This window comes from Bradyrhizobium sp. BEA-2-5 (assembly GCF_032918025.1).
Classification (GTDB): domain Bacteria; phylum Pseudomonadota; class Alphaproteobacteria; order Rhizobiales; family Xanthobacteraceae; genus Bradyrhizobium; species Bradyrhizobium pachyrhizi.
The window spans coordinates 8,040,080-8,154,716 of sequence record NZ_CP136629.1 but is presented as its reverse complement, the minus strand read 5'-3'; the positions used below and the strand labels follow the sequence as shown (position 1 = coordinate 8,154,716).

The 114,637-nt window shown below is 65.2% G+C and carries 99 protein-coding genes, 1 tRNA gene and 4 pseudogenes (2 of these 104 cut by a window edge); 55 read left to right on the top strand and 49 right to left on the bottom strand.

Annotated features, from left to right (window positions below):
• Positions 1 to 279, top strand: partial view of a hypothetical protein gene (locus RX327_RS38055; protein WP_152977942.1) — the 3' portion only. Its footprint begins 288 nt before the window's first position; only the last 279 of its 567 coding nucleotides appear in the window; its start codon lies off the left edge, out of view; it ends in the stop codon at positions 277 to 279.
• Between the two features lie 320 nt (positions 280 to 599).
• Here RX327_RS38055 and RX327_RS38050 read toward each other — a convergent pair whose 3' ends face one another.
• Genes RX327_RS38050 through cyoA form a run of 7 tightly spaced genes read right to left on the bottom strand, consistent with a single transcriptional unit; the run spans position 600 to position 7,511 of the window.
• Positions 600 to 1,136 (bottom strand): response regulator transcription factor, encoded by a 537-nt coding sequence (locus RX327_RS38050; protein WP_317248950.1) that lies wholly within the window; start codon positions 1,134 to 1,136, stop codon positions 600 to 602.
• Positions 1,126 to 2,511 carry an ATP-binding protein gene (locus tag RX327_RS38045; protein ID WP_410712129.1) on the bottom strand — a complete coding sequence of 462 codons (1,386 nt, stop codon included), beginning with the start codon at positions 2,509 to 2,511 and terminating at the stop codon, positions 1,126 to 1,128. Before RX327_RS38045 ends, RX327_RS38050 begins: the two co-directional genes overlap by 11 nt.
• Positions 2,483 to 3,313: an SURF1 family protein gene (locus RX327_RS38040; RefSeq protein WP_410712225.1), complete on the bottom strand. Its 831-nt coding sequence runs from the start codon at positions 3,311 to 3,313 to the stop codon at positions 2,483 to 2,485. The genes RX327_RS38045 and RX327_RS38040 overlap by 29 nt, the downstream gene beginning before the upstream one ends.
• A gap of 2 nt (positions 3,314 to 3,315) precedes the next feature.
• Positions 3,316 to 3,708 (bottom strand): cytochrome o ubiquinol oxidase subunit IV, encoded by a 393-nt coding sequence (gene cyoD / locus RX327_RS38035; RefSeq protein ID WP_317248949.1) that lies wholly within the window; start codon positions 3,706 to 3,708, stop codon positions 3,316 to 3,318.
• Positions 3,705 to 4,334: a cytochrome o ubiquinol oxidase subunit III gene (gene cyoC, locus RX327_RS38030; RefSeq protein ID WP_317248948.1), complete on the bottom strand. Its 630-nt coding sequence runs from the start codon at positions 4,332 to 4,334 to the stop codon at positions 3,705 to 3,707. Before cyoC ends, cyoD begins: the two co-directional genes overlap by 4 nt.
• Positions 4,331 to 6,334 carry a cytochrome o ubiquinol oxidase subunit I gene (gene cyoB / locus RX327_RS38025; protein WP_317248947.1) on the bottom strand — a complete coding sequence of 668 codons (2,004 nt, stop codon included), beginning with the start codon at positions 6,332 to 6,334 and terminating at the stop codon, positions 4,331 to 4,333. The genes cyoC and cyoB overlap by 4 nt, the downstream gene beginning before the upstream one ends.
• 10 nt (positions 6,335 to 6,344) lie before the next feature.
• Positions 6,345 to 7,511: a ubiquinol oxidase subunit II gene (gene cyoA, locus RX327_RS38020; RefSeq protein ID WP_317248946.1), complete on the bottom strand. Its 1,167-nt coding sequence runs from the start codon at positions 7,509 to 7,511 to the stop codon at positions 6,345 to 6,347.
• Positions 7,512 to 7,743: 232 nt separating this feature from the next.
• On the opposite strand from cyoA, the gene RX327_RS38015 reads away from it, so the two are divergent.
• Positions 7,744 to 9,033 carry an MFS transporter gene (locus RX327_RS38015; protein WP_317248945.1) on the top strand — a complete coding sequence of 430 codons (1,290 nt, stop codon included), beginning with the start codon at positions 7,744 to 7,746 and terminating at the stop codon, positions 9,031 to 9,033.
• 173 nt (positions 9,034 to 9,206) lie between these two features.
• On the opposite strand, the gene RX327_RS38010 is transcribed toward RX327_RS38015, so the two are convergent.
• Complete coding sequence (locus RX327_RS38010; protein WP_050387733.1) at positions 9,207 to 10,016, bottom strand: transporter; 810 nt, start codon at positions 10,014 to 10,016, stop codon at positions 9,207 to 9,209.
• Positions 10,017 to 10,208: 192 nt separating this feature from the next.
• On the opposite strand from RX327_RS38010, the gene RX327_RS38005 reads away from it, so the two are divergent.
• Entirely contained in the window at positions 10,209 to 10,610 is a 402-nt protein-coding gene (locus RX327_RS38005; protein ID WP_050387732.1) for a c-type cytochrome, read from the top strand.
• Positions 10,611 to 10,769: 159 nt separating this feature from the next.
• Here RX327_RS38005 and RX327_RS38000 read toward each other — a convergent pair whose 3' ends face one another.
• Together RX327_RS38000 and RX327_RS37995 are read right to left on the bottom strand one after the other, a co-directional pair.
• Entirely contained in the window at positions 10,770 to 12,263 is a 1,494-nt protein-coding gene (locus RX327_RS38000) for a M48 family metalloprotease (protein ID WP_317248944.1), read from the bottom strand.
• A 72-nt stretch (positions 12,264 to 12,335) separates the two neighbouring features.
• Positions 12,336 to 13,082 carry a thermonuclease family protein gene (locus RX327_RS37995; protein ID WP_317248943.1) on the bottom strand — a complete coding sequence of 249 codons (747 nt, stop codon included), beginning with the start codon at positions 13,080 to 13,082 and terminating at the stop codon, positions 12,336 to 12,338.
• A gap of 477 nt (positions 13,083 to 13,559) precedes the next feature.
• Between RX327_RS37995 and RX327_RS37990 the strand changes: the two genes are divergently transcribed.
• From RX327_RS37990 to RX327_RS37970, 5 genes and pseudogenes are all read left to right on the top strand, one after another.
• Positions 13,560 to 21,068 carry an Ig-like domain-containing protein gene (locus RX327_RS37990; RefSeq protein ID WP_317248942.1) on the top strand — a complete coding sequence of 2,503 codons (7,509 nt, stop codon included), beginning with the start codon at positions 13,560 to 13,562 and terminating at the stop codon, positions 21,066 to 21,068.
• A gap of 148 nt (positions 21,069 to 21,216) precedes the next feature.
• Positions 21,217 to 22,422, top strand: a complete 1,206-nt coding sequence (locus RX327_RS37985; protein ID WP_317248941.1) for an ABC transporter substrate-binding protein — start codon at positions 21,217 to 21,219, stop codon at positions 22,420 to 22,422.
• A gap of 124 nt (positions 22,423 to 22,546) precedes the next feature.
• Positions 22,547 to 23,335 (top strand): annotated as a pseudogene (locus RX327_RS37980) (enoyl-CoA hydratase); the annotation flags it as partial.
• A gap of 8 nt (positions 23,336 to 23,343) precedes the next feature.
• A complete protein-coding gene (locus RX327_RS37975) occupies positions 23,344 to 24,093 on the top strand; it encodes a hypothetical protein (protein ID WP_317248940.1) in 750 nt (249 codons plus the stop codon).
• A 117-nt stretch (positions 24,094 to 24,210) separates the two neighbouring features.
• Positions 24,211 to 26,322, top strand: coding sequence for an acetate--CoA ligase family protein (locus RX327_RS37970; RefSeq protein WP_050387729.1), 2,112 nt, complete (start codon positions 24,211 to 24,213; stop codon positions 26,320 to 26,322).
• 148 nt (positions 26,323 to 26,470) lie between these two features.
• Here the strand turns inward: RX327_RS37970 and RX327_RS37965 are convergent, their stop codons facing one another.
• The 7 genes from RX327_RS37965 to RX327_RS37935 all read right to left on the bottom strand — a co-directional run bounded on the left by RX327_RS37965 (position 26,471) and on the right by RX327_RS37935 (position 34,660).
• Complete coding sequence (locus RX327_RS37965; protein WP_317248939.1) at positions 26,471 to 27,271, bottom strand: enoyl-CoA hydratase/isomerase family protein; 801 nt, start codon at positions 27,269 to 27,271, stop codon at positions 26,471 to 26,473.
• Positions 27,272 to 27,288: 17 nt separating this feature from the next.
• A complete protein-coding gene (locus RX327_RS37960) occupies positions 27,289 to 28,449 on the bottom strand; it encodes an acyl-CoA dehydrogenase family protein (protein WP_317248938.1) in 1,161 nt (386 codons plus the stop codon).
• Between the two features lie 18 nt (positions 28,450 to 28,467).
• A complete protein-coding gene (locus RX327_RS37955; protein WP_317248937.1) occupies positions 28,468 to 29,535 on the bottom strand; it encodes an acyl-CoA dehydrogenase family protein in 1,068 nt (355 codons plus the stop codon).
• A gap of 229 nt (positions 29,536 to 29,764) precedes the next feature.
• Positions 29,765 to 30,616 (bottom strand): IclR family transcriptional regulator, encoded by an 852-nt coding sequence (locus RX327_RS37950; RefSeq protein ID WP_050387727.1) that lies wholly within the window; start codon positions 30,614 to 30,616, stop codon positions 29,765 to 29,767.
• A 2-nt stretch (positions 30,617 to 30,618) separates the two neighbouring features.
• Positions 30,619 to 31,752 (bottom strand): NADH:flavin oxidoreductase/NADH oxidase, encoded by a 1,134-nt coding sequence (locus RX327_RS37945; RefSeq protein WP_050387726.1) that lies wholly within the window; start codon positions 31,750 to 31,752, stop codon positions 30,619 to 30,621.
• 58 nt (positions 31,753 to 31,810) lie between these two features.
• On the bottom strand, positions 31,811 to 33,025 hold the full coding sequence (locus RX327_RS37940) for an ABC transporter substrate-binding protein (RefSeq protein WP_317248936.1): 1,215 nt from the start codon (positions 33,023 to 33,025) through the stop codon (positions 31,811 to 31,813).
• A gap of 15 nt (positions 33,026 to 33,040) precedes the next feature.
• Complete coding sequence (locus RX327_RS37935) at positions 33,041 to 34,660, bottom strand: AMP-binding protein (RefSeq protein ID WP_317248935.1); 1,620 nt, start codon at positions 34,658 to 34,660, stop codon at positions 33,041 to 33,043.
• A gap of 208 nt (positions 34,661 to 34,868) precedes the next feature.
• Here RX327_RS37935 and RX327_RS37930 point away from each other — a divergent pair, with 208 nt between their 5' ends.
• Together RX327_RS37930 and RX327_RS37925 are read left to right on the top strand one after the other, a co-directional pair.
• Entirely contained in the window at positions 34,869 to 35,630 is a 762-nt protein-coding gene (locus tag RX327_RS37930) for an N-acyl homoserine lactonase family protein (protein ID WP_283088830.1), read from the top strand.
• A 91-nt stretch (positions 35,631 to 35,721) separates the two neighbouring features.
• On the top strand, positions 35,722 to 36,504 hold the full coding sequence (locus RX327_RS37925; RefSeq protein WP_317248934.1) for an SDR family oxidoreductase: 783 nt from the start codon (positions 35,722 to 35,724) through the stop codon (positions 36,502 to 36,504).
• Positions 36,505 to 36,603: 99 nt separating this feature from the next.
• Here RX327_RS37925 and RX327_RS37920 read toward each other — a convergent pair whose 3' ends face one another.
• Positions 36,604 to 36,882 (bottom strand): GlsB/YeaQ/YmgE family stress response membrane protein, encoded by a 279-nt coding sequence (locus RX327_RS37920; protein ID WP_317248933.1) that lies wholly within the window; start codon positions 36,880 to 36,882, stop codon positions 36,604 to 36,606.
• A 36-nt stretch (positions 36,883 to 36,918) separates the two neighbouring features.
• Complete coding sequence (locus RX327_RS37915; RefSeq protein ID WP_317248932.1) at positions 36,919 to 37,515, bottom strand: YidB family protein; 597 nt, start codon at positions 37,513 to 37,515, stop codon at positions 36,919 to 36,921.
• Positions 37,516 to 37,679: 164 nt separating this feature from the next.
• Here RX327_RS37915 and RX327_RS37910 point away from each other — a divergent pair, with 164 nt between their 5' ends.
• From RX327_RS37910 to RX327_RS37900, 3 genes are read left to right on the top strand one after another with little or no spacing between them, the layout of a single operon-like run.
• Complete coding sequence (locus RX327_RS37910) at positions 37,680 to 38,690, top strand: 2-dehydropantoate 2-reductase (RefSeq protein ID WP_317248931.1); 1,011 nt, start codon at positions 37,680 to 37,682, stop codon at positions 38,688 to 38,690.
• Between the two features lie 48 nt (positions 38,691 to 38,738).
• Positions 38,739 to 38,945 (top strand): hypothetical protein, encoded by a 207-nt coding sequence (locus RX327_RS37905; protein ID WP_050387722.1) that lies wholly within the window; start codon positions 38,739 to 38,741, stop codon positions 38,943 to 38,945.
• A gap of 22 nt (positions 38,946 to 38,967) precedes the next feature.
• Positions 38,968 to 39,390, top strand: a complete 423-nt coding sequence (locus tag RX327_RS37900; protein WP_050387721.1) for a CAP domain-containing protein — start codon at positions 38,968 to 38,970, stop codon at positions 39,388 to 39,390.
• A 114-nt stretch (positions 39,391 to 39,504) separates the two neighbouring features.
• Here the strand turns inward: RX327_RS37900 and RX327_RS37895 are convergent, their stop codons facing one another.
• From RX327_RS37895 to RX327_RS37885, 3 genes are all read right to left on the bottom strand, one after another.
• Positions 39,505 to 40,170, bottom strand: coding sequence for a hypothetical protein (locus RX327_RS37895; protein ID WP_317248930.1), 666 nt, complete (start codon positions 40,168 to 40,170; stop codon positions 39,505 to 39,507).
• Between the two features lie 192 nt (positions 40,171 to 40,362).
• Entirely contained in the window at positions 40,363 to 41,460 is a 1,098-nt protein-coding gene (locus RX327_RS37890; RefSeq protein WP_050387720.1) for a helix-turn-helix transcriptional regulator, read from the bottom strand.
• A 198-nt stretch (positions 41,461 to 41,658) separates the two neighbouring features.
• Complete coding sequence (locus RX327_RS37885; protein ID WP_063616587.1) at positions 41,659 to 42,309, bottom strand: TetR/AcrR family transcriptional regulator; 651 nt, start codon at positions 42,307 to 42,309, stop codon at positions 41,659 to 41,661.
• An 84-nt stretch (positions 42,310 to 42,393) separates the two neighbouring features.
• On the opposite strand from RX327_RS37885, the gene RX327_RS37880 reads away from it, so the two are divergent.
• From RX327_RS37880 to RX327_RS37855, 6 genes are all read left to right on the top strand, one after another.
• On the top strand, positions 42,394 to 43,896 hold the full coding sequence (locus tag RX327_RS37880) for an NAD(P)/FAD-dependent oxidoreductase (RefSeq protein ID WP_317248929.1): 1,503 nt from the start codon (positions 42,394 to 42,396) through the stop codon (positions 43,894 to 43,896).
• Positions 43,897 to 44,015: 119 nt separating this feature from the next.
• Positions 44,016 to 44,092 (top strand) — tRNA-Arg (locus RX327_RS37875).
• A 248-nt stretch (positions 44,093 to 44,340) separates the two neighbouring features.
• Positions 44,341 to 45,645 carry a UbiA family prenyltransferase gene (locus RX327_RS37870; protein ID WP_244482646.1) on the top strand — a complete coding sequence of 435 codons (1,305 nt, stop codon included), beginning with the start codon at positions 44,341 to 44,343 and terminating at the stop codon, positions 45,643 to 45,645.
• Between the two features lie 2 nt (positions 45,646 to 45,647).
• Positions 45,648 to 47,033 (top strand): FAD-dependent oxidoreductase, encoded by a 1,386-nt coding sequence (locus RX327_RS37865; RefSeq protein ID WP_063779999.1) that lies wholly within the window; start codon positions 45,648 to 45,650, stop codon positions 47,031 to 47,033.
• Positions 47,033 to 47,779 (top strand): SDR family oxidoreductase, encoded by a 747-nt coding sequence (locus RX327_RS37860; protein ID WP_050387716.1) that lies wholly within the window; start codon positions 47,033 to 47,035, stop codon positions 47,777 to 47,779. Before RX327_RS37865 ends, RX327_RS37860 begins: the two co-directional genes overlap by 1 nt.
• Positions 47,779 to 49,380 (top strand): hypothetical protein, encoded by a 1,602-nt coding sequence (locus tag RX327_RS37855; RefSeq protein ID WP_050387715.1) that lies wholly within the window; start codon positions 47,779 to 47,781, stop codon positions 49,378 to 49,380. The genes RX327_RS37860 and RX327_RS37855 overlap by 1 nt, the downstream gene beginning before the upstream one ends.
• Positions 49,381 to 49,415: 35 nt before the next feature.
• Here RX327_RS37855 and RX327_RS37850 read toward each other — a convergent pair whose 3' ends face one another.
• The gene (locus RX327_RS37850) at positions 49,416 to 50,669 is read right to left on the bottom strand and encodes a glycosyltransferase family 87 protein (RefSeq protein WP_050387714.1); all 1,254 of its coding nucleotides are present in this window, start codon (positions 50,667 to 50,669) and stop codon (positions 49,416 to 49,418) included.
• 308 nt (positions 50,670 to 50,977) lie between these two features.
• On the opposite strand from RX327_RS37850, the gene RX327_RS37845 reads away from it, so the two are divergent.
• The gene (locus RX327_RS37845) at positions 50,978 to 51,736 is read left to right on the top strand and encodes a tetratricopeptide repeat protein (protein WP_050387713.1); all 759 of its coding nucleotides are present in this window, start codon (positions 50,978 to 50,980) and stop codon (positions 51,734 to 51,736) included.
• A 440-nt stretch (positions 51,737 to 52,176) separates the two neighbouring features.
• Here RX327_RS37845 and RX327_RS37840 read toward each other — a convergent pair whose 3' ends face one another.
• Positions 52,177 to 52,890, bottom strand: coding sequence for a hypothetical protein (locus RX327_RS37840; protein WP_317248928.1), 714 nt, complete (start codon positions 52,888 to 52,890; stop codon positions 52,177 to 52,179).
• Between the two features lie 321 nt (positions 52,891 to 53,211).
• Here RX327_RS37840 and RX327_RS37835 point away from each other — a divergent pair, with 321 nt between their 5' ends.
• Positions 53,212 to 54,747, top strand: a complete 1,536-nt coding sequence (locus tag RX327_RS37835) for an aspartate ammonia-lyase (protein WP_317248927.1) — start codon at positions 53,212 to 53,214, stop codon at positions 54,745 to 54,747.
• Positions 54,748 to 55,183: 436 nt separating this feature from the next.
• Here RX327_RS37835 and RX327_RS37830 read toward each other — a convergent pair whose 3' ends face one another.
• Positions 55,184 to 57,019, bottom strand: a complete 1,836-nt coding sequence (locus RX327_RS37830) for a c-type cytochrome (RefSeq protein WP_050382378.1) — start codon at positions 57,017 to 57,019, stop codon at positions 55,184 to 55,186.
• 249 nt (positions 57,020 to 57,268) lie between these two features.
• Here RX327_RS37830 and RX327_RS37825 point away from each other — a divergent pair, with 249 nt between their 5' ends.
• Positions 57,269 to 57,949 carry an alpha/beta family hydrolase gene (locus RX327_RS37825; RefSeq protein ID WP_050382379.1) on the top strand — a complete coding sequence of 227 codons (681 nt, stop codon included), beginning with the start codon at positions 57,269 to 57,271 and terminating at the stop codon, positions 57,947 to 57,949.
• Positions 57,950 to 58,023: 74 nt separating this feature from the next.
• Positions 58,024 to 58,755 carry an aspartate/glutamate racemase family protein gene (locus RX327_RS37820; RefSeq protein ID WP_050382380.1) on the top strand — a complete coding sequence of 244 codons (732 nt, stop codon included), beginning with the start codon at positions 58,024 to 58,026 and terminating at the stop codon, positions 58,753 to 58,755.
• On the opposite strand, the gene RX327_RS37815 is transcribed toward RX327_RS37820, so the two are convergent.
• Both RX327_RS37815 and RX327_RS37810 read right to left on the bottom strand, forming a co-directional pair.
• A complete protein-coding gene (locus RX327_RS37815) occupies positions 58,747 to 59,529 on the bottom strand; it encodes an SDR family oxidoreductase (RefSeq protein WP_028336246.1) in 783 nt (260 codons plus the stop codon). The two genes, RX327_RS37820 and RX327_RS37815, sit on opposite strands and share 9 nt — an antisense overlap.
• A gap of 39 nt (positions 59,530 to 59,568) precedes the next feature.
• Positions 59,569 to 60,543, bottom strand: a complete 975-nt coding sequence (locus tag RX327_RS37810; protein WP_317248926.1) for a 2-dehydropantoate 2-reductase — start codon at positions 60,541 to 60,543, stop codon at positions 59,569 to 59,571.
• Positions 60,544 to 60,722: 179 nt separating this feature from the next.
• Here RX327_RS37810 and RX327_RS37805 point away from each other — a divergent pair, with 179 nt between their 5' ends.
• A complete protein-coding gene (locus tag RX327_RS37805) occupies positions 60,723 to 61,523 on the top strand; it encodes an enoyl-CoA hydratase-related protein (RefSeq protein ID WP_317248925.1) in 801 nt (266 codons plus the stop codon).
• A gap of 2 nt (positions 61,524 to 61,525) precedes the next feature.
• On the opposite strand, the gene RX327_RS37800 is transcribed toward RX327_RS37805, so the two are convergent.
• Both RX327_RS37800 and RX327_RS37795 read right to left on the bottom strand, forming a co-directional pair.
• Complete coding sequence (locus RX327_RS37800; protein WP_038377750.1) at positions 61,526 to 61,789, bottom strand: hypothetical protein; 264 nt, start codon at positions 61,787 to 61,789, stop codon at positions 61,526 to 61,528.
• 62 nt (positions 61,790 to 61,851) lie between these two features.
• Complete coding sequence (locus RX327_RS37795) at positions 61,852 to 62,736, bottom strand: LysR family transcriptional regulator (protein ID WP_317248924.1); 885 nt, start codon at positions 62,734 to 62,736, stop codon at positions 61,852 to 61,854.
• 116 nt (positions 62,737 to 62,852) lie between these two features.
• Between RX327_RS37795 and RX327_RS37790 the strand changes: the two genes are divergently transcribed.
• The 5 genes and pseudogenes from RX327_RS37790 to RX327_RS37770 all read left to right on the top strand — a co-directional run.
• The gene (locus tag RX327_RS37790) at positions 62,853 to 64,214 is read left to right on the top strand and encodes an FAD-dependent oxidoreductase (protein WP_317248923.1); all 1,362 of its coding nucleotides are present in this window, start codon (positions 62,853 to 62,855) and stop codon (positions 64,212 to 64,214) included.
• Positions 64,215 to 64,227: 13 nt separating this feature from the next.
• Positions 64,228 to 65,232 (top strand): ABC transporter substrate-binding protein, encoded by a 1,005-nt coding sequence (locus RX327_RS37785; protein ID WP_317248922.1) that lies wholly within the window; start codon positions 64,228 to 64,230, stop codon positions 65,230 to 65,232.
• A gap of 130 nt (positions 65,233 to 65,362) precedes the next feature.
• Positions 65,363 to 66,136: an ABC transporter ATP-binding protein gene (locus tag RX327_RS37780; RefSeq protein ID WP_317248921.1), complete on the top strand. Its 774-nt coding sequence runs from the start codon at positions 65,363 to 65,365 to the stop codon at positions 66,134 to 66,136.
• Positions 66,129 to 66,956, top strand: a complete 828-nt coding sequence (locus tag RX327_RS37775) for an ABC transporter permease (RefSeq protein WP_317248920.1) — start codon at positions 66,129 to 66,131, stop codon at positions 66,954 to 66,956. Before RX327_RS37780 ends, RX327_RS37775 begins: the two co-directional genes overlap by 8 nt.
• Positions 66,957 to 67,134: 178 nt before the next feature.
• Positions 67,135 to 67,995, top strand: a pseudogene (locus RX327_RS37770) (IS30 family transposase); the annotation flags it as partial.
• A 213-nt stretch (positions 67,996 to 68,208) separates the two neighbouring features.
• Here the strand turns inward: RX327_RS37770 and gtdA are convergent.
• Positions 68,209 to 69,249 carry a gentisate 1,2-dioxygenase gene (gene gtdA, locus RX327_RS37765; RefSeq protein ID WP_317248919.1) on the bottom strand — a complete coding sequence of 347 codons (1,041 nt, stop codon included), beginning with the start codon at positions 69,247 to 69,249 and terminating at the stop codon, positions 68,209 to 68,211.
• Between the two features lie 106 nt (positions 69,250 to 69,355).
• On the opposite strand from gtdA, the gene maiA reads away from it, so the two are divergent.
• From maiA to RX327_RS37750, 3 genes are read left to right on the top strand one after another with little or no spacing between them, the layout of a single operon-like run.
• A complete protein-coding gene (maiA, locus tag RX327_RS37760) occupies positions 69,356 to 69,988 on the top strand; it encodes a maleylacetoacetate isomerase (protein ID WP_317248918.1) in 633 nt (210 codons plus the stop codon).
• Entirely contained in the window at positions 69,978 to 70,490 is a 513-nt protein-coding gene (locus tag RX327_RS37755) for a MarR family transcriptional regulator (RefSeq protein WP_317248917.1), read from the top strand. Before maiA ends, RX327_RS37755 begins: the two co-directional genes overlap by 11 nt.
• Positions 70,490 to 71,674: a 3-hydroxybenzoate 6-monooxygenase gene (locus tag RX327_RS37750; RefSeq protein ID WP_050382395.1), complete on the top strand. Its 1,185-nt coding sequence runs from the start codon at positions 70,490 to 70,492 to the stop codon at positions 71,672 to 71,674. Before RX327_RS37755 ends, RX327_RS37750 begins: the two co-directional genes overlap by 1 nt.
• Before the next feature lie 402 nt (positions 71,675 to 72,076).
• Here RX327_RS37750 and RX327_RS37745 read toward each other — a convergent pair whose 3' ends face one another.
• The 5 genes from RX327_RS37745 to RX327_RS37725 form a co-directional block, all read right to left on the bottom strand.
• Entirely contained in the window at positions 72,077 to 73,687 is a 1,611-nt protein-coding gene (locus tag RX327_RS37745; RefSeq protein ID WP_410712128.1) for a benzoate-CoA ligase family protein, read from the bottom strand.
• On the bottom strand, positions 73,684 to 74,814 hold the full coding sequence (locus tag RX327_RS37740; RefSeq protein ID WP_317248916.1) for an FAD-dependent monooxygenase: 1,131 nt from the start codon (positions 74,812 to 74,814) through the stop codon (positions 73,684 to 73,686). Before RX327_RS37740 ends, RX327_RS37745 begins: the two co-directional genes overlap by 4 nt.
• 115 nt (positions 74,815 to 74,929) lie before the next feature.
• Positions 74,930 to 75,142: a hypothetical protein gene (locus tag RX327_RS37735; protein ID WP_050382405.1), complete on the bottom strand. Its 213-nt coding sequence runs from the start codon at positions 75,140 to 75,142 to the stop codon at positions 74,930 to 74,932.
• A 110-nt stretch (positions 75,143 to 75,252) separates the two neighbouring features.
• Positions 75,253 to 75,474 carry a cysteine rich repeat-containing protein gene (locus tag RX327_RS37730; RefSeq protein WP_050382407.1) on the bottom strand — a complete coding sequence of 74 codons (222 nt, stop codon included), beginning with the start codon at positions 75,472 to 75,474 and terminating at the stop codon, positions 75,253 to 75,255.
• A gap of 39 nt (positions 75,475 to 75,513) precedes the next feature.
• On the bottom strand, positions 75,514 to 76,254 hold the full coding sequence (locus RX327_RS37725) for a cysteine rich repeat-containing protein (RefSeq protein ID WP_317248915.1): 741 nt from the start codon (positions 76,252 to 76,254) through the stop codon (positions 75,514 to 75,516).
• 249 nt (positions 76,255 to 76,503) lie between these two features.
• Here RX327_RS37725 and RX327_RS37720 point away from each other — a divergent pair, with 249 nt between their 5' ends.
• Positions 76,504 to 77,661 (top strand): efflux RND transporter periplasmic adaptor subunit, encoded by a 1,158-nt coding sequence (locus RX327_RS37720; protein WP_317248914.1) that lies wholly within the window; start codon positions 76,504 to 76,506, stop codon positions 77,659 to 77,661.
• A 12-nt stretch (positions 77,662 to 77,673) separates the two neighbouring features.
• Entirely contained in the window at positions 77,674 to 80,844 is a 3,171-nt protein-coding gene (locus RX327_RS37715) for a multidrug efflux RND transporter permease subunit (protein ID WP_317248913.1), read from the top strand.
• Between the two features lie 166 nt (positions 80,845 to 81,010).
• Here RX327_RS37715 and RX327_RS37710 read toward each other — a convergent pair whose 3' ends face one another.
• Positions 81,011 to 82,012 carry an NADP-dependent oxidoreductase gene (locus RX327_RS37710; protein WP_317248912.1) on the bottom strand — a complete coding sequence of 334 codons (1,002 nt, stop codon included), beginning with the start codon at positions 82,010 to 82,012 and terminating at the stop codon, positions 81,011 to 81,013.
• Positions 82,013 to 82,228: 216 nt separating this feature from the next.
• Between RX327_RS37710 and RX327_RS37705 the strand changes: the two genes are divergently transcribed.
• Together RX327_RS37705 and RX327_RS37700 are read left to right on the top strand one after the other, a co-directional pair.
• Complete coding sequence (locus RX327_RS37705; protein ID WP_028336266.1) at positions 82,229 to 83,518, top strand: dicarboxylate/amino acid:cation symporter; 1,290 nt, start codon at positions 82,229 to 82,231, stop codon at positions 83,516 to 83,518.
• A gap of 12 nt (positions 83,519 to 83,530) precedes the next feature.
• Positions 83,531 to 84,487 carry an amino acid ABC transporter substrate-binding protein gene (locus tag RX327_RS37700; RefSeq protein WP_050382413.1) on the top strand — a complete coding sequence of 319 codons (957 nt, stop codon included), beginning with the start codon at positions 83,531 to 83,533 and terminating at the stop codon, positions 84,485 to 84,487.
• Between the two features lie 158 nt (positions 84,488 to 84,645).
• Here RX327_RS37700 and RX327_RS37695 read toward each other — a convergent pair whose 3' ends face one another.
• Together RX327_RS37695 and RX327_RS37690 are read right to left on the bottom strand one after the other, a co-directional pair.
• Entirely contained in the window at positions 84,646 to 84,873 is a 228-nt protein-coding gene (locus tag RX327_RS37695; RefSeq protein WP_028337614.1) for a hypothetical protein, read from the bottom strand.
• Positions 84,874 to 85,208: 335 nt separating this feature from the next.
• The gene (locus RX327_RS37690) at positions 85,209 to 85,466 is read right to left on the bottom strand and encodes a hypothetical protein (RefSeq protein ID WP_028337613.1); all 258 of its coding nucleotides are present in this window, start codon (positions 85,464 to 85,466) and stop codon (positions 85,209 to 85,211) included.
• A 214-nt stretch (positions 85,467 to 85,680) separates the two neighbouring features.
• Between RX327_RS37690 and RX327_RS37685 the strand changes: the two genes are divergently transcribed.
• Together RX327_RS37685 and RX327_RS37680 are read left to right on the top strand one after the other, a co-directional pair.
• Positions 85,681 to 86,037: a response regulator gene (locus RX327_RS37685; RefSeq protein WP_050382415.1), complete on the top strand. Its 357-nt coding sequence runs from the start codon at positions 85,681 to 85,683 to the stop codon at positions 86,035 to 86,037.
• A 20-nt stretch (positions 86,038 to 86,057) separates the two neighbouring features.
• Positions 86,058 to 86,258 (top strand): hypothetical protein, encoded by a 201-nt coding sequence (locus RX327_RS37680; RefSeq protein ID WP_028337611.1) that lies wholly within the window; start codon positions 86,058 to 86,060, stop codon positions 86,256 to 86,258.
• 62 nt (positions 86,259 to 86,320) lie between these two features.
• On the opposite strand, the gene RX327_RS37675 is transcribed toward RX327_RS37680, so the two are convergent.
• On the bottom strand, positions 86,321 to 87,256 hold the full coding sequence (locus RX327_RS37675) for a RimK-like protein (protein ID WP_317248911.1): 936 nt from the start codon (positions 87,254 to 87,256) through the stop codon (positions 86,321 to 86,323).
• A 297-nt stretch (positions 87,257 to 87,553) separates the two neighbouring features.
• On the opposite strand from RX327_RS37675, the gene RX327_RS37670 reads away from it, so the two are divergent.
• The 3 genes from RX327_RS37670 (at position 87,554) to RX327_RS37660 (ending at position 91,740) form a co-directional block, all read left to right on the top strand.
• Complete coding sequence (locus RX327_RS37670) at positions 87,554 to 88,327, top strand: ferredoxin--NADP reductase (RefSeq protein ID WP_317248910.1); 774 nt, start codon at positions 87,554 to 87,556, stop codon at positions 88,325 to 88,327.
• 252 nt (positions 88,328 to 88,579) lie between these two features.
• Positions 88,580 to 89,449: a patatin-like phospholipase family protein gene (locus tag RX327_RS37665; RefSeq protein ID WP_028337608.1), complete on the top strand. Its 870-nt coding sequence runs from the start codon at positions 88,580 to 88,582 to the stop codon at positions 89,447 to 89,449.
• Positions 89,450 to 90,114: 665 nt separating this feature from the next.
• Entirely contained in the window at positions 90,115 to 91,740 is a 1,626-nt protein-coding gene (locus RX327_RS37660) for an FMN-binding glutamate synthase family protein (RefSeq protein ID WP_317248909.1), read from the top strand.
• A gap of 103 nt (positions 91,741 to 91,843) precedes the next feature.
• Here the strand turns inward: RX327_RS37660 and RX327_RS37655 are convergent.
• From RX327_RS37655 to RX327_RS37635, 5 genes and pseudogenes are all read right to left on the bottom strand, one after another.
• A pseudogene (locus tag RX327_RS37655) lies at positions 91,844 to 93,318 on the bottom strand (FAD-dependent monooxygenase).
• 201 nt (positions 93,319 to 93,519) lie between these two features.
• Positions 93,520 to 95,508 carry a carbohydrate porin gene (locus RX327_RS37650; protein ID WP_317248908.1) on the bottom strand — a complete coding sequence of 663 codons (1,989 nt, stop codon included), beginning with the start codon at positions 95,506 to 95,508 and terminating at the stop codon, positions 93,520 to 93,522.
• A gap of 310 nt (positions 95,509 to 95,818) precedes the next feature.
• The gene (locus RX327_RS37645; protein ID WP_050382422.1) at positions 95,819 to 96,019 is read right to left on the bottom strand and encodes a hypothetical protein; all 201 of its coding nucleotides are present in this window, start codon (positions 96,017 to 96,019) and stop codon (positions 95,819 to 95,821) included.
• 35 nt (positions 96,020 to 96,054) lie between these two features.
• On the bottom strand, positions 96,055 to 97,698 hold the full coding sequence (locus RX327_RS37640; protein WP_317248907.1) for an NRAMP family divalent metal transporter: 1,644 nt from the start codon (positions 97,696 to 97,698) through the stop codon (positions 96,055 to 96,057).
• 429 nt (positions 97,699 to 98,127) lie between these two features.
• On the bottom strand, positions 98,128 to 98,433 hold the full coding sequence (locus RX327_RS37635) for a hypothetical protein (RefSeq protein WP_050382425.1): 306 nt from the start codon (positions 98,431 to 98,433) through the stop codon (positions 98,128 to 98,130).
• A gap of 341 nt (positions 98,434 to 98,774) precedes the next feature.
• Here RX327_RS37635 and RX327_RS37630 point away from each other — a divergent pair, with 341 nt between their 5' ends.
• Positions 98,775 to 99,044, top strand: a complete 270-nt coding sequence (locus RX327_RS37630; RefSeq protein WP_016840607.1) for a metal-sensing transcriptional repressor — start codon at positions 98,775 to 98,777, stop codon at positions 99,042 to 99,044.
• A gap of 116 nt (positions 99,045 to 99,160) precedes the next feature.
• On the opposite strand, the gene RX327_RS37625 is transcribed toward RX327_RS37630, so the two are convergent.
• Both RX327_RS37625 and RX327_RS37620 read right to left on the bottom strand, forming a co-directional pair.
• Positions 99,161 to 99,430 carry a hypothetical protein gene (locus RX327_RS37625; protein ID WP_050382698.1) on the bottom strand — a complete coding sequence of 90 codons (270 nt, stop codon included), beginning with the start codon at positions 99,428 to 99,430 and terminating at the stop codon, positions 99,161 to 99,163.
• Positions 99,431 to 99,632: 202 nt separating this feature from the next.
• Positions 99,633 to 100,439, bottom strand: a complete 807-nt coding sequence (locus RX327_RS37620; RefSeq protein ID WP_317248906.1) for a creatininase family protein — start codon at positions 100,437 to 100,439, stop codon at positions 99,633 to 99,635.
• A 144-nt stretch (positions 100,440 to 100,583) separates the two neighbouring features.
• Between RX327_RS37620 and RX327_RS37615 the strand changes: the two genes are divergently transcribed.
• The 11 genes and pseudogenes from RX327_RS37615 (at position 100,584) to RX327_RS37565 (ending at position 110,128) form a co-directional block, all read left to right on the top strand.
• Positions 100,584 to 101,627, top strand: a complete 1,044-nt coding sequence (locus RX327_RS37615) for an ABC transporter substrate-binding protein (RefSeq protein WP_317248905.1) — start codon at positions 100,584 to 100,586, stop codon at positions 101,625 to 101,627.
• 16 nt (positions 101,628 to 101,643) lie between these two features.
• Entirely contained in the window at positions 101,644 to 102,447 is an 804-nt protein-coding gene (locus RX327_RS37610) for an ABC transporter ATP-binding protein (RefSeq protein ID WP_410712127.1), read from the top strand.
• Complete coding sequence (locus RX327_RS37605) at positions 102,444 to 103,232, top strand: ABC transporter permease (protein WP_317248903.1); 789 nt, start codon at positions 102,444 to 102,446, stop codon at positions 103,230 to 103,232. Before RX327_RS37610 ends, RX327_RS37605 begins: the two co-directional genes overlap by 4 nt.
• Complete coding sequence (locus RX327_RS37600; RefSeq protein ID WP_317248902.1) at positions 103,232 to 104,215, top strand: 2-hydroxyacid dehydrogenase; 984 nt, start codon at positions 103,232 to 103,234, stop codon at positions 104,213 to 104,215. The genes RX327_RS37605 and RX327_RS37600 overlap by 1 nt, the downstream gene beginning before the upstream one ends.
• Positions 104,215 to 104,912 (top strand): annotated as a pseudogene (locus RX327_RS37595) (AprI/Inh family metalloprotease inhibitor). The gene RX327_RS37600 and the pseudogene RX327_RS37595 overlap by 1 nt, the downstream one beginning before the upstream one ends.
• 343 nt (positions 104,913 to 105,255) lie before the next feature.
• The gene (locus RX327_RS37590) at positions 105,256 to 105,627 is read left to right on the top strand and encodes a YciI family protein (RefSeq protein WP_028337595.1); all 372 of its coding nucleotides are present in this window, start codon (positions 105,256 to 105,258) and stop codon (positions 105,625 to 105,627) included.
• Positions 105,628 to 105,641: 14 nt separating this feature from the next.
• On the top strand, positions 105,642 to 105,992 hold the full coding sequence (locus tag RX327_RS37585; protein WP_050382448.1) for a YciI family protein: 351 nt from the start codon (positions 105,642 to 105,644) through the stop codon (positions 105,990 to 105,992).
• A 31-nt stretch (positions 105,993 to 106,023) separates the two neighbouring features.
• The gene (locus RX327_RS37580; RefSeq protein ID WP_050382700.1) at positions 106,024 to 107,307 is read left to right on the top strand and encodes an RNA polymerase sigma factor; all 1,284 of its coding nucleotides are present in this window, start codon (positions 106,024 to 106,026) and stop codon (positions 107,305 to 107,307) included.
• A 195-nt stretch (positions 107,308 to 107,502) separates the two neighbouring features.
• Complete coding sequence (locus tag RX327_RS37575; RefSeq protein ID WP_050382449.1) at positions 107,503 to 107,880, top strand: hypothetical protein; 378 nt, start codon at positions 107,503 to 107,505, stop codon at positions 107,878 to 107,880.
• A gap of 188 nt (positions 107,881 to 108,068) precedes the next feature.
• Positions 108,069 to 109,097: a putative zinc-binding metallopeptidase gene (locus tag RX327_RS37570; protein ID WP_028337591.1), complete on the top strand. Its 1,029-nt coding sequence runs from the start codon at positions 108,069 to 108,071 to the stop codon at positions 109,095 to 109,097.
• Positions 109,094 to 110,128: an ATP-grasp domain-containing protein gene (locus RX327_RS37565; RefSeq protein ID WP_050382451.1), complete on the top strand. Its 1,035-nt coding sequence runs from the start codon at positions 109,094 to 109,096 to the stop codon at positions 110,126 to 110,128. The genes RX327_RS37570 and RX327_RS37565 overlap by 4 nt, the downstream gene beginning before the upstream one ends.
• A gap of 10 nt (positions 110,129 to 110,138) precedes the next feature.
• On the opposite strand, the gene RX327_RS37560 is transcribed toward RX327_RS37565, so the two are convergent.
• The 3 genes from RX327_RS37560 to RX327_RS37550 all read right to left on the bottom strand — a co-directional run bounded on the left by RX327_RS37560 (position 110,139) and on the right by RX327_RS37550 (position 112,509).
• Positions 110,139 to 110,411 carry a hypothetical protein gene (locus RX327_RS37560; protein ID WP_050382453.1) on the bottom strand — a complete coding sequence of 91 codons (273 nt, stop codon included), beginning with the start codon at positions 110,409 to 110,411 and terminating at the stop codon, positions 110,139 to 110,141.
• A 360-nt stretch (positions 110,412 to 110,771) separates the two neighbouring features.
• Positions 110,772 to 111,398: a Crp/Fnr family transcriptional regulator gene (locus tag RX327_RS37555; RefSeq protein ID WP_157342401.1), complete on the bottom strand. Its 627-nt coding sequence runs from the start codon at positions 111,396 to 111,398 to the stop codon at positions 110,772 to 110,774.
• Positions 111,399 to 111,534: 136 nt separating this feature from the next.
• Positions 111,535 to 112,509: a lytic transglycosylase domain-containing protein gene (locus RX327_RS37550; RefSeq protein ID WP_317248901.1), complete on the bottom strand. Its 975-nt coding sequence runs from the start codon at positions 112,507 to 112,509 to the stop codon at positions 111,535 to 111,537.
• A gap of 183 nt (positions 112,510 to 112,692) precedes the next feature.
• Between RX327_RS37550 and RX327_RS37545 the strand changes: the two genes are divergently transcribed.
• Both RX327_RS37545 and RX327_RS37540 read left to right on the top strand, forming a co-directional pair.
• Positions 112,693 to 113,718: a L,D-transpeptidase family protein gene (locus RX327_RS37545; RefSeq protein ID WP_317248900.1), complete on the top strand. Its 1,026-nt coding sequence runs from the start codon at positions 112,693 to 112,695 to the stop codon at positions 113,716 to 113,718.
• A gap of 189 nt (positions 113,719 to 113,907) precedes the next feature.
• Positions 113,908 to 114,637 carry the 5' portion of a dienelactone hydrolase family protein gene (locus RX327_RS37540; RefSeq protein ID WP_244481664.1) on the top strand. It continues 74 nt past the right edge of the window, so only the first 730 of its 804 coding nucleotides appear in the window; the start codon lies at positions 113,908 to 113,910; its stop codon lies off the right edge, out of view.

Sequence of the window (114,637 nt, the reverse complement as noted above, 5' to 3'; positions counted from 1 at the left end):
CCCGTCGAGAAGCAGGCAGACGTGGTGGACACGAGAAGATCTGACATTGAAGAAAAGGAACGGCGCAAGCGCTACGCTGAACGCAAGGCGAAGCGCGCCGCGACCGAGCACGGGAAGCGTCAACAGCGGCGCATCGAGCAGGGAGACCAACGTCGCGAAGCTCCGGTGCTCCTGGAGCAGGCGCAACGCCGCGAAGTGCCGATCATGGCGTCCGAAGACGACGACTCTCCATCTCGTCCGTTCGCGAATTTCTTCGGGAATGACGGAGCGCATCGCTGAGTGAAGGAGTCGAGGAACAGTCCGCGATCGAGGGACGTTAGTGCTGATACAGAAGGCCCGTTCGTCCGATGGCTAACGAAAGCCCTGAACAACGCATAGAACAGGCGTCAGAGGCGATCCGTCAGATGGCTGGGCATGGTGCATTCGAACCATTGCCGCAACAGGATCGGTGGCTGCATCACTTGGCTGAATTGACCAGGGCGGCTCCGCTTCAATCGCTTGCCGTCGCATTCTTGCTGGGGGTCTTCCTGGCTCGGCGGTAACCCTCGGCGACGCCGTTGACGCTGCCGCGCCGTGGTTCGCCAGTACTGCCAGCGCAACTACTTCACCGGCCGCTTCTCGAGCTTCCTTGCCAGCGTCCGCCGGTGCATGCCCAGCCGTCGTGCCGCTTCCGAGATGTTGAACTCCGTCTCGATCAGGGTCTGGTGGATGCGCTCCCATTCCAGCGTCTTGATCGAGGTCGGCCGCGCATCGAGCGCGACCTCGGCGTTGCCTTCGGCCTTGTTGAAGGCGGCTTCGATGTCATCGGTGTTCGACGGCTTTGCCAGGTAATGGCATGCGCCCAGCTTGATCGCTTCGACGGCGGTGGAGATGCTGGCGAAGCCGGTCAGCACGACGATCAGCATCTCAGGGTCATGCGCGTGCAGCGCTTCGACGCAGGCAAGTCCCGACGCGCCGCCGGCGAGCTTCAGGTCGACCACCGCATAGCCGGGCGATTGCTGCTCGAGCAGCTGGCGGACCTCGTCCAGCGAGGCCGACACCGCCACATCGTAGCCGCGGCGCTCGAAGGAGCGCTTCAGCGTGCGGGCGAAGCCGGCGTCGTCCTCGACGATCAGGAGCTGGCGTTCATCCGTCAAGATGGTCTCCGATCGCAAGCGTCGAGAGCGGCAGCTCGAGCTTGACCGCGGCGCCGATGTCCGGCCGGTTGCGCGCCGTCACCACGCCGCCCAGCTTGCGCACCACGTTGACCACCAGGAACAGGCCGAGGCCGCTGCCGGGGCTACCCTTGGTCGATTGATACGGCTTGCCGATATGCGCCAGCATCTCGCGCGAGAAGCCCGGGCCGCGATCGGTCACCGACAGCACCAGCGTGTCGGCATTGCGCTCGGCGGTCAGCTCGATCCAGTCGCGCGAGACCTCGGCGGCGTTGTCGAGCACGTTGAAAATCGCCTGCTTGAGCGCGATGTCGGACACGATCGCGAGATCGGCGCCGAAGGCGTTGCGGAAATACAGCGTGGCCGACGGCCGCGTCGTCCGCCATTCCTCCACCAATGCCGTCAGGAACGCCGCGACCGTCGTCGGCGAGGAGCCTTCGCCGCGCGCTTCGCCCGCCGACACCAGGATCCCCGTGACGATCGATTTGCAGCGTTGCAGCGAGGTCTCCATTTCGCCGAGGTCTTGCGACAGCTCGGGATCGGATGCGAGCGCGGGCATGCGACGCCAGTCGCTGAGGATCACCGAGAGCGAGGCGAGCGGCGTGCCGAGTTCATGTGCCGCGCCGGAGGCGAGCAGGCCCATGCGCACGATGTGGTCCTGCTCGGCGGCATGCTGACGCAGCGCCGCGAGGCGCAGGTCGCGATCGCGCAGATTGCGGTTGATCCGGGTCATGAACACCACGAGCAGCACGGCGTCGAGCACGAGGCCGATGAAGGTGCCGGCGATATAGAGGTTGAAGGCATCGGCGAAACCTTGCTGCGGCAGCTCCAGCGGCCGGTAATAGCTGGTCAGCCAGGCGAAGTTCATGCAGACCAGCGCCACCAGCGACCAGGTCGAGCGGGCATCGAGCAGCACCGCGCCCAGCGTCACCTGGAGCAGGAACAGCGAGGTGAAGGGATTGGTGGCGCCGCCGGACAAATAGAGCTGCGCGGTCAGCGCGGCGACGTCCAGCATCAGGGCGACCAGGAGCTCGCGGTTGTTGATGTCGGCGCGGTAGCGCAGCCACAGCAGGCTGACGACATTGAGTGCCACCAGCCCGGAGATCACGGCCGCCAGGGGCAGCAGCGGCAGCGCGACGCCCATCCAGAACTGCACGGCGCCGATGGTCACGATCTGGCCGACCACCGCGGTCCAGCGCAGCTGGATCAACAGCGCCATGTTCTTGCGGTTGGTCTCGATGTCCGCGGGCGCGGCGAGATCGAACGGCATGCCGGCAGCCGCGCCCGCGGCGGACGGCATCACCGCCGCGCCGGTCGCGGCCTTGTCGTCATGCAGATCCGATGTGCGCTCGAGCATCTGGGCCTGTGTCGCGAGACAGATTGCGGGCTGCGCCGATCAGGCGGCGCACGGCGGCGCGCCGTGAGTCCCACCTTGGATCGGAGGCGCCGGCGCGGCCCCTGTCGCTGATGACGCGCAGGAGCGCGCCCGCCAGCATAAGGGCCAGTGCGAACCATGTCAGCGCGTAAATCAGGTGGTTGTTCGGAAACCGGACGATCGTGAGCCCGCCGATTGGGTAGCCGCCCGGATCTGGCGTCGCATCGGCGTCGATGAAGAAGGGGGCTGCCTTCGACAGTCCGTGCGCGGCGGCGATCGCGGCGACGTCGCGGGAATACCAGCGGCCGGCCGAAGCATCGTTGCTGCGCAGGAAGCCGCCCTTCGGCTCCGACATCCGCAGCAGTCCGGTGACGCTGACGGCGCCCTGCGGCTCGCCATCGCGCCGTGTCGCGGGATCGCGTTTATCGGCGGGAACAAAGCCGCGGTTGACCAGCACGGTGGTTCCGTCGGCGGCTTGCAGCGGGGTCAGCACCCAGAAGCCGGGGCCCTCGGCCGTGACGGCCTGCACCAGCGTTTCATCGGCGTTGAGGAACGTGCCGCGTACGGTGACGCGGCGGTATTCATCGCTCGCGGCCGTGACATCAGGCCATGATGATGGGGGCGGCGGCGCGACCGGCGCCGCATGCATGCGCTGCTCGACCCGCTCGATCAACGCCAGCTTCCAGGTCCGGCGCTCGACCTGCCAGATACCGAGCGCGCCCAGCAGCACCACGCCCAGCATGCCGAGCGTGAGCAGCATAAGCGAGGGCCTGGCAGACCGCATCGTCACGGCATCTGGCTCATCTGGTGCACCGGCATCATGTTGCTGTTGAGGTGGCTCATCACCCACAGCGAACCGGACAGCGCGATCACCACCATCACGATGGTGAAGATCAGCGCCATCATGCTCCAGCCGTTCTCGGAGGCCGTGTTCATGTGCAGGAAGTAGATCATGTGCACGACGATCTGCACCGCAGCCAGCACCAGCACAATCAATGCGGTGACCTGCTTGTCGGCGATCGCGCCGGTCATCACCAGCCAGAACGGCACCGCGGTGAGGACGACGGAGAGACCGAAGCCGATCAGATAACTCTGCAGCGAGCCATGGGATGCCCCGCCGTGAGCGGCGTGGCCGTGCCCGCCGGCGTTGGGTTCGATAGCGTGAGCTTCTTTTGTCATCGCAGAACTCCCAGGAGATAGACGAAGGTGAAGACGCCGATCCAGACCACGTCGAGGAAGTGCCAGAACATCGACAGGCACATCAGGCGGCGGCGGTTGGCCTCGATCAGGCCGAACTTCTGGACCTGCACCATCAGCGTCACGAGCCAGATCAGGCCGCACGAGACGTGCAGGCCGTGGGTGCCGACCAGGGTGAAGAAAGCCGACAGGAAGGCGCTGCGCTGCGGTGTGGCGCCCTCGTGGATCATGTGGGCGAACTCGGTGAGCTCGATGCCGATGAAGGCAAGGCCGAACAGGCCGGTGATCGCCAGCCAGGCTTGCGTCGCGCCGATCCTCGATTTCTCCATCGTCAGCATGGCGAAGCCATAGGTGATCGAGGAGAGCAGCAGCATCGAGGTGTTCACCGCGACCAGGTTCAGGTCGAACAGGTCCTTCGGGGCGGGGCCGGCGGCATAATTGCCGCCGAGCACGCCGTAGGTGGCGAACAGGATCGCGAAGAGGAGACAGTCGCTCATCAGGTAGATCCAGAAGCCGAGCATGGTGCTGGCGCCTTCCGGATGATCATGCTCGTCGATGACGTGGAAGACCGGCTCGGAGTCCTGTGTGGTTATGATTGCAACGCTCATGTCTGGGCTCCCGCGGCAAGCACGCGTGTCCGCGCGTCTTCAGTCCGCACCACCTCATCCGTCGGAATGTCGAAGTCGCGGTGATAGTTGAAGGTATGGCCGATCCCGACGGCGAGCATCGCGATGAAGCTCGCAGCCGCCAGCCACCACATGTACCAGATCAGGCCGAAACCCATCGCGGTGGCAAAGCCGGCGAGGATGATGCCGGTGCCGGTGCTGCTCGGCATGTGGATCGGCTTGAAACCGGTGAGCGGACGCTGATAGCCGCGCTTCTTCATGTCCCACCACGCGTCATTGTCGTGAACGACGGGGGTGAAGGCGAAGTTGTAGTCCGGCGGCGGCGAGGAGGTCGCCCATTCCAGCGTGCGCGCGTCCCAGGGATCGCCGGTGACGTCCTTGAGCTGCTCGCGCTTGAGCAGGCTGACCGCGAACTGCATCAGCATGGAGAGGATGCCGATCAGGATCAGGAACGCGCCGAAGCCCGCGATGACGAACCAGATCTGGAGCGAGGGATCTTCGAACACGCGCAGGCGGCGGGTCACGCCCATCAGGCCGAGCACGTAGAGCGGCATGAAGGCGAGGTAGAAGCCGGTGACCCAGAACCAGAACGACATCTTGCCCCAGAACGGATCGAGCTTGAAGCCGAACGCCTTCGGGAACCAGTAGTTGATACCGGCGAACGCGCCGAACACCACGCCGCCGATGATCACGTTGTGGAAATGCGCGATCAGGAACAGGCTGTTGTGCAGGACGAAGTCGGCCGGCGGCACCGCGAGCAGAACGCCGGTCATGCCGCCGATCACGAAGGTCAGCATGAAGGCGATCGTCCACATCATCGGCAGCTCGTAGCGGATGCGGCCGCGATACATCGTGAACAGCCAGTTGAACATCTTCGCGCCCGTCGGGATCGAGATGATCATCGTGGTGATGCCGAAGAACGAATTGACGCTGGCGCCCGAACCCATCGTGAAGAAATGGTGCAACCACACCAGGTACGACAGGATGGTGATGACGACCGTGGCGTAGACCATGGAGGTGTAGCCGAACAGCCGCTTGCCCGAGAAGGTCGAGGTGACCTCGGAGAAGATGCCGAAGGCGGGGAGAACCAGGATGTAGACCTCGGGGTGGCCCCAGATCCAGATCAGGTTCACGTACATCATCGGGCTGCCGCCGAAATCGTTCGTGAAGAAGTTGGTGCCGACGTAGCGGTCGAGCGAGAGCAGCGCGAGCACGACGGTCAGGACCGGGAAGGAGGCGACGATCAGGACGTTGGTGCAGAGCGAAGTCCAGGTGAACACCGGCATCTTCATCATCGTCATGCCGGGGCACCGCAGCTTGACGATGGTACAGATCAGATTGATGCCGGATAGCGTCGTTCCGACGCCGGCGATCTGCAGCGCCCAGATGTAATAGTCGACGCCGACATCGGGACTGTAGCCGATGTTCGAGAGCGGCGGATAAGCCAGCCAGCCGGTGCGGGCGAATTCGCCGATGAACAGCGAGGCCATCACCAGCACCGCGCCGCCGACCGTCATCCAGAAGCTGAAATTGTTCAGGAACGGGAACGACACGTCGCGTGCGCCGATCTGGAGCGGCACGACATAGTTCATCAGGCCCGTGACCAGCGGCATCGCCACGAAGAAGATCATGATCACGCCGTGGGCGGTGAAGACCTGGTCGTAGTGATGGGCGTTGAGATAGCCTTCGGAGCCGCCAAAGGCGAGCATCTGCTGGCCGCGCATCATCAGCGCGTCGGCGAAGCCGCGCAGCAGCATCACGATGCCGAGGATCATGTACATGATGCCGATGCGCTTGTGGTCCACCGTGGTGAACCACTCGCGCCAGAGATAACCCCAGAGACGGAAATAGGTGACGATCGCAAACAGCGCGAGGCCGCCGGTTGCCACCACCGCGAAGGTGCCGACCAGGATCGGCTCGTGGATCGGCAGCGCCTCCAGATTGAGGCGGCCGAAGATCATCTTGACGAGATCGGGATTCATGCGGTCCTCCTCAGGACTCTGATTTCGGACGCTGACCGAGCAGCAAGGATGTCGACGAGGGATGCGCGGGCGAGAACGGCGGGCGCTTCAGCCCGAAGCCGCGCAGCGGCGTCAGGTCGAGCGGCGCGGTGATCTCGCGCGACGGCGCGTCCTTGATCTCGTCCATCGAGCAGATGCCGGCGACGAAGGTCGGCTCAGAGCCGAGCGGCGCGCCGCGTCGGGCGTATTTGTCGTAGGCCAGCGGCAGCGTGTTGTTCAGGCCCTGATGGCCGGCGCCGCCCTTGGCGTCGATCGCCATCATCTCGCTCTGGCACATCTTGCCGGTCTCGACGCACATGTTGAGGATCGCCTTGTAGAGATCGCGGTCGACCGAGCGATAGAGCCGCACCGGATCGTTCTGGCTCGGACGCTCGAGCTGCAGATAGTCGGTGCGGCCGAGCATGTTGGCGCTGGTCTTGGCGGTGGCGATCCACTTGTCGAAATCGGCGCCAGACAGGCCCTTGAAGTTGAAGTGCATGCCGGAGAAGCCGGCGCCGCTGTAATTCGCCGAGAACCCCTTGTAGGTGCCGGGGTGGTTGACGACGGCGTGGAGCCTGGTCTCCATGCCCGGCATTGCGTAGATCTGGCCGGCGAGCGCGGGGATGTAGAACGAGTTCATCACCGAGGAGGCGGTGATGCGGAAGTTGATCGGACGATCGACGGGCGCGGCCAGCTCGTTGACGGTCGCAATGCCGTAGCCCGGATAGATGAAGAGCCACTTCCAGTCGAGCGCGACGACGTCGACCTCGAGCGGGGCGTCCTTGCTCTCGATCGGCTTGTCGGCAGCGATGCGGCCGAGCGTGCGGTACGGATCGAGCAGATGCGTGCCCATCCACGTCAGCGCGCCCAGGCAGACGATGATCAGCAGCGGCGCCGACCAGATCACCAGCTCGAGCTTGGTCGAGTGGTCCCATTCCGGCTCGTAGCGAGCGGCCGTGTTGGACTGGCGGTAGCGCCAGGCGAACAGCGCCGTCAGCGCCATCACGGGGAGGACGATCAGGAGCATCAGGACGGTGGAGATGATGACGAGGTCGCGCTGCTGGGCAGCGATGTCGCCGGCTGGCGCCAGCACGACGTAATCGCACCCGCCAAGGAGCGCCGCGAACGGCAATAAGGCCAATAATTTCAAGGCGCGCACGGCTCACCCCATTTGAATTTTATGAGTTCCGCCAAGGGGTAGCTGCGATGCAGCAAAGTTCACATTGGACAATTTGTCCAATGTTGCACTGCGGGATGGAGGATCAGAAGGTGAGGTGGACCGCGTGGCAATCTGCTCGTGGCCTCACTTCTTGTTCGAGCACGGTCTATTCGGAAAACCGGTTGGTCATGCTCCAAAGGACGGTTCTCCGGCGATGGCACAGGCCCCAGCAATGGCTCACGGCACCCCGACCGCATCAGGTCACGGGCAGGCGAAACCCGGCGAGATCGCTATCGGCGTCATCATCGGCCGCACCTCGGAATTCTTCGACTTCTTCGTCTTCGCGATCGCCTCGGTGATCGTGTTCCCGCGCCTGGTGTTTCCGTTCGCGAGCGAACTGACCGGCACGCTCTACTCATTCGGCATCTTCGCGCTGGCGTTCGCCGCGCGGCCGCTCGGCACCGTGATCTTCATGGCGGTCGACCGCCGCCACGGCAAGGGCGCCAAGCTCGTCATCGCGCTGTTCCTGCTCGGCACCGCCACGGTCGCGCTCGCCTTCCTGCCCGGCTACGACACGATCGGCGTCGCGGCAATCTGGCTGTTGGCCGCCGCGCGCGTGCTGCAGGGCATCGCCTGGGGCGGCGCCTGGGACGGCCTTGCCTCGCTGCTGGCGATGAATTCGCCGGCGCATCGCCGCGGCTGGTACGCGATGGTGCCGCAGCTCGGCGCCCCGCTCGGACTGATCGTGGCGAGCGCGCTGTTCGCCTATTTCGCCGGCAATCTTTCCGCGGATGATTTCTTCGGCTGGGGCTGGCGCTATCCGTTCTTCGTCGCCTTCGCCATCAACGTCGTGGCGCTGTTCGCGCGCCTGCGCATGGTGACGACGGAAGAATATTCCGAGCTGTTCGAAAGCCGCGATCTCGAGCCGGCGCGGGTCGGCGAGACCATCGCGCAGGAGGGTCGTAACATCATGCTCGGCGCATTCGCGCCGCTGGCGAGCTTCGCGCTGTTCCATATGGTCACGGTGTTTCCGCTGTCCTGGGTGTTCCTGTTCACCCGCGAGAGCCCGGTGCGCTTCCTGATCATCGAGATCGTCGCCGCCATATTCGGTGTCGCCGCGATCGTGATCTCCGGCATCATCGCCGACCGCGTCGGCCGCAAATCGCTGCTGATGGGATCGGCGATCGCGATCGCGATCTATAGCGGCTTTGCCCCGCAGCTGCTCGATGCCGGCGCGTTCGGAGAGACCATCTACATGGTGATCGGCTTCATCCTGCTCGGCCTGTCCTTCGGCCAGTCCTCCGGCGCGATCGCCTCGAACTTCGCGCGGAACTATCGCTACACGGCCTCGGCGCTGACCTCGGATTTCGCCTGGCTGTTCGGTGCCGGCTTTGCGCCGCTCGCGGCGCTGCTGCTGGCGACGCATTTCGGCCTGATCTCGGCCGGCGCCTACCTGTTGTCGGGCGCGGTATGGACGCTGCTGGCGCTGTGGCTGAGCGGATTGCGCGAAGCCGAGGGTTGAACTCTTCTCCTTCCCCCTGAAAGGGGGAAGGTCGGGATGGGGGTCTGCCGCACGCGCTGGCGTGTGTGGAGACAAGATCCCCACCCGCTTTGCTCTGGCGAGCAAAGCGACCTCCCCTTTTCAAGGGGAGCTGGATAGGCCTCGCGGATGGTGCCCGATACCCATCTCCATCCTCAGCGAAACAGCCCGTCGACGCGGAACGAATACCCCAGGCCGACGATGTAGTTCGGCGAGTTGCGGTTGAGTCCGAACGCGACATGGAAGTCGACCTGCTGGGTCGGGGTGATCTGGTACAGGCCGCCGGAGTTGATGAACTGGGTCGGCCGCTCGCCGTCGGGATAGTCGCCGACATATTCGGTGAACACGCTGATCCGCTCGGTCAGCTTCTTCTCGATCACGAAGGTCGCTTCCGACACGTGGCGGCCGGTCAGTTCGGCGGGGCGGAAGAATTCCGTGAACATGCCGCTGACGCCCCAGCCGTCATGCAGCTCCCATGACCATGGCAATTGGATGTAGGGCTGCGCGCCGCGACCGGCGATTTCGGCAGCGCCCGTCGGCAGCGCGACGCCGGCCGTGATCGAGAGGTCGAGCTTCCCCGGCACGGGACTGATCTGCCATTTGATCCCCGGCGCGACGTCGGAAAAGCCCGAGGTGCCGGGCGAATTCACAGTGCCGACATAGTTCGGCAGGTCGATCAGCACCTCGAGGCAGGGCGCGATTCCGAGCTGCCAGCGGCTATTGCTGCCGTCGATGCTGCGGCCACTGCTGCGGCCGGTCAGGTTGATGCCGTTTTCGTTCTGCAGGCTCCCGACCGGCACGACGATACTCGAATTGGTGACGTCGGGCCGGTCGGTCGCGATTTCGTCGCTCGGCTTGGGACAGCCGTCCGCGCGCGCGGCGGTGGCTGCTGCGAGTGTGAGCGCAGCAAGCACGCACCCGAGTTCGGCAAGTCGAGCGACGGCGCCGAACCGATTCTGAAACACTGGGGATGCTCCAATAGCCCGGCGCCGCTGCGGAGGTGGCAGCTTTCGATAGAGATCGGCGGCGCGCCGGGAAATTCCCGGTTGGCTCAAAATTCTTCGTCAGTCGTCGGCGGCGCGAGCGCGCGGCATTCCAAGGAATAGAATCGCGGCATGCCTGCTCCTGTTGTGGTGGCAAACAGGAGACCTCCGGGAATGACCATTCGTTCGATCGCAGGCGTGCTGGCGCCGCAGCAGGCCAAAATTGCCGCGATGGCGGCCATCGCGATTCTGCTCGCCCTGAACAGCGCCCGTGCCGCGGGAGATGCGGCGCGCGGCGCCACGCTGTACCAGGGCTGCGGCGATTGCCACTCGATCGACAAGAACGACGTCGGCCCGATGCACAAGGGTGTCGTCGGCCGCCTCGCCGGCTCCGTCGCAGGCTACGACTACTCGCCGGCGCTGAAGAATTCGAAGATCGTGTGGACCGAGGAAAATCTCGACAAATGGCTCACTGGTCCGGACACGATGGTTCCGGGCACCAAGATGTTCTACGAGGTTCAGGATCCGAAGGATCGCGCCGACATCATTGCCTTCCTCAAGGAGAAGGCGAAGTAGCGGGCTATCTCTCATGTCGTCCCTGCGGAAGCAGGGACCCATAACCACTGGAATATGTCGTTAGGGCGCGCTGTGGCCCCAGCCTTTTCCATCAATCGATAACAGTGGTTATGGGTCCCGGCGTTCGCCGGGACGACGGTCGTGAGAGGGCGTGCAGCCTCAATCCGCCACGATCTTCACGCGATCGCGCACCTTCACCTGCGCGGTGCGATCGAGGCCGTTGAGCACGCGGAAGCGCTCGGCGGGATGATCGACGCCGGCCATGCGGTGGGAGAGCGATTCCACGGTATCGCCAGGCTGCACGGTGATGACCTTGATGCGCAGCGGGCGCGCGGCCTGGATCTCTTCGAGAGTCAGGCGACGGAACGAATTGACGGTCTCGCGCGCGTTGCGATCGCTCTCGGTCGATCTCTGCCGTGTCGCGAAGATGAAGCGGTAGACGTCGCTGCCGAAGCGCAGCGCATAGACCTTGAACTGCCACTGATCGCCCTTGGCGGTGGCGGACGCTGCCGGAAAACCGTTGATCGTGAGATCCTCGGTCGACGCCTTCTCGACGCCTTCCATCCAGCCCGAATTCAGGTAGTCGCCGAGCGACTGCTCGGCCGGCACCCGCACCACGTCGAAGCGCATCGCCTGCGCGCCGCCCTCGCGCACGCCGATCACGGCCTGCGCGGTGTTGTCGAGCGTGAAATTCTCCGGCGCCTGGAAGGTGAAGCCGAGCTTCGGATGCAGGAAACGCCGGCCGCGGACGAAGCCTTCGCTGGGATCTTCGCCATAGACGAGGTTGTCGATAGCGGCGAGATAGCTTTCGCGGTCGCGCTCGTTGCTCTCGGGCGATGAGTATTGCCGTGCGGTGGTCTGCGCGTTGTTGATGCGCTCGGGCGTTGCCGGATGCGACGAGGTGAAATCCTGCGCGCGCGGATCGAGCGAGCTCTTGCCGGCCTTCAGCTCGGCATTGCGCTCCATCGCCGAGAGGAAGCGCGCCGCGCCATAGGGATCGAAATGTGCCTTGGCGGAAATGCCGACCCCGATGCCGTCGGCCTCGATCTCCTGCTTGCGCGAGAAACTCGCCATGGTGAGCTTGGTCTTGGCCAGCGCGAGCGCGGTGAGATCGGGATCGTTGCTCATGTCGGTGACGACGCGGGTGACGATCGCGGCCTGGCGGGCCTGGTCCTCGCGCATCGCGGCGTGCTTGGACAGCACATGCGCCATCTCGTGGCTGAGCACGGAGGACAATTCGGAGGTGTCGCTGGCGAGCGCGAGCAGGCCGCGCGTGACATAGAGCTGGCCGTTCGGCAGCGCGAACGCGTTCACCGCGCCGGAATTGAGGATGGTGACCTTGTAGCCCTGATCGGGGCGGTCGGAAGCCGCGACCAGCCGGTCGACGGTCTTGCTGACCAGCGCCTCAAGCCTGGGATCGTCATAGGTGCCGCCATAGCTCGCCAGGATGCGCTCGTGCTCGCGTTCGCTCGTGGGCGTCTGCTGCACCACGCGGTTCGGCTTTACCGGCGCCACCGCTGCCGTGGGCGTGGCCTGCTCGAACCGGCCGACATTGCCGCAGGCCGACAGCGTCAGGGCGGCGCAAACGAGCGCCGGCGCAGCCGAAAGGCGGCGGCCAGTCCCCTCTTCACGCCGTCCTGCGCGCTCAATCACGTCAAAAACTCACAAATTGTCCCGTAAAAAGACCGGGGCAGGGCCCCTGGGTTTCTTGAGTCCCTTGGGCCCCTAGTTCCCGCCGAGCACTTCAAGCTGCCCCACCCGGAGCAGTTCGATTCGCGGCCCACGTCGTGCTTCCACCCAGCCTCGTACACGAATCTTACGATTTTCCAGAGACTTGGGCGCAAGCCCCGCCGCCTCGAACGCAGGGACTATGCGCTTTGAAATAGTCACGGCAAAGCCACGTGTCCAGTTCCGTCCGAAGTTGAGGTAGGTCGTTGCCCCAGCTTGCCGGACCGACAGGACTTTGCCCTCGACCACCGTAAAACGCCCGATCTCCGCCAAAATATCGTCCGGACTTTCCGCGTTTTTTATGGCCGTGGAGCCGGCCCAGGTTCCCGATCGGGCGGCCCTTGCCTCGGCCTCGGCCGCCATCAGCGCGGTGGCGCAGTCCTGGTCCGGGGTCTCGGATGACACCAGCGCGAGGCCCTGGCGCAGCAGCTCGCTTTGCACGGGCTTCTCACTGCCTTCGAGGAATGCGTAGGCCGGCTGTCGGCCATAGCGGTCCGGCGTGTCGTCCTGTCCGCGCAGCGTCACCTCGCGGCCGACCAGCAGCGCCGTCAGTGCGGCGATAGCCTTCGCCTTGTCGGCCACCTCGATACCGGCGAGCTTGACCTCACGGCCGTCGTCGAGCCGCAGGCTGCGCGCATCGACGATGGCGGCGACGCGACCCTCGCCCTGAATCTCGAAATTGCAGCCAGTCGCTTCGGCGCGTCCGATGCTCGCGCCGATCGCGAGGACGCATACCGTCATCATCACCGCCCACGGACGGCGACGCCATGCTCTATCGCGTGGAGGCGTCATGCGGCACTCGCCACTTCGGTGCGCTCCGGTCGGAGCGTGGTCGCCAACAAGGACAGTCTGACGGAAAGATCGCTTCGGGGCCACCACAAGCGAAGCGAGATCGCATCGAGGGATGCCATCGTTGATTCGGTGGTCAATTTTCTGCGGCGCTTCTCATCGCGTGCACAGGCGAAATTGGTGTTTCACATCAATCCGTGCCTGTCGCGCGACGAACTCGTCTTCAGCGCCCCTTGTCGTGACGAAAATTGCCGTCCGATCGTGCATCGAGCGGCCTTCACACGCGTCAACCTTACCCATTCATCATCTCAACTCCGTGCGCGGAATGAGAATTTGTTATTGTTGCCAATGACTTGCGGCGCAAGATAACTATTCGGCAATTTTTTGAAAGGCGGCCGATTGCGGTCGCTCACGCATATTGCCGAGGTTCTTGTGTCGAACCCAGTCGTTCTCACGCTGTCGACCAGCGATCCGCTCAGCGATTATCTTCTGCTCTACAACGCGATTTCGGCGATCAGCGTCGGCGGCGGACTCGCTGCTGCCAACACCGATTACGTGATCCACTTCTCGCTCTCGTCCGGTGCGCGCACGCTGCAATTGCTGGACGATCTGCCGGCCATCAACCTGATGAGCGGCTCCACGCTCACCTTCGACGGCAACTCCGACTACAACAATCAGCTCGGCGGCCAGGACTACAGCGACGTCATCGACGCGCGCGGTTATCAAGGCTTCGTGGTCACCTCCGGCACGGTGACGTTCAAGAACCTCACCATCATCAATGCGGTTGCAAGCGGCGGCAATGGCGGGGTCGGCGGTGGTGGCGGCGGCGCGGGCCTCGGTGGCGGCCTGTTCGTCGGGCAGAACGCCAACGTCACGCTGAACAATGTCAATTTCGGCAACAACACCGCCAAGGGCGGCGATGGCGGCGTGGTCGATCCGGCCGGCGGTGGCGGCGGTGGCGGCGGCATCGGCGCCGATGGCGGCAGCGGCAATGGCGGCGGCGGTGGTGGCGGCGGCTTCGGTGGCCAGGACTATTACGGCTACCACGGCAATGGCGGCAGCGGTTACAGCGAGGCGGGCTCCGACAGCCAGCATCCCTCGACCGGGGCGCAGAACGCGGGCGGCACACCGGCGACGATCGAAGGTGCGGCGGGCGGTGGACAGGGCGCCGACAATTACGGCGGCAGCGGCTACGGCGCGCATGCCGGCGGCGGCGCGAGCGGTGGCGGCGGCGGCGGCGGTGTCGGTGGTGGCGGCGGCGGCATCGGCGGCGCTAACTCGGTAGCGGGCGCTCCCGGAGCTGGCTTCGGCGGCGCGGGCGGCGTTGGTGGCGGCGGCGGCGGCGGCATCTATAGCGGCGGCAATGGTGGTTTCGCCGGTGGTGGCGGCGGCTCCGGCAACGGCAGCGGATACGCGCACACCGGCGGCAATGGCGGTTTCGGCGGCGGAGGCGGCGGTTCGAACGGCACGCCCGGCACCGGCGGCTTCGGCGCGGGCAGCGGCTCGCTCGCCGGCGGCGGTGGCGGCGGCCTTGGCGCCGGCGGCGACATCTTCGTTCAGCAAGGCGGCACGCTGACCGTCATCGGCGGCACCTTGATGGATGCCACCGAGACCGGCGGCACCGGCGCCAATGGTGCGGGCAACGGCTCCGCCTATGGCGACATCTTCATCCAGGGCACGATGATCGTCACGCCGACGCACACCGTGCCGACGTTCTCCCAGGGCCTGCAGACCGTCACCACGCTCACGATCGGCGACAGCATCGCCGATGAGCGGGGCATCAGCGGCAGCGGTACGACCGGCAGGCTGGTCGTCTCCGGCGGCGGTACGCTGACGTTGACGGGTGCGAGCAGCTATGTCGGCGGCACGCAGATCGATTCCGGCAACACTCTCTCGATCACGGCCGACAACAACATCGGCGGTTCGGCCGGTGCACTGATCCTCAACGGCGGCACGCTGACCACGACCGGCGGCTACACTTTCACGCACGATATTCAGCTCACCGCCAATGGCGGCACCTTCGATATATCGTCCGGCACGATCGCGGACACCGGCTCGATCAGCGGCTCCGGCACCTTCACACTGTCGGGTGCTGGGACGTTGCAGCTCGGGATGGGTCAGCTCGCCGGGCTGACGGGCACGTTCGGTCTGAGCAGCGCGCATCTGTCGCTGACGTCGAGCGGCACTTTCGACGACACGCTCTCGGTCAGCGGCAATTCGATCCTGTCGATCGCGAACGGCAAGACCGTGTCCGACACCGCCCTCGTTACCGGCAGCGGCAATCTCGGCGTCGATGGCGGCGGTACGCTCATGCTTGGCCATGCCGCAAATACCTACGGCAGCACGACGATCTATTCGGGCACGGTGTGGCTCACCGCGGCCGGCGCCGCCGGAACCGGCAACATCTCGTTTACCTCAGGCATTGTCGGCACGCTGAAGATCGACAACGCCGCGCTGAGCGGCAATGCGTTCGCCAACACGATCGCGAATTTCAATCCCGGCCAGTTCATCGATCTGACCGGGCTGCAGTACAACACCCAGAATCCGTCGCTCAACACGGTCAGCCTGTCCGGCAACACGCTCTCGATCTCGAACGGCACCACGACCGATACGCTGACCCTTGCCGGCGTCGGCGCTGGGACCAGTTTTCAGCTCTCGCAGGATGCCAACGGCGGAACGATCGTGCAGGTCGTCTCGACCCGCGTCTTCAACGTCTCCAACGTCGCCGAGCTCAACGCCGCCATTCTGCAGATGGATTCCGGCGGACAGAACGCCGCGTCGAATGCCAACTACACGATCAACATCACCGCCAGCTTCAGTCTGACGTCGGAGCTGTACGCGCTCAATCTGCTCAGCGGGTCGAGCGTCACCATCAACGGCAGCGACGGTCACGGCGGCAGCTACACGATCGATGGCCTCAACGCCCAGCGCGGTTTCTTCGTCTATGCCGGTAACGTAAACCTCGAGAACCTGGCGATCCAGAACACGGTGGCTGCCGGCGGCGGCGTCGTTCGCGGTGGTGGCGGCGGCGGCGCCGGGCTCGGCGGTGCGCTGTTCGTCTCGTCGAACGGCAGCGCCACCATCGACAATGTCACCTTCCACAACAGCGCCGCGATCGGCGGCAACGGCGGTGCCGGCGGCACTGGCAATATCGCGTACGGCTACGGCTACGGCGCTGGCGGCGGGATGGGCGGACGCGGCGGAAGCAGCGGCGGCGGAGGGATCGGCCTCGGCGCTCAGGGCGCGGACAGCGATCTCTTTAGAAGCGGTTCACCCGGCATTGTCCCCAACACCGCTGGGGGCGGCAAAGGGAGCGACGGTTACCTGATCTCGATCGGGGGCGGGACCGAGCTTTACTGGTATGGCGGAGCAGGCGGCGCCAATGGCGGCGGCGGCGGCGCGGCTGGGTGGATCGGCAGCGCCGTCCGCGCACCGTACGGGCCAGGGGGCGGTGTCGGCGGCAGAAACGGGGCCGACGGCGGCAACGGCGGCTTCGGTGGCGGAGGCGGCGATGGCGGCGACGGTGGCTTCGGCGGCGGTGGCGGTTACAACGGCGATGGCGGCTTCGGCGGCGGGGGCGGCATAGGAGGTATCGGCGGCTTCGGTGCCGGCAATGGCGGCACCAATGGCAACGGCGCGCCGGGCGGCGGTGGCGGTCTCGGCGCCGGCGGCGCTGTCTTTGTTCAGCAAGGCGGCTCGCTGACCATCAAGGGCGGCTCGCTCTCCAACGATTCCGGGTTCAATGCCGTCGCCGGCGGCACCAATGGCATTGGCCAGGCCAGCGGCTCGGGCTTCGGCTCCGGCATCTTCATCCAGGGCAACAACAATCTCAGCTTCACGCCGGCCAGCGGCCGGACGCTGACGGTCGCCAACGACATCGCGGACCAGAGCGGCAATGGCGGCACCGGTGCCAATGCGGGCGTCGGCGGCCTCGCAATCAGCGGTGGCGGTACCGTCATCCTCGGCGGCAACAACACCTACACCGGCAATACCACGGTCAGCGGCGCCGGCACCCGGGTGTCGATCTCCGCCAACGTCAATCTCGGTGCGGTCACCAACGTGCTGAAGCTGGGCGATGGCACCGGCATCAGCTTCACCGACGGCTTCACGCAGACCCGCAACATCACGGTCGCCGGCGATCCGGTCTTCAACGTCGCCGCCGGCGAGACCGTCACCCAGAGCGGCGTGATCTCCGACGGCGCGACGCCTGGTGATGTCGAGGTGACCGGCGGCGGCCGGCTGGTGCTGTCGGCACACAACACCTATTCCGGCGGCACCGTCATCAAGGGCTCGATCCTGGAGCTGGCGGCGAACGGCGCGGCAGGGACCGGCGCGATCGCCTTCACCGACGGCAGCACCGAGAAGCTCGTGCTCGATGCCGCGGCGTTCTCGGGAACGTCGTTCAGCACATCGATCACCGGCTTTGCCGGCGGCGACACCATCGACTTCGGCAACATCGCCTATGACGCCACGGCGACGCTGTCCTATGCGAACGGCGTGTTGCTGGTGAAGAGCAGCGGCGGCACGACGCTCGCATCGCTGAACCTGAGTTTTAGCGCCGGTGCCTCGGCCGGCTCGCTGATGCTGGCGTCCGACGGCTCGGCCTCTCCGCATCTCGAGATCCGGTCACAGGCGAGTATCGCCTCGGTAACGGCTGACACCACCGATCATCTCACGACGCTGAACGCCGGCAAGGTCGTGACCATCACCGTCAACTTCAGCAACACGGTGAGCGTGACCGGCGCGCCCGAGCTGCTGCTCAACGACGGCAAGGCCGCGACCTATCTCAGCGGCAGCGGCTCGCAGGCGCTGGTGTTCAGCTACACGGTGCAGGACGGCGACAGCACGTCTGATTTGCAGGTGCAGAGCCTCTCGCTCAACGGCGGCACGATCAGGGATCCCGGCGGCCAGGACGCCGACGTGACCCATGCGGCGACCGATCTGCATCTCGTGATCGACGCGATCGCGCCGACCGTGTCGGTTGCGGCGAGCTCGACCGCACTGCTGGCCGGTCAGACCTCGACCGTCACCTTCACCTTCTCCGAGGTGGTCAGCGGCTTCGCGCTGACGGACACGACGGTGAGCGGCGGCGCGCTGAGCAACCTCGTGCATGTCGGCGTCAACGCCGCGCACCAGGACGTCTACACGGCAACCTTCACACCCGATGTGACCAATTCCGAGGCAGGCTCGGTGCAGGTCAACGCGTCAAGCTATACCGACAGTGCCGGAAACGCCGGCGCGGCAAGCAATGCGATCACCTTCAGCGGCGATACCAAGGCGCCGACGGTGGCGGTCTCCGTCGATCACACCACGCTGACTGCCGGCGATAGCGCGCTCGTCACCTTCACCTTCTCCGAGGCCGTCAGCGGCTTTGGATTGGGTGATGTCGCCGTCGAGGGCGGTACGCTGGGCAATCTCACCCATGTCGGCATCGATGGCGCCGGCCATGACGTCTACACCGCGACCTTCACGCCCGATGTAACCAACACCGAGGAAGGTTCGGTGCAGGTCAACGCGTCAAGCTATAGCGACGTCGCCGGCAATTCCGGCGCGTCGAGCAACACGATCAACTTCACCGGCGACACCAAGGCGCCGACCGTGTCGGTTTCAGCTGACCATGGCACGCTGCTCGCCGGTCAGACCGCGGTCGTGACCTTCACCTTCTCCGAGGCCGTCGCGGGCTTTGCGCTCGGCGATGTCAGCGTCAGCGGCGGCGCGCTGGGCAGCCTTGTCCATGTCGGCGTCAACGGCGCCGGGCAGGACATCTACACCGCGACCTTCACGCCCGACGTCACCAATGCCGAGGCTGGCTCGGTGCAGGTCAACGTATCGAGCTATAGCGATACGGCCGGCAACGCCGGCGCCGCCAGCAACGCCATCAACTTCACCGGTGACACGCTGGCGCCGACGGTCTCCGTCGCGCTCAATCCCGACACGGTGCTGGCCGGCGACCTCTCGGTCGCGACCTTCACCTTCTCGGAGGCCGTCTCGGGCTTCGCCCTTGGCGGCATCACCGTCCATGGCGGCGCGCTGAGCAATCTTGTGCATGTCGGGCTCAATGGTGCTGGGCAGGACGTCTACACCGCGACCTTCACGCCCGATGTTAGCGACACCGAGACCGGCTCGGTGAAGGTCAACGCGTTGAGCTACGCCGATGTGTCCGGCAATGCCGGTGCCGCGAGCAACACCGCGACGATCGGTGGTGATACGCTGGCGCCGACGGTGTCGATCGCGGCTGACCGCAACGCGCTGCTGGCGGGCCAAACCGCGCTGGTGACGTTCACGTTCTCCGAACAAATTGCGAGCTTCGCGCTCGGTGACGTCACGGTGCATGGCGGGGCGTTGGGCAATCTGGTCCATGTCGGCGTCAACGCATCGGGCCAGGACGTCTACACGGCAATTTTCACGCCGGATGAAAGCAACACTGAAGCGGGCTCGGTGCAGGTCGCGGCGTTTGGTTACACCGACGTCGCCGGCAATAGCGGTGCGGCAAGCAACGCCATCAATTTCACCGGCGATACCAGGGCCCCGACGGTGTCGGTTGCGGTGAGCCCGAGCACGGTGCTTTCCGGCCAGACTTCGGCCGTCACTTTCACCTTCTGCGAAGAGGTCGCGGGCTTTGCGCTCGGCGATACCGTCGTCGCCGGTGGTACGGTAACCAATCTGATCCATGTCGGGCTCAATGGTTCAGGCCAGGACGTCTACACCGCGATCTTCACGCCTGACATCAACGACGTCGTGGCGGGCTCGATCCGGGTCACCGCCGCAAGCTATGCCGACGTATCAGGAAATGCCGGCGCGGCGAGCAATACCGCGACGATCGGTGGCGACACGCATCCGCCGACGGTATCGGTGGCGGCCGATCACAGCCTGCTGCACGCCGGCGACGCCGCGCTGATGACGTTTACCTTCTCCGAGGCGGTCGCGGGTTTCGGACTCGGCGACGTCACCGTCCATGGCGGACTGCTGGGCAGCCTCGTCCATGTCGGCGTCAACGGCGCGGGTCACGATATCTACACCGCGACCTTCACGGCCGATGTCACCGACCATCTGTCGGCCGATCTTTCGGTTGCAGGGGCGAGCTACACCGACATCGCCGGCAACGCCGGCGGAGCGAGCAACGCGGTCAGCTTCACCGGCGACACCAAGGCGCCAGCGGCGCCGACGCTGGCCCTGCACCGCGACACCGGCGTCTCGGGCGCCGACCACATCACCAGCAATCCGCTGATCGATTACACCAAGTTCGATGCGGCCGACACGCTGCGCTACAAGGCCGACGGTGCCTCGGCCTTCTCCACGGCGGTGCCGATCTTCACGACCGACGGCATGCACTCCGTCACGGTGCAGGAGGTCGACGCCGCCGGCAATGTCAGCGCGTCGTCGAGCCTGACCTTCACCCTCGACACCACGGCGCCCCATCTCACCGGGATCACAGCGACGCCCTCCGGTGGCGTCGCAGCGCCGGGTTCGCTGGTGCAACTGACGGTCGGCTTCAACGAGGCGGTTCACGTCAATGGCGGCACGCCGAGCCTGACGCTCAACGATGGCGGCACCGCAATCTACGACGCCGCGGCAACGGTGCTGCTCGGCGATTCCTCGAAGCTGGTGTTCGATCACATCGTGTCATCGACGGATCGGGCCGGCTCGCTGGCCGTGACCGGCTTCGCCGCCAATGGCGCCGATGTCGTCGACCTGGCCGGCAATGCGGCCTCGCTTTCGGCGGTGTCCACCGTCTTCGACGCCCTGCACATCAACGAGACCATCGTGCCGGCCTACACGCTCGGTGCCATTACCCGGCCGGAATTGCATCTGGATCTGGGCGGTCGCATCATCATGGATGCAACGGCATCGGCATTCGCCGGACATTATGGCATGCAGTACCTGTTCCTCGGCCTGCCGGCGGGAACGCCCCATCAGACCGTTCCCGACTTTCATCTCTGATTGCAGCGCTCCGGCGCGGCGCCTCATTCCGCTTAGCGGAAAACAGATTGCTGCCGCTGCGGCTTGCTGCAGTGCAGGCCATGCGGCATGATCCGGCCCTCGAAACGGACCTGATGGAACGAGGTCCGCGCTGCAAGGGAGGATTGGAATGAGACGAGTTTTGGCCGGCGTGTTGGCCTGTGCGTTTGCGATCTCGGCGAATGCGTCGCTGGCGCAGGACAAGCCTCCGCTGAAGCTCGGCGGCATCCTCGACATGTCGAGCCTGTATGCCGACATCACCGGTCCCGGCAGCGAGACTGCGGCCAAAATGGCCGTCGAGGATTTCGGTGGCGAGGTGCTGGGGCGCAAGATCCAGGTGCTGGCGGCCGACCATCTCAACAAGGCAGATCTCTCCGCCAACATCGCCCGAGACATGCTCGACAACCAGGGCGTCGAGATGATCTACGACGTCGCGGCCTCCGCGACCGCGCTTGCCGCCGGCGAGATCGCGAAAGCGCGCAACAAGATCATCATGTTCAACGGCCCGGGCTCGATCCGTCTCACCAACGAGGCCTGCGGTCCCTACACCGTGCACTACGTGTTCGATACCTACGGCCAGGCCAACGTGACCGGCCTTGCGGCTGTGAAGTCGGGTCTCGACACCTGGTTCTTCCTCACCGCCGACTACGCCTTCGGCCAGGACCTGGAGAAGGACACCGGCAGCGTCGTGACCAAGACCGGCGGAAAGGTGCTCGGCAGCGTGCGCCATCCGCTCAACACGTCGGATTTCTCCTCCTTCCTGCTGCAGGCGCAGGCCTCGAAAGCCAAGGTGATCGGGCTTGCCAATGCCGGCGGCGACACCATCAACGCGATCAAGCAGGCGGCCGAGTTCGGCATCACCAAGGGCGGCCAGAAGGTCTCGCCGCTGCTCGCCTTCGTCTCCGATATCGATTCGATCGGGCTCGAGACCGCGCAGGGCCTGTTGCTGGCCGAGGCGTTCTACTGGGACCTCAACGACGACACGCGCGCCTTCTCGAAGCGCTTCATGGAGCGCACCAAGCGGGTGCCGACCTCGGCGCAGGCCGGTGTCTATTCTTCCGTCACCCATTACCTGAAAGCCGTGAAGGCGGCCGGCACGACCGACGCCGCGGCGGTGATCAAGGTGATGAAGGAGACGCCGATCAACGACTTCTTCGCCAAGAACGGCAAGATCCGCGAGGACGGCCGCATGATCCACGACATGTATCTGTTCGAGGTGAAGAAGCCGTCGGAGTCCAAGGGCCGCTGGGACGACTACAAGCTGCTCGCCACGGTGCCAGGCGCCGAGGCGTTCCAGCCGCTGGAGCAGTCGCGCTGCCCGCTGGTGAAGAAGTGACGGGAAGCGTCATTCCGGAGCGATGCGCAGCGTCGAATCCGGAATCTCGAGGTTCCGGGTCTGGTCCTTCGGACCATCCCGGAACGACGCCGTAACAACCAACAACAACGAAAGGCAAAACGCCATGAGCGATAATCAGATGGTCCTCCAATCCCTCGACAAGGGCCTGCTCACCATCACCATGAACCGTCCCGATCGGCGCAACGCGCTCAATCCCGACATGACGCGCGGCCTCGTCGAGGCGGCGCGCCGCGCGCAGGACGACACCGAGGTGCGTGCCGTGCTGATCCGGGGCGCGGGCGGCTCCTTCTGCGTCGGCGGCGACGTCAAGTCGATGGCAGCAGGCCGCGCGCCGCTGCCGTTCGAGCAGAAGCTTGCGAATCTGCGCCGCGGCATGGAAGTCTCGCGCATCCTGCATCAGATGCCCAAGCCCGTGGTGGCGCAGCTCGATGGCGCCGCGGCCGGCGCGGGCCTGTCGATGGCGCTGTCCTGCGACCTGCGCATCGCCTCCGAATCCTGCAAGATCACCACCGCCTTCGCCAAGGTCGGATTCTCCGGCGATTACGGCGGGACCTATTTCCTGACGCAACTGCTCGGCAGCGCGCGGGCGCGTGAGCTCTATCTGATGTCGCCGGTGCTGTCGGCGCAGGAAGCCTACAACCTCGGCATGGTCTCCAAGGTGGTGCCTGATGCCGACGTCGAGGCCGAGACGCTGGAACTGGCGCTGTCGCTGGCGCAGGGCCCGTCGATCGCGCTCGGCTTCATCAAGCGCAACATCAACAATGCCGAGCATCTGGCGCTGGAGGATTGCTTCGACGGCGAGGCGATCCATCACACCCGCTGCGGCGACACCGAGGATCACAAGGAGGCCGCCAAGGCCTTCGTCGAGAAGCGCAAGCCGACATTCAGGGGCAGTAGACCATGGCCGAGTATATGCGGCTGCGGCAGATCTGCCTGGTCGCGCCGCAGCTCGCGCCCGTGATCTCGGACATCGCGGAGATCATGGGCCTTTCCGTCTGCTATCGCGACGGCAATGTCGCGAAATACGGTCTGGAGAACGCGCTGCTCCCGGTCGACACGATCCTGCTCGAGGTGGTAGCCCCCTTCAAGGACGGCACCACGGCCGGCCGCTTCATCGAGAAGACCGGCGGCCGCGGCGGCTATATGGCGATCTTCGTCTGTGAGGATCCCGACGCGCGCGGCGCCAAGGCCAACACGATGGGCGTGCGCACCGCGAACGTGATCACGCATGCGCCCTATCACGGCGTGCAGCTCCACCCGCGCGACTGCCGCGCCGCCTTCATCGAATTCAACCACACCGAAGGCAGCGACGACATTCTGGGCCCCTATCCGCCGGCTGGCTCCGATTGGCAGAAGTCGATCCGCAAGGACACGACTTTGGCGCTGACCGAGGTCGAGATGCAGAGCCCCGAGCCTGAGGCGTTGGCGGCGCATTGGGGCAGGATCATCGGCATTCCCGCCGATGGTACCGTGGTGAAGCTGCCGAATAGCACCTTCAGCTTCGTCAAGGGCGACAGCGAGATCATGAGCGGCTTGACGTTTGAGGTCGTCGACAAGGCGAAGGTGCTGGACGCCGCAAAAGCCAGAGGCTGTGAGGTGAAGGGCGACGGGTTCCTGCTCTGCGGCGTGACGTTCAAGCTGACGGCGTGACGTCGTAGCCCGGATGCAGCGAAGCGAAATCCGGGGCCGCGCGCTTCGCGGATAGACCGGCCCCCGGATTGCGCTCCGCTCCATCCGGGCTACAAGAAGAATAAAAAGGAACGCCCCATGCCGCATCCGCTCGATACCTTCTTCGCCCCAAAGAGCATCGCGCTGATCGGCGCCTCGCGCGATCACGAGAAGATTCCCGGTCGGCTGCTCGCGATGTTGCGCAAGAACGGCTACCCGGGCGCGCTCTATCCGATCAACCCGAATTATGACGAGATCGACGGCTTGAGGTGCTTCAAGTCGATTGCCGAGATCGGCGCGCCGGTCGATCTTGCCGTTATCGTCATTCCGGCCCGTGCGGTGCTGCCGGCGCTGGAGCAATGCGCGGCCGCGGGCGTGAAGAATGCCGTCATCATCTCGTCCGGTTTTGCCGAGGAGGGCGGCGACAGCGCTGACATGCAGGACGCGATCGTCGCGCTGGCGAAGCGGACCGGGATGCGGATCAGTGGGCCGAACGCGGAAGGGTTTTACAGCCAGGCGCAGAAGGTCGCCGCGACCTTCAGCCCGACCGTCGACGTCAAGCCGGATGCGCCTGATCTCGTCGCCAGCAAGCGGCGGATCGGCATCGTCGCGCAGAGCGGCGGCATCGGCTTTGCGATCTATCATCGCGCCAAGGCGCTCGGCGTCGCGCTCAGCTATGTCGTCAGCGCCGGCAATGAGAGCGATCTCGGCGCCGGCGAGTTCCTCGACTACATGGTACAGGATGTCTCGACCGACGTGATCCTGCTGTTCATCGAGGGCATCAGGGACGTCGACAAGTTCTTGGCGGCGGCGAAGCGCGCGGCAGAACTCAAAAAGCCCGTGATCGTCACCAAGGTCGGGCGCTCCGGCGCCGGCGAACGTGCGGCGGCCTCGCACACCGCGAGCATGGCGGGCTGGTCGGCGGCCTATGATGCGGTGTTCGCGAAATACGGCTTCATCGTCTCCAACGACCTCGACGAGGCCGTGACCATTGCTGCCGTGTTGACCACCAATCCGCTGCCGAAGGGCGATCGCGTCGCGGTGCTGACGGTGTCCGGTGGCGCCGGCATCTGGGGCGCCGATACCGTCTCGATGCAGGGCCTGCGCGTGCCGGAGCTTTCGGCCGCGATCCAGAGCCAGATCAAGCAATGGATGCCGTCCTACGGCGCGGCAGGCAATCCGGTCGACGTGACCGCGCAGGGCGTGTCATCCGGCGGACTGCAGAAGAGCATCGAGCTGTTCGACACGTCTGATGAAGTGGACGCGACGCTGGTCGTGCTGTCGCTGTCGAGCGAGACACGGATGCCGTTCAAGGAAGCTGAGTTGAAGCCGGTGATCGCCGCGCAGAACAAGCCGGTGGTGTTCTATTCCTACACGCTGCCGTCGCAATTCGCGCGGCAGGAGCTGGCGAAGTCGGGCGTGGTGGTGCTCTCAGGACTGACCCATGTCGGCGTCGCAATGCGGCGGCTGGCGGACTATGCCGGCTTCAAGCCCGCGCCGGAGATCTCGGCATCAGCGTCGCCGGCGCACGATCTCTCCATGCATCTGAAGGCGAAGACGCTCTCCGAATATGACAGCAAATCGCTGCTGCGCGCGGCCGGCATTGCGCTGCCGGATGAGGTGCTGGTGATCGACCGCGACGGGCTCGATGCCGCGATCGAGCGCGCCGGATTTCCGCTGGTCATGAAGATTCAGTCGCCCGCGATCGCGCACAAGAGCGAGGTCGGCGGCGTCCGCGTCAACATCGCCGCCAAGGGTGCGGCTTTCACGGCCTATCGCGACATGCTGGAGACGGTGCAGAAGCAGCGGCCGGGCGCCGAAATCCAGGGCGTGCTGGTCGGGCCGATGGCCAGGAAAGGCGTCGAGATCATCGTCGGCACCATGGCGGACAAGACGTTCGGGCCGATGGTGATGGTGGGGCTCGGCGGCATCACCACCGAACTGTTCAAGGACGTGGTCTATCGCCCCGCGCCGGTGAGCCCGGCCGAAGCGAGCACGATGCTGGAGACGCTGAAGGCCGCGCCGCTGCTGCACGGCTTCCGCGGCGCGCCGAAGGCCGATGTCACGGCACTGGCGCGGTTGATCTCGCAGATTTCAGTGCTGGCGGCGCAGCACCGAAGCGAGATCGCCGAGATCGAGGTCAATCCGGTGCTGGTGCACCCGGAAGGGCAGGGCGTCACGATCGTCGATGCGCTGGTGGTGCCGAAATAACTCGGTGTCGTCCCGGCGAAGGCCGGGACCCATAACCACCGAAGTGAGTTGTAAGAGAAGCCGACGCCGCTTGTGCCCCTTCCGCAGGCCGCGGCGTATGGCTCCCGGCTTTCGCCGGGACGACGCGTTGTGAGAGCGGCGCGAGGACCTACCGCCCCTTGAAGTTGGCGACGCGGCGCTCGGCGGTGGCCTTCACGCCTTCCTTGAAGTCTTCCGTCGCGCGCAACCTGGTCTGCTCGGCGAGCTCGTGGTTGGTCGCGGCCATGACGCGGTCGGCGAGGCCGGCGCGCATGGTGGCGCGGGTCGAGAGCAGGCCGAGCGGCGAGCATTCGGCGATCTCCTGCGCGAGCTTCATCGCGGCCGATTTCACCTGCTCCTGCGGCACCAGCTCGTTGGCGAGGCCCCACTTGTAGGCCTCCTCGCCGGTGACGCGGCGGCTGGTGTAGAACATCAGCTCGGCGTTGTTCTTGCCGATCAGCTCCGGCAGCGTCACGGTCAGGCCGAAGCCGGGATGGAAACCGAGTTTGGTGAAGTTCGCGGAGAAGCGCGCCTCGGGGCAGGTGACGCGGAAATCGGCCGACACCGCGAGCCCGAGTCCGCCGCCGATGGCCGCGCCCTGGACGGCGGCGACGATCGGCTTCTTGTTGCGGAAGATGCGCACCGCCTGGATGTAGAGATGGTTGATCGGCAGGTTCGAGGCCGGATCGCTCTTGGCGCGCGCCTCCTGCGCCTGCCGCGCCGGATCGCCGAAATTGGCGCCGGCGCAGAACGCCTTGCCCTGCGCCGACAGAACCGAGGCGCGGATCTCGATGTCGCGATCGAACTCTTCCAGCGCATCCGCGATCTGGTTGATCAGCGATATGTCGAAGAAGTTCAGCGGGGGTTTTCGGATTTCGATCAGGCCGACATGGCCGTGGGTTTCGACGCCGATATCCGTATATTTGGTCATGATCTGTCCTCGTTGAATTAGCGAAGGCCCAAACCGCGGGCGATGATGCCGCGCAGCACTTCGGTGGTGCCGCCCTGGATCGTCAGCTTCGGCGCGGTCTTGATGGCGAAGTCGAGCTGCCGCTCCAGCGTCTCGCGATTGCTCGCGGTCTCCTCGACGAAGGCGGCGAGGTCGCGCACGCGGTGCGGAAGCTGCTGCTCCCAGACCGTGCCGATGTCCTTGACGATGGACGCTTCGACCACCGGCTCCTTGCCGGCTTCCAGCATGCCGGCAACCGAGACCGACATGCGCCGCATGGTGTGGAGTTGCGCCACCAGCCGGCCGATGCCCTCGGCGCTGCGCGTGTCCGGATTGGGACCGACTGCGCGCACCAGCTCGGTCAGCACGTAATAGGTTTCGAGGAAGCGCTCGGGGCCCGAGCGCTCGTAGGCGAGCTCCGAGGTCGCCTGCTTCCAGGCGCCGTCGACCTCGCCGAGCACGTGATCGTCGGGAATGAAGTGGTCGGTGAAGACGACCTCGTTGAATTCGTACTGTCCGGTGATCTGGCCGATCGGGTTCACCTTGATGCCCGGCTGCTTCATCTTGACCAGGAACTGCGTCAGGCCGTGGCGGCGGTTCTCCTTGGTCGGCGGCGAGGTCCGGAAGATCGCGATCATGTAGTCGGCGATGTGTGCCGACGAGGTCCAGATCTTGGTGCCGTTGATGAGATAGCCGCCGTCGGTCCTGGTCGCGCGCGTCTTCGCCGCAAACAGGTCGGAGCCGGAGTTCGGCTCGCTCATGCCGATGGCGAAGCAGATCTCGCCGCGGCAGATGCGCGGCAGGATCTCCATCTTGATGTGCTCGGGCGCGTATTTCAGCAGCACCGGCCCGCTCTGGCGGTCGGCGACGAAGAAGCGCCGAGTCGGCGCGTTGGCGACGCGCATCTCCTCGGTCACGACGTAGCGTTCGAGGAAGGAGCGTTCCTGGCCGCCATATTTCTTCGGCCAGGTCATCCCCAGCCAGCCCTTGGCGCCGACCCGGCGGGAAAATTCCGGCGCGTCGGTGTCCTCGCGGTTGGGCTTGTGCGGATCGAAGGTGCCGGCGGCGATTTCCTCGGCGAGGAAGGCGCGCACCTCCCTGCGCAACTGTTCGCACTTCTCCGGCAGGCGGATCGGATCGAAACGGAGGGCAGCGGTCATTGTTGTCTCGTCTCCTGATCAGCGCGACGCCACGAGCGGCCACAATTCGTCGGCGCCGCGGTTCGCGACCAGCCTGCCGAGCTCGACGGCCCAGTAGCTTTCCGAGCCGAAATCGTCGCGCCAGGCCAGCGCGCGCAGCGAATAGCGGTGCAGGATATGCTCCATGGTGAAGCCGATCGCGCCGTGGACCTGATGGGCGATGCTGCCGCCTTTCTCGGCGGCTTCCGCGCAGCGGATCTTGGCCGCTGCGGCTTCCAGGAACACCGCATCAGTGTCCAGCGACTTGGCGTTGACGATCGTGTCCGCCGCCGAGGTCGCGGCGGCGAGTGCGGCGGCGTTTTCGCCGGCAAGGCGCGCGAGATTGTGTTGCACCGCCTGGAATTTCGATATCTTCTTCTCGAAGGCGACGCGCTCGTTGGAATAGCGCACGGAGATATCGAGCATCGATTCCAATGCACCCGCGATCTGAAGGCTGCGAGCGACGCCGCCCATCAGCATCAGCGTGGTCTGGTCGCAGCCCTTCGGCGCGGGCCTGGTCGTGACCGGCTGCACCTTGTCGAGCGCGACGGTGTCGTTGTGATCGCCGCCGAGCCCGATGCCGGATTCGATCCGGCACTTCGCGACGTCAACCAGCGCGACCGACACCCCGCCATTGCCGCTTGCCAGCACGGCGAAATGCTTTGCGTCCTTCGCGAACGGCACGCCGCGGGCACGGCCGGAGAGCGCGCCATCGGCATCGAGGCTGATGCGGTCCTTCGGCGAAGCCGGCAGCACCGTCATCTCGCCTTCGGGCGAGGCGATCCTGGCCTGCGCCAGCAGCCACCCCGCCAGCATGGTCTCGGCCAGCGGAACAGCGATCGCATGCCGCCCGGCGACGTTAAGGACGCTGAATCCTTCCGCGAGGCTGGCGCCGGAACCGCCGAGATCGTCGGGCACCCAGGACAGCGGCAGGCCCGCCTCGCTCAGCGCCCGCCACAGCGGCGCCTGCCACGAATCCTTCTTGTCGTTGTTGATGGTTTGCGGATCGGCGAGATCGGCGAAGATTTTCTCCGCGGTCTCGACGACGATATTGTCACTCTCCGCCACAGCGTTCCCCGTGTTGATTGGCTCGGGCTGGCCGTTCGGCCATGCCCTGCTTGCGATGTTGTCTTGCGCTCAATGATGGGGAAAAGCCATAGCCGTGACAAGCGCTGCCCGCAGGGCCACTTGCGCGGATGGCATGAAGCCGGACATGGCGCATGAATTCCGCATAGTGAACTTTCGATTGTCCCTGTTTGTATGCCATGCACACGCGCAACCGGCCGCTGACATAAGTTCAGTCCGCCAGATGAAACTCGATCGCCTTCCGCATCAGGTCGGCGAACTCGGTCTCCTGGGTGACCAGCGCGTCGTTCAATCCGGCCACGCACAGCACCAGCGGCTCGTTCGATTCCGCAATCGGCGGCAGGTTCATGGCGACGGCGCCGGCGCCCGGCGTGACCAGGCCGAGCGAGAACGCGTGCCCCTTGGCACGCACCTTCTTCAGCTCCAGCAGCAGCGCCTTGATATCGACCTGCCGATCGGGCCGGGTCTCGTTGGCATTGATCAGGCGCACCAGGCGGCGCACCTCCTTGTCCGGATAGGCCGACAGCAGCGCGTACCCCGACGCGGATCGCGCCAGCGGCCGCAGCGTTCCGGCTTTGACATACAGCCGCATCGGCAGCTTGGCCTGAATGATATGGACATATTGCGCGCTGAGCCCGTTGCGCACCGCGAGCATGATGGTCTCTCCGGTCCGCGCGGAGAGCTCTTCCATCAAATTGACCAGGCGGCCTTTCGTGAACAATGCCGGACTCAGCCAGTGCCCCAGCATCGAGATCCGCGGCGTCGGGATATAAGTGCGGCGGCTGGTGTCATAGTGGAGATAGCCGAACGCCGTCATCGTCCGCATCAGCGCCGAGGTGCTGGATTGCGGGAACTTGAGCGCGGCCGCGACCTCGATGGCGGACGCGGCCCGCTGGTGCTCCTCGAAAAATTCGAGCACATCGAACACGCGCCGCGCCGACTTGACCGCATTGTCCATTTTCGGCAGGTCGCGCGAGGTATCGCCGGGGAAATCGGGGCCGTCGAAAGACCGCGCCCCGGCAGCCGCGCCGGCCTTTGCCAAATCTTTCTTCGCCACCGGCATCGCTATCGTCCCTGCTGTGCCACCCGTCGCTTCAGCCACCAGCCATATTGCTCGGGCCAACTCGTCCACTCCGGATCGCATCCGAGCGCAAGTGCCGTCTGCGCAGGCCAGTTCGGATTCCACAGCAGTTCGCGGCCGAGTGCAATAAGCGTCGCCTTGCCGTCCCGCAAGATGGCTTCGGCATAGTCCGGTTCGCGGATCAGCCCGACCGCCACCGTCGGCATGCCGGCTTCCTTCTGGATGCGCTCGGCGAACGGCACCTGGAAGCCCGGGGTGCGCGATACCAGCGAATTGCCGCGCGGCAGCTTCATGCCGCCCGACGAGCAGTCCACCATGTCAATCCTGATCGCCTTCAACTCGGCCGCAAATGCGATCGAGTCCTCGATCGACCAGCCGATGTCGACGCCGTCGACCGACGAGATGCGGACGAAGGCCGGCAGATGGCTGGGCCATTCCTCGCGCATGATCGCCGCGATCCGCAGCGGCAGGCGCATGCGGTTCTCGCGCGACCCGCCATATTCATCGTTGCGGTTGTTCGCCAGCGGCGACAGGAACGAGTGCATCAGATAGCCGTGCGCGCAGTGCAGCTCGATGACGTCATAGCCGGCCGCCCTGGCGCGGCGAAACGCCTGGCGATAGTCGTCCACCAGGGCATCGATCTGCTCTGAGGTCAGCATCTGCGGTGCCGGCCAGCCGTCGTCGAAGGGAATGCCGCTCGAGGCCGCGATCTGCCACGGGCCTTCGCCGCGCGCCTTGATGTCGGATTCGCCGAGCGGGTTGCCGCCTTCCCACGGCCGTTGCGACGAGCCCTTGCGGCCGCCATGGGCGATCTGGATCGCGGCCTTGGCGTTGAAGCTGTGGATCAGCGCGGCGAGGGCGGCGTGGTCCGCGATGTGCGCATCGTCCCAGATGCCGAGGCAGCCATGGGTGATGCGTCCCTGGGTGTTCACCGAGCTCTGCTCGACGAACACGAGGCCGGCGCCGCCGGCGGCGAGCTTGCCGATATGCGCGGTGTGCCAATCGGTGGCGCGCCCCTCCCGCGCCGAATAGGTCGCCATCGGCGAGACCATGATCCGGTTCTTCAGTTCGAGATCGCGCAATTGCAGCGGGGTAAACAGCAGCGGCAGCTCAGTCATGGGATGTCCAGCCTTGCCTATGGTTTCTTGCCTGTGGTGTGTAGGTTCGTGCGCGCAGTCATTTCTTCAGCAGCGGGCAGGCGCTCTCCTCGGGCGTCGCGAACGCCTCCTTGCCCGGAATCACCTGAACCAGCTTCTCGTAGTCCCAGGCGCCCTTCGATTCGGCCGGCGACTTCACCTGCACGAGATACATGTCGTGGATCAGCTGGCCGTCCTCGCGCAGGAATGCGTTGCGGGCGAAGAAGTCGTCGATCGGCATGTCCTTCATCTGCGCGATTACCTTGGGGCCGTCGTCGGTGCCGGATTTCTCCACCGCCTTGAGATAGTTCATCACCGCGGAGTAGAGACCGGCCTGCACCATGGTCGGCCGTTTCTTGGTCCTGGCCATGAAGCGCGCGGCAAAGTCGCGGGTCTTGTCGTCGAGATCCCAATAGAAGGCGGTCGCGAGCTGCAGCCCCTGGGCGGCCTGCAAGCCGATCGCGTGGATGTCGCTGGTCTGCATCAGGAAGGCGGCGAGCTTCTGCTGCTGCGCCATCCCGAATTCCTGCGCCTGCCGGATCGAGTTGGCGAGGTCGCCGCCGGTGTTGGCAAAGGCGATCACGTCAGCCTTCGAGCTCTGGGCCTGCAGCAGATAGGACGAGAAATCCATGCTGTTGAGCGGATGCCGCACTTCGCCGGCGATGCTGCCGCCGACCTTCTCCACGGTCCTGGCCGCGTTGTTGCGTAGCGCGTGGCCGAAAGCGTAGTCGACCGTGACGAAATACCAGCTCTTCGCGCCCGATTTGGCCAGCGCCCGCACCGTGCTGTTGGCGAGCGCATGGGTATTGTAGGTCCACTGCACCGAATTCGCCGAGCAGCCCTTGCCCGTCAGATCGGAGGAGCCGGCCGACGACACCAGCATCGCCTTGTTCTTCTGCTTGGTGAGCTCGAGCACGGCGAACGCGACAGCGGAATTGGCGAAATCCACGATGACATCGACATTCTCCTGCTCATACCAGCGCCGCGCGATGCCGGCGCCGATGTCCGCCTTGTTCTGATGGTCGGCATCGACCATCGCGATCGGCTTGCCCAGGACCTTGCCGCCGAAATCCGCGATCGCCATCCGGACCGCTTCGACCGCTCCGGGGCCGGCGGCGTCGGCATAGAGGCCGGCCTGGTCGGTCAGCACGCCGATCTTCACCGCGTCGTCGGAAATCTGCGCGTGGGATGGCGCGGCGAAGGCGACTGAGAGGATTGCAGCGCTCGCGGCGATCCATCCGTATCTTGATGTCATTGTCCCTGGTTTCCTCTAGTTCGATTGCCTTATGGCGTTGGTCTTGTCTTGCCTCAGGTCGATCATGCCCGGATGCGACCGCGGATCCCTGTCCGCGCCGAGCAGCACGTGCTTCTGGATCTTGTTGGTCGAGGTCAGCGGCAGCTCGGCGACGAAGGCGATCCACGCCGGCAGCTTGAACGCCGCCAGGCGCTCGCGGCAGAAGCGGAAGATGTCCTGCGCGAGCTCGCGTGAAGCATCGGTGCCGTCGTTGCTCACGATGAAGGCCGCAACTTCCTCGTCGCGGATCGGATCGCGCGCAGAGACGACGGCGGCCTGCTTGACCAGAGGCGACGTCGTCAGTACGGCCTCGACCTCCGCCGCCGAGATGTTCTCGCCGGCGCGCCGGACCAGGTGCTTCAGCCGGTCGACGAACACGAAGGCGCCGTCCTCGTGCTGCCAGACGCTGTCGCCGGTGTGAAACCAGCCGCCGCGCCACGCCTGCTCGGTGGCCTCTGGGTCCTTCAGATAGCCGGAGAAGAAGCCGCGCCGCGGCGTCGCTTCCGAATGGCGCACGCAGAGTTCGCCGACCGAGCCCGCCGGCAGCGCATTGCCGTCGGCATCAAGGATCGTCATTTCGAGCCCCGGTACGCTGCGGCCGATGGTGTTGGTCTCCAGATGCCGCGGCTCGACGGTGTTGAACGGACTGCGTCCGGTCTCCGTCATGCCCCAGCCCTCGACGAAGGGGATGCCGAAGCGCTCGCGGGCGCGCGCGCGCTGCTCGGGATTGGCGCCGACACCCATCGAGAAGCGCAGCGCATGGGCTTTCTCGTCCGGCGTCTCCGGCTGCGCCGGCAGGGCCGCGACGATCACGCCGAGATAATGCAGCACGCTTGCGCGGCACGCGACGATATCGCGCCAGGCAAATTTCGCGTTGAAGCGTTCCGGCAGGATCAGGCAGCCGCCGGTCAGCATCATCGCGATCGGGGTCAGGGTCAGGCCGGCCATGTGGAACAGCGGCAGCGGGCTGTACAGGCGCTCCGTTCCGGCGTGATACGTCGCCTCGCCGCCGTGGCTGATGTACCAGCGGCCGGTCGAGACCACATATTCATTGGTCAGGATGCATCCCTTCGGGCGCGCCGTCGTGCCAGACGTGTAGAGCAGCGCAGCCTCGGTCTCGCTTCCCGGCTCGCCGGCGCGTGGTGGCGGCCGCCTGGCCTGCGGGACTGTCTCGATGCCGGCGCCGAGATCGTCACCGGAGACGGTGAGCAGCGGAACGTCGCCGGTCAGCGCCTTCTGCAATTCCTTCTGGTCAGCCAGCGTGACGATCAGGTCGGGTTCGGCATGCGCGATCAGGTATTCGATTTCCGCCGCGCGATAGGCCGGGTTGATCGGAACGATCGAGACGCCGAGGCCGTTGAGCGCCAGCCAATGCACGATGAAGTCGGGCCGGTTCTCCAGCAGCAGACAGGCGCGGTGTCCATGGCCGAAACCGGACGCGCGGTACAGATCGCGCAACGCGCAGACCTGCTGCGCAATGTCGCCATAGGACAGTTCGACGCCGTCGGGAAAGTATGCGCGGTCGGGACGCGCGGGAATGCAGAGGAAAGGTTTGAACGCTGCTGCATCTGATGTCGCAGCGAACGTGCTGAACACGGTGTACATCGTGGCGAAACTTCCCTCTGACGGCCGCTGATCGATGTCAACGATGCCGATCCGAAGGAGCCGGGTGCTTCGTTGAGCGCATTTGTCATGCGATCGCGACATTGCGCGGAAGCTATAAGGGCGAATAATATGCTGTCAAATCTATTATGAGTTTCCATAAAACTCATATGTAGTTTGAAGCCAACGTGGAGGTAACGAGATGAAGATGCATATGTTGTCGGGCGGCCGTCTGCAGATGTCGAAGCGGACCTATCTGCCCGATGCCGCGCGCGGCGAGACGATCGACCTTCCGGTGTCCTGCGTGCTGCTGCGGCACACGCAAGGCAATGTGCTCTTCGATACCGGATGCCATCCCGATGTCGCGACCGATCCTGAAGGACGGCTGGGCACGCTCGCCAAATACATGCGCCCGATCATGCCGGCGGATGATCATGTGCTGACGAGCCTGAAGGCCGTCGGCCTCGGCGCCGACGATATCGACGTGGTGATCTGCTCCCACCTGCACACCGACCATTGCGGCTGCAACGCCTTCTTCAAGAAGGCGACGATCTTCGTCCATGCGCTCGAGATCGAGGCCGCGAATGCCGACAACGCGTTCGATCGCGGATACATCAAGGCGGACTGGGATCATCCGCTGAAGATGGAGGTCTTCGACAAGCAGATGGATGTGTTCGGCGACGGCAGACTGACGCTGGTCCCGCTGCCCGGACACTCGAAGGGAACGACCGGCGCGCTGGTCAAGCTCGACAACAGCGGCGAATTCCTGCTCGCCTCCGACGCGCTCAGTGTGCGCGCCAATCTCGACCAGCGGACCTCGCCGCGGAACAGCCTCGACGTCGACCAGTTCCTGAAGTCGCTCGACGAGATCGCAAGGCTCGAGGCGTCCGGCGTCAAGATCATCTGCGGCCATGACGAGGCGCAGTGGGCCAGCCTGCAAAAGGGGCTGAACGCGTATACGTGAGGATTTGGGCGCGGCTTGCAGATGTCGTTCCACGCGATATGGTGTGCCGCCGCCGGAGTTCATCTGGCTCACAACAACAAGGAAAATGTAGATGTCCAAGGATGGTTTGTGCGCAATCGTGACGGGATCGGCATCGGGACTCGGCGCCGCCACCGCGCAAATCCTCGCCACGCAGGGCGCGCGCCTCATCATCAACTATTCCAACAGCAAGGCGGAAGCCGAAGCGACCGCGGAAGCCTGTCGCAAGCAGGGCGCCGAGGTGCTGGTGGTGCAGGGCGACGTATCGCGCGATGAGGACTGCAAGAAGATCGCCGCCGCTGCGCAGGGTTGGGGCCGGCTCGATATCCTCGTCAACAATGCCGGCACCACCAAGCATGTCGCTCACGCCGATCTCGACGGATTGTCGGCGGAGGATTTCCAGCGGGTCTACGGCGTCAACACCATCGGCCCGTTCCAGATGGTGCGCGCGGCGCGCAGCCTGCTCGAGGCGGGCGCGAAGGCTTCGGGGCGTCCGTCCGCGGTGGTCAACGTGTCCTCGGTCGCCGGCATCAGCGGCGTCGGCTCGTCGATCGCGTACGCCGCGAGCAAGGGCGCACTCAACACCATGACGTTGTCGCTGTCGCGTGCGCTGGCGCCGCTGATCCGTGTCAACACGGTATGCCCCGGCTATATCGACACGCCCTGGTTCACCAAGGGCCGCGGCGAGGCAGGGGCCAAGCAGGTGCGCGATGCCGTGGTCGCGCGGGTGCCGCTGAAGGTTGCGTCAACGGCGGAAGACATCGCCAATCTGGTCTGCTTCCTGGCAAGCCCGGCCTCGAGCAACATGACCGGCGAATTCGTCCGCATGGATGCCGGCATGCATCTCATTCAGTGAAACTGGCTATCCGCGACTTCCGACCAGTTACGGAAACGAAAATGCCCGGGCCAAGCCCGGGCATTTTGATTTTGGATCAATATTCGGTTCGCTGTGCCGTCACCTGTTTCCCGGATCCGGGATCACACGTGCCGCGACCAGCCGGTGCCAGATGAACAGCACCACCACGGCGCCGATCGTGGCCATGATGAAGCCGGCGCCCTGGTCGGGGCTGTAATGGCCGATGGCCTGGCCGAGGAAGGTCGCCAGAAATGCGCCCGCGATGCCGAGGATGGTTGTGAGAATGAAGCCGCTCGGGTTGTTCGGCCCCGGCGCCAGCCAGCGCGCGATGATCCCCGCGATAAAGCCGACGATGATGACCCAGATGATGCCGCCCATGTCTGTCGTCCTCTTCAGATGGAATCAACAATGCCGCTAAAGCCTGCGGTGCAGCTCGTCGCCGCTCGGCAACCGCCCGTCCGGTGTCAGATGATTGATCGCGTCGGGCAGGTACTGGCTCAGGCCCCGCAGCAACTGGTCGCGCGATATGCCGCTCTGCGATGCCAGCGAGTCGATCTGGTCGGCGCCGAGTGCGCTGGCGAGATCGCCGGGCGCGATTTGCTTGTTGGGACCGTTGCTGACCCAGGAATTGGCCGCATCGCCCTGGCCCTTGTCCTGCAACTGCTTGAGGAGCTCGCCGAGCCCGCCGCTGAGCACGGTGCCGGCCGCGCCGCCCGCAAGCAGGCCGCCAAGGCCACCTTTGAGCAAATCGCCGAGACCGCCGCCACCGGGCAGGCCTGCGGTGACGTTGCCGGGAGGAAGCGGCGGCGCCTGCGCCGGCTTCGGCTCAGGGGCGCTCGCGTCCGCCTGGCCTCCGGAGAAATGCTTGACCGCCTTCCATGCCAGCAGCGCGAGGATCGCCATCGTCATCGGCGACATTCCGCCGCCGCTGGAGCTGTCGGATGATGTGCTTGGCGCGCTTGGACCGCGCGGGCCGTTCTGCATGCCATTGAGGACGTCGAGTAGACCCATGATCGTCTCCTGCCGCAACCGTGCCCCGAGCGGGAAACATAGCTTCCACCCATGACGGTTACAAGGCGGGCCACCCGGCCTGCGGTGCGTCGAAATAGGCAGGCAACCCCAGGTCTGCTATCGAAGCCTGCTATCGAGCCAATGATGAATGGACGTTTGGCAAGATGAACCAGGACCGGCCGATCGGCATTGCGGGCGCGGGAAGCATCGGCTGCTTCGTCGGCGGCATGCTCGCGGCTGCGGGGCGCCGTGTCGCACTGCTGGCGCGGCCGCGGCTGATCCAGGAGATCGCAGCCAACGGCTTGCGGGTCAGCAGCTTTGACGGCTCCGAGCGGACGGTATCCGCGGATCGGCTCATTGTGTCCGACGATCCGTCGATCTTGTCCGACGTCCAGACCGTGCTGGTGACGGTGAAGAGCGCCGATACCGCTGCGATGGCCGACGTGATCGCGCGCCACGCGCCTGGCGATGCCGCGGTGATCAGCCTGCAGAACGGCGTCGGCAATGTGCCGCTGCTGCGCGAGCGTCTGCCGGGCCGCAACGTGCTGGCCGGCATGGTGCCGTTCAACGTGATCGCGATGGGCGAGGGCCGCTTCCACCGCTCGACCTCCGGCGACATCGTGATCGCGCAGGACGACGCGGGCACCGCGACGCGGTTGTCGGTGCCGGGCCTTGCGGTCAAGCCGACCGGCAATATCGATGGCGTGCAGTGGGGCAAACTGGTCGTCAATCTCAACAATGCGCTCAATGCGCTGTCCAATATTCCGCTGCGGCAACAGCTCGCGCAGCGCGGCTGGCGACGACTGCTTGCCGATCAGATGGCCGAGGGCCTGGCCGCGGTGCGCGCCGAAGGCATTGCGCCGGTATCGCCGACGCCGCTGCCGTCGAGCTGGATGCCGCCTTTGCTGCGGCTGCCCGATGCGCTGTTCGACATGCTGCTCGGACGCACGATGAAGATCGATCCCGAGGCGCGCTCCTCGATGTGGCAGGATCTGAAGCAGGGCCGCAAGACCGAGATCGACTATCTCCAGGGTGTGATCACGGCGATCGCGGATCGCCGCGGGCTCGCGGCGCCATTGTCGCGCCGCGTCATCGCGCTGATCCGGAAGGCGGAGGCGGACGGCAAGGGCTCGCCGGGGCTGACGCCCGAACAGATCCGCGATGGCAGACCATGAAAGCCGATGATCGTCCGCCACGTCGATCGAACAGGAGGAGATGACATCATGAAACGGTCCAGCATCATGCTGCTCACGCTTGTTGCGCTCGCGGCCGGCCCGGTCCGTGCGGCGCCGCCGACCGTGACACCGTCGCCTGGCTATGATGCGCGCTTGCAGGAGCAACGCGCGGCGGCCGCAGCAGCGAGCCGAGCGGCCGCGCCTGCGCACAAATCGGTCGCACCCCGGCACCACAAGCGCACCCGCGCGCACTGATCCATCACAGAGACGACCTCAGATGAAGCTGCTGTTCCTCGCGCTCACCTTGGTGTTTGGCTTCACCACGGCCTCAGGTGCCGCCGACTATGCCGGGTCGATCAGTGCCTACCGGCGCGCCAACCGCATGCCCGCGGTGAGGCTCGACGCGAAGCTGAACGCGATGGCGCTGAAGCAGGCGGAGGCGATGTCGGCGACCGGATCGGTCAGCCACTCCGCGGGCGGCAGCTTCTTCACGCGCATCGCGCCGCTGAAGAAGCAGCGCGCCGCCGAGAATATCGGCGCCGGCTTCATCGCCTTCGCCGAGATGCTGAAGCAGTGGGAGAATTCGCCGGGCCATCGCGAGAACCTGTTGATGCCGGGCGCCAAGCGCGTCGGTGTCGCCTTCGTCGACAATCCAAAGTCGCCGTACCGCAGGTTCTGGGCGATGGTGATTACCGACTGAACCTGCGGTGTCATTCCGGGGCGGAGCGAAGCGACGAACCCGGAATCTCGACGGAAATGGCAGAGAGATTCCGGGTTCTCGCTTGCGCGAGCCCCGGAATGACTAAGCGAGTCGTCAGTTTCGCTTCGCAACCTTGGTCGGTGGCGGCGGTGTCGGCGTGAACAACTTCTTCAGGCCGTCCAATCCCTCGGAAAGCCGCGGCCATTCGCAGGAGAACGTACCCTTCATGCAGTTGCTTGCCCGCGGCCGCGGTTCGGGGATGGGGACGGCAGCGACCCGCGGCTTGACCGGCCTTGCGGCGGGGACGGGGACTTTCGCAGTCTCACTGCGCGACGGCTCATTGTGCAATGACGCCTGCTGGATTTGCGGCGGCCGCACCGGCTGTGTCTCCTGCCGCTCGAGTTGCTTCGCATTGAACGCCGCAACGATACGCGAGCGGCGCTGCTGCTCGAGGTAGCCGGTATATTCCTCGTCGATCTTCTTCTGTTCCTCCGGCGTCGGATTGGGGCCGGCGATGTCGAAGGTGCGATCCTGGAGGAAGTCGTAATAGGAATAGCCGCCGCCCGGCTTGCGGCGGCCGGCAAACTTGGCGTTGCAATCGGCAAGTTGCGCGGTCTTGTCTTCCCTGGTCTTCGCTTTCTCGGCGAGGTCGGCGCAGTCCTCGAAGTCCTTCGGGCCGCCGCGCCACCATTGCGCGTGCGCGCTCATGGGCGCCAGCACGCAAGCGACGGCGAAAGCGGCAACAGCCAACGTCGATGATCGTGACGGCATCACGGACATTGAGACCAAACCCGAACGACACAGAGTGAGCAGATTGTCGCCATTTTAGTGACACTTGTCACCCGGGAACCCGACGATTTTCCTGACCTGTGGAATGTTGCCGCAGCTGATGGAACACAGCCTTCGCGATTGGAATAATTGAAGAATCTCATCGGAACGGGCCGGAGATCAGAACAATTCGCCTTTAATCGTTCACTTCACCCTGTGCAGCAATGCCACCAGTTCCGCCTGCCGGTGCGTGCCGGTCTTCTGGAAGATCGTCTTGAGCTGATTGCGCGCGGTGGCAAGGGCAACGCCGGCGGCCTGCGCGGCCGCTTCGACCGAATCGCCGCGCGCAAGCCGCGCGGCAAGGCGTGCCTGCGCCGGCGTCAGTTCGAACGTCGCTGCAAGGAGCGCCTGATCGAACGCCGCGCTGCCTTCGAGATCGCGGATCAACAGGATCGCGCGCGCCCCGAGGAACGGCGAGCGCGCCGCCGGAGGCACCGGCTGGATCTGGATCACGATTGGCCGCTTGTCGATCCTGCGCACCACGATCGGCGACGACGGCAATGGATGTAGGTCCGAGCTGTGGGCCAGCTGATCGATCAGCCTGGTCAGATCGGCATTGGCCTGCCGGTCGAGCAGGGTGAGGCGATTGTTGCGGATCGCAAGGTCGTAGCCCAGGCAGCGTTCCGCCTGGCTGTTCATGCCGATGATGGTGCCGAAGCGGCCGACGGCAATCGCAGCGACCTGGATCAGATCGAGCGCGCTGGTGATGCCCGAGAGCGCGGAGCGGCCGACGACGGCGGAGAGCGTCGCGGCTTCCGTGAGCGGCGCCGACACCCTTTGCAGCGCCTTGATCTCGTCGGCGTCGAACAAGCCTTCCCTGGGCGAACGCTGGATCGTCAGTGCCCACAACGCCGGGCCGGAGTGGAAGCCGATCGCTGCGAACCATTTCAGTCCGAACTCGCCGAGCGTGGCGTAAAGCGGATCGCGCAGCATCTCGGTTTCGGATTCGAACAGATCCGCATCGGTGATGACATCGACGCCGGCGTGCATCAGCGGCACGCCGCGGGCTGCGCGGATGTCGGTGAGGTGAAGATTGTGTGGGAAGTAGGTCTTGGTGAAATACTCGGTGATCGAGTCCGTGCGCGGAATGTCTTCAGTGCGGATATCGCTCTGAAGCATCGCAGCGCCGGTCGCGCCGACGGCGGCGCAGACCTCGTCCATGAAGGACGGCCAGGTCGAGGGATCGAGAACCACATCGCCGAGGCGCGCGGTCACATCGTCAAGCCTGTGCAGATCGACCAAAATTCAGCTCCGCCGATGCAACCAGCGTTGTTTTGTCAGGCGAAACAGGCCGCGCCTCGTTGCGCCCGGTACCGGGCATAAGAAAACCCAGGAGCCCGATATGCAAGTTAAATCAGCGACAGGCTAGGGGCCGGGTCCGCGAGTGCTGGCGAAACATGATCGAAAATCGGCGGGTCCCGCTGGCCGGTGCGATCCGGCCTACGATAAGTGACCATCCTCACGGTGGTCGGCTTCGGTCAGCGCCACGCGGCAGAAGCTGGCGGCGATCGCGACGACCTCTTCCACGGCTTGCGGGTATTGCTTCGACACCCAGCGCAGCGCGATCGAGATGACGGCGCCGACCATGCCGACCGAGAGCAGCGAGGCGGCCGCGCCCTTGTCGCTGCGTTTCGGGTCTAGTGCCGGCGGCACCAGGATGTCGCTGAAGACGCGCAAGGCGTCGAGCTTGACTGCATCGACCGCCGGACTGATGCCTGAAATTTCCAGCAGAAAGACCCGCGCGGGCTTCGGGTGCTCCTTCAGCCGCGTGAAATAGAGCGTCAGCGCCGCGCGCAGCCTCATCTCGGCATCGTCGCCTGCGGCTGCGGCGGCCGCGGTCATTTCGTCGTGCAGGTGGCCGACGACATGGCCGTAGGCGGCGATCAGCAGAGCCTCGCTGTTGGCAAAGGACTCGTAGAAATAGCGCTCGGTCAGCTCGGCCGCCTCGCAGATCGCCTTCACGGTGGCGCCGCGATAGCCGACCTCGCCATAGACCTCGATCGCCGCATCGATCAGCTTGAGCCGCCGCTCGGTGCGGCGTTCCTCGGCGTCCATACCGCCATAGAGGCGGGCTTTCCGGCTCCTTGCCATGAAAGTGTATTGACACGAGGCATTGTCAGATGTCAAGTTATCTGACAATATAGATTGTCAATACTGCCACGGAAGGGTCAGGGCATGTCCGCTCATTTCGACGTGTTGATCGTGGGCGCGGGACTGTCGGGCATCGGCGCCGGCTATCATTTGCAGGCCAACTGCCCGGACCGCAGCTACGCCATTCTTGAGGGACGCGACTGCATCGGCGGCACCTGGGACCTGTTCCGCTATCCCGGCATCCGCTCCGACAGCGACATGTTCACGCTCGGCTACTCGTTCAAGCCGTGGACGGATCCGAAGGCGATCGCCGACGGGCCGCAGATCCTGAACTATGTGCGCGAGACCGCGAGCGAGAACGGCATCGACAAGCACATCCGTTTCAACCACCGCGTCGTGCGCGCCGACTGGTCATCCGCCGACTCGCAATGGACGGTCGAGGTCGAGCGTGGGCCGGAGAAGACGATCGAGCGCTTCACCTGCAACTTCCTGTTCATGTGCAGCGGCTACTACAAATACGAGCACGGCTACACGCCCGACTTCCCCGGCATCGCGGATTTCGCCGGCCGCATCGTGCATCCGCAGAAATGGACCGAGGACATCGACTACGCGGGCAAGCGTGTCGTCGTGATCGGCTCGGGCGCCACAGCGGTGACCCTCGTGCCGGAGCTCGCCAAGAAAGCGGCGCAGGTCACCATGCTCCAGCGTTCGCCGACCTATGTGGTGTCGCGGCCGGACGAGGACAAGGTCGCCAACTGGCTGCGCGCGCGGCTGCCCGCGAAACCCGCCTACGGCCTCACGCGCTGGAAGAACGTGCTGTTCGGCATGTATTTCTACCGGCTCTGCAAGCGCGATCCGGAGCGCGTGAAGAAGCTGATCCTCGGCGGCGTGCGCCACGCGCTCGGCCCTGACTACGACGTCGCGACCCATTTCACGCCGCGCTACAATCCCTGGGACCAGCGGCTATGCCTTGTTCCCGACGGCGATCTGTTCCAATCGCTGCGCAACGGCGGATCGTCCGTCGTCACCGACCAGATCGAGACCTTCACGCCCGGCGGCATCAAGCTCAAGAGCGGCAATGTGCTCGACGCCGACATCGTGGTGACCGCGACCGGCCTCGATCTGCAGGTGCTCGGCGGACTCGAGATCAATGTCGACGGCGCGCGAGTCGATCTGTCGAAGACCATGAACTACAAGGGGCTGATGTACTCGGGCGTGCCGAACCTCGCCGCCGCGTTCGGCTACACCAATGCATCCTGGACGCTGAAATGCGATCTCACCTGCGAGTATGTCTGCCGCATGCTCAACCACATGAAGGCGCATGGCTACGCGCAAGTCACGCCGCGGCGGAACGATCCGACCGTGACCGAGCTGCCCTGGGTGGATTTCTCCTCGGGCTATATCCAGCGCGCCGCCGCCAGGTTCCCCAAGCAGGGCTCGCGCCGGCCGTGGCGGCTCTACCAGAATTATGCACTCGATATCATGACGCTGCGCTTCGGCTCGCTGAAGGATGAGGCCATCGAATTTCTCCCGGCACGTCGGGCGAGCGCGGATGCCCCCTCGAATCCGGCCCGGCAGGTGGCGTAACGCGCGACGCGCCAAACGCGATGCAACTTCGCGCGCGCCCGATGTGGCGCGGGCTGGCGATCACCCGGCAGCTCTGCTATGGGATGGCGACGCCCGCATGCTTTCGCTGCGGGCGGTGCGGTCCCGTAGCTCAGCCGGATAGAGCGGCGGTTTCCTAAACCGTAGGTCGGATGTTCGAGTCATCCCGGGATCGCCATTTTTCGCTCGCCGCGCGCGGTCGGCGAGGCTTTTCACATGCATTTCGGCGCCATCTGCCCGGCGTTCGCTCCTCCCAAGTTCACCCCAAATTAGGGAAAGCCCGGGACAATGGGGAGGGGGCACCGGAAGACCGCGCGTATGCGAGCTAGCGTTCCAGAACGGGTTGAGCAGGGGGGCGGCGATGCCCTTCGCGATCCGCTGCGTTCAAAGGCCCGGCCGCTCGTCGTCGATGTCGACGAGGTCATGATGCGGGGAAGCTCCGCCCCGGCCGATATCGCATCCGATCTGATCCGCCGCCTTCGCGCTTTCGCCGCGGCGATCACCGCTTCCCTTGGACCGCAAGCGCGATCAGCGCATGGTGCGGATCCATCGGGGTTCGATCCATCCCGGGCGCAATTCGACCACGACGCGGTCAGGTTCCTGCTGCAGGTGCTGGGCGAAGGCCGCCCGGTGTACCTTTGCTCGGAAACCCATCCCGAGCCGTTCGTCAGCGCGGTTGCCCAGCATCTTGGGGTCTTTACCGCCTGGGCCGCCGCGCCGGAACGTCAATTGGCGGCGGCACAGCGCGAAGAGCTGCCGCCCCTGCTTCACCAGGGCTTTGACTACATCGGCAGCGCAGCGGTCGCGTTGCCCGATTCCGCATCGCGCCTCGCGCGCCCCGCTCGATCCGAGCCGTCCGCGCCGGTCGGCATGCACACCTGGCTGAAGCTGTTCAGGGTGCATCAATACGCGAAAAACGCCCTCGTGCTGGTGCCGCTGCTGACCGCACACAAATTCGCATTGGGATCGGCGGCGACGTCGCTATTTGCGGTGATTGCATTCTCGCTCTGCGCGTCGGGCGCCTACATCCTGAACGATCTTCTCGACGTCGAGGCCGACCGCGCGCATCCGACCAAGCGCAACCGCCCGATCGCAAGCGGCACCGTCCCGGCCTCGCGCGCCGTCGGCGCGATGGCCCTGGCGCTGGTCGCCGCCTTTGCGATGGCAATGTCGATATCGATCGAGTTCGGCGGCGTCCTGCTCGGCTATTTCGCGCTGACCACCTCCTATTCGTTCTGGCTCAAGCGCATCGCGACCGTTGACGTCGTCGTGCTCGCCACGCTTTACACCGTCCGCGTGATCGGCGGCGCCGTTGCGATCAGCGTGCCGATGTCGGAATGGCTGCTTGCGTTCTCGCTGTTCATCTTCATGTCGCTGGCGCTGGTGAAGCGCTATATCGAGCTCGCCGGCCAGCCGGACGGCGCCGTGCTGGCGGCGCGCGGTTACCAGGTCGAGGACAAAGCGATGATCGCGATCCTCGCCGCCGCGTCAGGCTTCAACGCCGTCGTGATCTTCACGCTCTACATCTCGTCCGATACGGTGCGCGCGCTTTACAGCCATCCGCAACTGCTCTGGGTCGGTTGTCCGATCTTGATGTACTGGATCGGCCGTGTGATGTTGTTCGCGCAGCGCGGATTGATCGACGACGATCCGGTCATCTTTGCGCTGAGGGATCGCGTCAGCTGGGTCGCGCTCGGCGCGATCGGCGCCATCATGCTCGCCGCCATCTAGCGATGCCGGCCGCTGCGTTACCAGCACCTGTGCCATCGGCCTCCAATCCGGGCGGGATCGGCCTGTCCGGCTGGGGCAACTATCCCAAGGCGTCGTCCGAACTGCTGGCGCCGCAGACGCCCACAGGCGCGCGGGACCATCTGCTTGCGCGGTCCGGCGTCATCGCGCGCGGGGCCGGACGGGCCTATGGCGATGCCGCGATCGGAACGCAATCCACCATTTCGTCGCGCGGCCTGAACCGGATGCGGAGCTTCGATGCCGCAACCGCCCGATTGACGGTCGAAGCCGGCGTGACCATCGCCGACATCCTTGCCGTTTTCGAGCCGCGCGGCTTCTTCCTCAAAGCCGTGCCCGGCACGAAATTCGTGACGGTCGGCGGCGCGATCGCGGCCGACGTTCACGGCAAGAATCATCATCGCGATGGCGGCTTCGGCACCATCGTCGATTCGTTCCGCCTCGCGCTGCCTGGCGGCGAGATCGTCACCTGCTCGCGATCGGAAAACGCCGCGCTGTTCGCGGCGACACTGGGAGGCATGGGCCTGACGGGCATCATCCTCGACGCGACGCTGCGGCTGCTGCCGATCGAGACCGCCTGGCTGCGTCAGGACACCCGCGTCGCCGGCAATCTCGATGCGGCGATCGATCAGCTGGAAAGCAGCGCATCGACCACCTATTCGGTGGCCTGGATCGACTGCCTCGCGCGCGGCGCGGCGCTCGGACGCTCGCTCGTCTATCTCGCCGAGCACGCCACGCGCCGCGACAAGGATACGCTGGGACCGGACCTCGAGACGTTCCCCAGCCTTCGCACGTCGCGGCTCGCGGTCCCGGAGCTGTTTCCGGGATGGCTGCTCAATCGCGCATCGATGCGGGTGTTCAACGAGCTGTACTTCCGCCGCGGCGCCGCGCATCCGGGCACGCCGCGGCTGGTCCATTGGGACCCGTATTTCTTTCCGCTCGATGCGATCGCCGACTGGAACAGGATCTACGGCCGGCGCGGCTTCGTGCAATATCAATGCGTGATCCCGCTCGACCGCGCGCGCCGCGTTCTCGCCGAAATTCTCGATCGTGTGTCGCGGCGCGGCGATGCGTCGTTTCTTGCGGTTCTCAAGCAGCTTGGCGAAGGCAGTGGGTCGATGTCGTTTCCGCTCCGCGGCTACACGTTGACGATGGACTTTCCCGTCACCGACGCGCTGTTCGCCTTTCTTGACCAGCTCGACGCGCTGGTGGTCGATGCCGGCGGCCGGATCTATCTCGCCAAGGATGCGCGGCAGTCCCGCGCGACATTCGAATCCGGATATCCCGGCCTTGCGGCCTTGCGGGACATCCGCCAGCAGATCGGGGCGAACAGTCGCCTCGTGTCCCATCTTTCAGCACGGCTTGGAATTTGATGACCGGCACAAAATCAATTCTGGTGATTGGCGGCAGCTCGGACATCGGGCACGCGACCGCGCTGCGCTATGCGAGGGAGGGATGGCGCGTGACGCTCGCCGCCCGCGATATCGGGGCGGCACAGCGCAATGCGGACGACATCAAGACGCGAAGCGGTACCGAAACCTCGGTTGTCGCGCTCGACGTGCTGCAGACCGGGCAGCTCGGCGGCTTCGTCGCCGGTCTTTCGCCACTTCCCGACACCGTCGTATGCGTTGTCGGAGAGCTCGGCGATCAATCGCGTGCCGAGACCGATCCCGGGCTTGCGATGCAGATCATGCGCACCAATTTCGAGGCGCCCAGCCTGCTGCTCGAACTGTTCGCGCAAGCCTTCGCGACGCGCGGTTCGGGCACCATCGTCGGCGTGAGCTCGGTCGCCGGCGATCGCGGGCGGGCCTCGAACTATTACTACGGCGCGGCCAAGGCCGGCTTCTCGCAATTCCTGTCCGGCTTGCGCAACCGCCTGGCGCTTGCGGGCAAGGTCCGTGTCGTCACCGTCAAGCCGGGATTCGTGCGGACTAGGATGACGGCGCATATGAAGCTGCCGGCTCCCTTGACGGTGCAGCCGGATCGGGTCGCGGAGGATATCTTCCGGGCCGATGTGACCAGGCCGCGTGACGTGATCTATGTGGCCCGCCGCTTCCGCCTGGTGATGGCGATCATCTGCGCGCTGCCGGAGACGATCTTCAAGCGGATGCGTATCTGATGCCCGGCATCGCCGCCAACCATGCGTCGTTCCCGCGAGCCAGCACGATCCGGCAGAGCGTCCCGCTTGTGACGGCATTGGTGTGGCTCGTGCTGTTCGCGGCGACCCTGATCTTCAGCGTCACGCTCTGCGACGGCAGGCTGATCTTCACCCTCGACGATCCCTACATCCACCTCGCCGTCGCCGATCATATCCGGTCCGGCGGCTACGGCGTCAATGCCTCCGAGGTCTCGTCGCCAAGCTCGTCGATCATCTGGCCCTATCTGCTGGCCGTGACCGAGACGCTGCATCTTGGCGCATTCGGTCCGCTCCTGATCAATGCCGCGGCCGCGGCCGCGACTGTCGTGGCTTTCCTGCGCATTCTAGAATCGGCCGAACTGCTCGACCCCGGCCGGGAGAAGCCGCTGCTGTTTTTTGTCGTGTTGCTCGCCATTTTTTCGACAAGCGCGATCGCCCTGCCGATGACCGGCATGGAGCACAGTCTTCACGTCTGGGCCACGGTCGCGACCTTCGGCGGCCTGACCGAAGCCGCGCGCGGACGGTCGCCGACCGCCATGCATTTCGCGGCGCTGGTGCTGCTGCCGCTGATTCGCTTCGAGGGGATCGCGTTTGCCGTTGCGGCGATGATGGGGTTTGCTCTGCTCGGCCAGCGCCGGTTTGCCGCCGCGGCCGCCGCCGTCACGCTCTGCGCGTACGCCGCGTATTTCGCGCGCATGGCCTGGCTCGGTCTCCCGCTCTTGCCGAGCTCGGTATTGCTCAAATCGCGCATCGCCGAATCCGGCTATGAAGGAGCCGGCGTCTTCGGCTCCATCCTCCGCAATCTCGGCGACAGCTTCGCTGATCCCGCCGGCTTCAGGCTGATGCTGCTCGGCCTTGCGCTCGCCGGCGCGATGGCGCTGCTGCGCGCCGACCGCGGCGCGCAGCTCGTCTGTGCGACGGTGCTCGCCGCGATCGCTGCGCATCTCGGCTTTGGCCAATATGGCTGGTTCTACCGGTATGAGGTTTACATCGTCGCGCTTGCGGTGCTGGCGCTGCTCTACGCGGCTGCACGTGCGCGAGCGGTCTTGAGCGTCCCGCAATGGACCGCCGCGACGCTCGCCAGCATTGGGCTGGCTGGTTTTGCCAGCGTGGGCTATGCCAGCGCCGCCCTGGAGACGCCGTTTGCCTCGCGCGGCGTCTATGAGCAGCATTACCAGCTGGGCCGCTTCGCCCAGCAGCTCTACCGGCGGCCGATTGCCGTGAACGATCTTGGGCTTGTTGCCTGGGGGAATCCGAACTTTGTCCTGGATCTGTGGGGGCTCGGCTCGGAGCGCGTGCGCAAGGCGAAGCGCGCCGGCCGCTACGGCCCGCCCGAGATCGCCGTGCTCGCCGACGAGCATCATGTCGGCGTCGCCATGATCTACGACAGCTGGTTTGCGCAGGGCGTGCCGGCGAGCTGGAGGAAGGTCGCGATCCTGCACACGATCCCGGTGACCGGCGCGCTGGGTGACGTAAGCTTCTACGTCACGCCGGCCGCGCAGCCGGAGCTCGTCGCCGGCGCGCTGAAGGCCTTCGCGTCGACCCTGCCGGCGCGCGATCGTCTCGAAATGGTCGCACCGTGAGCGTCGCGCGATCGCGGGAGCGTCGCGCCGGGTGCTCAAATCCTCGCAAGCGGCCCCTGCGCCGGAACGGGAGAGCCGCTGCTTGACTCGCGCAGCAGCAGGATTGCGACGATCAGCGTGATCAGCGCGGCGATCCCGAAGCCTCCGATCGAAAGCACGTCGACCCAATGGACGTCCGTGCGGGGCGTGTTGTTATGGACCGTGTGCATGTAGCCGAAGGCTCCGATCGGTATCGGCGCCGCATAGATGATCGCCCGTTCCCACTCGCGGGCCTTGGCCTGAAGCGCCGGCAACAGCAGCGCCATTCCGACACTGAAGATCAGGAAGTCATAATCATACGCATAGGGGCTGATGCAGACCGATACGATCGCGGTCAGGCCGAGACTCTCGCGCACCGGCATCTTGCGGTAGACCGCAACCAGCACGATGCCGAGCGCAAGAACGGCGACGATGCCCTGGCCGATGAACGCTGCCGATGCGGAGAACCCCGTGGTTCGCAGCGCGGCATAGGTCGAGACCATTCGATACAGCGGATAATAGGCTTCCCGCAGGAATACCGACGAATCATGCACGCTCTGCAGCATCACGGTCCAGATCTGCATGCCGAACAGCAACGTGCAGATCGCCGAGCTGATCAGCACGACGGCGCCCGCCGTCATCACGACGATCCACGAGCGCCGCAGGATGGCATAGAGTGCGAAGGCAACGGCGAAATGCGGCTTGATGATCATGAGACCAAGGGCCGCGCCCGCGAGCATCGGTCGCTCTTCGAAGTACAGGCACACCAGTCCGATCAGTGCGGCGGTAAGGAAGCTGTTCTGACCGCATGCCAGCGTGACCCCGATCGTTGGGAAGAAAACGATGAGCACGAGCACGAACCGGTTTCCGGCAAGACGCCGCAGCACGGTGAGGTAAACAGCCAGCGTCGAGGCCATGAACAACAAATAGGCCATTCCGAACGGGACCAGCGCGAACGGAGCCAGCAGCAGGTTGAATTGCGGAGGATAGGTCCATGGCATGAAGCCGTCGTGCCCGCCCGACGCCTGCTTCTCGATGATGGCGAGCTTCGCGAATTGATAGGCCTGGTCGAGGTCGCCGAGCCATACCAGCTTTGCGGTAATGTAGAAGGCGGCGAAGTCGACCAGTTCGCGACCGTGCCCCAGCCCCAGCTGGGAGAACCACACAACCTTGAACAGAAGGGCGGCGACCAGCATCACGAGGATTCCGCGCGTGTAGTTGGCGCGCTTCGAGTCCGTCGACTGAATGTTTTCGAGCGTTGTTGCGAGCATCTAGCCGGGCCCTGTTATGGCAACCCAAGCTAGATTGAATAGGTTAAGCAGTCGAAAAATTGCATGGATAGGGTGGTTGGTCCCCTGTCGCCCGGCAGCGGCAGGGATGCATGAATCGGTCGGTGCGGGCCGGAACCGGACGGTATCTCGGTGTCCGGATGCGACTTTCGCTGGACGCTCCGTCGGCGGCAATGATAACGGCTGACAACAACCATCTCGTGACGGACCGCATGCCGAAATCGCCGCCTCCTTCCAATCGCGGGCCCAGCCCATCTCCGGTTCTGCAACGCGCCGTGGTCGCATTGCAGATGGGACAGGTCGTCGAAGCCGAGCGGCTGGCGGCGGAGGTCTTGAAGGCAAACCGGAGCGATGTCGGCGCGGCCTCGATCCTGGCACGGGCGCTGATGATCCAGAACCGCAACGAGGAAGCGATCGCACCGCTCGAGCGCGCCGTGCGCCGCGTCGAGGATCCCGGCCTCGAGACCCTGCTCGGCGCGGCGCTCGGCGGCGCCGGTCGCGGCAGCGAGGCGATCGATGTGCTGCGGCGAACCACCGCGCGGCGGCCGCCGTACCTGCCCGCATTCCAGGCCCTGGCGGGGCAGTTGCACTCGGCCGGCCGGATCGACGAGGCGGTTGCCGTCATCGAGAGCGCGCTGGTTCTCGCGCCGGGGAGCCTCGAGTTTCAGCTGCTGCTGGCGCAGCTGCTGCCCCAGCGCAATGAGCGCGGCCGGGCGCGCGAGATTCTGGAGAAGCTGCGCAACGCGGCGCCGGGACATCCCGATGTTCTCGCCGCGCTCGCGCGTGTGCTGCTGCTCGATGGCGAATATGCTGCCGCGGCGGATCTTTACCGCCAGGTGGTGGCGCAGCGCCCCGACGACCCGCTGACGCGTCTCAGCTTCTCCGCCAGTCTTCTGGAAATGGGCGACCGCGCGGCCGGCGAGGCCAATCTGCGTCTCGCATTGCGCGGCCGGCCGCAAATGATCGGCCGCACGACCGCCGCGCTGATCATGTCATCGCACGGCCGCTTCTTCTTCCGTCGCAGCGCCTTTGCGGAATTTCTGAGCTAAAGCGTTTTCGAGCGAAGCGAACACCGGTTCGCGCTAACGCGTCAAAACAAGAATCGAGAGCGGCCGCCGGTGCACCGTCGTCCCGGCCTAGTGAGCAATTGCGCACGGGGGCCGGGACGACAGCCGGGATAAGCCGCGGCCTCTGCGCTCAAGCACAAGCGTCTCTGGAATACTGGATCACCCGCATGCGCGCATGCGCGGGTGATGACACCGAACTGGCTCAGGATCGTGCCACATATTCGGTGTCGTCCTGGCGAAAGCCAGGACCCATTACCCCAAATCTCAACTGTTGAGCGACACCGGTCCGCGATCCCGTTCATCATCGAAGACGGTGGCTATGGGTCCTGGCTTTCGCCAGGGCGACGGCGGTGGTTGCGGAGCCCCCCATCGGGTAGTTCGCAATGACGGAGGAGGCCGCAGCTGAGCTTCGCGCGCCCGCTCTACGTCCGGAATTGCCGCCGATAGAGTCCGGACTCGCGGGCCATCCTGTTGGTCAGTTCCTGGGCGCGCGATGTTTCATCCGGCGTCATCGCCGCGGTCTGCGCGACCCAGTTTTCGCGCTTCACCGGGAAGCACTGCGCAACCGGCGTGCCCTTTGGCAACACGCCGTTGAAACTGGTGTCGTGCCAGCGTGCCGGGAAATGAACCCAGCTGTCGTGAAACAGATCGCAATCGACCATGCCGGTCAGCGTGGTGAACGGCAGGTCGAACCGGTTGACCGGATGCGTGAAGAACAGCGAGTAGCCCGGCGGCGCCTCGATGGTCCACAGATTGACGAACTTGATGACGAAGCGGTCGGGCTCGAACAGCGGCGAGCCGACCACCTGGCTTTCGTCGTGGAAGCCGACCGGCGAGCGCGGGAATTCGAGCGCGCCGCCGGCCGGAAGGTTGTTGTCCCAAGTGATCGCGCCATTCTCGACCTTGAGATCGCAGATCAGCGGCAACAGGAAACCCGATGTCATCGCATCGACGAATGGCGGGCAACGCTTGACGGTATCCTCTTCGCGATTGCTCATCGTATTGAAGGCCTGCGTCGGCATCGCCTTGAGCCATCCGGGAAGCCCCAACGACGCAGGCATCGGCGGCGGAATCTTGCCCTCGAGCTCCGCCGGGCAGCGGAATTTGATGGTGATCGCTTCGTTGTTGTTGGACACGGCTTTGGTCCTTGGTTCGTTCAGTGTCGGCGGCGCCCTTGCGCCAGTCGATGCTCGTCTAGCACGCGACGACGGGGCGGAGAAAGCAGCCGCATCAATCGCGAAGCGAGCCGCGATATCGAGCTATAAGTTGTTGTTATCATGACGGATAAGGCAAAGCCCTTAATCTCCCGGTTCGGCGCGCGCCAATACTGCTTTTCCGCGTCCCTCCGCTCGCCGGTGTGCAAGACTCTGCCGATAGGCATTGGCTTTCGACGCCCGCGGGGCGCATCATGGCCGGCGTCGCTGACGACACGATCTGCGTGAGGTAACGGAGCTACCATGGCCGAATCGAAGGTTGAGACCGCCAACGCTGCAGCTGCCGCGTCCCCCTCCGGCGAGAGCGGCGGCCCCAGCCAGCTCGCGGTCGCGACCGTCCGCACCGTGCCGATCGAGCAGGCGCAGTCCCGCACCGAGCACGATCTGCTCGGCGAGGACGATGTGCCGGCCAATGCGCTGTGGGGCATTCATACCAAGCGCGCGGTGATGAACTTTCCGATCACCGGCGTGCCGGTCGGGCACTTCCCGGAATTCGTCCGCGCGCTGGCGCTGGTGAAGCAGGCCGCCGCGCGCGCCAACAAGCGGCTCGGCTATCTCGCACCGGAGAAGGCGGATGCGATCGAGGCCGCCTGCACCCGGATTGCGACCGAAAAGGTCTATGCCGAATCCTTCGTCGTCGACGCGATCCAGGGCGGCGCCGGCACCTCCACCAACATGAACGCCAACGAGGTGATCGCGAACCTCGCACTGCGGCTGATGGGGCGCAAACCGGGCGACTATCACGCGCTGCATCCGAACGACGACGTCAACATGGCGCAGTCGACCAACGATGCTTATCCGACCGCGCTGCGGCTCGCGGTGATCTTCGCCACCCAGCCGCTGGTGCGCGCGCTGGACGATCTCGCCTACTCCCTCAAGGGCAAGGCGGTGGAGTTCGCCGACGTGTTGAAGATGGGGCGGACCCAGCTTCAGGATGCGGTGCCGATGACGCTCGGCCAGGAATTCGACGCCTTCCACGTGACCGTGAAGGAGGACGTCGCGCGCCTGAACGAGATTTCCGCGCTGTTCCGCGAGGTCAATCTCGGCGCCACCGCGATCGGCACCGGCATCAATGCCGATCCGCGCTATGCGGCGCTCGCGGTCGAGGAATTGTCGCGGCTGTCCGGCCAGCCGATGGTGCTTGCCTCCAACCTGATCGAGGCGACGTCCGATCTCGGCGCCTTCGTGCTGTTTTCCGGCGTGCTCAAGCGCGTCGCGGTCAAGCTGTCCAAGATCTGCAACGACCTGCGGCTGCTGTCGTCCGGGCCGCGCACCGGCATCGGCGAAATCCGCCTGCCGGCGGTGCAGGCAGGCTCCTCGATCATGCCCGGCAAGGTCAATCCTGTTATTCCAGAAGTGGTCAACCAGGTGGCATTCCTGGTGATCGGGCACGACCTCACGGTCACGATGTGCGCCGAAGGTGGCCAGTTGCAGCTCAACGCGTTCGAGCCGACCATCGGCTATTGCGTCTTGAGCTCGCTGCGCATGCTGACGGCGGCGGTCGATACGCTGACCAAGCGTTGCGTCGACGGCATCGAGGCCGATCGCGAGCGTTGCCGCAGCCTGGTGCAGGGCTCGATCGGCCTGATCACGGCGCTGGCGCCGTCGCTCGGCTATGAGGCCTCATCGCGCGTGGCGCGCCGTGCGCTCAAGGAGAACCGCTCGGTCGCCGACATCGTGCTGGAGGAAAAGCTGCTGACCGAGGCGCAGCTCAACCAGCTGCTCGAGCTCGAGGCCATGACCCGCCCGGCGCGCCGGCAGCCGGTGCCGAAGAGTTGAAGGACAGCCGCTGTTGGCGAGGACATCAGCCGACACGGAGGATGTGCAGTATTCTGTCCGCAAACTCAGTTCACTCTCCCGCTTGCGGGTCGAGACGAGCGAAGCTCGCTCTTAGGGGGTGGGGTGAGGGGCTCTCTCGGCCAGGCGGTGCGAGTTGCGAGACCTGTACCCCTTCGCCCGGATCGCATCTTGCGATGCGATCCGACCTCTCCCCGCAAGCGGCAGGGCAATCGCATATGGATTGAACCGATTCTTCCGCGCCGTCATGGCCGGGCTTGTCCCGGCCATCTACGTCTTTTCTTTGCGTGGAGACGAAGACGTGGATGCCCGGGACAAGCCCGGGCATGACGAGTTTGTGGGAACTCCGATTGCCTCAAACGGCCATATGCGATTGCCCTCCCCGCGCGCGGGAGAGGGGGCGCAGTCCCTTCGGGGCCTACAGCGTCTTGATGAACTCGATCAGGGCGCGGCGTTCGTCTTCCTTCAGCTCGGGCCCGATCACGCCGGTGCGCTTCTCGTTGGAGAATTCGTGGCCGGAATTGCCGTTGCCGCGCTTGGTGGTGTCGAGCATGAAGGCGTTCTTGATCTTGTCCTTCCAGGCATAGCCGAGATCCTTGGGATCATACTCCCGGCTGCCGAGATAGAAGGTTGCGGGACGATCCTTCACCGGCGACAGCAGTGCGTAGATGGTCGGGACCGAGCCGTTGTGCAGATAGGGCGGGGTCGCCCAGATGCCGTTGAGCGGCCGGACCTTGTAGGCGAGCGGCGCCTGGATCTCGTTCGGCCGGTAGCCGTTGATGCGCTTGCGATCTTCCGGCGGGGTCTTGTTCTGGTCGTACCAATAGTCGACGGTCTTCTCGACGAGATCGCCGAGCGCCGGACCGAAACTGCCGTCCTTGATGTTGAGATTGGCCGGGGTCTCGACGGTGCGGTGCGCGAGGCCCTCGGCCTGCGCGCTGTCGGTGCCGATATGGCTGATCGGAATCATCTCGACGTCGAGCAGCGGCTGGCCGGCCTCGTTCCTGGTCCAGCGCTTCTTGTCCTTGAACAGCGCAAAGGCTTCGCTCGCGGGCAGCGCCTTGCTGTCGATCGCCGGGCCGTGGCAGCCCTGGCAATGCGTCTTGTAGAGCTCGCCGCCCTTCTTCGCGAGATCCATGTTGATCGGCGGCAGGATGTTCTCCGGCCATTTCGGCGACGCCAGTCCGCCAAAACCCTTGTCCTCGCTGGGCGGCTCGCCGGCGATCATCCGCTCCATCTCGTGCAGCACGTCGATCCGCGCGCTCGATTTGTAAAGTCCCTTGGACTCGTCGAGCAGGTTGAGCTCGGCGCTGACGCCGAGCGCCTCGCCGGCGTTGCGCACCATCGGCTGCATGATCGAGCCGTCATATTGCACCCAGCTGAACCATGGCGCGTTCCAGATCCGCGGGAAATGCACCGGCGCCGAATGCGAGGCGTAGTTGTTCGGGTTGTTCAGATCGATCGAGAACACCTGATTGCCGATCCGGTTCAGCGCGTCGAGCCGCGCATAGCCTTCCTCGACGCTGTTGGCGGCGACCTTGTTCTCCAGCGAATTGATGTTGGCGTATTGCTTCAGCACGAGGTCGAGCTGCCCGCGCAGCGCCATGCGCTCGTCGAGGCTGGCGTCCTTGCCGAGGATCTCGTCGGCAAAGCGCGAGAAGCGCCCCGGCCAGAACCGCGTCAGCAGCAGCGAGACGCCGACGCTCTTCTGGAATTCGAACAGATTGGTGTTGGCCGGCCCGCCGTCGATCACGATCTCGGTGCCGCGATAGCTGAAGCTGCCGGTGTGGCAGGCGGCGCAGGTCAGGCCGACGCCGGTCATGTCCGCCTTGCTGTGCGGATTGCGCCACGGCGCGCCGTTGGCATCGGCCATCGGGCCGCCCTGCGCGAAGCCGATCGGCAGCGCATCGGGTTTGCCCGGAATCACCGTGTCGGGAATAAAGCCGAAGCGGCCGAGATAATTGGTCTCGCTGAGTCGCGGCGCCGCGGTGAACAGCGGCCAGACCGTCGGCTGCTCCAGCGCCACGAACCATTCATGGGGAATGCCGAAGGTCCGTGTGCCCTGGTCGGCGTGATAGAACCAGCGCAGCCGCTCCGCGCTGACATTCTGATCCAGCCACACCGTCTTTGCCGGCGGCTGGTAGTCGACGACCTTGACGCGGAAGCCGCTCGCCACCGTCTCGATATCGTCCTTGAAATAGAGGACGCCGGCGACAATCAACAGTCCGATGACGAATATCGTCTTGCGAGGCATGCCCCGTTCCCCCAGTTCGCGGTACTCGCGCGTGATATGGATGAGATGTTAAAATTCGCCGAAAAACGAGTTCGCGTTAAGCGTGTGATGCTGTGTGCGCCATCCTACAGTGGCGGCGCTTGGTCTAACAACGGAAATGTTGATTGGCTGTGAGCCAGTTCACTTGCGGCGTTCCCTCCGCGGCGGCATTTGCGCGCATCGAGGCCAGCGGCTAGAAACGACGGCGCAACAATTCTTCGAGATGTCATCTTGAACACGTCAGGCGCGCAGCCGCTCACGATCACGGTCTCGAACCACGGCACGGTGTCCGCGCTGCTGCTGCGGCCGGCGCAGGCTCGTAGCGCCTATGTGTTTGCCCATGGCGCCGGCGCCGGCATGACGCATCCCTCGATGGCCGCGATTGCGGAGGGCCTGGCGGAGCGCGGCATCGCGACATTGCGCTATCAGTTTCCCTACATGGAGAAGGGCAGCAAGCGGCCCGATCCGCCCGCCGTCGCGCAGGCAACGGTGCGTGCCGCGGTGGCGGAGGCCGCGCGTCATTGCGGCGAACTGCCGCTGTTCGCCGGCGGCAAGTCGTTCGGCGGACGCATGACCTCGCAGGCACAGGCCAAGGCGCCGCTCGCCGGCGTGCGCGGGTTGGTGTTTCTCGGCTTTCCGCTGCATCCCGCCGGCAAGCCGTCGAGCGAGCGGGCCAAGCATCTCGCCGAGGTCGAGGTCCCGATGCTGTTCCTGCAGGGCACGCGCGATGCGCTGGCCGAGCTCGACCTGCTCGAGCCCGCGGTGAAGGGGTTGAGTCATTGCGCGACGCTGCATCTGGTGCAGGAGGCCGACCACTCCTTCCATGTCCTCAAGCGATCCGGCCGCAGCGACCGCGAGGTGATGGCCGAGGTGCTCGACGCCTTCGCGGCCTGGGTGGCGAAGCATGCGTAAGCAGGCCGGCTTTGCCGCCCTGTGACACCGTCCCGGATTGCGCTCCGCTCCATCCGGGCTACTAATCTCGGCACATGACCAGGATCCTGATCGTCAATCCCAACACCACCGCGTCGATGACCGCGACCATCGCGGCCGCGGCGCAAGCGGTGGCCGCGCCGGGCACCGAGATCGTCGCCGTCACATCTGCGATGGGACCGGCCTCGATCGAAGGCTTCTATGACGAGGCCTTCGCCGTTCCCGGGCTGATCGAGGCGCTGCTGAAGACGCCCGATGCCGATGCCGGCATCGTCGCATGTTTCGACGACACCGGGTTGGATGTCGCGCGGTCGGCGGCGCGCTATCCGGTGGTCGGGATCTGCGAGGCGGCGCTGGTCACCGCCGGGCAGATCGCCAAGCGCATCGGCATCGTCACCACGCTGCCGCGTTCGATCGTGCCGCTCGAGGAACTGGTGCGCCGCTACGGCTTTGCCGACCGCGCCGTGGTCACCGCCTGCGACGTCGCGGTGCTCGATTTCGAGAAGCCGGGCTCGGGCGCCAAGGCCAAGCTGGAGGCCGAGATCGCGCGAGCGCTCGACAAGGGCGCCGACGCAATCGTGCTCGGCTGCGCCGGCATGGCCGACCTTGCCCATGAGCTGTCGGTGCAATTCGGCGTGCCTGTGGTCGACGGCGTGGCCGCTGCGGTGAAGCAGGCGGAAGCGCTTGCCGGCCTCAAGCTCACGACGTCGCGTCGCGGTGCTTACGCGTCGCCCGCGGCCAAGGCCTATTCCGGCCTGCTGGAGAAATTTGCGCCGCGGTCAGCCTGACGCCGCCCCGCCATAGATCCGGTCGCGCAGGCGGCGCATGCCGGACAGCCAGCGCTCGCGATTGGTGACCTTGCGCTGCATGTATTCCTGCACCTGCGGATGCGAGAGAATCAGGAAGCGCTCCTCGGCCATCGCCTCGATCACCATGCGCGCGACCTCGCCCGGCTGCAGCACGCCGTCGACGCGCGCGGCACTCGGGCCCGGCGTCGTCATGCCCGTCTGCACCGATTGCGGACAGAGCACGGAGACACGGATGCCGCGATCGCCATACTGGATGGCGAGATGCTCGGCGAGCGCGACCGCGGCGTTCTTGGTCACGCCGTAAGGCATCGAGTTCAGCGAGGCCAATAGCCCCGCGGCGGATGCGGTGTTGATGAGATAGCCGGAGCCGCGCGCGAGCATGCCGGGCACCAGCGCGCGCGCCGCGAACACGTGGCTCATCACATGCACGCGCCAGCTCACGTCCCAGTCGGCATCGGAGGCGGCCTCCTGTCCCTTGCGCGAGAGCCCGGCATTGGAGAAGAACACGTCGACCGGGCCATATTTGTCCTCGGCCGCGGCGATCAGCGCCTTGATGTCCTCCTCGAGCCCGACATCGGCGGTGACGGCGAGGCCGTCGATATCGCCGGCGACGCTCGCGAGCCGATCGCGCGAGGTCTTGAGATCGGCGACCACGACGCCGCGAGCACCGGCGTCCGCATAGGCCCGCGCCACTGCTTCGCCGATCCCGCTCGCGCCGCCGGTGACGACGCAGACCTTGTCCTTGACTTGCATGGTTCGATGTCCCTGCTTGTTATGTGGTGGGCCGGATTGTCAGCCCTGATACAGGCGCTTGTCACGCGCCTTCTGGATCGCGAGCGCGGCCATCAGGTCGAGCATCGGGGTCGAAATGGCGGCCGCGCGGGCGAATGCCGCCGGTGCGCGCACCAGCACATCGATCTCCATGGCGCGCCCGAGTTCGTAATCCTGCAGGATCGACGGCTTGTGGTCCGGCGCCGGCCCGCTGCGGGTGACGCGCTTGACCTCTGGAATGTAGTGTGTCGCCACCGCGTTGGCCTCGTCGAGCAGGCGCGGGATCACGTCCTGCATGTCAGGATCGTCGCGGACGCCGCGCGCGGTCAGCCCGGTCAGCAGGCAGAGCACCGACATCGACATGTTGGTCAAGAGCTTCGACCAGATCGTCTCGCGGATCTGCTTGACCTCGGGCGATTCGATCGCGGCGTCGTTGAGCGCCGCACGCAGGGTGGCGATGCGCTCGCTCTGCCGATCGTCGCATTCACCGATCAAGAGGCGGTTGCGGTCCGGCGACAGGTTCGCGACGATGCCCGGCGCGATCACCTCGTTGGAGGAGAAGATCACGCCGCCGATGATGCGCTCCTTCGGGACGGTGCTGCGCAAATGCCCGCCGGGATCGAGGAAGCCGAGATCGGGAATCTGAGGATGCCGCGGCGGCAGGCCGATGCCGTACCACCAGGGAATGCCATTCTGCGCGAACACGATCGACGTGTCGCGCTGAAGCAGCGGCGGCAGCCCGGTTGCGAGCGCGCCGATGCCGGTCGCCTTCAGCGTGCTGATGACGATGTCTTGCGGTCCCAGATCGGCAGGATCGGCTGAGGCCTTCACCTTGGCGGTGATGCTGCTATCGCCGACCTTCAGCGTCAGTCCGCTGGTCTTCACCGCGTCCAGATGCGCCCCCCGCATCACGCAGCTGACCTCGTGGCCGGCGCGCGCCAGCCGGACCGCAATGTGGCTGCCGACGGCGCCCGCGCCGAAAATGCAGATGCGCATGATTGGAACAATTCTCCGCAACGTGCCCCGTCAGTTTCCACAAGCGCGGGGCATCGCGCAACCCGTCATGCGCGTGGTGCGGTCGTGCGCGCCCGAAAGTGATGGATCAAGGCGCCTGCTCTCGCCATAGTGCAAGGCTCGTACAAGATAACAGCAATGCCGAACGAGGGAGCAACGTCATGTCGGCCAGCCCCGTCCTGTGGACTCTCGATGAGCGTGGGGTTGCGACCGTCACGTTGAACCGGCCGGAGGTCAACAACGCCTATGACGGCGCGCTGATCGCCGGCGTGCTCGCGGCCATGGACGATCTCGGCAGAAAGCCGAACCTGCGCGTCGTCGTGCTCAGGGGCAACGGCAGGCATTTTCAGGCCGGCGCCGACCTCAAATGGATCAACGGCGTGCGGCCGCAATCGGCTGAAGCGAACGAAGCGGCGTCGCGGGCCACCTTCGAGGCCGTGCAGCGGCTCAACACGCTGCCGATCCCGACCGTCGCACTGGTGCAGGGCGGCTGCTTCGGCGGCGGCACCGGCGTGATCGCGGCCTGCGATGTCGTGATCGCCGCGGACAACGCCCTGTTCTCGATCACCGAAGTGCGCTGGGGCCTGACCGCGGCGATCATCATCCCGCAGCTCTGCGACGCCATCGGCGTCCGGCAGGTCCGCCGCTACGCGCTGACCGGCGAGCGCTTCGGCGCCGAGGACGCCCGCCGCATCGGCCTCGTCCACGAGGTGGTGCCATCAGCCGAGCTCGACAGCGTCGCCGCCAAGGTCGTCGAGCAACTGCTCGCCAACGGGCCCGAGGCGATGGCTGAGACCAAGAAGCTCGCACTGGAGAGCTCGTTCGGCGGCATGGCGGTGGACGATGCCGCTTACACCCGGCTCGTGCAGCTGCATTCGGCCAAGCGGCAGACCGCGGAAGCTGCCGAAGGGCTTGCATCCTTCGCCGAGAAGCGCGCCGGCCGGTGGGGTGGCGGCGCGTAGGCTCAGCAGCCGCGGCAGATGCCGCGCATGCTGCGATAGACCTCTTCGTCGTCACGGCGCATCAGCTGCAGCTGATCGAAGGTCTTCGATTCGCTCGACCGCGTCACCGGCGGCTCGGGCTTGCGCTTCGCCGCAAGTTCCTGCTCTTGCCGATGGTAGCAGGCCTCGCGCTCCGCCTTGGCCTCAATGAAGCGGCAGGTCTCGATCGCCGCCGCGGGCGTCGCAACGATGATGAGACCAAACGACACTGAGATCGGGAGTTTCAAGCGGGCGATCCTTTCGCGTCCTTGTCTCAGGTCGGCATGCCAACGGCAAGGCCGGCGTCGCATCACAGCGGCTGCGACAGCGATTTTTTCAATGTCTTCAGCAGCGCCTGCACCGCGGCGGCATCGATGCGGCGCTCGGGAACGGCGGCCTTGACCCACAATTCCGGGATCGGAAAGTCGGTGAGTACCGGTTGCAACGCGCCGTCGCGCAGCGCGTCCGCGACCAGATAATGCGAGAGCAGCGCAACGCCGTTGCCGGCGATCGCGCTTTGCGTCAGCACGCGGCCTTCGTTCGAAGAGAGAATCGCGCGGACCTGGATATTGATGCGGCCGCGCGGTCCCTCGAACGGCCATTCCGGTCCGGTCGGCAGGAAGCTGAGGCAGCGATGATCGACCAGGTCGCGCGGATGCTTCGGTATGCCGTGCGTCTTCAGATAGGCCGGTGAGGCGCACACGAGGCGCGGCAGCCGGCACAACGGCTCGTCGATCACGCCGCCGAAGGAATGCGGGAAGGCGCCGATGGCGATGTCAAACCCCTCGGTGACGGGATCGACCGGACGATCGATCAGCACGATCTCGAGTTTCACGCTTCCGTTCTGCTTCTGGAAAATCGTGAAGGCATCGGCGAGGCGCGCCACCGTCAGCGAGGTCGGCGCCTTGATGCGCAGGTGATCGGACAGATCGCGCTGCTTCTCGCCCATCCGCGACAAGAGATCGCCGACATCGGCAACCACGCCGCGGGCGCGATGCACATATTGCTGCCCGGCCTCGGTCAGCCGCAACTGGCGGGTCGAGCGGTGGAACAGCGCGGTGCCGATCCGCTCCTCGAGCTGGGTGACGCGCTTGGCGACGACGGAAGTCGCGACATTGAGCTTGCGCGCAGCGGCAGAGAAGCCGCCGGCATCGGCGGTGGCGAGGAAGGCTTCGAGATTGACCAGCGTATCCATCTGCCTTGCTCGAGCCTTTCTCGATTCGCGAAAGCTGATTACATAATTTAGTGGATTGTACTGCAATATGCATCAATTCATAGTTGGCCCAATCAACTTTGTTCAGGGCGGAAATGATGCGAGCGAGCACGATCGAAGAGCCTGCGCGGCAGGTCCCGGTCTATGGCGAATATGACGTGGTGGTGCTTGGCGGCGGACCGGCCGGCATCGCGGCAGCGGTCGGCGCGGCACGTGCCGGACGGCGGACGCTGCTGATCGAGCGCTACGGCTTCCTCGGCGGCATGGGCACCGCGGCCGGCGTCACCAATTTCTGCGGCCTGCACGCCAACATCTTCGGCGAGATGCACCGCGTGGTGCAGGGTATCGCCTCCGACCTCTTGGCGCGGATCGACCGGCTCGGCGGGCTGAACGCGCCGCATCTGATCCTCGGCAAGATCCTTGCGCAGGCCTACGACACCGCGGCCTACAAGATCGCAGCCGACGATCTGCTCGCGCATCACAAGGTCGACATCCTGTTCCACGCGCTCGGCGCCGGCGTCGTCATGGATGGCGCGCATATCCGTGCGCTGATGGTCGAGACCAAGGCCGGCCGGCAGGCGGTGCGATCAGAAATCTTCATCGACTGCTCGGGCGATGGCGATCTCGCCGTGTGGGCCGGCGCGCCCCATGAGGTCGGCGATAATGCGGGCGGCATGCTCTATCCCTCGATGATGCTCCGCCTCAACGGCATCGATCCCGGGAAGGCGGGCGAGGCCTGGCGGACCATCCCGGCGCTGATGGCTGAGGCCGAGGCGGCCGGCACCCACTCATTCCCGCGCAAGTCGGCGATCGTGCGGCCGCAGAAATCGCAGATCGAATGGCGAGTGAATTTCACGCAGGTGACGCGGAGCGATGGCGGCGCCATTTCCGGTATTGATCCTGATGACATGACGCGCGGCGAGATCGAGGGCCGCCGCCAGGCGGTCGAGGCGTTCAAGTTCCTGCGCACGGTGCCGGGCTTCGAGCATTCCTACATCGTCGATCTGCCGCCGCAGCTCGGCATCCGCGAGACGCGGCGTGTGATCGGCGGCTACATGCTGTCAGGCGAGGACGTGCTCGGCTGCGCCTCGTTCGAGGATTCCATCGGCGTCAATGGCTGGCCGATGGAATCCCATGTGCCGGGCGATGTGATCTTCGAGTTTCCGCCGATCCCGGAGAGCCGCGGCTACAACGAGCTGCCCTACCGGATGCTGGTACCCCAAGGCGTCGACAATCTCCTGGTCGCCGGCCGTTGTGCCTCGATGACACACGAAGGCCAGTCGGCGGCGCGGGTCTCCGGTGCCTGTTTCGTGATGGGCGAGGCTGCCGGTTCCGCCGCCGCGCTGGCGCTGTCGGGCAATACGATTCCGCGCGACATTTCCGTCGAAAAGTTGCAACAACAGCTCAGCATACAGGGCGCTTTCATCGGCCGCGATCAGGCCGTGCCTGCAGGATTGTAAGCGGAGGACGGCAATGAAGGGTTGGGCGCGGCTCGCACTCGCGGGTCTCCTGGTGTGGGCCGCGAGCGGTCTCGCGCGGGCCGAGGATGTGCTGAAGGCCAAGATCGGCGTGCTCCGCCTGTCGTCCTCCGCGCCCGTTTTCATCGCGCAGGACAAGGGCTATTTCCGCGACGCCGGCCTGGAGGTCGAGCTGAAATTCTTCGACGCGGCGCAGCCGATCGCGGTGGCGACGACCTCAGGCGATGTCGATTTCGGCGTCACCGCCTTCACCGCGGGCCTCTACAATCTCGCCGGCAAGGGCGTGCTGAAGGTGATCGGCGGCATGAGCCGCGAGAAGCCCGGCTATCCCCTGATCGGCTATTTCGCCAGCAACAACGCCTATGCCGCCGGCCTGAAGACCCCGAAGGATCTCGCCGGCAAGCGTGTGGCGGTGACGCAGGTCGGATCGAGCTTTCACTATTCGCTCGGCCTGCTCGCCGACAAATACGGCTTCAAGCTCGCCGACGTGAAGATCGTGCCGCTGCAATCGCTGTCGAATGCGGCGGCTGCGCTCAAGGGCGAGACCGTTGATGCGGCGCTGCTGCCGATCTCCACGGCGCGAAAGCTGATGGACGAAGGCGGCGCGAAGTTCCTGGGCTGGGTCGGCGACGAGACGCCGTGGCAGTTGGGGGCGGTGTTCGCCTCGCCGAAGACGCTGGCCAACGCACCGCTGGTGACCAGGCTGCTCACCGCGCTCACCCGTGCCGACCACGAATATCACGACGTGATCCTGACTGCGATGAAGGACGGTGTCGCGCCGATCAACGACAAGACCAAGCCGCTGCTGGAGATCATCGCGAAGTACACCAACCTGCCGGTCGAGCAGGTGGTCGGCAATTGCGCCTATGTCGATCCCGACGGCAGGCTCGACGTCAAGAATGTCGACAACCAGATCAAATGGCTCCAGGAGCAGGGCTTTGCCGACAAGGGGTTTGACGTGAATGCCATCATCGCCAAGGAATTCGTGAAGGCGGATTGATGTCGAGCCGTAACGAACCGTCATTGCGAGCGAAGCGAAGCAATCCAGAGTCGCGCCACATATGCGGAGGGATGGATTGCTTCGTCGCTTCGCTCCTCGCAATGACGAGCTCCATTGCGAGTGACGCACAATGGACCTGATCGCCAGCCACATCTCCCATCGCTTCGGCGATCTCGCCGTGCTCGACGATGTCTCCTTCACCGTCAGCGCCGGCGAGGTGGTGGCAATCGTCGGGCCCTCGGGTTGCGGCAAGAGCACGCTGCTGTCGGTCCTGGGCGGGCTGCTGCAGCCGAGCTCCGGCGCGGCGGAGCTGCGGGGCGCACCGCCGGCGGACAGTCTCAATCCGCTGACCTTCGTGTTCCAGGATTTTGCGCTGCTGCCCTGGGCCACGGTGGAGGAGAATGTCGCGTTTCCGTTGTTGCATACGGGCTTGAGTGCCGGCGAGCGCCGGGCTGTGATCGAGGACGCGCTGCGCCGCACCGGCCTGACCGATTTCCGCACCACCTATCCCAAGCAGCTCTCCGGCGGCATGCGCCAGCGCGTCGGCATCTCGCGCGCGCTTGCGGTGAAGCCCGCGATCCTGCTGATGGACGAGCCGCTCTCGGCCCTGGATTCGCAGACCCGCGAGCTCCTGATGGAAGACTTTGTCCGCCTGCTCGCCGATGGCGGCATGGGCGCGGTCTACGTCACCCACAATCTCGAAGAAGCCGCACGGCTTGCCGACCGCATCGTGGTGCTGTCGCGCCGCCCCGGCCGGATCCGGGAAATCGTGACCATCCCGATGACGCGCGCCGAGCGCGGCACGACGGATGCGCGCGGGCCGATGGCCGCGCTACAGGGTGAGCTGTGGTCGCTGATCCGCAACGAGGCGATCGATGCCGAACGCGAGGTCCAGCATGCTTGACCGCGCGCCGCGGGAAGCGAAAGACCAATCGGCGGAGGCGACGCGCCCGGTCGCGTTTCGCGGCGCCGGCTTTATCCCCGGCGGCAGCCGCCATGCCGGCTGGATCGCGCTCGCGCTTGTGATCGCGGTCTGGCAGCTCGCCGGCAGCGCAGGGTGGGTGAACCCGCTGTTCCTGCCGGCGCCGTCTGCGATCGCTGTCGCGATCTACAAGCTCGCGATGTCGGGCGCGCTGTGGCAGCACTTGTCGTGGTCCATCATGCGGATCGGCACCGGCTGGCTCATCGGCACGGCCGCCGGCGTCGTCGTCGGCTTCGCGATCGGGCTGTCGACCATGGCGCGCGGCGTCGGCATCACCTTCATCTCGGCGCTGTTCCCGATTCCGAAGATCGCGCTGCTGCCGCTGTTGATTCTCTGGCTCGGCATCGGCGAAGAGCCGAAGATCGCGACCATTGCGCTCGGCGTCTTCTTCTCGACCGCGATCTCGGTCTATAGCGGCGTCGATGCGGTGCCGCGCAACCTCATCCGCATGGCGCAGAGCTTCAACGTTCCGTTTGCCACCATCGTGCGCAAGGTGATCTGGCCGGGCGCGCTGCCCGCGATCCTCGCCGGCTTCCGCATCACCGCCTCCGTGGCGCTGCTGCTCGTCGTCAGCGCCGAGATGATCGGCGCGCAATACGGCATCGGCGCCTTCGTGCTGCAGGCCGGAAATCTGATGCAGACCGATCAGCTGCTCGCGGGCGTGGTGATCCTGTCGGTGTTCGGGCTCGCAGTGGGCAAGGTGATCGGCTGGCTCGAGACGCGGCTGTTGCACTGGCGATGAAGGCAACCTGCCGGCCCGCAACACCACTGTCGTCCCGGCGCAGGCCGGGACCCATAACCACAGGGCGTGATTGTTAGAACAGGCTGGGGCCGCAGCGTCTTTAACCAACCGAGCGCGGTGGTTATGGGTCCCCTGAGTTCGCAAACGAAGTGCAACACTTCCTTGAGGAGGTGTTGCCATGGGGCGGACTTACAAGCAGCTCTCTCTGGACGACCGATGCGAGATTGCCTGCCTATCGGCCAATGGCAGCTCGGTCCGGCAAATCGCGGCAGCTCTGGATCGCTCGCCATCAACGGTCTCTCGGGAACTGAGGCGCAATCGGGGGAGCCAGGTCGGCTACAAGCCAAACTATGCCCAGCACCAGATGCGAGCGCGGCGCTGGACGGGCGGACGCCTCGAACGGGAGCCCGGCCTGCGCCGCGCGGTGTTGGAACGCCTTCGCCGGGGCTGGTCGCCCGAGCAGGTCGCCGGCCGGCTGGCCCGCGAGTCCGGGCGCAAGGTGATCTCGCACGAGACCATCTACCGCTTCATCTATGCCCAACTCAGGCGCACCACGGATTTCAACTGGCGGCGCTATCTGCCGCGCGCCAAGAGCAAGCGCGGCCGCCGCGGCAAGAGGGGCGGCAGCCCCGCAAGCTTCATCGAAGGCCGTGTTTCCTTGGCAAATCGGCCGATCGAAGTGGCCGACCGCAGCGTGCCCGGACACTGGGAGGCCGACCTGATGATGTTCTCGAAATACGGTCAGGCCGTGCTGACCGTGCACGAGCGCACCTCGCGTCTGCTGCTCGGCATCCGCCTTGCCAGCAAGGTCGCGCGCGGTGTCGCCCGCCATCTCGTGGGCTTCTTCGCGACCCTGCCACAGGAGCTGCGCCAGACCGTGACCTTCGACAACGGCACCGAGTTCGCCGGTCACCTGGCGCTGCACCGCCTCTCGATCGAGACCTTCTTCTGCGATCCCCACGCCCCCTGGCAGAAGGGCGGCATCGAGAACGCTATCGGCAGGATGCGCCGCTTTATTCCCCGCAAGACCGATCTCGTAACCCTCTCGACCGCCAGATTCCGCCAGTTCATCGCCGCCTACAACAACACCCCGCGCAAATGCCTTGACTACCGCACGCCTGCCGAGGCCTTTGCTCAAGTGTTGCACTTCGAATGTGAATCTACCTCCCGGCCTTCGCCGGGACGACGAAACTTACGCGCTCCCCCTGTCCCGGCGAAACGGGTCGCGCTTCGCTTGCCCGGGACGACGAGGTCACGCGTTGCCGCGATCTTCCCTGAACAGATCCAGCTTCTGCTGCACGGGCCGGTCCGAGAAGCTGAACAGCACGGCGTCGTCATCCGCCTCGTGCGTTACCCAGTGCCAGCTCGGCACCACGAACAGATCGCGCGGGCCCCACTCGAAGACCGCATCGCCGATGCGGCTGCGGCCCTTGCCTTCGATCGGGCAGAACACCGTCGCATCGGTCGCGCGATAGCGCGCGGTCTTGAAGCCCCTGGGCAAAAGCTGGATGAAGGTGCCGATGGTCGGCATCGCGAAATCGCCGGTCTCGGGGTTGCTGAACTTCAGCTTGAGCCCGTGACAGGCGTCCCACTCCTGGCTCGCGCGGGCCTTCTCCAGCGCCTCGCGGGTGTAGGCATAGGGATAGCTGAAGATCGGCGAGGTCTTCGAGCTCCGCTTCTGGTCGATCGGCAGCAGGTTGTGGCCGTAGCGCGCAAAGCTGTCGCCGGCGGGTTTCGTGATCTTCTGCTGGTCTTCCTTCGATCCTTCCGCGAAGGAGCAGTCGAAGAACTGCACCAAGGGGATATCGAGACCGTCGAGCCAGAACATCGGCTGGTCGGTCTCGTTGGAATGATCGTGCCAGGTCATGGACGGCGTGATGATGAAATCGCCGGGCTCCATCGCGGTGCGCTCACCATCGACGGCGGTGTGGGCGCCCTTGCCTTCGAGCACGAAACGCAGCGCCGACTGGCTGTGCCGGTGCGCAGGGGCGACGTCGCCGGGCACCACCATCTGCACGCCCGCGTAGAGCGAGGTCGTGATCTTGGACTGGCCGCGCAGCCCCGGGTTCTCCAGCACCAGCACGCGCCGTTCGGCTTCCTTGGCGGTGATGAGCTTGCCGGCCTCGAGCATGTAGTCGCGGATGACGTCGAACTTCCAGAGATGCGGCCGGCAGGCGCTCTTCGGCTCCGGCGTGATCAGGTCGCTCATCACCGTCCACAGCGCGGTGAGATTCTCGCCGTCGATCTTGCGGTAGAACGCCTCGCGTTCCGGCGTCTTGGTCACGGCTTCCATGGTAAGCCTCCCATCATTCTTGTCGGTGCAATTTAATTGACAGTATACTGACAATATGGCTAGCGTCAATCAACCAAGCCAATAGGGAAATGCAAGGGAGGTTCCGATGAAGCTGCATGGCTATTTCCGGAGCAGCGCGTCCTACCGGGTCCGGATCGCCCTCAATCTGAAGGGGCTCACCTCAGAGCATCTACCGCATCATCTGCGCAAGGGCGAGCAATGTGCGCCGGCCTATCTCGCGATCAATCCGCAGGGGCTGGTGCCGACCCTGGAGAGCGACGCCGGCGCGATCCTCACCCAGTCGGTCGCGATCATCGAATGGCTCGATGAGACCCACCCCAATCCTCCGCTGCTGCCGAAGGATCCGCTTCGCCGCGCCAAGGTGAGGGCATTCGCGCTGGCGATCGCCTGTGACACCCATCCGGTGCAGAATTTGAAGGTGCTGGCGCGGCTGCGCGAACTCGGGCTGCCCGAGGAGAAGGTCCAGGAGTGGGCGGCGTGGGTCAATCGCGAGGGCCTGTCGGCCTGCGAGACCCTGATCGCGGCGGAGTCCGGCCCATTCTGCTTTGGCGACCAGCCGACGCTTGCCGATCTCTGTCTGGTGCCGCAGCTCGCCAATGCGCGGCGTTTCGGCGTCGACGTCTCGGCCTATCCGCGCCTGCTCAAGGCCGAGGCCGCGGCCAAACAGGTCAAGGCGTTTGCCGACGCCGCCCCGGACAAGCAGCCCGATGCCGAATAACAAGCCAACGCCCGTCACCATGGACGCGGTCTATGCCGCGCCGGGCTATCTGTTCCGGCGCATGCAGCAGATCGCGGTCTCGATCTTCATGGAGGAGTGCAAGGCGTTCGATCTGACCCCGGTGCAATATGCCGCGCTGGTCGCGATCCATACCCATCCCGGCATCGACGCGACGCGGCTTTCGGCGGTGATCGCCTTCGACCGCTCCACGCTCGGCAGCGTGATCGAGCGGCTTCAAGCCAAGGGCTATATCGAGCGCAAGCCGGCGCCAGAAGACAGGCGGATCAAGCTGCTCCATCTTACCAAGGCCGGCGCGGCGGTGCTGAGCGACATCATGCCCTCGGTCGACAAGGCACAGGCGCGGATGCTGCAGCCGCTGAAGCCTGCCGACCGCAAGACGTTGCTGGCGTTGTTGACCCAGCTCGTCGACCTCAACAACGAGGCGTCGCGGGTGCCGCTGCGCGCCGAGGACGCGCTCGAACATCTCGGGAGGTCGGGCTGATGGCGGAGACAAGACCCGTCCTGATCGCAGGTGGCGGCATCGGCGGCCTTGCCGTGGCGCTGGGCCTCGCGCAAAAAGGCATCCGCTCGATCCTGCTGGAGAAGGCCGCCGCGCTCGGCGAGATCGGCGCCGGCATCCAGCTCGGCCCGAACGCGTTCCACGCCTTCGACTATCTCGGCGTCGGCGAGGCCGCGCGCAATATGGCCGTCTATATCGATCAGCTCCGGCTGATGGACGCGCTGACCGCCGGCGAGATCACCCACATCGATCTCGGCGATGCCTTTCGCGCGCGGTTCGGCAATCCCTATGCCGTGGTGCATCGCGGCGATCTGCACGGCGTGTTCCTGCGCGCCTGCCAAAGCCACCAACTGATCGAGCTACGTGTTTCGAGCGAGGTGACAGGCTATGAGCAGGACGGCTCGTCCGTGACGGCGAAGCTCGCCGATGGCGAGCGGATTGCCGGCCGCCTCCTGATCGGCGCCGATGGCTTGTGGTCGAACATCCGCAAGCAGGTCACGGCGGACGGTCCGCCGCGCGTCTCCGGGCACACCACCTATCGCTCGGTGATCCCGACCGAACAGATGCCGGAGGACCTGCGCTGGAACGCGGCGACGCTGTGGGCCGGTCCGAAATGCCACATCGTGCATTATCCGCTGTCGGGCTGGAAGGTGTTCAACCTCGTCGTCACCTATCACAACAATGCGCCGGAGCCGGTTGCCGGCAAGCCGGTCTCCGAGCAAGAGGTGATGAAGGGTTTTACCCACGTCCATGAGCGGGCGCAGAACATCATCCGCCACGGCACCAACTGGAAGCTCTGGGTGCTGTGCGATCGCGATCCGAACGAGCGGTGGATCGACGGCCGCGTGGTGCTGCTCGGCGACGCCGCGCATCCGATGCTGCAATATTTTGCGCAGGGCGCCTGCCAGGCGATGGAGGACGCGGTCTGCCTGTCGCACATGCTGGCCAGTCACGATGACCAGACAGCGGCGCTCGAAGCCTACAGCGCGCAGCGCTTCCCGCGCACTGCCCGCGTGCAGCTGATGTCACGCGCGATCGGCGAACACGTCTACCATCCTTCAGGCGAGCTCGCCCGCATCCGCAACGCGATCATGAGCGCGAAGTCGCAGAACGAATGGTGCGACGATATCGCGTGGCTGTATGGCGGGACAGGGCTAAAGGCGTAACTGCCCGGCGGTCGACGCAAGAGACGCGGTCGCTGTATTCTCCGACGTCGTCCCGGACAAGCGAAGCGCAGATCCGGGACCCATAACCACCGAACGCGGTTGTCATGGCAGGCTGGGGCCCCAGCCTTCGCGCCGCAAATATTTGTGGTTATGGGTCCCGGCTTTCGCCGGGACGACATTGAAACGCCTTGCTGTATGGCGGGACGGGGCTGGGTGGCTAGCTACTTACTCGTCGTCCCGGACAAGCGAAGCGCAGATCCGGGACCCATAACCACTGAAGGCGGTGTCATGGCGGGCTGCGGCCCCAGCCGTCGCGCCGCAAATATTTGTGGTTATGGGTCCCGGCTTTCGCCGGGACGACATTGAGTGTGAGGTGACGTTGTGGCGCAAGGGCATGCGCCCTCACATCCGCATCAATGCCTGCCGGTCGATCTTCCCCGTGCCCGTCTTCGGCAGCTCGTCGATGAAGATCACCTCGCGCGGATATTTGTATGGCAAGAGCTTGCCCTTGACGTAGTCCTGCAGCCTGCGCGTCGCCTCGGCCGTGTCGAAGCCGGCCTTGTTCATGACAACCACGGCGCGCAGCGTCATGCGCCGGTCCGGCAATTCGGCGGCGAACACCGCGCATTCGCGGATGTCGGGATGGTCGGCGAGACACAGCTCGACCTCGAGCGGATAGACCCATTGGCCTGAGATCTTGATGAGATCATCGGCGCGGCCGCGGAAGAAGTGGAAGCCGTCGGCATCGCGGATGAAGCGGTCGCCGGTGTAGATCCAGCCGCCCTCGCGAATGGTTTCCGCGGACTTGTCCGGCCGGTTCCAGTACAGCGGCGTGTTGGAATCGCCGCGCACCCACAGGATGCCTTCCTCGCTATCGCCGACCTCGTTCCCGTCCTTGTCGCGCAGCGCGACCTCGTAGCCGGGCACACGCAGCCCGGCGGCGCCGAGCTTCTTCTGCGCAGGAAGGTTGGAGAGATAGATGTGCAGCACCTCGGTCGAGCCGAGGCCTTCGACGATTTCGAGCCCCGTGAGCGTCTTCCAGCCGTTGAAGACCTCGGCCGAGAGCACCTCGGCGGCGGAGAGCGCCATGCGCAGCGACGAGAAATCCGCGGTGTCGGCGCCGTCGGCCTTGGTCAGGGAGATGTAGAGCGTCGGCAGGCCGAAGAACACGGTCGGCCGATATTGCGCGATCGCCGCGAAGATCGACGCAGGCTTGGGCTGGCCCGGCAACAGCAGCGTCGCGGCGCCGGCAGAGAACGGGAAGGTGACGGAATTGCCGAAGCCGTAGGCGAAGAAGATCTTCGGCACCGAGAAGCAGATGTCGCCAGGTGTCAGCTTCAGCACGTTCTGCGCAAAGGCGGCATCGCTATAGGCCATGTCGTGCTGGAGATGCACGATGCCCTTGGGCCTGCCGGTCGAGCCGGAGGAGTACATCCAGAACGCCATCTCGTTGCGACGGGTGTCGGCCGCGTCGAGCTCGGTCGGAAATCCTTGCAGCCAGTCGCCGGCCTCGCGCGTTTCGGCAACCGCGTGATCACCGGCGGCGCCATTGACCACCACCAGCGTACGCAGCGGCGTGTCCTTGCAGGCTTCCGCGTTGAAGCGCGCACAGAATTCCGCATCGGTGACGGCGACCTGCGCGCCGGCGTCGGACAGGTAGAATTGCAGCAGCTCGGGCGTCGTCAGCGTGTTGATCAAGAGCGGCACGAAGCCGGCGCGCACCGCGCCGAAGAATGCCGCGGGATAGGCCGGGGTGTCGTCGAGGAACAGCAGAACGCGGTCGCCGCGCTGCAGTCCGAGCGACCGGAAGGCGTGGCCCCAGCGTGCGGCCTCAGCGCAGAGCTCGCGATAGGTCCGCGTGCCGGCCGAGCCGGTCAGCGCCAGCCTTTCAGCGTTGCCGTTACCGAGATTGTCGAACAGGATGCGGCTCGCATTGTAGCGCTCGGGGATCGTAAAGCCGATCTCGCGCGCACCGGGATTGTCCAGCGGAACCTGGTCGGCGATCCCGGTCATGATTGTCCCTTTGCGGCTGCGTAGCGCGCCATGAAGGCCGGCGACATCGCGCGCAGCCGGAAATCGTCGATGCGGCCGGAGCGGGTGATGTAACTGTAGGCGAAGTCCAGCAGGGGAAGCTTCATGTGCTCGGGGAAGTGCTCGTACCAGAACGCGCTCGTGCGCGCAGCATCGACGAGCTTCTGCACGATGGGCTTGCGCGCGCTTTCGTAGCGCGCAAGCGCGGCGCCGATGCCGCTCTCGGTCTCCAGCGCCTTGACCAGCGCGATCGCGTCCTCGATCGCGAGCCGCGTGCCCGAGCCGATCGAGAAATGCGCCGAATGCAGGGCGTCGCCGAGCAGCACCATGTTCTTGAACGACCAGTGCTCGTTCCAGACCCAGGGGAAGTTGCGCCAGACCGATTTGTTGGAGACCAGCCGGTGGCCGTCCAGCGTCGCGGCGAATACGTCTTCGCAAATCGCCTGCGATTCTTCGATGCTCTTGTCGGCGAAGCCGTAGGCTGCCCAGGTCGCCGCGTCGCATTCGACCAGGAAGGTGCTCATGCCCGGCGAATAGCGGTAGTGATGGGCGTTGAAGGCGCCGCGGTCGGTCTTCACGAAGGTCTGCGACAGCGTGTCGAAGCGTTTCGAGGTGCCGTACCAGACGAACTTGTTGGAGGAGTAGGACAGCGACGTCCCGAAATCGCCTTCGAAGGCGCGGCGGACCAGCGAGTTCAGGCCATCAGCGGCGACGATCAGATCGTAACCCCTGAGCTCATCGACCGACTGCATCACGGTGTCGAAGCGCGGCGTGACGCCTGTGCTGCGGACGCGCTCTTGCAGGATCGTCAGCAGCGCCAGCCGGCCGATCGAGGAGAATCCGACGCCGTCGATCTCGACGCTCTCACCGCGCAGATTGAGGGTGATATTCTTCCAGCTCTCCATATGCGGGGCGATCGCATCGACCGTTTCGGGGTCGTCGGCTCGCAGGAATTCCAGCGCCTGGTCGGAGAACACGACGCCAAAGCCCCAGGTCGCGTCGGCCGGGTTCTGTTCGAACAGGTCGACCTGATCCTCGGGATGACGCTTCTTCCAAAGATAGGCGAAGTAGAGCCCACCTGGCCCCCCGCCAATCACGGCGATCCGCAACGTCTGCCTCCCTAATTGACAGTATACTTACTATTTGGGTCCAGACTAATCGCCCTCCGGCGGGAACGCCAGAGGGAAAATGCGCGCGGCGACTAGCCGCGTGGGGCTGAAAGTTTCAGTAGCAGCGGCGGACCTTGACCCCGCCGACCCATACCCAGCGGCAACCGGCGGCGACGGGTTTGCGGGCGACGACCGCACCGTTAGGACCGGCGCAGCCGGCGCGATAGACGCCGCGCGCACAGACGACCGCGTTGGCGTCGGAGGACTCGAAGGTCATCGTCGCGGCAAAAGGCAGCAGGGCGGCGGCGATCAGCAATATCGAACGCATGAAATTCCCTCTCCCGGGTGAGGCATGGTTGGCCTGTAGGTGGCAACAAGGTGCTACGGCTCCGTGCCCGACAAATCGCCGGGCACATGTCGTCTCACCGCCCGGCGCGGCTATTTCTTTTCCGCTTCCGCCAGCACCTTCTTGCAGGCGGGCGCCAGCTTGTCGCTCTGCTTGGCGAGACAGGCGATGATGCGGCCGCCGCCGGGCGTCACGCTCTTGCAGAGCTTCTCGTAGTCGCCCATGCAGGCGTCGCGTTGCGCGGTGGTCAGCTCCTGGGCGTAGACGGCGGTTGCGCCGCAAAGCAGCGCGGCGGTCAGGACGATACGCAGCATTGTTCGCTCCCTTCTCCGGTCTCTAGCGTGACAACAGGATTATCGCGCCGCGAACGGCGCCAGCACGTCGCGGCACGCCGGCGACAGCGAGCCGGCATTGGTCGCGAGGCACTGCACGATCCGCCCGCCGCCCGGCTGGACGCCGCCACAGATCGAGCGGACGTCGGCGCCGCAGGCCGAGCGCAGCACCAACAGTTCTTCGCGCGGCCGCAGCGGCCGCAACGCGATTACGGCCGGCGCGGCGGCGCCGCCACCAGCGGCGGCCACGGCCTTCTCGCAGGCCGGCGAGACCTTGGCCTTGTTCTTCTCCAGGCATTCGAGCGCCGCCGCGCCGCCCGGCGTCACGCTGGCGCAGACCTTGGGATAGTCGGCGCGGCACGCGCTGCGGATCGCCGAAACCTGCGCGCTGGACGGCGCTCCGGCCGCCTTCGGTGCGGCGGCCTCGGCGGCGGGCTTGGCCGTCGCCGGAGCAGCTTCGGTCTTGGCCGCCGCGGGCGCGGAGTCTGCCTTCGGTGCGGCGGCCGGCGCTTCGACGGCCTTCACCGCGCTGGCGCAGCCCGGGCCGAGGCTTGCCATGTTCTTCTGCAGACATTGCAGCGAGGCTTCGCCGCCCGGCGGTACGCTGGAGCAATGGGCGATGTAGTCGTTGCGGCATTGCGACTTGATGGCGTCGCGCTGCGCCTGGGTCGGCGCCTGCGACAAGGCCGGTGCGGTGCTCATGAAGGCTGCAAGCGCAAGCCATGCGGACAGCTTCGTTGCTCGTGTCAACGCATTGATCATCTGAATAAATCCTCTGGTCGCGCCGGATGCCTCCGGCTCAACTGAACTGAGTTCTGAAAAAGTCTTGTTGTAACAACCTCGGCGAGCGGCATCATTTTCGCTTTCGAGTTCCGCTGCAAGCGGATTGTTGCTATGGATGAAGCAGGCGGATTTTTTGCCCGTCACGAGATATTTATATTTAGTCATTTGAATCGAGGCTCGGAAATGAGGCATGCGCGCGCGTCGGCGCATTTCGGTCGGAGCAATTTTGTGCGGCTGCGAAATGCACCGCTTGCGCGCGTCGCGTTCGTCGTATCGGCCTTCGTCAGTTTAAGTGCCTGCGAGCAAAACAGTTTTGTTGCGCCGCCGCCGCCCAAGGTCGAGGTTGCGCCGCCGGTGCAGCGCGCCATCACACGTTATCTGGACGCCACCGGCAACACCGCTCCGATCAAGAGCGTCGATCTGGTCGCGCGCGTGCAGGGCTTTCTGCAAACGATCGACTATCAGGACGGCGCCTTCGTCAAGCAGGGCACCCAGCTGTTCACGATCGAGCCGGAGACCTACAAGCTCAAGCTCGAGCAGGCGCAGGCGGCCGAGGCCGGCGCGCAGGCCACGCTGAAGCAGGCCGAGCTCGACTTCAAGCGGCAGACCGATCTGGTGCAGCGGCAGGCGGTCTCGCAGGCGACACTTGATACCTCGACCTCCACCCGGGACAACGCCCAGGCCAGCCTGCAGCAGGCGCAGGTCAACACCAGGATCGCGGCGGTCAACTACGGCTACACCAACGTCGTCGCGCCGTTCGACGGCGTCGTCAGCGCCCATATGGTCTCGGTCGGCGAACTCGTCGGCGTTTCCTCGCCGACCCAGCTCGCCACCATCGTCGCGATGGACCCGATCTATGTGAACTTCACCGTCAATGAACAGGACGTGCTGCGCGTGCGGGATGAAGCGCGCCGTCGTGGTCTGACGGTCAACGAACTCAGGCAGTTGCCGGTCGAGGTCGGCCTGCAGACCGAGACCGGCTATCCGCATGAAGGCAAGCTCGACTACGTTGCGCCGACCCTGAACCAATCGACGGGCACGCTGGCGGTCCGCGGCGTGTTCCCAAATCCGGATCGGACCTTGCTGCCCGGCTTCTATGTCCGCGTTCGCGTGCCGTTCGAAAAGCAGGACAAGGCGCTGCTGGTGCCCGATGTCGCGATCGGCAGCGACCAGGCCGGCCGCTATGTGCTGGTCGTCAATGCCGAGAATGTGGTCGAGCAGCGCAAGGTGACGACCGGCCCGCTCGATGAGGGGCTGCGCGTCATCGAGAGCGGCCTGAAGCCGGATGACCGCATCGTGACCGCCGGATTGCTGCGCGCGATCCCCGGGCAGAAGGTCGATCCGCAGGTGCAGAAGGCCGACGCGGCGCCGGCAGCGGCCAAATAGGACGCACGCGCCATGATCTCGAAATTCTTCATCGAGCGGCCGGTCCTCTCGAACGTCATCGCGCTTCTGATGGTCCTGATCGGCGGCGTCGCGCTGTTCAACCTGGCCATCGCGCAATATCCCGACGTGGTGCCGCCGACGGTGCAGGTCACCACGCGCTATCCCGGCGCCAGCGCCAAGACCGTGATCGACACCGTCGCGCTGCCGATCGAGCAGCAGGTCAACGGCGTCGAGGACATGCTCTACATGCAGTCCTACAGCGGCTCCGACGGCACCTACACGCTGACCGTGACCTTCAAGATCGGCACCGACCTCAACTTCGCGCAGGTGCTGGTGCAGAACCGCGTCTCCAGCGCGCTGTCGCAATTGCCGCAGGCGGTGCAGAACCAGGGCGTCACCGTGCAGAAGCGGTCGACCTCGATCCTGCTGTTCGTGACCCTGACCTCGCCCAACAAGACCTATGACAGCCTGTTCCTGTCCAACTACGCCACCATCAATATCCGCGACGAGCTCTCCCGTCTGCCCGGCGTCGGCAACGTCACCGTGTTCGGCGCCGGCCAGTATTCGATGCGGGTCTGGCTCGATCCCAACAAGCTGCAGGTCCGTGGCCTCGTGCCGCAGGACGTGATCCAGGCGATCCAGCAGCAGAGCCAGCAGGTCTCGGCCGGCCAGGTCGGCGCGCCGCCGACACCGCCGGGACAGGCGTTCCAGTACACGCTCAACGTCAACGGACGGCTCGACGACGTCGGCCAGTTCGAGAACATCATCGTCAAGTCAGGGGCCAACGGCGATGTCACGCGGGTGCGCGACGTCGGCTGGGTCGAGCTCGGGGCGCAGACCTACAGCCAGATCTTCTCGCTCAACAAGCAGCCGGCGGTCGGCATCGGCGTCTTCCAGTCGCCCGGCGCCAACGCGCTCCAGGTCGAGCAGGCGGTCGAGAAGAAGATGGCCGAACTCGCCAAGCGCTTTCCGGAAGGCATCAAGTACGACACGCCGTTCGACACCACCAAGTTCGTGGAGGCCTCGGTGCACGAGGTCTACATGACCCTGATCGAGGCCGGCCTGCTCGTGCTGATCGTGATCCTCGCGTTCCTGCAGGATTGGCGGGCGATGCTGGTGCCGGCGACGACGGTGCCGGTGACCATCATCGGCGCGTTCGCCGCGATGGCGGCGCTCGGCTTCACCATCAACATGTCGACGCTGTTCGCGATCGTGCTCGCGATCGGCATCGTGGTCGACGACGCCATCGTCGTGGTCGAGGGCGCCGCGCACAACATCGAGCAGGGCATGAACGGCCACGATGCCGCGATCAAGGCGATGGACCAGCTGTTCGCGCCGATCGTCGGCATCACCCTGGTGCTGATCTCGGTGTTTCTGCCGGCTTCGTTCCTCGCCGGGCTGACCGGACGCATCTATTCGCAATTCGCGCTGGTGATCGCCGCGACTGCGCTGCTCTCCGCCATCAACGCGGCGACCTTGAAGCCGACGCAATGCGCGCTCTGGCTGCGGCCGGCCGTGCCGCCGGAGCAGCGCAATTTCTTCTATCGCGGCTTCAACGCGGTCTATGACCGCGTCGAGCGCGGCTATACAAGGCTGATCAGCGGCATCGCCGGGCATGCCAAGACCTCGGTCGCCATTGCGCTTGTCATCATCGGGCTTGCCGGCTACGGCCTGTCGCGGGTGCCGACCGGCTTCCTGCCGATCGAGGACCAGGGCTATCTGATCGCCGCGGTGCAGCTGCCCGACGGCGCGGCCCTCGACCGCACCCAGCACGTGCTCGACGAGGTCACCACGATCGCCGGCAAGACTCCCGGTGTCGACCAGGTCATCACCATCGCAGGCATCTCGGCGCTCGACAACAGCGCCAGCCTCGCCAATGCCGGCGTCGCCTACATCATCCTGAAGGACTGGGACGCCCGCAAAGGGCCCGGCGAGGATTTGCGCTCGCTGGTCTATGGACTGAACGACAAGCTCGCGACGATCATGGAGGCCCGCACCATCGTGCTGCCGCCGCCGCCGATCCAGGGTATCGGCAACGCCGCGGGATTCTCGATGCAGGTCGAGCTGCGCGACGGCAACGCCGACTACGGCAAGCTGCAGGCGGTCACGGGGGCGATCGTGGCCAATGCGCAGACCCAGAGCGCGCTGCAGCGGGTCCAGTCGTCGTTCCGCTCGATGGTGCCGCAATTCAACGTCGAGATCGACCGCGTCAAGACCCAGACCCTGCACGTCACGACGGACCAGGTGTTCTCGGCGCTGTCGACCTATCTCGGCTCGTCCTACGTCAACCAGTTCAACAAGTTCGGCCGCGTGTTCCAGGTCTATACCCAGGCCGAGGCACAGTACCGCCTGAGCCTGCGCGACATCGAGAACATGCAGGTGCGCAACTCGAACGGCGACATGATCCCGATCGGCACCGTCGCCAAGATCACACCGGCCACCGGCCCGTCGCTGATCAGCCTCTACAATCTCTATCCGTCCTCGACCGTGATCGGCCTGCCGGCGCAGGGCTACTCCTCCGGCCAATCCTTGAAGCTGATGGAGGAGATCGCGGACAAGACGCTGCCGCCCGGCACCGGCTATGAATGGACCGCGATGTCCTATCAGGAGAAGGCGGTCTCGAACCAGATCTACTGGGTGTTCGGCCTCGCCATGCTGCTGGTCTATTTCGTGCTCGCCGGCCAGTATGAGAGCTGGTACGCGCCGATCTCGGTGATCCTCGCGGTGCCGCTGTCGCTGCTCGGGCCGATGCTGATCCTCTCCGGGCTCAAGATCGAGAACAACCTCTACACCCAGATCGGCATCATCCTGCTGATCGCGCTCTCGGCCAAGAACGCGATCCTGATCGTCGAGGTCGGACTGGAACGTCATCTGCGCGACGGACGGTCGGTGCTCGATGCGGCGATCGACGCGGCACGCGCGAGATTCCGGCCGATCCTGATGACCTCGTTCGCCTTCATCCTCGGCGTGCTGCCGCTGGTGGTCGCGACCGGCGCCGGCGCCAGCGCGCGCAAGTCGATCGGCATCACCGTGTTCTCGGGCATGCTGGCCTCGACCTGCCTCGCGGTGCTGTTCGTGCCGGCCTTCTTCGTGGTGGTGCAGCGCTTCGAGAACTGGCGCAAGGCGAAGAAGGGCAAGACGACGCCGCAAGCCGCACCGCAGGCGTCGGGCACGGCGCATTGACTCCCTCGCTCCGCTCTTGCGGGGTCGAGACGAGCGAAACTCGGGTGGGGTGAGGGGCTCTCTCGGCCAGGCGGTGCGAGTTGCGAGACCTGTACCCCCTCGCCCGGATCGCATCTTGCGATGCGATCCGACCTCTCCCCGCAAGCGGGAGAGGTAAGAAAGACCGCTACACCTTCACCATGCGCTTGCCGCGATTTTCGCCCGCGAGCAGCCCGATCAGCGCCTTCGGTGTGTTCTCGAAGCCATCGATGATGTCCTCCTGCACCCTCAGCTTGCCGGACTTCACCCAGGCCTGCAGGTCGGCGAGCGCACGCTGGCTCTCCTTCATGTAGTCCATCACGATGAAGCCCTGCATGACGAGCCGCTTCACCACGATCAGCCCGGGCACACCGCGCGGGCCGTGCGCGGCAGGAGCGCCGTCATACTGCGAGATCGCGCCGCAGCAGGCGATGCGGCCGTAATTGTTCATCTGTGGCAGGCAGGCTTCGAGGATGTCGCCGCCGACATTGTCGAAGTAGACGTCGATGCCTTTCGGCGCCGCTGCGCGCAGCGCCTTGAACACCGCGCCGTCCTTGTAATCCACCGCGGCATCGAAGCCGAGCTCGGTGGTCAGCCATCTGCACTTGTCCGCGCCGCCGGCGATGCCGATGACGCGGCATCCCTTGATCTTCGCGATCTGTCCGACGATCGAGCCGACCGAGCCCGCAGCCGCCGAGACCACGACCGTCTCGCCCTCCCTGGGCTTGCCGATCTCCAGCAGGCCGAAATAGGCGGTGAGGCCTGCGATGCCGAACACGCTGAGCAGGTGCGTCATCGGCTCGAGCTTCGGCATCTTGGTGAGATGCTTGGCCGGCACCGCCGCAAATTCCTGCCAGCCGGTGTCGCCGAACACGATGTCGCCCGGCTTCAGGCCGGGATCCTTCGACGAGATCACCTCGGCGATGGCGCCGCCGGCCATCACGCTGTTGGCCTCGACCGCGGAACGATAGGTCGCGCCGTGCATCCAGGCGCGGTTGGCGGCATCGAGCGAGATGTAGCGCACGCGCAGCAACGCCTCGCCGTCCTTCGGCGTGGGGATCGTCCCCGTGGTCAGGCGAAAATGCTCGGGGCCAAGCTTGCCGGTAGGCTTTTCGACAAGCAGGATCTGGCGATTGACGGTGTCGTTCATTGGTGGTGTCTCCCCTCGCGTTGGTCGTTTCGCATGCAATTGACTGCGACGCGCGCAGCGCCTTGCACAGATTGTGCGCTGCATGAACGCTAGTCCGCGCGCTGGCATTCCACAACGGGAACGTTTCGGCAAAGTCGCGCTGGACGCGAAGCGTGTTGCGTAGCTGCGTAAATCTGCCACACTTGCCCTCCGCCGGGAACTTACGGGGGTAAGAGAATGTCCAGCAGGTTTACGCAGTATATCCTGATTGCGATGGTCCTTGGCATCGCGATGGGGACGATTGTCTTCAACTACTTTCCTGACAGCCGTGCCGAGATCGCAGCAGACGTCAACCTGATCGCGATGCTGTTCCTGCGACTGATCAAGATGATCATTGCGCCGCTGGTTTTCGCGACCCTCGTCGGCGGCATCGCCCATATGGGAAGCGGTGCCAAGCTCGGCCGCATCTTTGCCAAGACCATGGGCTGGTTCGTCTCCGCCTCCTTCGTCTCGCTGCTGCTCGGCCTCGTGATGGTCAACCTGCTGCAGCCCGGCGCCAACTTCCCCGGCACGCTGCCCGACAAGGCGCAGTCGACCGGACTGCCGGTGTCGGCGTTCTCGATCGAAAAATTCCTCACCCATCTGATCCCGACCTCGATCGCGGACGCGATGGCGCAGAACGAGATTCTGCAGATCGTCGTGTTCGCGGTGTTCTTCGCGGTTGCGCTCGGTGCGATGCCTGAACGGGCCAAGCCGATCATGAGCCTGATCGACGACCTCGCGCACATCATGCTCAAGGTCACCGGCTATGTGATGCTGTTCGCGCCGCTCGCGGTGTGGGCCGCGATCATGGCGACCGTCTCGAAGAACGGCCTCGGCGTGCTCTGGAAGCTCATCGTCTTCATGGGCGGCTTCTATCTCTCGCTCCTGATCCTGTGGGGCATCCTGGTCGTCGTCGGGTTCATCGTGATCGGGCCACGCTACAGCCATCTCTTGCGGCTGATCCGCGAACCGCTGATGATCGCGTTCTCGACCGCCTCGTCGGAGGCTGCCTATCCGAAGACGCTGGAGGGGCTGAACAGGTTCGGCGCCTCCTCGCGCATCTCGGCCTTCGTGCTGCCGCTCGGCTATTCCTTCAACCTCGACGGCACGATGATGTACTGCACCTTCGCGAGCATCTTCATCGCGCAGACCTACCACATCGAGATGTCGGTCGGCACGCAGCTCGCGATGCTGGCGACGCTGATGATCACCTCGAAGGGCGTCGCCGGCGTGCCGCGCGCGTCGCTGGTGGTGATCGCCTCGACGCTGGCGCAGTTCAACATCCCCGAGGCGGGCCTGCTGATGATCATGGGCATCGACACCTTCCTCGACATGGGCCGCAGCGCCACCAACGTGATCGGCAACTCGCTGGCGACCGCCGTGGTCGCGAAGTGGGAGGGCGAGCTGAAGGCCGAGCACGAGCTCGGGCCCGACGACGCAGTGCCGCAGGATGCGGTGCCCGGCGCCGTGATGGCCGGCCATTGACGGGAGGAATGCATGCATCGCGCCCGCTGGAGGCCGATACGGGCTGAAGCGCCTCTCCTGTCGACATGCCTGCTGTCAGTGTGCCTGCTGGCGGCAAGCCTGCTCTCTGGCCCAGTGTCCGCACAGCCGGCGGGCGAGGGGCTCAGCCCCACGCTCGCCAACATCAAGGCCACGCACACGGTGCGGATCGGCTATCGCGAAAGCTCGCTGCCGTTCTCGTTCCTCGATCACTCCAACCGGCCGATCGGCTACAGCCTCGAGCTGTGCGATGCGATCGTCGAGGAGATCGGGACCGAGGTCGACGACGCCAATCTCAAGGTCGACTACGTCAAGGTCACCTCCGACGACCGCATTCCGGCGGTCGTCGACAAGAAGATCGACCTCGAATGCGGATCGACCACGGCGAATGCCGAGCGCGGCAAGCAGGTCGCATTCTCGCCGCTGATGTTCGTGGCCGGTACCAAGCTGATGGTGCCGAAGGCCTCCGGCGTCACCCAGGTCGCCGACCTGAAGGGCAAGACGGTGGTGGTGACCAAGGGCACCACCAACGAGCAGGCGATGCACAATGTCGACGCCAAACAAAAGCTCGGCCTCAACATCGTCACCGCACCCGACCACGAGCAGTCCTACCAGATGCTGGTGGACGGCAAGGCGGATGCGTTCGCGACCGATGACATCCTGCTCTACGGCCTGATCGCGCGGCACAAGTCGCAGGACAAGTTCCGCGTCACCGGCGACTACCTGTCCTACGATCCCTACGGCATCATGTACCGCAAGGGCGAGCCGCAGATGAAGGACGTGGTCGAACGGGCGTTCCGCAGGCTCGCCTCGAATCGCGACATCGTCCCGCTCTACAACAAATGGTTCGTCGCCCGGCTGCCGACCGGCGAGAAGCTCAATGTCGCGCTGTCACCGCAGCTCGAAGAGGCCTTCAAGGCGCTCGACGATTCGCCGGGCGGGTCGAACTGACGCATGATCCGGAAAAGCGTGCAGCGGTTTTCCGAAAGGATCATGCTCAAACAATAACCCAAGGCGCGATGACGATTCATCCCGATCGCATCGCGCTTTAGCCGCGAATTTCGGCCTCTCGCTTTGCAGGAGAGGTCGCAAAGTCCGGCGCGCGCCGTTCACCGCCAATAGCGCCGCGACAAATCCAGGCACTGCCGGACCCAGTATCCATTCACGTGGATCAGCTGGCATGTGCTCGGAGGCGGCTCCTTGATGATCGGGTAGCCGTGGATGTCGATATTCGTCGGGGCCGTGACGCCGCGCCAAAACACCGCATTGGCGGCCGGAGGATTGAAGGCGGCGGCGAACGCCGCGAGTGCGACGAAGCTCAAAAGAAGTTTGCGCATAATCTGTTTCCGGATCAATCAATGCACGGAAGCGTACTCCCTTGCGCAGGATGAGCAAGGCGCTGAATCGATCAAAATGACGGCCAGAGCTTCCGTGCCGGCCGCACCACCGCCCCGCGTCAGCCGCCGCGGACTGCCATGCATGCGAGGGCAACGATGCCGACCGCCGCCAGAACAACCATGACCTGGAAAACCGCGCGGCCAAGAATCGCACCCATCAAAGCTCCGTCGATCCGGCGGGATCTTCCTTCGAGTGTCCACGCGCCGCGATCTCTGGAGCATCATCGGCAGGCAAGATTCGGCTGTTGAAGTCAGCGAGCTCGTTGCTTCACCAGCTAATGTCGTTCGGCGACGATTCGATCGACTTGTCGCTTCAGCTCTGCTTCCATTTCGGAAATGACGTCGTGCGGCAGGCGAGCGCGGAGGCGATTGGCCGTCTCGTGCTGCATCCTGGGCTGCCTCGCGAGCGCGGGCCGTTCGATGGCCTGATCCTCGATCCATCGTCGAGAGGACGCATAACCTGTCGCGCCGGCCGTCACGTCAGTCCCGTAGGGTTCGCGAGGATCCTGATCCGACTGCACAACGTCCTTCATGAGCTCTGCCTCCTGGCACTATCTCGCAAGAATTCCCTTGCTCAGGCCCGAACCATTCGGCTCGTCCGGCTTGTCGCCCATCAATGACGCTGAAGCCTGCAAAGTTGTTCCGCACGGAACCTGCAAAGGTCTGCCGCAGTCAGCCTCATGAAGCGGGAACCAGAACCATCAGCATCCTCATTCGTTAACGGTGGTTGATCGTTCGGAGGTCGCCATGGCTTACGCGAGACCAAGTCGTCAAATAGCAATTGTGGTCGAAGACGACACGATCCAGCGCGACATGATTGCGCTGTTGTTGGAAGAAGGCCATTTCGACGTCATCCAGTGCGAGGACGCCGAGACGGCAGCGCTGGCCATCAAGATGCGTCATCCGTCGCTGGTGGTTACCGATATCAAGCTCACGGGCAAAATGGATGGCGTCGAGCTTGCACGTTTGGTCGTCGATTGCGATCCGGGCGTGCGCGTTATGGTCATCTCGGGCCGGCCCCCGGACTGCGCGCTGCCTGAGGGCGTCAAGTTTTTCGAGAAGCCGGTTTATCCACCCACGCTGCTGCGAGAGCTGGCGTCGTAGCTCTCGCCGATGGGTGGCCCATGCAAGACGATCCCGAAATCGATTGGCACCGGGAGCAGATTGCGAAGAACCGGGAACTGATCGCGGAATTGCAATCCGGAAATACGGCGGGGACTGACGTGTTTCCAGAGACGCAAGCCGAGATCGAGCGTCTCACGGCACAGATCGAGCAATCGGAATTGATCGTCGCCGCCTATGAGAAGGAGCACCCGCAAGACTGATCGGGCGCTCACAGTGCAGGATCGCGCCGGCGAGCCCGCGTCGTCGGGCAGGGGAACGCTGCCTACGCGAACACTTCGTCCAGCGCGGCCGAATACGCCGCCTCGACCAGCGCCGGATGCCGGCGCCCCAGCGCTTCCATCTTCACCCCGGAGTTCACCTCGAGGATTTTCCACGCGCCATCCGTGCGCACGACGTCGATCGAGGCGTAGCGGATGTCGACGGCCTGCGCGGCCCTGATCGCGAGCGCGACGCAGGCCTCGCGCGTCGTGCCATCGGCGAGCAGCACGGGCTCCGCGCCGGCATCGAGGTTATGCCGCCAGTTGAGCAGAAGCTGTTCGCCGGCGGGCGGAACGGCGTCGAGCGCGGCGGCATCGAAATCCTCGGTCATGGTCTTGAGTTGCTCGGCCGTCGCGCTCGCCTGCGCCAGCGCGCGCAGCGATCTTATGCCGTCGCCGGTCATCGACGGGCGCGCCTTGCCGTAGACAATCAGCGCGCGCGCATCCAGCAGCACGACGCGCACCTCGTCCGCGATCTCGACATAGGGCGAGATGGCGAGACTTGGATGCGCGGCAAGGACGCGCGCGACCGCGGTCTCCAGTTGCGTTCGCGTCTTGACACGGAAGACAAGCTCGCCGGAGGTCCCCTCATTGGGTTTGACGACGAGCCCCTGGGGATGCTGCTCGAGCAGACGCTGCATCGCGTCCAGCGAGTCCGATCCCGGGATGTGCTTGCTGAGCTTCGCGCCCAAAAACAGCGTATGCGGAATGACGGGGACGCCGGCCGATGCCAGCACGTCCGCGCAGGCCGATTTGTTGTTGGCGACCTGATGCGCGACCGCGCTGTTCAGCCCGACGTCGTAGCCGATCGCGAGCCGCCGCGCGTTGCCCCTGGTCATGGTGACCAGCCAGCCGCCGGACCGCACCTCGACGGCAATCGCGTGCGCCAAACAATATTTTTTGATGGTTTCCAGGAAGATTCGCTGGCTGATCAGGACCACGAGATCATTTTCCCTTCACCGCGGTTTTCGTAGCAATTAATTGCCAGATCGATACCGATCTCAGCAAGTAAATTACCTGCAGTACCACGTGTTAACGATGACGCGGTTGAACCTCTGCGCGAAATCGAACGACTGCCATTCTGAGATCGCAATTGCGCGCCAGTTGATCTTGACTATCTGCTGCATTGGCGCAATGGACACGCGAGATCTTCAGTGATTTCGGCCACTTCCGCGCCGTCGCGAGCCGTCTAGAAATCAAACTATTCTAATTCTGGTCAGTCGAGAAAACGAAAACCCATGAGCGCGTTTTACCGAGAGAAGGTTCTTTCCGTCCACCACTGGACCGACACGCTGTTCAGCTTCCGCGCCACCCGCGATACCGGCTTCCGCTTCCAGAACGGACAGTTCGCCATGATCGGCCTCGAGGTCGACGGCCGTCCGCTGCTGCGCGCCTACAGCATGGCGAGCGCCAACCACGAGGAAGAGCTCGAGTTCTTCTCGATCAAGGTCCAGGACGGCCCGCTGACCTCGCGCCTCCAGAAGATCAAGGAAGGCGACACCATCCTGGTCGGCCGCAAGGCGACCGGCACGCTGATCACCGACAATTTGCTTCCCGGCAAGCGGCTGATGCTGCTCTCGACCGGCACGGGCCTCGCGCCCTTTGCAAGCCTGATCAAGGATCCCGAGGTCTACGACCAGTTCGAATCGATCGTCCTGGTGCATGGCTGCCGCCAGGTCTCCGAGCTCGCCTATGGCGAGAAGCTCGTCGCGAAGCTGCGCGACGACGAACTGTTCGGGCCGCTGCTGTCCGAGAAGCTCTCATATTATCCGACCGTGACCCGCGAGCCGTTCAAGAACCGCGGCCGCATCACCGACCTCATCAGCTCCGAGCAGATCTTCAACGACATCGGCCAGGGCCCGCTCGATATCGAGACCGACCGCATCATGATGTGCGGCAGCCCGGCGATGCTCGAAGAACTGAAGGCGATGTTCGAGAGCCGCGACTTCGTCGAGGGAAGCGGCAACAAGCCTGGCCATTTCGTGATCGAGAAGGCCTTCGTCGAGCGCTGAGGCCGTAGAGCGTCAGGATTGTCCGTCCTGGCGAAAGCCAGGACCATTACCACCGCTCCCTGTTTTGCGAAGGCTGGGGCCCCATCGGGCTCCAGCCTTTTGCATTGTGGTTATGGGTCCTGGCTCCCGTGCGCAATTGCGCATTAGGCCAGGACGACATCTGTGTATGTGGCGCCGTCCAATCTCCCACTGCTATAACGCCCCCAACGCCGCGCGGCCGTTGCGCGAACGCGGCGATCTGGGAGCAGCACCTTGTCCATCACCGATCCGGATGCACCGAAAACCGCCTTTGTGTTTGCCGGCGGCGGCAGCTTTGGCGCGATCCAGGTCGGCATGCTGCAGGCGCTGGCCGCGCATGGCGTGGTCGCCGACATGGTGGTCGGCTCCAGCGTCGGCGCACTGAACGGCGCGTTCTACGCCGGCGACCCGACGGTCTCGGGCGTCGCGCGGCTGGCCGAGATCTGGCGCGGCCTCAACCGGCAGGACGTGTTTCCGGTGACGTGGCGGACGCTGGTGAGCTTCCTGTGGCGGCGCGACTTCCTGATCCCGCATGACGGCGTTCGCAAGCTGATCGACGACTACATCCCGTTCCGCAATCTCGAGGACGCGCGGATTCCGATCCACATCGTCACCACAGACATCATCAGCGGCGACAGCGTGGTGCTGTCGGAAGGCTCGACCGCGGAGGCGATCGTCGCATCGACCGCGATCCCGGGTGCGTTCACGCCGGTGCATTACCGCGATCGTTTCCTGGCCGATGGCGCGATCTCCAGCAACACGCCGGTCCGCGTCGCGGTCAGGCACGGTGCCAAGCGCCTGATCGTGCTGCCGACCGGGCATGCCTGCGCCAACCAGGCGCCGCCGATCGGCGCGCTCGCCAATGCCCTGCACGCGCTGACGCTCCTGATCGCGCGGCAGCTCGTCAACGAGCTCGAGAACATCGGGCCCGATGTCGAGTACTTCGTGGTGCCGCCGCTCTGCCCGCTGGTCGGCTCGCCCTACGATTTCTCGCGGACTGCCGATCACATTACCCGGGCACTCGACACCACCAACGCCTGGCTCGACGGCGACGGCCTGAGGCCGGGGCACATCCCGCACGAATTGCAGCCGCACGACCACTAGGCGGCATCCGCGGGTGATGACACCGCGTGGTGTGACGCCTCGAATCGAGAACCATCCCCATCGTCGTCCCTGCGAAAGCAGGGACCCATAACCACAAATGCCAATTGTTGGGCGATGCTGGAACGATGAGTCCCTTCAACAAGGTCCGCCGCGGCGTATGGGTCCTGCTCCCGTGCGCAATTGCGCACCAGGCAGGGACGACGGAGGAGCTGCAAATTCACATCATGATTTCGGGATAATAGAATAATACCCCTGATTTGCCCGACGTGTCAAGGTGCTGGTCGAGCGCCGGCACGTCGCCGGCTCCTTTGCATGGGGTTGTTTTCGATATTTTGGCAGCGCGCCGTGCGACGGCAGCTGTCCTATCCCGCTGTCGGCCTCGTTCCATGGCTCGATGACGTGGACACGTCAGTTTCAGAAGCCCGCAAGCGCTATATGCGCTAGCCCTGCCCGCAAGCGGGAAAGGGGGCGCAGTCTTTGTGGGGCTCTCCGCTTCGTTGCAGTGCAAAAGTCGATTTCGTTTTAGTTCGACCGGTATCCGCACCCGCCCATTCGGGCGGTTGTCACATCTGTGAGGGCTCGGCCGTATAACCGTAGTGCACTTGTTCCGCGAGTTGGATTAGGCTCGCGGCCGACAGGTCATTTGGGCAGACCGGAGGAATTTCATGGAAACCATGCTGCTGCCCTTCTCGCCGCGCTACATCGTGCTGACGATCTGCGCGGTGGTCACCGCGCTCCTGCTGCTGGTTGGGATTTTCGATCACAAGGTCTTCAAGATCGTCCTGATCCCGCTGATCATCTTCGGCGCGCTGACGCTGCTCGGTGTCCGCGATCTCCTGCAGAAGAGCCACGCGGTGCTGCGCAACTACCCGATCTCCGCGCATATCCGCTTCCTGCTCGAAGAAATCCGGCCCGAGATGCGGCAATATTTCTTCGAGAGCGAGAAGGACGGCATGCCGTTCTCGCGCGACACCCGTGCGGTGGTCTATCAGCGCGCCAAGATGGAGCTCGACAAGCGTCCCTTCGGCACCCAGGAGGACGTCTACCGCGACGGCTACGAGTGGATGCATCACTCGGTCGCGCCGAAGACGCATGCCGCCGAGAAATTCCGCATCACCATCGGCGGTCCCGATTGCACCAAGCCCTATTCGGCCTCGGTGTTCAACATTTCGGCGATGAGCTTTGGCGCGCTCAGCCCGAACGCGGTGCGGGCGCTGAATGCCGGCGCCAGGAAGGGCGGCTTCGCGCACGACACCGGCGAAGGCGGTGTCAGCCCCTATCACCGCGAGATGGGCGGCGACATCATCTGGGAGATCGGCTCGGGCTATTTCGGCTGCCGTCGTCTCGACGGCAGCTTCGATCCCGAAGCGTTCGCGCGCGTCGCCAGCGAAGACCAGATCAAGATGGTCGAGCTCAAGATCAGCCAGGGCGCCAAGCCCGGCCATGGCGGCGTGCTGCCGGCGGCCAAGGTCTCGGAAGAAATCTCGAAGATCCGCGGCGTCGCCATGGGCGAGGACTGCATCTCGCCGGCCTATCACAAGGCGTTCTCGACGCCGCTGCAGATGATGGAATTCATCGCCGAGATGCGCCACCTTTCCGGCGGCAAGCCGGCCGGCTTCAAGCTGTGCATCGGCCATCCCTGGGAGTTTCTGGCGATCTGCAAGGCGATGATCGAGACCGGCATCTACCCTGATTTCATCGTCGTCGACGGCAATGAGGGCGGCACCGGCGCCGCGCCGCTGGAGTTCATGGATCATCTGGGCATGCCGATGCGCGAGGGCGTCAACTTCGTCCACAATGCGTTGATCGGCATCAACGCGCGCGATCGCATCAAGATCGGCGCCTCCGGCAAGATCGCAACCGCCTTCGACATGGCGCGCGCCATGGCGATCGGCGCCGACTGGTGCAATTCGGCGCGCGGCTTCATGTTCTCGCTCGGCTGCATCCAGTCGCTGAGCTGCCACACCGACCGTTGTCCGACCGGTGTCGCGACGCAGGACCCGATCCGCAACCGCGCGCTCTATGTGCCCGACAAGATCGACCGCGTGTACAACTACCACCACTCGACCCTGCACGCGCTGACCGAGCTGCTCGCCGCTGCCGGCCTCGAGCACACCAAGGAGCTGCGCCCGATCCACTTCTCGCAGCGAAGTTCGACCACCGAGGTCTCTTCCTTCGCCGAGCTCTATCCGACGCTGCGTCCCGGCGAACTGCTCGAAGGTACCCAGGACCGCCGCTTCCGCGACGCCTGGGCGATGGCGCGCGCGGATTCGTTCCAGCCGGCGGGGTAGGGGCGGCAAATCCGTAGCCCGGATGAAGCGCAGCGTAATCCGGGACCACTCTCTGTGCGGATCGACCGATCACGGATTACGCTGCGCTCCATCCGGGCTACGCTCACGACGTACCAGCGGACGCGCCGAACCATTTGGTCAGCGCATCGGTTAGGCCGGCCTGCGTTCGCTCGCCAACCCACGCCACGTAGCCATCGGGCCGCACCAGCACCGCGGTCGGGGCCGAAACCGTTTCGTGCGCGGGAAGCTCCCATGCGCCGCGATACTCGGTATCGACCAGCTGAACCCGGTCGGTCCATCCCGCGATGGCGATGCCGCCGGGCGCGCCGAAATTCAGCAGCACCGGCCGAGCCCGGTGCAGCAGCGTGAAGACCTGCATCGGGCCGTCGGCGGTGACCAGATCGAGATCGGGCATGCGGCGTCCGAGCAGCGGATGGCCGTCGCCAAGATCGTAGTGAAGATCGAGGCCGGACATCATCGCGGCAAAGCTTCTGCGCGGCTCGTCCATGCGCAGCAGGCCGGAGACGATCTCGTTCAGCGCCCTGGTGCGCGGATCGGTGCGGTTGAGCGCGACATGCGCCATGGTGTTGCGCAGCACGCGGGCCGCCACCGGATGCCGTTCGGCTTCGTAGGTGTCGAGCAGGCTGTCCGGCGCGATCTGCTTGACCACCTGGGCCAGCTTCCAGCCCAGGTTCACCGCGTCCTGCACGCCGATATTGAGGCCTTGGCCGCCCATCGGCGGATGCACATGGGCGGCATCGCCGGCCAGCAGCACGCGCTGTTTGCGGTAGGTCACGGCCTGCCGGGTCATGTCGGTGAAGCGCGAGATCCAGACAGGACTGTGGATGCCGAAATCGGTGCCGTACGCGGCGACCCTGCCTCGCTGACGTCGCGCAAGGTCGGCTCCCGGTCGGTGCCGAGTTGCCGCTCGGTCAGCACCAGCCGCACCCGCCCGCCATCTTCCGCCTTGCCGATCGCTGAGGTGCCGGTGTCGTGCCGGCGAAAGCCCCATTCCGGTTCGCCCGCCATCTCGGCCTCGGCGATCAGCCAGCTCGTGGTCGGATCCCACCCGGCGAATTCGATGCCCGCCGCTTTGCGGACGAGACTCCGGCCGCCGTCGCAGCCGACGAGATATTGTGCCCGGAGCAATTGGCCATCCGACAGTTCGACTTCGACGCCGCCGTCGTCCTGCGTGAAGCCGATCACGTCGCGCGCGCGATAGGTCTGCACCACCAGTTCGCCAACCCATTCGCCGAGCAGGCGCTCGATATGGTTCTGCCGGAGCCCCAGCGTGAAATTGCGCCGGGTCGGAAAGTCGGTGATCTCAAGCGGAACCAGATGAGAATGGAACAGCACCGCCGGATGGCGCGTTCCCAGCGCGACGAAGCGGTCGCCGATGCCGCGCTGATCGAGGATCTCGATGCTGCGCGCGTGCAGTCCGCCGGCGCGCGCCCCGATCAGGTCCTCCCTCGCGCGCCGCTCGACAATCGCAACATCTATTCCCGCCAGCGCCAACTCGCCCGCCAGCATCAGCCCGGTCGGACCTCCGCCGGCAATCACGACAGCATGTTCCCGCATCCCACACTCCTCCGTTCGATTGGGCGCGCGTTCTACGGGATGATCCCGGGCTTGCGGCAAGCCCGGGGGGTCTACATATATCTGAGTGGGGAGAGAGCGTTTGCTCTATAGAACCACCTCCGAGACATCATTGAGAAGAACGGCGCGGCAAATTTGCTGTCGTCCCGGCTTTCGCCGGGACGACGTTGGAAGATGGCGCGTTCAGAACTCGCCGTGGATGCGGCCGGAGAAGATGTGCACCGGGCCGCGGTCGGCGTTGTAGGCGGGGTTGGTGATGAACTGATAGTCCGCGGTCAGCGTCAGGTTCTTGTTCACCTGATAGGCGTAGTAGGTCTCGAAGATTCGCTCCGGGCTGTAGTTCAGCGCGCCGTCGCCGATCAGCAGGCCGGTGCCGCCGGCGGCAAGAAAGTCGCGATGCGCGTCGGAAAGCCCGTTGACGGCGCCGCCGATGCCGATCGTATCGTCCGGCCGCCCCCAATGGCTGCCCTTGATCGACAGGCCGCCCGATACGCTGCGGTCGATGTCGGTGAAGGACAGGATCTGGTTCTGGCCGTCATTCCAGCTTGCGCGCGCGAACAGCCCGACGTCCTTGACGATCTGCTGCTCGCCGTTCAGATAGAAGCCGTATTTCAGATTGTCCTTGCGGATGCCGGCCATCACGTCGTTGATGTCGAGCCCCGGATTGGCATCCTCGATGGCGAGCGCCTGGCGATAATTGCCGGTGTTGCCGCGGTTGCCGAACACGCCGACGCGCAGCTTGCCGGGTTGGTCGAAGATCGAATGGCGCTCTTCAAACTCGACGACGGCGCCGCCGGTCTTGAAGACCAGCACGTCGCTGTTGGGCGCATCGGGGACCTGGAACAGCCCGGCGCGCACCGCCCAGTCCTTGCGGTTGAGCTCGACCACGGCGCCACGGGTGTAGCCGGGCAAATCGGCGGGGAAGTCGTAGGCGGCCGACGACCACATCGCCCAGTTCATGAAGTCGGCGCGCGGGTCCTTGGCGTAGGCATTGCCGTCGAAGAAATCGCCGACGGCGAAGCGGCCGACGATCAGAGTGACCCGGTCGACATCACGCTTGCCGGCAAGCTGGTTCGGAGCGTCGGGCACTTCCTCCTGCTCGCCGCCGAGGCCAAAGGTCTGCCTGAGATAGTAGCGTTGCGCGCGGATTTTCGGGAATGGCGCGCCAGCCTTCTGCGCCTCGCCGTTGGAGAAGCCGGCGAGGCCGAGCGTGCCGTTGATGCCGAAGCCCTGCGCGAGCTCGGGATTGAAATAGAACTCGCCGCCATCCCACAGCCGCGCGCCGAGGAAGGCCGTGGTCGTCCATGTCTGCTGCAACTGCCCCGCGCCGGGAAGGCTGTTGGTGCCGGCATAGGGCGAACGGAAGGACGGATAGGTCTGCGGCAGCAGCGTCGTCTGGCCGTGCACGCTCCAGTCGCTCGATTCAGGCAGCGCGGTGCGCGTCGGCGTCGCCGACCATGGCGAGTCGCCGAACTGATAGTTGAGGCCGAATTTCAGCAAATGAATACGCGGGTCGATGCTGACGCCGGGCATGCCGAAATCATTGAGGCCGAGCGTGCGGCGCGACAGGTCGACATAGTCGTATTCGACCTTGGCGGTCCAATTGCCGCTCACCGCAAATTCGGCGCCGGCGCCGACGGTCCAGCCGGTCTGGTACTGGCCGGGCTCCGAGATCACCTCGCCCGCGGCGTCGTTGATCCGAACCTGGCTGTGGCCCCAGGCGAAGCCGCCGGTCACGTAAGGCATCCAGGTACCGAAAGAGTAGCCGGCGCGGCCGCGCAGCGTGCCGACATAGTCGATCGACGAATTGAAGGGACCGAGCACTCGCCGCGGCAGGTCGGTCGGGCCGGTGAAGGTCGCATCCGCCTCGACGCCGAGCACGAAGCGGTTGGCGAATTCCTTGTTGTATCCGACCTGGAAGCCGCCGATCCCGCCGGTGATGGTGGGCGGAAAGAACACGCCCTGTTCCAGGATCGGGTTGGTGCCGGGACCCAGCGTGCCGTCGCCATAGCCGACATGGGCGCCCACATAGAACCCGGTCCAGCTGTAGACCGCCCTGGCGGCGGGGGATTTGAGCGCCAGATCGGCCGCGGTCGCCGGCGCGCCGAAGGTTGCCGCACCGAGCGCTGCGCCGGCGGCGATCTGGACCCGGAAGAGGCGGACGCAGGTCATGACGCGGCTTTCCGCGAACGAGTGGCGGTTTCGCCCGGCATCACTGCAGATTTGGTGGCCGCTTGCCACCCGAGATTTGAAATCATCGCCCGCCGTCCCCGGTCCGATCTGTGTCGTCCCATCCAAAGCCAGATCAGCACCTAGCATCCCCTGCTTCTTATTGCAAATCATTCGCAATAGCAACTGAGGCGCGCCCGATACCGTTCCGATTTGCACGCCACCGTGACAGTCACGTAACAGCGCGAGGCGGCAGGCCACGTCGGCGGCGATCGGCCGCGTGTCCGTGGCAAACCGGTCGCGACCCGACCGTTCAATCGATGCCGCCATTGTCCTCGTGCTTTGTGTTGATGAATGCCGGCTGCGATGCCCTGCCGAGCACGACCCGCGCGCCGGCCCGTTCGATACATCGCGCCATCGACAGCGCCGTCCGCAGCCCGGCGTTTGAGATAGTGCGGTTCCGGTGGAGCGCGGCCGCGCCGCGCAGGATGGCGCTCGCCAGCCTGAGCAGCACGATCGCGCTCCATCGCCGGCCGCGACTGCGCGCGGTCACGCTCCCACCGTGGCGAGCTGGACGATCCGCAGCAGCACGAGGCCGGCGGCGACGACGAGATAGCCGCGCAGCACGATCATCCAGATCCGGCTCAGCGGGCTGAGCCGCGCCGGTGGCAGCCGGTCGAGCGGCGGCATCCGCCAGCTGTCGGGGTCGACCAGCGAGGGCTTGCGTTTGAAGCGGAACGACGCGTTGCGGCGCGACGACAACTCGTACAGCTTGACGGCCGCCGTGATCGCGAGCGCAAGCACGCTGCCGCCGATCAGGATGCCGATGATCCACGTCTCGCCGAGATCGGGGAACAGCACCGCGGCGGTCAGGATCACCGACAGCATCACCAGCCCCGCGACTACCGCGCCGGTGAACAGGTTCAGCCTGACGGAATTGACCCAGGGCCCGAGGATGTGGCGGTCGTTGCACAGCAGCAGCAGGAACACGGTCGCGCTCGGCAGCAGCACGCCGGCCAGCGTCTGCACCGCGTTGGTCAATAGTCCGAGCGGCGTGCCCGGCGTCAGCACCAGCACCGCCGCGAGCACGATCAGGCCGCAATAGACGCTGTAGAAGCCCTTCGCGTCCCACGGCTTGCGGTGCAGCGAGTGCTTGACCGCGAACACGTCGCCGATCGCATAGGCGGTCGCGAGGGAGACCGCCGCAGCACCGATGATGCAGGCATCGAGCAGCGCAAGGGCGAACAGCACCGCCGGCAGCCGGCCGGCATATGTCTCGAGGCCGACCGCGGTCCCCAGCGCGTCGGTGTAATTGCCGAATTCGGGCTTTCCTGCGAACACTGCCGCGCAGAACGAGATCATCGCGACGGCACCGACTACCACCAGCACGATGCCGATGCACAGATCCAGCCGCTCATAGCGGATGAAACGCGGCGTGATCCGCTTGTCGACGATGTAGCTCTGCTGGAAGAACAATTGCCACGGCGCCACCGTGGTGCCGACGATGGCGACGATCAAGAGCATCACCTCGCTGAGCTTGGCGTCCTGCGGCATCTTCGGCACGAAGAAGTCGGAGGCGATCTGCCCGATCGGCGGATGCGCCATCAGGATCACGGGCACCAGCGGCAGGCTACCGGCGACCAGCACGATGCCGAAGCGTTCGAAGCGGCGGAAGTTGCCGGTCGAGACCGCCAGCATCACGATAGCAGCCGAGGCCAACACGCCCCAGAACCGCGAGACGCCGAGGAAATGAAGCGCGAGCGTGATGCCGATGAACTCGGTGACGATGGTCAGCGCGTTCAATACCAAGAGGTCGATGACGCTGAAGGCGCCCCAGAACTTGCCGAAGCGCTCGAAGATCAGCCGCGCATGGCCGACCCCGGTGACCGCGCCGAGCCGCACTACCATCTCCTGGTTGACGTACAGCACGGGGATCAGCAGCAGCAGCGTCCACAGCAGCGTGGTGCCGTAATTCTGTCCGGCCTGGGTATAGGTGCCGAACGCGCCGGCGTCGTTGTCGCCGACCATCACGATCAGGCCGGGGCCGACGATCGCCAGCAGTGTCTTCAGCCGGGCCAGCAAGGTCGCGCGCGGCGCGGTGTCGTCGCGAGCGATGCTGCCGAGCGCGCCGTGGATGTCGCCGGCATGCGCGCTATCGAGAATGGCGGTTTGTGTGGTCTTGCTTTCGGTCATTTCGCGTCTCCTCGCCGCCTTTCGGCACGGCGGGAGGGACGCGGGCGTCGTCAGGCGCGCACGTCTCCGCTACCGTGAGCAGCGGCATTTCCAGATGTGATGCAGATCGAGAATCCCGTTGCCGCGCCTGAATGCTGCGCAACGGGGCAACTAGGTCCTTCGTCCATGTCGGCCTCCTAAACCAAGACGACTACTTCCGACCGAGCAGCGGGCGCCGCTTCACCTCGCCCCGCGTGCGGGGTCGAGACGAGCGAAGCTCGCTCTTAGAGGTCGGATCGCATGGTCAGATGCGATCCGGGTGCGGGGGGCTTCCGCGAACTCAGCTATCACCGTGTGCGCGGAGGCGGCCCCTCACCCAACCCTCCCCCCGTAAGAACGGGGAGAGGGAGCGGCAGCACCGTCGTTATCAAGCCCGCCCTCACGGTCGGCCTAAGCGCACAGCCGCGGCTTTGCCGCGGCGTGGCGCGTGGCTGTTGCGCGCGGGCCGAAACGCTGGCCCGCGCGTCGCTGCTGATCGAGATCGCCGCCGGTGTCGTCGATGGTCCACCGGCATTCCAGGCGGCCGTCGATCAGGACCCAATGACAGGCCGGGGTTGGACGCCGGCGGCGGCCCGCCAGGCGGCGAAAGCCCGGCAGGTTGTCATTGCAATGAATGGCAGCCGGCGGCGGCATGCGCCGCGGCTCGACAACGCGCCGCGGGCTTGCTTGCCGGAATTTTGCGAGCTTTTCGAACATCGCTCACCTCCACTTCCGCTGGTCGCGGCAGGCCGGTGAGGAGCAGTGGTCAGCTTGGGCGCGACCACCCGTCCACGCAGGCGAGATCTGCGCGATCAGTCTTGCTGTGTTGCGGCGTCACCAGTCCCGGCATCGCCGGACTACTGTCGCCTGAGTTGCTACTGCCCATGTGCCTTCTGTGCTGGCTCGTGGATCGACTTGTCTCCGGAGATAGAACCCCCGGCGCGGAACGAACGTTCCGGTCCATGGGGCACTACGCCGGCGACAATGGCCTGTCAAGCCGATTCCGCTATCCTCCGGGGAGGATCATGATTATCCTCCGGGGAGGATAGGAGACCCAGATGTCCGACGACCATCCACACGCTGCGATCGCCCGGCGCCTGAAGCGCGCCAACGGCCATCTCGACACCATCGTCGAGATGATCGAGCAGGGCCGGCCCTGTGCGCAGATCGCCCAGCAATTGCAGGCGGTGGAGAGCGCGATCGAGAGCGCCAAGAAGGCGCTGATCCACGATCACATCGGTCACAGCCTGGAGGAGACGCTGAAGGCATCGGGGCCGAAGGGCCGTGCCGTGCTGCGCGATTTCAGGCTGGTCGCGAAGTATCTGTGATGGACGTGTTCAAGAATTGACCCGCCCGGGGGGATGGCCGGACGGGTCGGTTGCGACACGGGGTGGATGAGGACCCGTGCCGAACACAGGATCCGCAACCTTAAGAATTGTGTCGATCAGTAGTAGCAGCTGCGCACGCGGCCGATGTAATTGCCGTAGGCGTCGAACTGGCGCACCCAGCCGCAGCGCCGATAGCCGCCGCCGTAGTAATAGCCGTCGCTGGCCGCGATCGCGCTGCTGACGACGGCGGCGCCGACGAGACCTGCGCCAACGCCCCAGCCCCAGCCGTAGGGCTTCGCCTCAGCCTGCGACGTCGTGGACGCGATGGTGCCGGTCACGGCGAGCGCGGTGAGGGCGAGGGCGGCGAGCTTGGTCTTGATCGACATGGAATACTCCATCCTGTGTGGGGCGGCGCCGGTGTGGTCCGCATGCCCGTTGGACGGAGGCTGTCCGGTTCCGGTTCGAAGATCGGGGCGGAAATATGGTTTCGCGAATTGTTTCGTCGCGTCTGCCCGGACGAAGCAGTTCTGATCCCGACGCGTTTTCTTCACGCGAACCGGTTCCCGCTTCGCTTGAAAACGCTCTCGGTCAGTGGCCGCGAAACACGCTGGGATCGAACCTGTCGACGTCGGCGAGCAGCTCGCAGAACGCGTGCGCGCCGTGCTCGATCAGCTTCTCACCCTTCTCGGCCGAGGCCTGGGTCGCATCGCCGATCGCACCACTCGGATTGAGGTCCTGCGCCTGCCAGGCGAATGGCGCCGGCCGCTGCGTCGACAGAAAGCGGTGATCCTTCTCGATCTGCACGCTTGCCGGCTTGAAGTCCGCGATCGCGTCCTTGCGCACGGCGTGTGGATATTTCGCCAGCATGATCGAGGTCTCGACCGCGCCGCCGTGAATGCCGTGGCGCACTTCGCCGGCGTCGAACAGTCCGTCGGGCGCGCCGAAGCGCGACCAGCTCGTGGTCACCACCAGCATCTGATGGTGCGCGCGCAGATCCTGCGCAACCAGCTGCATCGCGGCGGAATTGCCGCCATGGCTGGTCACGATCACGAGCTTCCTGACGCCGGCGCGCGCCACGCTCTCGCCGAGCGCCATCCAGCTCTTCAGCGCCACGTCGGTCGGCAAGGTCAAGGTACCCGGAAAATCGATGTGCTCGGTTGAGATGCCAACCGGCTGCAACGGCAGGAACGTGGCGGGGGCGGTCGCCGGCAGCAACTCTCGCACCCGCGAAAGATAGGCCTCGCCGATCATGACGTCGGTTCCGAGCGGCAGATGCGGACCGTGCTGCTCGGTCGCCGCCAGCGGCAGCACCGCGATCCAGCGCGCGGCCGTATCCTTGGCCATATCGGGCCAGTGGATGGCGGTCCAGTCGCGGGGCGGAAGCTGAGAAGTCATCAAGCCGGTCGTTTCAATACAAGCGTTTCACGGGATGGATTTGCAGGCTAGTTTGTTTAACATCATAACGGGTTCGCGTCTCCGGGCGCGGTCCACGTCTTCCCGCCTTCCATCATGGGCCATAATGATCGACGGAGTCCAACCATGATCCCGGCCTTTTTGCTGCGAGCGTTAACCACAAGCCTTCTGACCGCCACGCTTTGCGTTGCCGCGGCGCTTGCCCCGGCGCGGGCGCAGAGCTCGGACAAGACCTTCGACAAGGTCACCTTCGGCACCAACTGGGTCGCCGAGGCCGAGCATGGCGGCTTCTTCCAGGCGGTTGCCGACGGCACCTACAAGAAATACGGGCTCGACGTCACCATCGTCCCCGGCGGTCCCAACGAGAACAACCGCATGCTGCTGATCGCCGGCAAGATCGATTTCTTCATGGCCGCGAACACGCTGATGTCGTTCGACGCCGTCGCCAACAACGTGCCGCTGGTCGCCATCGCCGCGATCTTCCAGAAGGATCCGCAGGTGATGCTGACGCATCCCGACGCCAAGGTCACGAAGATCGAGGATCTCAAGCCGCTGACGCTGTTCGTCTCCAAGGAGGGCATGGGCAGCTATTTCCAATGGCTGAAGTCCGAATACGGCTTCGACGAGAACAAGGTGAAGCCCTATACCTTCAACCCGCAGCCCTTCATCGTGAACAAGCAGAGCGCGATGCAGGGTTACGTCACCTCCGAGCCCTTCGCGGTGGAGAAGGCCGCGGGCTTCAAGCCCAACGTGCTGCTGCTCGCCGATTACGGCTTCAACACCTATTCGACCCTGATCGAGACGCGCCGCGACATCGTCGAGAAGAAGCCCGATCTGGTCCAGCGCTTCGTCGATGCCTCCATGATCGGCTGGTACAATTACATCTACCGCGACAATTCCGCCGGCAATGCCCTGATCAAGCAGCTCAATCCGGAGATGACCGACGATCTGCTTGCCTATTCCGTCGCCAAGATGAAGGAACACGGCATCGTCGATTCCGGCGACAGCTTGAAGAACGGCATCGGCGCGATGAGCGACGAGCGGATGGCGAGCTTCTTCGACAAGATGGTGCGGGCCGGCGTGGTCAAGAGCGGCATCGACTATCGCCAGGGCTACACGCTGCGCTTCGTCAACAAGGCGGTCGGCGCCGAACTCCGGCCGAAGAACTGACGGGTGCGGACGGACGATGGCGGGACCTGCGTTGTCTGGATCTGATGCAGCGTCGGCCGTGCGCCTGCGCGGCGTCAGCAAGACCTATGACAGTGGCGTGAGGGCGCTCGGGCCGCTCGACCTCGATGTGCGGCGAGGCGAGTTCGTCTCGCTGCTCGGGCCCTCCGGTTGCGGCAAGTCCACTGCGCTGCGTCTCATTGCAGGTCTCGCCACGCCAAGCGCCGGCACGGTCGAGGTCTCGCATCATGGCGCCGAGCAGCGCGGCAGCCACCGCATCGGCTTCGTATTTCAGGAGCCGACCCTGATGCCGTGGGCTACCGTGCGCGACAATGTTCGCCTGCCGCTGAAGCTCGCCCGGCTGCCTGCGACCGACGCCGACGCCCGCATCGATGCGGCGCTGGATCAGGTCGGGCTCGCCGATTTCGCCGATGCCTATCCGCGCGAGCTCTCCGGCGGCATGAAGATGCGGGTGTCGCTGGCGCGCGCGCTCGTCACCGACCCCGAGATCCTCCTGATGGACGAGCCGTTCGCAGCCCTCGACGAGATCACGCGCTTCCGCCTCAACAACGATCTGCTCGCCCTGTGGCGCCGCCTTCGCAAGACCGTCATCTTCGTCACCCATTCGGTGTTCGAGTCCGTCTATCTTTCCGAGCGTGTGATCGTGATGACCGCCCGCCCGGGCCGGATCGGCGCGGAGTTTCGCATCAGCTCGCCGGAACCGCGCGGTGAGGAGTTCCGCACCTCGGCTGAATATGCCGCGTTCTGCCGCGAGGTCTCCAATGCACTGGCGCCATCCTATGCGGGGCAGGCGGGCGCATGAAGTCTCCGCAAGACCTCGTCCGTTTTCTGCTTCCGGTCGCGGTGTTTGCCGCTGGCCTCGTGCTCTGGGAAGCCATCGTCCGCGGCTATGGCATCCAGCCCTATGTGCTGCCGAGCCCGCTGTTGGTGCTGAAGACACTGGTTGCGGACTGGCCTATCCTGTCACAATCGCTCGCCACCACGCTGCTGACCACGCTCGAGGGGTTCCTCGCGGCGAGCATCGGCGGCATCGCGCTGGCGCTGCTGTTCAACCAGTCGAAATGGGTCGAATATTCGCTGTTCCCCTATGCCGTGGTCCTGCAGGTGACGCCCGTCATCGCAATCGCGCCGCTGCTGCTGATCTATCTGGAGCAGCAGACCGCGGTCGTGGTCTGCGCCTGGATCGTGGCGTTCTTTCCGGTGCTGTCGAACACGACGCTCGGCCTCAATTCGGTGGATCGCAACCTCGCCGGATTGTTTCAACTTTATGGCGCCTCACAGCTGCAGACGCTGCTGTTCCTGAAGCTGCCCGCGGCGCTGCCCTATATCCTCGGCGGTCTGCGCATCGCCGGCGGGCTGTCGCTGATCGGCGCGGTCGTGGCCGAGATCGCGGCGGGAACTGCCGGCGCCGGCTCCGGCCTCGCCTACAGGATCGCGGAGTCCGGCTATCGCTTGAACATACCCCGCATGTTCGCGGCGCTGCTTCTGCTGTCGCTGGCCGGGATTGTCATCTATGGGGTGCTGGCGCTAGTTTCCCATTTGTTGCTGCGACGTTGGCATGAAAGCGCGTTAGGAAAGGACAGTTGATGGCCCCGATTTCTTCCGAAAAGATCGATCTGTTGATCTATGGACCGATCCGGCCAATCCTCGAAAACGGCTTTCCCGATCAATACGTGCTGCACCGCGCCGAGAGCCGCGGCGACCTCGAGCGGCTGACGCCCGATACGCTGGCCAAGATCCGCGGCATCGCCGTCACCTATCATACGATGGCGACCGACAAGACCGCGCTGGCGCTGTTTCCGAAGCTCGAGATCGTCGGCAGCTTCGGCGTCGGCTACGACCACGTCGATTCCGCCTATGCGCGCGATCACAATATCGTCGTCACCAACACGCCCGACGTGCTGACCGAGGAGGTCGCCGACGTCGCGATGGGCCTTCTGATCGCCACCTTGCGCGAGTTCATCAAGGCCGACCGCTATGTCCGCTCCGGCCTCTGGCAGACGCAGAACTATCCGCTCAGCGTCGGCTCGTTGCGCGACCGCAAGGTCGGCATCGTCGGCATGGGCCGGATCGGCCAGGCCATCGCGCGCCGGCTCGACGCCTCGCTGGTGTCGGTGGTCTACCACTCGCGCAATCCGTCCAAGGACGTCTCCTACAAGCACTACCCTGACCTGCTCGAGATGGCGAAGGCGGTGGACACGCTGATGGTGATCGTGCCCGGTGGCGCCGCCACGAACAAGATGATCAATGCCGAGGTGCTGAAGGCGCTCGGTCCGCGCGGTGTGCTGGTCAACGTCGCGCGCGGCTCGGTGGTGGACGAGCCGGCGCTGATCCAGGCGCTGAAATCAGGCACCATCCTCGCCGCCGGCCTCGACGTGTTCGCGGCCGAGCCGAACGTGCCGGACGAGCTCAAGACCATGCAGAACGTCGTGCTGCTGCCGCATATCGGTTCGGCCTCGGTGGTGACGCGCAACGCGATGGACCAGCTCGTGGTCGACAATCTCAAGGCCTGGTTTGCCGGCAAGGCGCCGCTGACGCCGGTTGCGGAAACGCCGGTCAAGGGGCGCTGATGTCGTTGTCCCGCCTCAACGCCGTGCTGTGTCTGCTGCTGGCCGCGTGCGGTCCGGTGGCGGCGCAGGACGTCACGACGTTGAAGAAGGACATGATCGGACAGTGGGAACTCTCGACCACCGAGCGCAGCAAGACCTGCGTCGTCACGCTCAAGAGCGATGCGGCGGCGCAGGGCTTCAAGCTGGAGCTGGAGCCGGCCTGCGCGGCCGCGCTGCCCTTCACCAAGGACATCACCGGCTGGAGCATCAAGGGCCTCGGCGACATCGTGCGGCTGCACAATGCCGCCGGCGAGACCGTGATCGATTTCACCGAAGTCGAGACCGGCATCTTCGAAGGGATGCGCACCAGGGCGAGGGCGTCTACATCCTGCAGGATCTCGCTGCCGCGCGTTCGATGGCCAAGTCGATGGACCAGATGATCGGCGACTGGTCGATGGTGCGCGGCAACGGTCAGCCGGTCTGCGGGCTGACGCTGACCAACACCGACGCCGGCAACAACAATTTCCAGGTGTTCCTGAAAGGCAAATGCGATCCCGCGGTCGCGGCCTTCAACCCGACCATGTGGCGGCTCGATCACGGCCAGATGATCCTGATGTCGGCCAAGGGCCAGGCCTGGCAGTTCGAGGCCGACGACCACGCGCAGTGGCGGCGCGTCCCCGACACCGCCGATCCCCTGATCATGCTGCGTGAACAGTAGGTCGCTGCTCACACATATCCGGAGCGACGTGGCGGGTCCGTTGGCCGGGCCACAAAACCGCTGTCGCCCCTGCGAAAGCAGGGACCCATAGCCACCATGCAGGTTGGTTGCAACGCTGTGGCCACAGCTCGTTTCGGCAACTCACCCCTGTGGTTATGGGTCCCTAGCTTTCGCAGGGACGACGATCGGGGTGGAGCCGTCTCGGCTTTCGATCTGCACCCTCACAGCTCCAAAATAATTCCCTTGCCCCTGTCGATCCGGGCCGCCCCGGATCGTCGTCCTCCATAGCGAGCCGATTTTTCACCGCGACCGTCCCGCGGCTTGCCTGAAACAGGAGCAATTCATGCGCTTTATGTCGATCGTTACCTCGTCCCAGCCGCCGCAGCAGCCGACCCCGGAGCTGCTGGAGGCCATGCACAAGCTCGCCGACCGCGAGATCAAGGCCGGCCGCATGATCGACAATGCCGGCCTGATGCCGCTCGCCACCGGCGCGCAGGTCCGCCTGGTCGGCGGTGAGCTCAGCGTGGTCGACGGTCCCTTCGTCGAGGCCAAGGAAGTGATCGGCGGCTACGCGATCTCGGACGTCCACAGCAAGGAGGAAGCGATCGCGCTCGCGGTCGAGTTCATGCAGCTGCACAAGGTTCACATGCCGGGCTGGGAAGGCACCTGCGAGGTTCGCGCCTTTGCAGGTTTCGCCGGCCAGTGCGGTGCGTAAGCGGAGGACAAGCGATGCGCTTCATGTATGTCCTGGTGGCCGAGAAGCCGATGCTGCCGAATCCCGCGTTGAGGGAGGCGATCCGGAAGCTGGCCGAACGCGAGATCGCGGCCGGCCGGATGCTCGATACCGGCGCGCTGCTGCCGCGCACGGCGGGCGCGGAGGTGCGGATCAAGGATCGCAAGCTCACCGTCACCGACGGTCCCTTCATGGAAGCCAAGGAGGTAGTCGGCGGCTACGCCATCTTCGAGCTGAAGGACAAGGAGGAGGCGGTGGCGCGCGGCGTCGAGTTCATGCAGCTTCATCTCGACCACATGCCGGACTGGGAATTGTCATGCGAGGTTCGCCCCTTCATGGAGTGCTGATGGCCTCCTCAGCCGGATGCCGGTGGCCGCCATGACGGTCGACGACGTCAAGCGCACCATCCTCGGTGTGTGGCGCATCGAGCAGCCGCGGCTGATCACCAGCCTGTCGCGGATGCTGCGTGATGTGCCGCTCGCCGAGGACCTGACCCAGGAAGCGCTGGTCGCCGCGCTCGAGCATTGGCCGGCCGCTGGCGTGCCGGAAAAGCCCGGTGCCTGGCTGATGGCGACGGCCAAGCGCCGCGCGCTCGATCATCTGCGCCGCAACCGCATGCTGGCCGAAAAGCACGGCGTGATTGCGCACGACCTGACGCGGGAGCAGGAGACCATGCCCGACTTCGATTCCGCGCTCGACGACGATATCGGCGACGAATTGCTGCGGCTGATCTTCACCGCCTGCCATCCGCGCCTGTCGCGGGAGGCGCGCGCCGCGCTGGCGCTCAGGATGATCTGCGGCCTCACCACCGAGGAGATCGCGCGCGCCTTCCTGCAGGCGGAGGCGACCATCGCCCAGCGCATCGTGCGCGCCAAGCGCACATTGTCGGAGTCAGGCCTTGCCTACGAGACGCCGCGCGGCGAGGAACTGTCCGAGCGGCTCGCCTCCGTGCTCGAGGTCGTCTACCTCATCTTCAACGAGGGTTATACCGCGGCAAGCGGCGACGAATGGCTGCGGCCGCAGCTCTGCAACGAGGCGCTGCGCATGGGCCGCGTGCTGACCTCGATCGCGCCATCGGAGCCGGAGGCGCACGGGCTGCTGGCGCTGATGGAGTTCAACGCCTCGCGGATGGCGGCACGTACCGATGCGTCCGGCGAGCCGATCCTGCTGATGGACCAGAACCGCGCGCGGTGGGATCGCCTGCAGATCCGCCGCGGGCAGCTCGCGCTGGCGCGGGCCCGCGAGCTCGGCGGCGCCGGCGGCTTCTATGTGCTGCAGGCCGCGATCGCCGCCTGCCACGCCGAGGCCGGCACGCCTGATGCGACCGACTGGCACCGCATCGCCGCGCTCTACGGCGACCTCGCCGCGCTCTTGGATTCTCCCGTGATCGAGCTCAACCGCGCGGTTGCGATCGGCATGGCCGAGGGGCCGCTCGCCGCGCTCGCGATCGTCGACGGTCTCGCGGGTGAGCCGGCGCTGAAATCCTATCATCTGCTGCCGAGCGTGCGCGGCGATCTGCTGCATAAGCTGAGCCGTTTCGCGGAGGCGCATGCTGCGTTCGAGGCCGCCGCCGCGCTGGCCGGCAATTCGCGCGAGCGTGAGTTCCTCAAGCGGCGCGCCGCGATCGCCGCGCGTGCCGCGCAGGATCATGGCTGCCGCTGACGGCTCCGCGATTTCGACGGAGCGAGACCACGTAGCCCGCATGAGCGAAGCGACATGCGGGTCTTTGCGAAGGGCGACCCCGGGTGTCGCGTCGCTCACCCGGGCTACAAGGTTGCTGCGGGTCGTCGTGTCCGCGATTTCGACTCAAACCTGCGGCATGCTCGGACGAATTCTTTTGGACCGGGAACTGCCACCATGACAAAGCCATCCGTGCTGGCGATCGGCCTCGACCCGACCTTCGTCGATCTGTCCGTCATGCCGCAGTTCACGCCCGAACTGGTGCGCAGCTATCTCGGCGCGCAGATCGAAGGCCTGCGGACGCTCGGCTACGACGTCGAGAGCTGCCTGATCGACCTCGGCGATACCGCGGAAGCCGTGACGGCGGCGGCTCTCAACGCGCGCCGCTACGACTGCGTCGTGATTGGTGCCGGGCTGCGCGAGCCGCCGGAGCGGCTCTTGCTGTTCGAGACGATTCTCAATCTGGTGCACCGGCTCGCCCCCCATGCCGCGATCTGCTTCAACACCAGGCCGGCCGATACCGCCGCGGCCGTGCAACGCTGGGTCAAACCTTAGGATGCAAGATGAGCGGGCGCCTTGAGCCGGCGAATCGGGCTCGCCGCGCCGTCCACCGTGCATGGCCGGCGCTCGGGCCGGCCCGACGCCGGCATTGGCCGGGGCCCGCCGCGAAGGTCCGGCGGTTGTTGCCGGCGGCAACCTATGACACCATCCAGAGTCCGATTTGTTTTAGACTTTGGAAGCTTATGCCGCGCCGCAAATTTGCCTGGGAGAAGCTGACGGACGAGCAGTTGCTCGCGCAACCGCTCAACCGTCTGAGGGTTGCCGTCGAGGGCACTTGGCTCGCCGATTGTGTGAATACGCTCTATGAGGAGCTCGAGGAGCGCGGCATCCGGTTGCGGCCGCATACATGGATCTCGAGCGAATGGTTCAGCCCGGCGGATGTGCCCGGCATCGCGATCCCGTTCTACCTCGCCCATCCCCGCCTGATGAAGCTCGAGAAGAAGATGATGCTCGACGTCGAGGGCGCCTCGTGGTCCGAGTGCATGGCCATTCTCCGCCACGAGGCGGGGCACGCCGTGCAGCACGGCTACCAGCTGCAGCGCCGCCGGCGCTGGCAGCAGCTGTTCGGTCCGTCGTCGCAGCACTACCCGCGCTACTACCGGCCCAATCCGGCCAGCCGCAATTATGTCCAGCACCTTCGGCTCTGGTACGCGCAGAGCCATCCGGACGAGGACTTCGCCGAGACCTTCGCGGTGTGGCTGCGGCCGCGCTCGAACTGGCGGACCCGCTATGCCGGCTGGCCCGCGCTGAAGAAGCTAGAATATGTCGACGAGCTGATGGGCGAGATCGCCGGCAAGCGGCCGCAGCTCGCGACGCGCGAACGGGTCGATCCGCTGCATACGCTCAAGCAAACGCTCGCCGAGCACTACCGGAAGAAGCAGGCATTCTACGCTTTCACGCCGCCGAAGACCTACGACCGCGATCTTTCTAAGCTGTTCTCCGCCGATCCGCGGCATTATCGGCGTCCGCCGGCCGCGGCCTTCATCAGGCGGCACCGCGCCCAGATCAGGCAGCTGGTGGCGCGGTGGACGGGCGAGAACCAGTTGACGCTCGATGCCGTGCTTGACGACATGATCTCGCGCTGCCGCGAACTCAATCTGCGTGCCGTCGGCCCCGAGCAGAAGCTCGTGACAAACTTCACCATTCTGCTGACCGCCAAGACCATGCACGCGCTGTTCGGCCCGTCGCGCCGGAAATGGATCGCGCTATGAAACAGCTTCGCATTCTGGTGCTGATGCACCCGGACTGTGTGCCGCCCGACTCCAGCGATGGATACAGCGCGCGGGAGATCAACGAGTGGAAGACGGAATACGACGTCGTGAGCACCCTGCGCGCGGCCGGCCATGAGGTTCGTCCGCTCGGCGTGCAGGAGGAAATCAAGCCGGTGCGCGACGAGATCGAGGGCTTCAAGCCGCACGTCGTGTTCACGCTGCTGGAGGAGTTTCACTACGACGTCGTGTACGACCAGCACATCGCGAGCTATCTCGAGCTGATGAAGATCGCCTATACCGGGTGCAATCCGCGCGGCCTGATCCTGGCACGCGGCAAGGATCTGTCCAAGACGCTGGTGCACCATCGCCGGATTCCGGTGCCGGCCTTCGCGGTGTTTCCGATGCGCCGCAAGGTCAAGCGGCCGCCGCGTCTCGAGCTGCCGCTGATCGTCAAGAGTCTGAGCAGCGACGGATCGCTCGGTATCTCGCAGGCGTCGATCGTCGATACCGACGAGAAGCTCGCCGAGCGCGTCGCCTTCATCCATGAGCGGATCGGAACGGCCGCGATCGCCGAGCAGTTCATCGAGGGACGCGAGCTCTATGTCGGTGTGCTCGGCAACAACCGGCTGCGGGTGCTGCCGGTGTGGGAACTGAAATTCGGCAGCATGGGTGGCCCCGCTGCGCGCCAGATCGCCACCGAAAAGGTCAAGCACGATACCAGCTATCAGGAACGCGTCGGGATCGTCGACGGCCCGGCCGAGGATCTCACGCCGGAACTATCCGCCCATATTCAACGGCTGGCGAAGCGCATCTACCGGACCCTGGGGCTCGATGGCTATGCGCGCATCGACTTCCGCCTGTCGACCAATGGCGTTCCCTATTTCATCGAGGCCAATCCCAACCCCGAAATCGCCAAGAGCCAGGAGTTCGCGACGGCCGCCGGGCATGACGGGCTGGACTATCCGGATCTCTTGCAGCGCATCGTGACGCTCGGAATAAGCCGCGCCAAGGCCGGCGCATCGCTGGGCTGACTCGAGGCCGCTAAAGGCTGCGCTGCATCGGATGGCGTCGCGCATCCCTGGGGATGAACATCGCAAACGTTTCCCTAACGCGCGCGGCCGGCGTCACGGTGCCGGCGGCCGCGGACACCGGGGCCGCCGTCGGACGAAACGCGTCCGGTTCCGGCCAGCGCCGTGCAAGGATTTCGTTTACCGAAACCGGCATTGCGAGCCCATCATTGTGGCAGCTGTCGTAGACGTACAAACCGGCAAGAAAAATCGATACGACAACAAGGATCGTCCTGAAAATCGGCATTGTGCTTGCGCCTTCTTGATTGAGGCGAACAATGCCCGGTGACGGTGAACCGCGCGTTTAGCGCCGAGGCCGATCGGCCGATACGGTTCCCAACTCATGAACGCGGGCCGCGTAAACGGCCCGCTTACCAATGCCTTCAAGGTTGCGGCAACCAGCTTTCCTCACCGGCGGGAAAGAAGTCTCTGGCATTGAAAGACCAACAACAAAGACTGAGGAGGCACCATGTTCGTCGCCATTCGAGTCATGATCCTGATCGCCAGTGCATATGCCGGCTCGGCCGTTGCAGAGATGCAGTTTGCGCCGCTGCCGAGCCTTACGGCGTCGTCCGCGCCGTAACGCCGGCAAACGAGGCGGCGCGCTCTACGCCGGACTGGGCGCCGCCGCGCCGACCGCGATTGCGCGCGCTGCGTTTTCCGTCATCCTCGTCGCCGTCAGGCGCAGGAAATACAGCGACAGTCCCGGGTTGCGCTCGCACAGCTTCCTCAGCGCGCCGTCGCTGATCCAGAGCAGCTCCACATCGGTCGCAGCTTGAGCGGTTTGCGTGCGGCGGCGCTCGAGCGAAAACAGCCCGATCTCGCCGAACAGTTCACCCGCAGATACCCCGCGATCGATCTCGGGAAACCTGACCTCGCCCGATACGACCATGTACAGCAGGTCGGCGTCGTCGCCCTTCCGGAAGATTGTTTCTCCCGCCTTGAGATGCTTCGGCTGCATGAACGGTTGCAGCCAATTCGGAGAAAGGTCCGTCGCTGCGGCACGCTTCGCTTTCCGAAGCAGCCGAACCATCTGGAACAGCAACACCACGTTCAGAGGCAGCAGAATGATATGCAGGATGAGCACCGGGTAGATCCGGTCGCCCAATCCATAGCTGATGAATGCCAAATTGCTGAATATCGCGACAGCGCGCAGGCTCAACATCGTGCTCATGCAGAACGTCAGCAACACAAGTGCAGAAGCCAGGTAACCCAAACCATCGATCAACGTCATGACAACGCCCACTGGGAAATGAATTGCAAGCAATCCGATCTGAAAACGACCGGCAACATACACCAGTGCGCTCAGTTTCCTGAGCGGAAATGTGGCCGGCCCGCACTTGCGGCGGTGCACGCGTCGTGACGCGGCCTCAGCTCGACGAACGCGCGCGCGAGGCGACGTGAACGGCCCGGCCCTTCGCCGGCTTTGCCCTGGCGGCGACGACGGTCCGGCGCGCCTTGCTGAGCCGGGCCGCGCCCGGCGAACTCTTTCTGAGCAGCAGCGCGAGCCGCTTGCGCGTGCGGCCGGCGATCGACCTTGCCGCCTCTCGCGCGGCCCCGGCCTTGCGGATGATCGTCGTCACCGCGGACGCCGGCGACGCCGCAACGAAGGCGACATCCTTCGCCTTGGAGAGACTGCCGATGCCTTCGCACGGCGCTTCGCGCGGCAGGTCGATGCGAATCGCAAGCGCCTCGGTACGTTCGATCCAGTCTTCGGCTTTGGTGCCGGTGATGATCCGGACATAGTCGCGCGTCTCGCGCGGCAGCTCGCTCTCCCTGGCAAGCCATTTCTGGATGCGGCCGGGACCTGCGTTGTAGGCGGCGGCAGCAAGGCCGAGATTGCCGAAATCGTCGCGAAGCTTGCGCAGGAATTTTGCCGATGCCGGCAGCGCCTTCATGGGATCGAAGGGATCGTCGAGTCCGACCTCGGCGGCTGTCCCTGGCATGAACTGCGCGACGCCCTGCGCGCCGGCATGGCTGACCTCGTTGGACTTGAAGCGGCTCTCCTGCCAGAGCAGGCGGGCGAAGAATGCCACGGGGATTTCGCTCGCCTGCGCCGCGTCCTTCAGGCTGTGGCAGAATTTGTCGATCGCGGACAGCTGCGGGTCGGCCGCGGCATCGCTCGGCTGCGCCGCAGGCGCGGGCGTCTTGTCCGCGTCCGTCGCAGCGGGTGCCTCGCTGGCATCGGCGCTTTCGATAAAGCGTGCGGCAAACGGAACGGCGTCTGATGTCGCGTCGCGCGAGAATGTCGGGGCTTGGGTTGAGGCATTGATCGAGCCGGGCGAACGATCAAAGTCGAGCATCAAGACAAGAAACGCGGCAAGCGCCGCGATGACAAATCGCATTTGCTTCGTGAGACCTGAATTGTGATGTGAGTTGCGCGCAAATGCACTTCGGATCACGACTTTTTAGCGGGTCGATTGCGGCGAAGCCGCGAAATCAGCTGTTCCGCCGCGGAACTTCGCTGCTATTCGCATTGGAACTTCGACGCTTTCCGTAGCTTTACGGTAGCCACGTTGGGATACGCGATGTTCCGACCGTTTTCCGTTGCACGCTTTGCCATTGCGCTTTTGCTCGTGTCGGCCGCGCCGGCGGTGGCCGCGGGTCTTGATGCGGCCGCGATCAACAACGTGGCGGCGCCGCCGGCAAAGTTGCCGGACGGTCGTCAGCTCAACGCCTTCGTTGCCAGGCTCGAGATCCTGCTCGACCGCGCGCATTTCTCTCCCGGTGAGATCGACGGCAAGCTGGGCGACAACGCGCAGAAGGCGCTCCGGGCGTTTGCCGACGCCAATGGATTGCCCTTCGACAAGGCGGTGACGCCGGAGCTCTGGAGCAGGCTCGCCGCCGCCAGCGACGGGCCTGCGATCGCCAGCTACACGATCGTCGATGCCGACGTGAAGGGCCCGTTCGCGAAGAGGATCCCCGCGAGGATGGAGAGCATGAAGAGCCTGCCGGCGCTGGGCTACACCAGTCCGCGCGAAGCGCTCGCGGAAAAATTCCACATGAGCGAGGCGTTGCTTCAGGCGCTCAATCCGGGACAGAAGTTCGACAAGGCCGGCGAGACCATTGCGGTTGCGAACGTCGTCGACGCCGGAAAGCCGCCGCCGATCGCGCGTGTGGAGGTCGATAAGACGCGGCAGGCGCTCAGCACGTTCGATGCAGCAGGCAAGCTGCTCGGCTTCTATCCTGCGACAGTCGGCAGCGCGGATAAGCCGACGCCGAGCGGAACGCTGAAGGTGACGGCGATCAACAAGGACCCGACCTATCGCTACAATCCAAAATACGCATTCAAGGGCGTCAGATCGAAGACGCCGTTCACGATCAGGCCCGGTCCGAACAACCCGGTTGGTGTGGTCTGGATCAACCTCTCGGGAGAAGGCTATGGCATTCACGGCACCCCCGATCCCGACAAGGTCTCCAAGGCGGAGTCCCATGGCTGCGTCCGGCTCACCAACTGGGACGCGCAGCGCGTTGCGTCCGGTATCGCGAAGGGGACGCCGGTTGCGTTCATCGATAGCGCGACAAGCTCAGCAACGGCGAGCGAGACGCGCTGACCTTGACGCAACGTCGTTCACAGATCAGCAACCGACAGAAATGTCGACGCGCTCGGCCTCGGGCCGGACGCCCGTGCGCTCGAGAGATGATGCGTAGCCCGCGAAGCAAAGCGGCTCCGCTTTCCATGCCTAGCGCGGGATTCGCTGGTATGCCAATGTCGCATCGTGCCAAACCCGCAGGAGGTCAGCATGCGAACGATCATAACGAATATAGTGGGAGCACTCTGCGCCATCGCGATGGTCGCGAGCGCACACGCAGCGGTCAAGGAAGAGCCGGTCACCTATACCGACGGCGAGACCACGATGAAGGGCTTCGTCGTCTATGACGACGCGACCCAGGCCAAGCGGCCCGGCATCGTCATGGTGCACGAATGGTGGGGCATCACCCCGCATATCCATAGCGAAGCGCGGAAGTTCGCGGAGCAGGGCTACGTGGCGTTCATCGCGGATATGTACGGCGACGCCAAGACTGCCGACAACCCGAAGGATGCCGGCGCGCTCTCGGGGGCGGTGATGAAGAACCCGAAGGTGATGGAGCAGCGCTTCAACGCCGCACGCGAGCAACTCGCCAAGCAGGCCTCGGTCAATCCGCAGCGGATCGGTGCCGTCGGTTACTGCTTCGGCGGGGCGGTGGTGCTGAACATGGCGCGCACCGGCGCCGATCTCGCCGCCGTCGCGGGCTTCCACGCATCGCTCGGTCTCAACACCCCCGCACCGGCGCCGGGCACCGTCAAGGCGAAAATCCTGATCCTGAACGGCGCCGACGACCCGTTCGTGAAGCGCGAGCAGTACGATGCGCTGAAGAAGGATTTCGACGCGGCGAAGGCCGATTACCGCATCGTCGAGTATCCCGGCGCGGTGCACGCGTTCACGAACCCCGAAGCCACCGAGCTCGGCAAGAAGTTCAACCTGCCGCTCA

Bases quoted from the DNA above. Each gene is read 5' to 3' on its own strand.
- RX327_RS37835 (WP_317248927.1), top strand. From the start codon at position 53,212: ATGGCCGAATCGAAGGTTGAGACCGCCAACGCTGCAGCTGCCGCGTCC.
- RX327_RS37855 (WP_050387715.1), top strand. From the start codon at position 47,779: ATGCCCGGCATCGCCGCCAACCATGCGTCGTTCCCGCGAGCCAGCACG.
- RX327_RS37845 (WP_050387713.1), top strand. From the start codon at position 50,978: ATGGGACAGGTCGTCGAAGCCGAGCGGCTGGCGGCGGAGGTCTTGAAG.
- RX327_RS37710 (WP_317248912.1), bottom strand. From the start codon at position 82,012: ATGAACGACACCGTCAATCGCCAGATCCTGCTTGTCGAAAAGCCTACC.
- RX327_RS37580 (WP_050382700.1), top strand. From the start codon at position 106,024: ATGACGGTCGACGACGTCAAGCGCACCATCCTCGGTGTGTGGCGCATC.
- RX327_RS37745 (WP_410712128.1), bottom strand. From the start codon at position 73,687: ATGACCGGGATCGCCGACCAGGTTCCGCTGGACAATCCCGGTGCGCGC.
- RX327_RS37585 (WP_050382448.1), top strand. From the start codon at position 105,642: ATGCGCTTCATGTATGTCCTGGTGGCCGAGAAGCCGATGCTGCCGAAT.
- RX327_RS37775 (WP_317248920.1), top strand. From the start codon at position 66,129: ATGCTTGACCGCGCGCCGCGGGAAGCGAAAGACCAATCGGCGGAGGCG.
- RX327_RS37565 (WP_050382451.1), top strand. From the start codon at position 109,094: ATGAAACAGCTTCGCATTCTGGTGCTGATGCACCCGGACTGTGTGCCG.
- RX327_RS37605 (WP_317248903.1), top strand. From the start codon at position 102,444: ATGAAGTCTCCGCAAGACCTCGTCCGTTTTCTGCTTCCGGTCGCGGTG.
- RX327_RS37780 (WP_317248921.1), top strand. From the start codon at position 65,363: ATGGACCTGATCGCCAGCCACATCTCCCATCGCTTCGGCGATCTCGCC.
- RX327_RS37575 (WP_050382449.1), top strand. From the start codon at position 107,503: ATGACAAAGCCATCCGTGCTGGCGATCGGCCTCGACCCGACCTTCGTC.
- RX327_RS37555 (WP_157342401.1), bottom strand. From the start codon at position 111,398: ATGACGTTGATCGATGGTTTGGGTTACCTGGCTTCTGCACTTGTGTTG.
- RX327_RS37670 (WP_317248910.1), top strand. From the start codon at position 87,554: ATGAGCGCGTTTTACCGAGAGAAGGTTCTTTCCGTCCACCACTGGACC.
- RX327_RS37730 (WP_050382407.1), bottom strand. From the start codon at position 75,474: ATGCTGCGTATCGTCCTGACCGCCGCGCTGCTTTGCGGCGCAACCGCC.
- RX327_RS38045 (WP_410712129.1), bottom strand. From the start codon at position 2,511: ATGCTCGAGCGCACATCGGATCTGCATGACGACAAGGCCGCGACCGGC.
- RX327_RS37590 (WP_028337595.1), top strand. From the start codon at position 105,256: ATGCGCTTTATGTCGATCGTTACCTCGTCCCAGCCGCCGCAGCAGCCG.
- RX327_RS37700 (WP_050382413.1), top strand. From the start codon at position 83,531: ATGCATCGCGCCCGCTGGAGGCCGATACGGGCTGAAGCGCCTCTCCTG.
- RX327_RS37790 (WP_317248923.1), top strand. From the start codon at position 62,853: ATGCGAGCGAGCACGATCGAAGAGCCTGCGCGGCAGGTCCCGGTCTAT.
- RX327_RS37690 (WP_028337613.1), bottom strand. From the start codon at position 85,466: ATGAAGGACGTTGTGCAGTCGGATCAGGATCCTCGCGAACCCTACGGG.
- RX327_RS37660 (WP_317248909.1), top strand. From the start codon at position 90,115: ATGGAAACCATGCTGCTGCCCTTCTCGCCGCGCTACATCGTGCTGACG.
- RX327_RS37560 (WP_050382453.1), bottom strand. From the start codon at position 110,411: ATGCCGATTTTCAGGACGATCCTTGTTGTCGTATCGATTTTTCTTGCC.
- cyoB (WP_317248947.1), bottom strand. From the start codon at position 6,334: ATGAATCCCGATCTCGTCAAGATGATCTTCGGCCGCCTCAATCTGGAG.
- RX327_RS37600 (WP_317248902.1), top strand. From the start codon at position 103,232: ATGGCCCCGATTTCTTCCGAAAAGATCGATCTGTTGATCTATGGACCG.
- RX327_RS37735 (WP_050382405.1), bottom strand. From the start codon at position 75,142: ATGCGTTCGATATTGCTGATCGCCGCCGCCCTGCTGCCTTTTGCCGCG.
- RX327_RS37755 (WP_317248917.1), top strand. From the start codon at position 69,978: ATGCCGAATAACAAGCCAACGCCCGTCACCATGGACGCGGTCTATGCC.
- RX327_RS37985 (WP_317248941.1), top strand. From the start codon at position 21,217: ATGAGACGAGTTTTGGCCGGCGTGTTGGCCTGTGCGTTTGCGATCTCG.
- RX327_RS37975 (WP_317248940.1), top strand. From the start codon at position 23,344: ATGGCCGAGTATATGCGGCTGCGGCAGATCTGCCTGGTCGCGCCGCAG.
- gtdA (WP_317248919.1), bottom strand. From the start codon at position 69,249: ATGGAAGCCGTGACCAAGACGCCGGAACGCGAGGCGTTCTACCGCAAG.
- RX327_RS37865 (WP_063779999.1), top strand. From the start codon at position 45,648: ATGCCGGCCGCTGCGTTACCAGCACCTGTGCCATCGGCCTCCAATCCG.
- RX327_RS37940 (WP_317248936.1), bottom strand. From the start codon at position 33,025: ATGACATCAAGATACGGATGGATCGCCGCGAGCGCTGCAATCCTCTCA.
- RX327_RS37615 (WP_317248905.1), top strand. From the start codon at position 100,584: ATGATCCCGGCCTTTTTGCTGCGAGCGTTAACCACAAGCCTTCTGACC.
- RX327_RS37610 (WP_410712127.1), top strand. From the start codon at position 101,644: ATGGCGGGACCTGCGTTGTCTGGATCTGATGCAGCGTCGGCCGTGCGC.
- RX327_RS37945 (WP_050387726.1), bottom strand. From the start codon at position 31,752: ATGACTGAGCTGCCGCTGCTGTTTACCCCGCTGCAATTGCGCGATCTC.
- RX327_RS37900 (WP_050387721.1), top strand. From the start codon at position 38,968: ATGAAGCTGCTGTTCCTCGCGCTCACCTTGGTGTTTGGCTTCACCACG.
- RX327_RS37925 (WP_317248934.1), top strand. From the start codon at position 35,722: ATGTCCAAGGATGGTTTGTGCGCAATCGTGACGGGATCGGCATCGGGA.
- RX327_RS37950 (WP_050387727.1), bottom strand. From the start codon at position 30,616: ATGCCGGTGGCGAAGAAAGATTTGGCAAAGGCCGGCGCGGCTGCCGGG.
- RX327_RS37960 (WP_317248938.1), bottom strand. From the start codon at position 28,449: ATGACCGCTGCCCTCCGTTTCGATCCGATCCGCCTGCCGGAGAAGTGC.
- RX327_RS37970 (WP_050387729.1), top strand. From the start codon at position 24,211: ATGCCGCATCCGCTCGATACCTTCTTCGCCCCAAAGAGCATCGCGCTG.
- RX327_RS38015 (WP_317248945.1), top strand. From the start codon at position 7,744: ATGGCTCACGGCACCCCGACCGCATCAGGTCACGGGCAGGCGAAACCC.
- cyoC (WP_317248948.1), bottom strand. From the start codon at position 4,334: ATGAGCGTTGCAATCATAACCACACAGGACTCCGAGCCGGTCTTCCAC.
- RX327_RS37830 (WP_050382378.1), bottom strand. From the start codon at position 57,019: ATGCCTCGCAAGACGATATTCGTCATCGGACTGTTGATTGTCGCCGGC.
- RX327_RS37920 (WP_317248933.1), bottom strand. From the start codon at position 36,882: ATGGGCGGCATCATCTGGGTCATCATCGTCGGCTTTATCGCGGGGATC.
- RX327_RS37965 (WP_317248939.1), bottom strand. From the start codon at position 27,271: ATGACCAAATATACGGATATCGGCGTCGAAACCCACGGCCATGTCGGC.
- RX327_RS37680 (WP_028337611.1), top strand. From the start codon at position 86,058: ATGCAAGACGATCCCGAAATCGATTGGCACCGGGAGCAGATTGCGAAG.
- RX327_RS37785 (WP_317248922.1), top strand. From the start codon at position 64,228: ATGAAGGGTTGGGCGCGGCTCGCACTCGCGGGTCTCCTGGTGTGGGCC.
- cyoD (WP_317248949.1), bottom strand. From the start codon at position 3,708: ATGACAAAAGAAGCTCACGCTATCGAACCCAACGCCGGCGGGCACGGC.
- RX327_RS37715 (WP_317248913.1), top strand. From the start codon at position 77,674: ATGATCTCGAAATTCTTCATCGAGCGGCCGGTCCTCTCGAACGTCATC.
- RX327_RS37750 (WP_050382395.1), top strand. From the start codon at position 70,490: ATGGCGGAGACAAGACCCGTCCTGATCGCAGGTGGCGGCATCGGCGGC.
- RX327_RS37630 (WP_016840607.1), top strand. From the start codon at position 98,775: ATGTCCGACGACCATCCACACGCTGCGATCGCCCGGCGCCTGAAGCGC.
- RX327_RS37545 (WP_317248900.1), top strand. From the start codon at position 112,693: ATGTTCCGACCGTTTTCCGTTGCACGCTTTGCCATTGCGCTTTTGCTC.
- RX327_RS37895 (WP_317248930.1), bottom strand. From the start codon at position 40,170: ATGTCCGTGATGCCGTCACGATCATCGACGTTGGCTGTTGCCGCTTTC.
- RX327_RS37635 (WP_050382425.1), bottom strand. From the start codon at position 98,433: ATGTTCGAAAAGCTCGCAAAATTCCGGCAAGCAAGCCCGCGGCGCGTT.
- RX327_RS37885 (WP_063616587.1), bottom strand. From the start codon at position 42,309: ATGGCAAGGAGCCGGAAAGCCCGCCTCTATGGCGGTATGGACGCCGAG.
- RX327_RS37640 (WP_317248907.1), bottom strand. From the start codon at position 97,698: ATGACCGAAAGCAAGACCACACAAACCGCCATTCTCGATAGCGCGCAT.
- RX327_RS38005 (WP_050387732.1), top strand. From the start codon at position 10,209: ATGACCATTCGTTCGATCGCAGGCGTGCTGGCGCCGCAGCAGGCCAAA.
- RX327_RS38040 (WP_410712225.1), bottom strand. From the start codon at position 3,313: ATGCGGTCTGCCAGGCCCTCGCTTATGCTGCTCACGCTCGGCATGCTG.
- RX327_RS37820 (WP_050382380.1), top strand. From the start codon at position 58,024: ATGACCAGGATCCTGATCGTCAATCCCAACACCACCGCGTCGATGACC.
- RX327_RS37995 (WP_317248943.1), bottom strand. From the start codon at position 13,082: ATGATGACGGTATGCGTCCTCGCGATCGGCGCGAGCATCGGACGCGCC.
- maiA (WP_317248918.1), top strand. From the start codon at position 69,356: ATGAAGCTGCATGGCTATTTCCGGAGCAGCGCGTCCTACCGGGTCCGG.
- RX327_RS37815 (WP_028336246.1), bottom strand. From the start codon at position 59,529: ATGCAAGTCAAGGACAAGGTCTGCGTCGTCACCGGCGGCGCGAGCGGG.
- RX327_RS37860 (WP_050387716.1), top strand. From the start codon at position 47,033: ATGACCGGCACAAAATCAATTCTGGTGATTGGCGGCAGCTCGGACATC.
- RX327_RS37650 (WP_317248908.1), bottom strand. From the start codon at position 95,508: ATGACCTGCGTCCGCCTCTTCCGGGTCCAGATCGCCGCCGGCGCAGCG.
- RX327_RS37685 (WP_050382415.1), top strand. From the start codon at position 85,681: ATGGCTTACGCGAGACCAAGTCGTCAAATAGCAATTGTGGTCGAAGAC.
- RX327_RS37625 (WP_050382698.1), bottom strand. From the start codon at position 99,430: ATGTCGATCAAGACCAAGCTCGCCGCCCTCGCCCTCACCGCGCTCGCC.
- RX327_RS37805 (WP_317248925.1), top strand. From the start codon at position 60,723: ATGTCGGCCAGCCCCGTCCTGTGGACTCTCGATGAGCGTGGGGTTGCG.
- RX327_RS37870 (WP_244482646.1), top strand. From the start codon at position 44,341: ATGCGGGGAAGCTCCGCCCCGGCCGATATCGCATCCGATCTGATCCGC.
- RX327_RS37850 (WP_050387714.1), bottom strand. From the start codon at position 50,669: ATGCTCGCAACAACGCTCGAAAACATTCAGTCGACGGACTCGAAGCGC.
- RX327_RS37620 (WP_317248906.1), bottom strand. From the start codon at position 100,439: ATGACTTCTCAGCTTCCGCCCCGCGACTGGACCGCCATCCACTGGCCC.
- RX327_RS37910 (WP_317248931.1), top strand. From the start codon at position 37,680: ATGAACCAGGACCGGCCGATCGGCATTGCGGGCGCGGGAAGCATCGGC.
- RX327_RS37705 (WP_028336266.1), top strand. From the start codon at position 82,229: ATGTCCAGCAGGTTTACGCAGTATATCCTGATTGCGATGGTCCTTGGC.
- RX327_RS37550 (WP_317248901.1), bottom strand. From the start codon at position 112,509: ATGCGATTTGTCATCGCGGCGCTTGCCGCGTTTCTTGTCTTGATGCTC.
- RX327_RS37570 (WP_028337591.1), top strand. From the start codon at position 108,069: ATGCCGCGCCGCAAATTTGCCTGGGAGAAGCTGACGGACGAGCAGTTG.
- RX327_RS37915 (WP_317248932.1), bottom strand. From the start codon at position 37,515: ATGGGTCTACTCGACGTCCTCAATGGCATGCAGAACGGCCCGCGCGGT.
- RX327_RS37695 (WP_028337614.1), bottom strand. From the start codon at position 84,873: ATGCGCAAACTTCTTTTGAGCTTCGTCGCACTCGCGGCGTTCGCCGCC.
- RX327_RS37880 (WP_317248929.1), top strand. From the start codon at position 42,394: ATGTCCGCTCATTTCGACGTGTTGATCGTGGGCGCGGGACTGTCGGGC.
- RX327_RS37810 (WP_317248926.1), bottom strand. From the start codon at position 60,543: ATGCGCATCTGCATTTTCGGCGCGGGCGCCGTCGGCAGCCACATTGCG.
- RX327_RS37905 (WP_050387722.1), top strand. From the start codon at position 38,739: ATGAAACGGTCCAGCATCATGCTGCTCACGCTTGTTGCGCTCGCGGCC.
- RX327_RS37725 (WP_317248915.1), bottom strand. From the start codon at position 76,254: ATGATCAATGCGTTGACACGAGCAACGAAGCTGTCCGCATGGCTTGCG.
- RX327_RS37930 (WP_283088830.1), top strand. From the start codon at position 34,869: ATGAAGATGCATATGTTGTCGGGCGGCCGTCTGCAGATGTCGAAGCGG.
- RX327_RS37795 (WP_317248924.1), bottom strand. From the start codon at position 62,736: ATGGATACGCTGGTCAATCTCGAAGCCTTCCTCGCCACCGCCGATGCC.